Origin of the sequence: Alcaligenes sp. EGD-AK7, assembly GCF_000465875.3 — a bacterium.
Classification (GTDB): domain Bacteria; phylum Pseudomonadota; class Gammaproteobacteria; order Burkholderiales; family Burkholderiaceae_B; genus Alcaligenes; species Alcaligenes phenolicus.
Window position 1 is genome coordinate 56,512 of record NZ_AVOG02000045.1, and the last position, 115,343, is coordinate 171,854.

Sequence of the window (115,343 nt, forward strand, 5' to 3'; positions counted from 1 at the left end):
ACCGAGGAAACGGACAAATACGGACAGGCGGAACTTCAGATACCGGGCTGGATCCGCCAGCACAGCATCCTCCCAGGCCGCCTTCACCTCATCATAATATTCTTTGGTATTGGGTAGCTTCAGGCGAAAGAAATTATCATACGTCCACTGTCGCGCACTATGCTCGACCGCCGAATAGTCCACGCCGGGCACCAGGGAGCGCTGCTCCTGCAAGGAAAAATAGCTGAGATCGTCCACCAGAATAACGATCTGAGGATAAGACTCCTTGGCCTTGATGAAATCATACGTAAAGGCACGTGCACTCAGGAAAACGGCTGCCATGACGGCGACCGTCGTAGTGACAGCAAATAGAATAGACCTGGAGCGATGGTGTTCCTGGAAAAGCCCCAGAAAATAGAAAAACACGATGGGCAAGGCGGAAAACAGAGTGTTATACCGCAAGGCAACCGCTAGCCACACACAAACGAGAAACGCCGCCACATACCAGCGAGTGCGAGGCAGCAAAAAGAAAACCAGACACCACAACAACATATAGGTCGTGGTGATGTCTTTCCAGACAATCCCCGTCAGTCCAACCACCATGGGCATGAAGCCGAACAGGTAGATCAGTGCTGAACGGCGATCCGGTATGAGGCGCGCATAAGCGATCAGCGCAGTCCACAACAGAAAGATGTGAAGCCACATGATGCCCGACGTCTCTGGAAAGATATGATTGAGCTTGCCCCACAGCCACGCCATCAAAGGAGGATGCCAATCCACATACTCGTTCAGATTGGCTTGCAAAAGCTGATGTAAAGAATCAGGTGTCTTGATGCCGGGGAAAAAGACCAAGTACATCCAGACCACGCCCAGCACCGGAACAAGCAGCAATGCATTGTCCAGACAACCTCGCTTCAACATATCCGACTCTCTCAAAAAATCCGCATGCGCCAAAGGCATGATCACGAAGCCAGAATCTTGTCGAAAAACAGTTCGAAGTTTTTCGTCTTCTCCGACCAGTCCCAATTCTTGATGCTTTCCAGATTTTCCCGCGACAACACGGGAGCCAACTCTTGCCGATTTATATAAAAATAGCGCAATTTTTCAACCAGTCCTTCAATGCTGCGCTCGAAAATGAAATCCATCTGCCGCGGGCCGAACGCCTCGGGAACGATGCCCACGTCCGTGGACAGGACCGGAACGCCGCAGGCCATGGACTCAAGCACCGGATTGGGCGTACCTTCGATCTTAGACGGGCAGATATAAAGATCGATCCGGGCATAGTAATCAGGCATGTCGTGGTGGCTAATGAACCCTAGCTGACGATCCGCAAGATGCAACTCGATCTCCAGCCCCTCAGCGCGCAGCTGTTCGATGGCAGGCATGAAAACCGAATGAAACCCCTTGAAATCTTCCTGCTCACTCGCCCATTTCGAATTACCCGCCCAGCCCACGACCAACGGCCGCAATCCGATGGAATCAAAACGCTCCAGATTTTTGGGTCTGAACAGGGTCAAGTCGACGCCATCGGCAGTCTCCTGCGTCGGCTCCGGATAGCCGTCGATTTGTGTATAAATAGTCTGCAGCCGCCGGGAGCTGACGGTATAGCCGCACATGAGTTCCATGAACAGGCGCCTGCGGGCCTGGATCTCGGGCTCGGTTAGAAAAAGATGATCATAGACCGCACCCGTCAACTTCAACGGTGCAATGTAGCGCGCATAGAAATCCGCCTCGGAATAGCCTATTCCATAATTGTAATCTTTGAAATACTGCGAATCGATCAAGGTCAGATATTCACGCCAGAAGAAGTGGGCGATATCGCAGCCTTGACACATGAGCAGGATTTGCGACAAATTATTTACCACCCCAGACGGAATGACGACGAATTCATATTTATGGCTCAGGTAGCGGACTATCTGACGCGCAATATTGGCAAAAGCCCAATATTCCGAGTCAATAATCAGCGCTATGCGCGGCCTGGAGGAAACGGCGGATGGGATCGACTCCGGATAGAGCGGTCCCATCCAGTCCCGCAGGTACTCCTGACGATATGACTCCAATTGCTGGTCGATCTCGCGGGGATCCAGTGCCCCGCAAACGTCAATGCCATATTCACGCTTCATTAACTCCGCGAAGCGAGCATCCACGCACGGAGCCTCCACCAGCGGATTATTACCGAGGTCCGGCACGAACTGCTCCTCAAGTCCGCCGTCGGGTACGAAAACCGCTTTGAGACCATCGCGAAACACCCGCAGGGAAAAATCAAAATCGGCGTACTGCCCCATCAGGCCCGAATCGAACCGTCCTAGCCTTTTCCAGCTAGGCACGAACATCAGGCAAGCATCCAAGCTCAGGTAAGGGCGCCGGAAATGACGGGTGTCCACTGCATTGAACACGCTCTCCCGCGTGCTGTTCAGGAACGCCAGACTACGGCCGTTTAGGAAAAGCATCTCGATGAAGCGCGGCGCCACAACAACATCGGCGACTCCGCGCACGCTAGCATGAAAGCTCAGAAAATGGCTCCCAGTGGAAGACATTTCTGCAATGGCCATATCCAATGGATTGCGCACGAACACAACGTGATCGGTCAGCAGAAAAACCCAACGAGTGTGGACCAGTTCGATAGCGTCTTGAACAGCTGCCATGGTGCCAGGATCCTCGACTTCCCTGCTACGGATCCGGTACCGCGCCGCGTACTCGGCGCTCACACCATCCATGGCTTCTTGCGCACCAACCCCATGAACCAGGATTATCTCGCCTGCAAACTCCGGCATGGCCTGCCAGAGCGAAGCCATGAAACCGGCCAGCGCCCCCTGCAGCCCCTGCTCCATCCTCACAACAAGAGTCAGGTCCTCGCCATTATGACCCAACATAGGTTGGTTGAAATGCGTAAAAGCAGCGGTGTCTTTGCCGCCTTCCAAGCCGGCCATTTCGGCCTGATCCGCGTCTTGAACTGAAGACATGACTTCACCCCCTGATGACGCGCTTTACGCCCATGATGACTCGCTTGAGCGGCGCTGGCACCAAACGGGCCATGCGCGTGTATCGCCAATAACCGGTTTCCATGGTGGCGACGACGCCTTCCAAGTGAGCAATGCGATCGCGAAAGCCCGAATTGTCGGCGCTGCGCAAGGCCTCGTTCTCGGCCCGAAGCGCCGCCATCAGTAAGGCCATGTGACGGTTTTCCTGAGACAGATCCGCCAGCCGGCCTTGCAGACGCACCACATGATCCGACATCTGTTGGATCTGCTGAGTCTGCTGGCCGGGAAAATTACACCACGCGTCGAACATGCGCAAATACGCGTCCATATCCACGGCGAAATAGCTGGCTGCGGCGCTAGCTTTCTCCGACAAGTTCCAGATGCCGGCGTAATAGCTACAATTCTCTACAGTCACCACAGCCGCCTGCTTGTTGGGAATGGCGAAACCCTTGTCGGCGGTACGCACCTGCATCCAGGACTGACCCACCGTGTCATAGTCCCTATCCTGGTCTTTGGGCACAGCACCGAAACCGAACACCGCAGTGCCCAGCGACCACTGCACACTCTCTCCCAGGACATCGGTGGCCAGGTTTTCAAATTCACCGAAGGTGTACTTGCGCAAGTGATAAGGGTTGGACTGTTCAGGCTCGAAATACCAATGGTCGTTCGGGCAGGTGATGTAGAACACCGCATCCGGCTTGGCCATCTGCTTGAGTAGCGTCAAGAACTCACGATCATCGGGAACGTGTTCGATGGTTTCAATGGAGACGACCACATCGAAGAATCCGGCGCCGAACCGATCGCACAGAGTCTGCGCATCAGCCTGCAGGTATTCCACGCCCAGCCCTCCAAACAAGGCACGCGATTTATCTACGGCCTCGGAGGATACGTCGGCCGCGACCACCCGGCTGGCACCAGCCATTTTTAGCAAGGCCGCCCCATACCCTTCCCCACAAGCCAGGTCGAGCACAACCTTACCCTTAACATAAGGCAGCACGGCCGAATAGCGAGCCAAATGGATCGCGGCCTCGATGTTGGGGTACTGTGGCGATGCCACCATGTCCAGCCTTTCCATTCCTTAACTCCCCGAAATTTCCGCCAGCCCAGCCGGCTAATTGGCTGCCATTTTACTTTTGGTATGCCTGCAGCGCTGCGACGAGCTGTACTCTTTTTTCCTCATACCTCTGCATATACACAGTCCGGTACGACTGCAGCAAGGCCACGATTTCTTCCCGGTGCGTCAATACCAAATCCAAGCGGCGGCTAATGGCGTCGGGGTCGTCGACTCGCTGCTCGACCAGTAATTCCCCAAGCCGCGGGCTGACGGCGGAATAGACATCTCCGGCCGGTCCAACGATGCAAGGCACGGACAAAGCCCAGCTCTCCAGCGCTGACATCGGACTGCATTCGGTATTGGTCACATACAGATTCACATCCAAACCGTCGAGCAGACGCAGGAACTCGGTGCGCGGCAGCATCGGATAGAATTCGACTCCTCGAACGCCCAGCTCCAGGTTGGTCAACTGTTCCTGATCGAGGTTGGTTTTCAACACGACATTATCACGGCCAGCCAGGGCCAGCGCCTGTACATGGGGATTCTTGTACCAAGAACTGATCGCCGAAAAAAGACCGACTTGTACCTTATCCGATTGGCGAGGCGCCTGCCCTAGCACACTGCTGATGTCAGGAATGGGATTGAACATGTCCCAACTGTTGATTCCCAGCCGCTCGAGGATGCGGTTAAGCCCCGGCTTGATGGTTATGATGCCGTCAATGACACCGCTGTCGTATTGCTTGCGCCACAGGTCAAAATGAGCACGATGCGAGGGTTCCACCCACTGGGCCGGCGAACCATGCCAGGCAAAGAACTGTCGCAGCTGCGGATTGACCCTGCGCAGGCGCTCCGACAATTCGATATGCAAGACCGAACCGCCGCTATAGACGATGGGGTGGCGCCAATTCCTCAATTGCTCAATCAGAGCCTCCAGATACACATGCTTGCGCACCTCAGGAAACTCCTGATCTGAATAGGGAAAGCGTAGACTCTCCTGCTCGAACAATGCTTCCGTGGATGCCGCCACGCCGCGCCACATAGGCGCGTACACAACTAGCAAGCCCGCCTGCTCGGATCGCTCCAATTGCCGCTCGTAATACTGAGCCAGCCGCTCGTAGTCTACTGAACTGCCCGTGCCTCCATGAATGACGCGGTTATACAGCACCGCGGCACCCGGGACGTAGCGCCCGATCGGCTTGATCAAGTTCAGTTTCTGGGCTAGGCGCGCTGCCGAGCGAAACCCTGTAATCAAGTTACGGGTGAACCAGCCCATGCGCCGTGCGCCTGCAGCCTCCTTGCGCACACGGCCGTCTTGCTGACTGCGCTGATAAGCTAGATTCAAAAAGCTTACCCATTTGGCCAACAAGGGGCTGTTCGGACCGAAATGCACCGTATAGGCCTGAACATTGTCGCGCTGCATCCGACGGAGTAGATTCTGATCGGAAATCAGCGTTTCCAGCGCTTGTTCGAAAGCCTGCGGATCGCGGTCGATGATCAAAAACTGCTGGGAGGCCGGCAGGACTTCACGCGCGATACCCACGTCCGTTGTCACAACCGCGCAACCGCAGCCCATCGCCTCGATCAGCGTCAAGGGCGTACCCTCCTGCACGGAGGCGATCAAAAGCACGTCCGCTTCCTGCAGGATATCAAGAAGCTGCTCCCTGGGCGTGGAACTCACCGCTGAATCACAACAAACGAATTTGATGCCGGGATGCCGCCGACGCAAAGCCTGAACTGCCGGCTCGATAATGGCGTTTAACCCCTTGTAATCCGAGAATCCGGCGCTCTCTCCCCACTTGGAATTTCCCGACCAGACAATGGTAAACGGGCGGGTGCCAGAATCGACAGGTGTGTCCACTACCGGCACGTCAGGCCAATCGAAGATAACATCGTCGGGATCGGCCACAACAGGATCGGCACAATACAGCTCATGCAGATCACGGCACGTGGTGAAATAGCCGTCCACGAACTTGAACAAGGCCGCCCGATCCAACAATTCCAGATGGTTGGAATACAGATAGTCCGGCACGTGTGTGGAAACAGCCATGCCCACGAACCTGCGATAGTGCGACGAAGCGCCATCCACGACCGAGAGCAGCAGTTTCAGGTGTTCGCGAAAAAAGAAATGGACATGATCAAACTGCTGTTCAGATAAATGCTTGAGCAGCAAAGCGGGGTTGGAAAAATCCTCCCAGTAAAGGATGGCGCATTGAGTATGCGCCTGCAGCTTGGTGCAAAGCGATCGGGCAACGTTGTCAAATGCCCAATTGCGGATATCGACGATGAAAGCAATGTGCCTGGACTTGATAGGCTGCATGGGCGCCCCCTTCAAGACTTGGGCTCGGCCAGATAGGCCCAATAGGCCTGCAAGCCCTCCATGACATCACCTACAAAACGCAGCTTGCCTCCTTCCAGCCACATGACTTTGTTGCACATATCGATGATGACCTCAGCCGAATGCGAAGCAATAAACACGATATTGGCCTTGTCCTGGAAGGCCTTCAAGCGGGCATTGGCTTTTTCCAGAAAGGCAGCATCACCCACACCGATTACTTCGTCGAGCAACAGCAGCTCAGCCTCGACTGCCGTCGAAATAGCGAAAGCCAGGCGAATGCGCATGCCAGACGAATAAGCGCGAATGGGCAGGTTCAGGTAATCACCCAAATTGGTGAACTCGGCGATCTCAGCCGTCTTGGCCTCGATTTCATCAGGTGTCATGCCCAGCAGCATGCCACGCAGCTTGATATTCTGGTAGCCAGTCATGGAGTCGTCCATGCCCAGGCCCATTTCAAGAAGGGCCACTGCCTTGCCCTGAATCTCCAGGTGTCCGGCGGATGGCTCGTAAATACCGGCGAGCACCCGCAGCAAGGTTGACTTGCCCGAACCGTTAGAACCTATCAGCCCGACTCGGTCGCCATCACCAAACTCGAAACTGATGTCCTGCAGTGCACGCACCACTGTGATCCCGTTGCCACTGGCTCCAATGCGACCAGAGGCCAGCTTGTTAAGCATACGCATTTTCATGGAACGGCCGCTCAGTTCGTAGACCGGCATCTCCACAACCAGATTCTGTGCTTTGATATAAGACATTCAGCTACTCCTAGACCCAGTACGGAATACGCGCACGATATTTTCCGTGCATAAAAATACTCAGCAAGGTTCCAAGGACAGCCAATCCCAGACAAACCATCCAGCTCAACATAGGTACAGCAGTGCCCAACAGGGGACCACGAACCACTTCAATCAAATGCGCAAAAGGATTCAAATCAATCAACAAAGGATATTTCTGCAGCATGTCACGCTTGAACAGAATCGGGGTAATGTAAAAGATCACCTGGATAAAACTGGCTACGATCTGGGGCAAGTCCCGAAAACGGGCACAGAGCAACGCCAAAAGCGTAACTGCCCACATCAGATTCCAAACAACCAGCGCAAACCCCAGCACAAAAAAGTGGAGTTGATGAATGAAATCAATCTTAAAGATCAACAGCACCAAGATGACGATCACAAAGTTGTGCGCCAGCACAATCATATTGCGCCATAAGGTCTGAAACACAAAAAGCCCACGCGGCAGTGGCACTTGCTTCAGATAGGGGCTCGCACTGATGTACGCATTACAGCCATCGTTAATTGTGGTAGAGATAAAAGCCCAAAACACAAAACCAATGGCCAACAAAGGTAGATACTCACTTAACTCCGCCTTAAACAAGGTGCCATACACCAATCCCAGTGCGGTGACAAGAATCGCCATGCTGATTGTCAGCCAAAAGGGGCCTATCTTCGAGCGCGCGTAGCGTTGGCGGATCTCAACCCATCCCAATAATAGCCAGAGACTACTGGACCGCAAGCTCTGCGCCATATCCTGATAACCAATGCTGAAAAATCGTTTCATTCCACAACCTAGAAAAAACTGGCCTGTCGTCTGCCGTCAGGTCCGGCGCCGCAGTTGGCCAGCGTAGATAGCTCCACGCAAGGAGTCAGAGAGTAAACGCACCGGAATTCTAATACTTAAATTTCGGGTGAACTCAAAAATGTTGGTGAAGCCCCACCTCAGGAACTTACGCTGGATATCGTACTCAAGGCGCGCATATCGTTGTCCGCCGCGGCGAGCAATCATGTTACGCCCAGCGCGTACCCAGACCGTTGGCTCATTCATATTGTCCAGCCGGGCACCTTGCAACAGCAAACGCACCCACAGCGCATAGTCCTCAAAACATTGATCATTCTGATAGTTACCAGCCTCCAGAACACGTTGTTTACGGAACATGACTGCCATATGGTTGAACGGATTGCGCCACCGTGCATAGCGAATCAGCTCGCGCTCTCCGCAGGGTACGGATTTCAACAGCAGATTCGGCTCCTGATAGCTATGCTCAAACTCCAAAATCGAAGAGCTGAAAGCATCAATACCAGGATGAGCCTGAATAAAAGCGAGCTGGCGCTCAAAGCGATCGGGCATGCATAAATCATCAGTATCAAATCGTGCTACCCATTCATGACGACAGTGCAACAAACCCTCGGCCAAAGCGAGGCCCAGACCACGGTTTTTCGGTAGTGGCACAATTTTCAGGGGCAGCCGCCCTTGGAAGGATCTTATAACCATCAACAGAGGTTCAGATACGGGACCGTCCAACACGAGCACCAACTCGTCAGGCAGCACACTACCCTGGCAGATACTCTCCAGGGCCAATCGACAATGCTCTGGTTCGTCCCCGTCGTAGGTGGACATCAACAAGCTAAACAATGTGGACATAAAAGGCGAGAGTGTATGGTCGTCAACACTAAATCTAAATAATTATCATTAAAGAGTTAATCAGCTGCGCTATTTAATCATCTATTAAAACAACATTAAGCCGACCATATAAAGCAACTTGTAACATTACTTAAGCGAAAGGTAGCACTCACCCCAAAAACCGCACTTCTTGAAGTGCGGAACGAACACCATACCAAAAACAGCCTCTCTTTTAACAAAGAAAAAGCGTCTCGATAGCCAAATCCAGAAAAAATTTTCTAAAATAAAACAATAAAATCAATGCACTGGAGTAAAAAAGCTCGTATTAATTAATGTTTTTTAATCAACAAGCCATAAAGCAGATGCCATTTACCCTGAGTCTGTGTTTTCGAACAGGATAAAACCGAGCGGTTGTAAAAGAGGTGATTAACTAAATAAAAAAAACATGATCAAATTATCACTACAGACAGTGATAAATTTTTTTCGAAAACTCAAAATAAACGACGTAGCCATTTTCTCACTCAGGCGAACAAGTCACAAGACCTTTTTCACAACCCCCACTCTCGAAATCATATAGATTTCCTGGATTCGCGAACAGCCACTATGCGTCAAACGAGTGTTCTCTCAAAGCTCCAGGCCTCTTGGTAGCTGAGTTCAAATTCATACAATTTAGGTTGTTAACCACTATAATAACTAGCCCTTTCCTTGCTGCTCATTGGGCTCCGTACCGAGCCAAATCAAGCGTGCATGAAGCTAAGACCCAAGCCTCTGGGCCAAGCGCCTCCCTTGCAACTTGCCTGACAAACAGCTACCAAGCGATTTCTTTCATACGCGTCACTAGCGCCACTCTCTCCATGAGCGCCATCCAGCCAGCTACGGTCAGCATTATCATGCCAGCCTTTAATGCTACCCATACCCTCCCCCATTCCCTGGCGTCTGTACGCCAACAAAATTACCCATATTGGGAGTTGTTGGTCATTGACGATGGATCCAGTGACAATACGGCGGGCTACACAGCAGAGCAGGCACGGAAAGACCCTAGAATCAAGCTCATCCGGCAAGTCAAAAACCAAGGGGTCGCAGCTGCACGCAACGCAGGCATTGCTGCTGCACAAGGCAAATACATTGCTTTTTTAGATGCTGATGATCTCTGGCTGCCAGACAAGCTCAGCCGACAAATCAGTGCTATGCGGGAGAATCGCGCTACCGTTTCCATGACTGCCTATTACCGTTTCAATAAGGCTCCGGAATGGCAAAGCACAACCACCCCACCTAATTGGTTAAGCTATACAAGCCTTCTGAAAGGAAATGCGATAGGCAACCTGACTGGCATGTATGATTGCCATGCAATAGGAAAGGTATATCAACGATCTGTACGCCATGAAGACTACTTAATGTGGCTGGAGGTGGTCCGTAAAGCAGGCAGAGCACTTGGACTACAGGAAGTTCTGGCAGCCTATCGTGTCAGTACTGGCAGCTTGTCGGGCAACAAGTTCAAATCCATACAATGGACTTGGCAAATTTATCGTCGTCATCTAAAGCTACCTTTTGTACAGTCTATCTACTTAATGTTTCACTACGTAGTGAAAGCAGCTTTAAAACGAGCCTAGACACCATGAGCCATGTCGAGCAGCCACTACCGTGGGTCGACTTCATCCTAGTGAATTACAACGGCAGCAAAAAAATTGTCGAGACTATTGACAGTATCAAGCAGCACTGCGCTTCACACCTTTATTCCATCACCATCGTTGATAATGCGTCTACTGACCAAAGTTGCCGCCTGATTGCCGAGCAACATCCTGACGCCCAGATCATTCAAGCAGACCAGAACCACGGCTTTGGCAAAGCCTGCAACCTCGGTGTTGCTCAAACTCAGGCCCCCTACATCCTGCTAATCAACCCAGATGCTCGCCTGCAGACCAACGTACTGAACATCTTTGAACAGTTCCTGAATGCATACCCTAACAGACCCTTGCCTATTCTTGGCGGATTAGCACTAGACGCAAAAGGGCGTCCAGAATTTTCCTTCGAACGTTTTCCAAGCTGCTACACCTTGTTCTTGAAAGCTTTGGGTTTGGGGCGTTTATTGCAAAGCCGAGATGCATACACCAACCCCACACAAGTCGATCACGTATCAGGAAGCTTGCTACTGATAGGCCGAGAGCAATACGCCGCCTTGGGTGGCTTTGATGAACAATTTTTTTTATATTTTGAAGAAACTGATCTGCAATTCCGCGCGCGGGAGATCGGTATTATGTCCTACCATATTCCAGCAGCACGCTATTTTCATGAAGCTGGAGGCACCTTCAGCGACTCGTCTTTCCGTAGCCGATGCTATAGCAACGGCTTGCGCACCTATCTACGCAAGCGTTATGGTAAAGCCGGCTACCTTATATTTACCGCTTATAGTGGATTGACCCGCATCACTCACCCTGCTCGCGATGCCGTTAAACGCCTTTTGGCGGGCAAGCACTAACGCGCCCCAAAGCCAGTAAGCATGGTCTTCACCGTCAAAAATACGATATAAATATCCAACATCACCGAGCAGTGTTTGATGTAGTAAAAATCGTGCTCGATCTTGACGCGTGTCTCGTCCTCATTGGCCACATACCCCTGACGAACTTGCGCCCACCCGGTAATACCAGGTTTCACCACGTGACGGTAGCTATAGAACGGAATCTTCTCGTCGAACTCCCGCACAAAAGAAGGTTGCTCTGGGCGAGGGCCGATCAAGCTCATCTCGCCTCGCAGCACGTTATAGAACTGCGGCAGCTCATCAATACGTAACTTGCGAATGATTTTGCCCACACGAGTAATTCGAGGATCATCCTCCCCAGCGAACTGCTCGACCACACAATCCTGGTCAAAACGCATGCTGCGCAGCTTGTAAATAGTGAACTCACGATTTCCCAAACCAATCCGCTGCTGGGAGTAAATGACCTTGCCAGGACTTTCCAGGCGAATCGCCAGCATTGCCAGCAAGCACACCGGCACCACTACCACGGAACTGAGAATGACCATGGCATAGTCAAAAATCAATTTCAAAATCTCGTAGCCTCGTGATGGAAGCAAAGAGCCAATTGTATTTTCCGACATGCGGTCAATCTTGACGCGCCCAGTCAGCGATTCAAAGACCTGCCTGGAGTTATAGACCGCTACTCGATCCAGCGCACACCGTGTCAAGAAACGTTCTGCATCAGGCTGTATACAGGAAAAGTCCGCCACTACCCCATCGTAGCGATACCCGACAAGATCATAGTCTTTCAGCAAGCGACCATCCAGGCCTGGCAGGTCCAGCAAGGTTTCGGCCTCTCCCCCAGGAACAATCGCCAATTTCAGTACTCGATAACGGCTGGTAAACAAACTCTCCAACAAGAACCATGCCAATGCCAGAAAACTGCTGCTTAACAATAAGGCTCGCGAAGCGTCGTAACGAAATACAAAGCTGGTGATGTAAATAAGGGCATAGGTCACTCCTACCGTAGGAATAATCAACCAGGCACTACGCGCTCCCGGATAGCCTTGTTGGCTTTTATCGATCAGCAGCTTGCAAGCTACGAAGGCCACGATCACCAGAACCAGTGCAGTACGCTGCCCATTATCCAGGTTCCACAAAGGTCCCCACCCCCACAGCAACAAAACAGGGACAAGCACCACCACGGCGAATCCAATCAACCACGAGCTTGGCCCGGATAATAGGAGTATCTCGTGCAAACGCTTAAACCGCCTGATTTTTATTTGATTCATCGAAGCACTAATAACCTAAAATAGACCATTTACGCGCCAATTATACGTCGCTCCCGTCTGCGTCCAACCAAACCCTGATAGATTTACTTGACGTGCTGAATATATAAACTCGCCTTGCTGGCGAAGCCTGTTGATCCGCTATTGTTTCCGCAAATTTTGGCATTCCCCCCTCTTATGTCCGAGCCCGTATCCAAGTCTCTTTTTTCATTTAATGCGGCTGCTCACCTGGGCGTAAGCCTGTTTTTCATCAGCCTGCTCTCTACCCGTAATGTTTATTCTGCAGGGGTGATTCTGCTGCTGGTCACGACTCTGTGCTGGTATCTGAACTCTTTGCGCTCCTGCCAGTCTTTGCGAAGTCAACGCATTAGCCGCGGCCTGTACACGATACTGGCACTGGTCTTTGCCAATGGGCTGCTGGTTTGGTTCTTGCACCAAAACCCGGGCAATCAGCTGGATCTGCTTAGCCGCTATCTATTACTGGTCCCCATCTTTTACATGCTCAGCTCTCTGCGTTTACATAACGGGGTGATCTGGGTTTGCTTTGCACTGGCCAGCCTGTCTGCCCTATGGATCATTCCCGCCCAGTATGGCGGCCCGCTGCATGATGGTCGGATCTACGGTTATACCGGAGCCATCCAGTTCGGCAATATTGCCCTAAGCTTGGCTTGCTTTTGTCTGGTGGCCTTCTTAAGCCAACTTAGCCAGGCACAGCGTTCTACCCCTATTCTTCTTGTTTCACTCCTGGGCTGCCTGGCCGGTTTCTTGCTGTCATTATTGGCCGGTAGCCGTGGCGGCTGGATTGCTCTGCCCGTCGTATTCTTGATCCTTTCCTACGTCTACTTGCCCAAGCAGCATTTCCGACGCGGCATGATGATTCTTTCGCTGGCCGCCGCCCTAAGCGCCAGCATTCTCTGGCAAACCGATACGATCCAATCGCGTATCGCTCTGGCACAACACGATATTGAACAATTTGAGGCTGGCAACTCCAACACCTCCATTGGAGCCAGGTTTGCGATCTGGCAAGCCAACTGGAAGCTGATCCAGGAACGCCCCCTGTCGGGCTGGTCCTATCAACAACACGAACAGGCCCTCACCGAGCTGGTCAGAACCGGACAAGCTGATGCAGTGGTCCTGAACTTGGCCAATTCGCATAACAACTACATTGAAACCTGGGTGGATTTGGGGCTGTCAGGGCTGTTATTACAGATACTGCTTCTGCTGTACTGCTTTTATGGTTTCATTCGGCGTGTGCATGCTTCTGAGCCACATACTCGCGCTTATGCTGTCTGTGGCAGCATTGTTATCGCCATCTACACGCTGGCAAACCTGACTCAGAACATGATGGAGCGCAACAATACGCTCCTGTTCCTCCTGATCAGCATCGCCTTGTTCTGGAGCCAGATTTACCCCAATCAAGCCAAATTGCGGTCTGAGCCTTAGGCTATGTCTGCCAAAAAACTATTAGGTAATTCGTTCTGGAATCTGAGCTCCTATATGGTGCTCATGTTCGCCTTCTTGCCCTCTATGGGTATGATGGCGCGCATTTTGGGCCTGGAACCTTTTGGTATTTACACCCTGCTCTTTGCCTTAATTGGCTATGCCAGCATGTTTGACTTGGGGATCAGCCGCGCCTTGATCCGAGCCATTGCCATGGCAGACAAGCAAACTCAACAGATCCAGTCCATTCTGGGCACTGCTACCTTGCTGATCCTGTTCAGTAGCGGTGTCGCTGCAGCGCTGGTTTTCCTTTTCAGCCCCTTGCTGGTGCAATGGCTCAATATCAGCCCAGGCCTTCGCGCCGACAGCCTGTTCGCCTTTCGACTGATGGCGCTCAGCTTGCCATTCCTGCTTTTGCAAGCAGTCTGGCTGTCATATCTCGAAGGCTTGTCCGACTTCAAGCAGGTCAATATTCAGCGCACCCTCAGCGGCCTGCTGCTCGCGATACTGCCGTTGCTGGCCATCCTGTATCAGGCCAGCCTGAGCTTTGCTGTATTGGGCCTGTTCGTCGGACGTCTGTTTACCTGCGTATTGGCCTATTTCTGGGCTCTACCCACTTCTCTTCGCAAAGGCTTGTGGCACTGGGACAGGCAACAAGCTCATGGTTTGCTACGTTTTGGCGGCTGGCTGACAGTCAGCAACGTGATCAGCCCTTTAATGGTGTACTTTGATCGCTTCTTGCTGTCCAACCTGAACGGCGCCACCACAGTCAGCTTTTATACAGCGCCCGCAGAAGCCATTACACGCTTATTGAACATTCCAGGCGCCGTGGTCCGAGTAATTTTCCCTTTGATCAGCGCACAGAAGGACACTCGCCAAGAAACTCGTCTGACGTATCTCTTGCTACTGGGAGTCTGTGGACTGATCAGCTTGGCAGGCATCGTTGGAGCAAAGTGGCTTATCCTGCTTTGGCTGGGTGAGGCCTACGTTGAACAATCGGTACCCCTGCTACAGATTTTGCTGGTGGGCTTCTTTTTCAATGCCATCGCCCAGATCCCTTACACGGTTATTCAAGCCAAGGGACACGCTCACATTACCGCCTATGTGCACTTGGCCGAGATCCTGCCATATATAGCTTTGCTCTATGTCTTGATTTCCCACTTAGGCTTGCTAGGTGCCGCAATTGCCTGGACCAGCCGGGTTATCGTAGACTGCCTTGCCCTTTTAATTCTGGCTAATCGTTATCGCTAAGCCTTACGGAACGCTACTTTATCGTCATGCATATTCTCGTTACCGGTGGCGCCGGCTTTATTGGCTCAGCATTGGTCCGTCACCTGATCCAGGCCACAGAACACCACGTCCTTAATGTCGACAAGCTGACTTACGCAGGCAATCTGGAGTCCCTGGTAGCCGTTCAGAACGACCCACGGTATCAATTCGCTCAGCACGATATTCAAGATGCTGCAGCTATTCAAACCCTCCTGCAGAAATTTCAACCAGACGCCATCATGCATCTGGCCGCTGAGTCCCATGTTGATCGCTCTCTGGATGGCCCCGCCGCATTTATACAAACCAATATCGTTGGCACAAGCACCCTTTTGGAGTGCGCCCGCCGCTATTGGAATGAACTGCCGGAGCCCAAAAAATCGCGCTTCCGCTTTCACCACATCTCGACTGACGAGGTCTATGGCGACCTGCACAATACAGACGATCTGTTTGTAGAAACGACACCCTACGCTCCCAGCTCACCTTACTCCGCCAGCAAAGCCAGCTCGGACCACCTGGTCAGAGCTTGGCAACGTAGTTATGGCCTGCCAACCCTGATCAGCAACTGCTCCAACAACTACGGGCCCTATCACTTCCCCGAAAAACTGATTCCACACATGATCCTGAATGCCCTTAAAGCACAGGCTCTGCCCGTCTACGGAGAAGGCAAACAGATCCGGGATTGGCTATACGTGGAAGACCATGTCCGCGCTCTGCTAACGGTGCTGGAAAAAGGCCAGGTAGGAGAAACCTACAATATCGGTGGCCATAACGAGCAACAAAACATTCACGTGGTGCAGCAAATCTGCACCTTGCTTGAAGAGTTGGCCCCGGAAAAGCCCAAGGGCCTGCAACACTACGCCGACCTGATCACCTTCGTCCAGGACCGACCTGGGCATGATCAACGCTACGCGATCGACGCCGGTAAAATCGAGCGGGAACTCGGCTGGAAACCGCAGGAGACCTTTGAGACGGGCCTACGCAAAACCGTCCAATGGTATTTAGAGAATTCCGGCTGGTGGGAGCGCATCCTGAACGGCCGTTATCAGCTCCATCGCTTAGGTCAAACAGAATCATGAAAGGCATTATTCTCGCCGGTGGGTCTGGAACCCGCTTGCACCCTATTACCCTGGGTGTTTCCAAACAGCTATTGCCTATCTATGACAAGCCCATGATCTACTACCCCTTGTCCGTGCTGATGTTGGCGGGCATACGGGAAATCCTGATTATTTCTACCCCTACCGACCTGCCCAGCTTTCGCACCTTGCTAGGTGATGGCGGCAAATTCGGTATCCAGCTTAGTTACGCGGAGCAACCCTCCCCCGACGGTCTGGCGCAAGCTTTTCTGATTGGCGCCAACTTTATTGGGTCTGATCGCGTCAGCCTGATCCTGGGCGACAATATTTTTTACGGCTACGGTTTCAGCCAGATGCTGAAAGAAGCAGCCCAGCGTGAGCAGGGTGCCACTATTTTTGGCTATCAAGTCAGTGATCCCGAGCGGTTTGGTGTGGTGGAGTTCGATCCACAAGGCAAAGCAATTTCTATTGAAGAGAAGCCCCAGCAGCCGAAGTCAAACTTCGCGGTAACAGGCTTGTACTTTTACGATAACTCGGTCGTTGATATTGCACGGCAGGTACGCCCTTCGGCGCGGGGCGAACTGGAAATTACGGATGTCAACAACGCCTACCTGCAACAGAACAGCTTGCATGTCAGCCTGCTGGGCCGAGGCTTTGCCTGGCTGGACACAGGCACGCACGAAAGCCTGCAAGAGGCGGGAAGTTTTGTTCGTACTATCGAACATCGCCAAGGCTTGAAAGTCGCTTGCCTGGAAGAGATCGGTTTCAGGCAAGGGTGGCTAAGTCGCACAGAACTGAAGCAACAAGCACAAGCCCTAGCGAAAACCGAATATGGTCAATACTTGTACAAGCTGTTGCAAGATGAGCCCGAGTCGGAAAAAACAGCTTAAACCTATAGTAATTAAACCCGTCGCAAGGCTCGGACCGTTTGCAAATACTGACCAGCATAATGCTGGTCAAGATAATCTGCGTACTGGTCCTGCCATACCTGGCGGGCACGTGCGGCCGCAGCCTGAATCTGCTGCATATCCAGCCCCTGCAACCACTCTGCAATCGCCGACTGACCTTCCTCAACAGCCCAGCCCGTCTGATGAGCACGGACTTTATCTGCCGTTGGAATTCCCGCTGTAGTGAGCATGGCCCGCCCCAGCATCAGATGCTCGTAGTACTTATTCGGTGCTGCAAATAAATGATTAGGCACTCGTTTGTAGTACATCCCCACCACAATCTGGCAGGACTGCATTATCTGTAGCCCTTGCACCGAACTTTGAGCCCCGTAGTAATGGATATGTGAATATTGTTGAGCCGACCGCATAAACAAGTCAGCCAGCGGGCCATAGCCAGCCACATGCAACTCACAGGCCGGAAATTGTTCACAGACAGCCAACAAATCTTCCAGGCCTCGATTTTTGGCCTCCAGCACACCAAAATAAGCAATTTTGAGAGGCTGTTGGTCCGACACAGGCGCGTACTCCTGCACCTCTGATTTCTGAGGTACGTTCTCCAGCACCATGACAGAAGGCAGCGCCCCGGGGCTCAGCCCGTGTTGCTCAAACCTGCAGGGATCAGCCAAAATCCCTGCATTGGCAGTCTTCAACAGGTAGTTCTCCAACTTATCGACCCAACTGCCCAACGCCCCAGGAAAATAACGCAGCGAGCTGTACTTGTCGTAGACATCAAAAATCCATGGCTTGCGGCATAAAGCAGCATATACCTTTACAGCCATAGCCGTATCCAGATCCATCGCATGGACCAGATCTACGTTACGGTTGTTCTTGAGCAACCAACGCAATACAAACAGGTTCCAGAAAAAAATACCAATCAGGCTGCGCCACCCGGCACCTAAGGCGGCCGGGCGCGAATAATAGGTATCGTTGCTGTTTTTTTGTGCCGGAACCGTACCACGCTCCCACCCCACAAAGTGATAAGGAATTTGGGCCTCATCCAGGACCTTCAAATACTTGGCGAGTTTGCCATCCACGTGGCGTAAGTACGAGCGAATAAAAACCACCATCCTGCTGTCGTCCAGTGTTTTACCAAGCTATCCACAATAGCTAAAAAAAACCCAAATAGATACAATTTCCATCAGCGGCGCATACTCGCTACCAGCGATTTACAATCTCATGCTGGTCTTAGAAGCACTGGCGCTGCGCACCTTTGCCCGACTTTGGATTGACGCGGCAACTCAAGCACCTCACCCCCACATCGACATGACCATATATCCCACTCGCCTGGCGGGCGTTCTGATTATTGAACCTACTGTTTTTGGTGACGAACGAGGATTCTTCAAAGAAACCTATCATCAGCAACGCTATCAAGAGCAAGCGGGGATCAGCCTTCCCTTTGTGCAAGACAACTTTTCACGTTCTGAAAAGGGGGTGCTACGGGGGCTGCATTTTCAGAAAACCCGGCCTCAAGGCAAGCTGGTTAGCGTCAGTCGGGGAGCAGTATACGATGTGGTCGTAGATATACAGCCAGACTCATCCACTTTTGGCCAGTATGTCGGTGTTGAACTGAGCGAATCGAATCACAAGCAGCTGTGGATCCCCCCAGGCTATGCTCACGGTTTTTGTGTGCTATCAGACTTTGCCGACTTCAGCTACAAATGTACCGACTTTTACTTCCCACAGGACGAAGGCGGGCTGGCTTGGGACTGCCCTGAGATAGCAATAGATTGGCCCATTCAGAACCCTCAATTATCCGAGAAGGACAAACACTATCCTGTGCTGAGCCAGCTCGTCGCCCAAGGCCAGGCCTGAGTCCATGACACGTCCTACCATCCTGATTACAGGGGCTCACGGTCAACTAGGTCAGTCCTTCGGATGCTTAAGCGTGGCCCCTGACCCAAGAGTCGAGCTTGTCATGCTTGGACGTGCTGAGCTGGACATTACTCAAGCCGACTCCATTGCTTTAGCATTGGAACAACATCGTCCCAATGTCGTCATCAACACGGCTGCCTACACCGCAGTCGACAAGGCTGAGTCCGAGCCAGAGCCAGCACATCTGATCAACGGTATAGCCACCGGCCTTCTAGCATCTGTCTGCGCCGAACGTGGCATAGGGCTGATACACGTGTCTACAGACTATGTTTTTGACGGTCTGGCAAAGCAGCCCTATACCGAAGATGCCCCTACGCAGCCTGCCAGTATCTATGGACAAAGCAAATTGGCAGGTGAACAAGCAGTCCTGGCTGCCCTGCCCTCGGCCGTCATTTTACGCACCAGCTGGGTGTTCAGTCAGTTCGGAAACAACTTTTTGAAGACCATGCTTCGCTTGGGTAATGAACGCACCGAACTGAGCATTGTGGATGATCAGGTTGGTGGCCCCAGCTACGCGCCGCATATTGCTCACGTATTACTCCAGCTGGCAGAACGGCTTTGCCAATCCAAACAGAAGGGCGGCGACAAGCTACTGTCTCCATCAGGCATCTACCATTTTGCCGGCCAGCCCTCTGTAAGCTGGTATGGCTTCGCTCAGGAAATCTTTGATCAGGCCGTCAGACTTGACCTGCTGACTCAAGCACCACGGCTGACCGCCATCTCTACCAGCCAGTACCCAACACCTGCCAAGCGGCCGGCGCACTCCAGCCTGCAGCAAGACAGGCTGGATGCTTTGCTCGGTACAGAACATATAGAAAGAAACTGGCAACACGGTATCGAGCAAAGTCTGCTTGCCCTGAAACAGATGTAGTGAACCAAGCCGCATCGGTGCTGCAAACAAAGCTGATGATGCGTTTAGTCTGCGCTGCAGTAGCCGAGTTCGGTCAATCAGGTACACCGACCGCCACTAGGAGTCTCTACCTATACCTCTGACACAGTCGCAACTCAGGTGGTTGGTTACTGTTGCTGTTGCTGTTGCTGTTGCTGTTGCTGTTGCTGTTGCTGTTGCTACCAGAAAATTAGAATTTCTAGCCCATCCGTCCAGCTGCTTCAGACGCAAAAAAGCCACCCCTAAGGGTGGCTTTTTCACGGATGCTACCGACTCTTGAGCTTAGTGCTTGCGCGCGTTGCTCAAGCGACGTGCTGCGGCAGCTTGAGCGGCCAGCATGGCCAGCTCGGCTTCCACAACAGCGATATCGGCCTTGTCCTTGGTGTTACGCAGGGCTTCTTCCGCATGCTTGCGGGCTTCCAGCGCCTTTGCTTCATCCAGGTCTTGTGCGCGAATCGCGGTATCCGACAATACAGTGACTTTCCCAGGCTGAACCTCGAGTATGCCGCCAGCGACAAAGATATGCTCTTCGCTGCCATCGTCCATAACGATCTTCAGCGTGCCGGGACGAATCCGCGAGATCAGTGGAGTGTGACCGGGCAAAATACCCAGCTCCCCAGCCTCGCCGGGCAGTGCCACGAACTTTGCTTCACCAGCAAAGATCGATTCTTCAGCACTAACCACGTCAACATGAAGCTTAGCCATGAGTAATCCTTATTACTGAATAGTCTTGGCTTTTTCGAAAGCCTCGTCGATCGAACCGACCATGTAGAACGCCTGTTCTGGCAGTGCATCACACTCGCCGTCGACGATCATCTTGAAGCCGCGCAGGGTTTCAGCCAGTGGAACGTACTTACCAGGCGAGCCGGTAAACACTTCTGCCACGTGGAAAGGCTGAGACAGGAAGCGCTGGATCTTACGAGCGCGGGCAACAGCCTGCTTGTCTTCTGGAGACAGCTCGTCCATACCCAGAATCGCGATAATGTCACGCAATTCCTTGTAGCGCTGCAGCGTTTGCTGAACACCGCGAGCCACTGCGTAGTGCTCTTCGCCCACAATTTGTGGATCCAGCTGACGGCTGGTGGAGTCCAGAGGGTCCACAGCGGGGTAAATACCCAGAGCAGCAATGTCACGCGACAACACAACGGTGGAGTCCAAGTGCAAGAAGGTCGTAGCAGGCGATGGGTCAGTCAAGTCATCGGCTGGAACGTAAACGGCCTGGATGGACGTAATCGAACCGGTCTTGGTGGAGGTAATACGCTCTTGCAGCTTACCCATTTCCTCGGCCAGCGTAGGCTGGTAACCCACTGCGGAAGGCATACGACCCAGCAAAGCGGACACTTCGGTACCGGCTAACGTGTAGCGGTAAATGTTGTCCACAAAGAACAGGATGTCACGGCCTTCGTCACGGAACTTCTCGGCCATGGTCAGACCGGACAGTGCCACACGCAGACGGTTGCCTGGAGGTTCGTTCATCTGACCGAACACCATGGCCACTTTGGACTCGCTCAGGTTATCCATCTGGATAACGCCAGCATCGGCCATTTCGTGGTAGAAGTCGTTACCTTCACGGGTACGCTCACCCACACCGGCAAACACGGACAGACCGCTGTGTGCCTTGGCGATGTTGTTGATCAGCTCCAGCATGTTCACGGTCTTGCCCACACCGGCACCACCGAACAGACCAACCTTACCACCCTTGGCGAACGGGCAAACCAGGTCAATCACTTTAATGCCGGTTTCCAGCAGCTCTACGGAAGGCGACAGTTCGTCGAAAGTAGGCGCAGGCTGGTGAATGGCGCGACGCTCGTCAGACTGAATAGGACCGACTTCGTCAATGGGGCGACCTAGAACGTCCATAATGCGACCCAGGGTGCCGACACCCACAGGTACGGAGATGGGAGCGCCCGAACCGGCCACTTCCATACCGCGGCGCAGGCCGTCGCTGGAACCCATGGCGATGGTGCGAACTACACCGTCACCCAATTGTTGCTGTACTTCAAAAGTCAGGCCTTTTTCTGCGAAAGCCGAACTTTCGTCAACGAGCGTCAATGCTTCGTAGACTTTAGGGATGCTGTCGCGGGGGAACTGAATATCCACCACGGCGCCGATGCACTGAACGATGGTACCGTTGCTCATGTTGAGTCCTTGCAATATAACTTTGATGGTGTGCCTTGCCGTGATTACACAGCGGCGGCACCCCCCACGATTTCAGAGATTTCTTTCGTAATCGCTGCCTGGCGGGTCTTGTTATAGACCAGCTGAAGATCGGCAATAACGGTCTTGGCGTTGTCCGAAGCGGCTTTCATCGCCACCATACGAGCAGACTGCTCGGAGGCCATGTTCTCGGCAACGGCCTGATACACCAGACCCTCTACGTAACGCAGCAACAAGTCATCAATAACCGACTTGGCATCGGGTTCGTAGATGTAATCCCAACCGTATTCGGAAGAGTTGACGCTTTCTTGCGCGACTACCTGATCACCAGCCTGGAAAGGATCTTTCAGACCGGAAGGCAGAGGCAGCAAGCGAATAAATGTTGGGTCCTGCTTCATCGTATTGACAAAGCGGCTGGTCGCCAGATAAACAGCATCAATGCGGCCTTCCACGAAGTCGTCGATCTGCACCTTGATGGCGCCAATCAGACGTTCCAGGTTAGGCGCGTCGCCCAAACCCACTTCCTGAGAAACCAGATTGGCACCAACACGCGCCAATGTTCCAGCAGCTTTACCACCCAGAGCCGTCGTCTGAACCTTAATACCCTTGTCCTCAAACTCGCGAACACGCGCAAGTACCAGACGCAGAATATTGGTGTTCAGGCCGCCACACAGACCTTTGTCCGTGCTGACAACCACGATGCCTACCGATTTGACTTCGGCAGGCTCAACCATGTAGGGGTGAGTGTAGTCGGGGTGCGCCTGCATCAGATGCGAAGCAATCTCGCGCACCTTGTCTGCATAGGGACGGCCAGCACGCATCCGCTCTTGCGCCTTGCGCATCTTGGATGCCGCCACCATCTCCATGGCTTTGGTGATCTTGGACGTGTTTTGCACGCTCTTGATCTTAGTACGAATTTCCTTGATTCCGGCCATCACACTTTCCTGTAAGGGCATTATCGGGAGCCAGACTAGGCTGTCGACTCCCGCTAATCATGACGCCGGGGTTTCCGGCGCCTGCCAACAATGATTAGAAAGCGCCGTGCTTTTTGAAGTCCTGGATGGCTGTAACCAACTCAGCCTCGTCTTCTTTAACCAGTTCCTTCTTGCTTTCGATACGCTCAACCAGGGCAGCGAACTTGCTGCGCAGGTGGTCTTTCAGGCCTTTCTCGAAAGGCAGAACCTGAGCGACTTCCAGATCGTCGAAGTAACCGTTGTTCACAGCGTACAGGCTCACGGCCAGTTCCCACACAGCCAGAGGCTGGTACTGGGGTTGCTTGAGCAGTTCGACCACCCGCTTACCACGTTCCAGCTGGCGACGGGTTGCGTCATCCAGGTCGGAAGCGAACTGAGCAAACGCAGCCAATTCACGGTACTGAGCCAAGTCGGTACGAATACCGCCGGACAGCTTCTTGATGACCTTGGTTTGAGCAGCGCCACCCACGCGGGACACCGAAATACCGGCGTTAATAGCGGGACGAACACCAGCGTTGAACAGGTCGGACTCCAGGAAGATCTGACCGTCAGTAATCGAAATCACGTTGGTTGGAACGAAAGCAGAAACGTCACCGGCTTGCGTTTCAATGATAGGCAGTGCGGTCAACGAACCGGTCTTGCCTTTCACTTCACCGTTAGTGAATTTTTCTACGTACTCGGCGTTCACACGAGCAGCGCGCTCGAGCAGACGGGAGTGCAGGTAGAACACGTCACCGGGGTAGGCTTCACGGCCTGGTGGGCGACGCAGCAACAGGGATACTTGACGGTAGGCCCAAGCTTGCTTGGTCAAGTCGTCATAAATGATCAGGGCGTCTTCGCCACGATCACGGAAGTATTCACCCATGGTGCAACCGGAGTAAGGAGCCAGGTATTGCATGGCGGCGGACTCGGAAGCCGAGGCGGCCACAACAATCGTGTACTCCAGAGCACCGTGCTCTTCGAGCTTGCGCACCACGTTGTTGATCGTGGAGGCTTTTTGGCCCACGGCAACGTAGATACATTTAACGCCATTGCCCTTTTGAGCAATGATGGTGTCCACAGCCACGGCAGTTTTACCGGTCTGACGGTCACCAATGATCAGTTCGCGCTGACCACGGCCGATTGGCACCATGGAGTCCACGGCTTTCGTGCCGGTCTGCATGGGCTGGGAGACGGACTCACGGGCGATAACGCCAGGAGCCACTTTCTCGATGACGTCAGTCATCTTGGCGTTGATCGGGCCCTTGCCGTCGATAGGCATACCCAGAGTATCAACCACACGACCCAGCAGTTCGGGGCCAACGGGTACTTCCAGAATACGGCCAGTTGTTTTAACTGCGTCGCCTTCGGAAACACCTGTGTATTCACCCAGAATCACGGCGCCGACAGAGTCGCGCTCGAGGTTAAGGGCCAGACCGAACGTGTTGTTCGGAAATTCGAGCATTTCGCCCTGCATCACATCGGACAAACCGTGGATGCGCGTAATACCGTCGGTCACGGATACGACCGTGCCTTGTGTACGAACGTCAGTCGACGCACCCAGGCCTTCGATGCGGCTCTTGAGCAGTTCGCTGATCTCGGACGGATTAAGTTGCATGTTCAGACTCCTGAAATCCTGTTTACTGACTCGCGCTATGCGGTCAGCGTATCGCGCATGCTGGCCAGCCGGGCCTGCACGGAAGTGTCGAGCACCTGGTCACCAACAATCACCCGAATACCGCCGATAAGGTCAGCGTCGACGGTCACAGTCGGTTTTAGCTTCAGGCCAAACTTTTTCTCCAGCCCAGCGGTCAGCTCAGCAACCTGAGCCTCAGCCATCGGGAAAGCACTGATAATCTGTGCCTGCGCCGTGCCTTCGAGTTGGTGTTTCAATAGATCAAACTGTTCTGCAATTTGTGGCAACAGCAAGATGCGCTGGTTATCCACCAACAATTGAAGAAAGTTGCGAGCCTTTTCGGTGACCTGTGACTTAACCAGGCCCGTAAAGAGTTCGAGTCGCTGCCCGTTATTCAGGCGCGGATCGTTCAGTGCCTCGCGCACATCGTGGAGACCGGCCACCTGAGCCATTTCGGACAACAGGGCCGACCACGATTCGAGGCCCTGGCTGTCGTCGCGTACGGCGGCGAACAGGGCTTCGGCGTAAGGTCTGGCAATAGTCGATAGTTCAGCCATGGCCTGCCTTGATGTTAAAGTTCTGCCTTGAGCTGCTCGAGCAGCTGGGCGTGCGCATTCGCGTCAACTTCGCGTCGCAAGATTTGCTCGGCACCCTTGACAGCCAAGGCAGCCACTTCGCTACGCAGACCTTCACGTACGCGTTGCACTTCCTGGTTAGCGTCTTGCTGGGCCTGCGCAATAATGCGGGCTTTTTCGGCTTCGGCTTCACGACGAGCTTGCTCCAAAAGAGCAGTCGCTTGTTTTTCAGCGTCGACAATGCGTTGATGGTTTTCGGACTTGGCCGAAGCGTCCATCAGGCTGATACGCGCTTGGGCCTGTGCCAGATCGGCCTTGCCTTTATCGGCAGCAGCCAAACCATCAGCGATTTTCTGACGACGATCATCGATTGCTTTCGTCAGTGGCGGCCATACGAATTTCATCGTAAACCAGGCCAAAACGAAAAACACGATCATCTGAAAAAAGAGAGTCGCGTTTAAATTCACGGTCGTATCCCTTCAATACCACGTGTGTAGGAAGCGGTATGCGTCCTGACACATGTATGTTCAAGTCGACAAGCGGTGCATGATCAAACCGAGCAACACACCGCTAACGACGACTGCCTGCCCGTCTGCCAAAAGCGGCAACGGACTCGCCTTATTACCCAACGAATGGGTTGGCGAATGCAAACAACATGGCGATACCGACACCGATCAGGAAAGCAGCATCGATCAGACCGGCCAACAGGAACATCTTGGTTTGCAGAGCGTTCATCAGTTCAGGCTGACGAGCCGATGCTTCCAGATATTTACCACCCATCAGGGCGATACCAATGCAAGCGCCAAAAGCGCCCAGACCGATGATGATACCGCAAGCAAGAGCAACGAGAGCTACGTTGGTCATGACAACTCCTTGGTTAAAAATCAGGTGTAATTCAAAAAAATCAAAGCGTTAGCAGGCCAGGCCTGCTCCCCCCAACCAGACACCATTGTCCAGTCGGAATCGGATTAATGGCCTTCGTGTGCTTGTCCAATATAGACAAGGGTGAGCATCATGAAGATGAACGCCTGGAGCAACACAATCAGAATGTGGAAGATTGCCCACACAGAACCGGCCAGAATGTGACCGATACCCAGTCCCAGGCTGGCGCCATTAAACCCTGTCCATGCGCCACCCAGCAGAGCGATCAACATGAAAACCAGTTCACCGGCAAACATATTGCCGAACAACCGCATGCCCAAGGACACGGACTTGGCCGCGTATTCGATGCAGTTCAGCAAGAAGTTGAAAGGTGCCAGCACAACAGCCATCAGGCCTGTGGCAGTGAACGGTGCAGTAAACAGCTCTTTGACGAAGCCGCCGGGGTGCTTGATCTTGATGCCGTAGTAGAACATCAGCAGCAGCACGCCCATGGACATGCCCATAGGCACGTTCAAGTCAGCGGTTGGCAAAATACGGTGGTAGTACAGAGGGTCGCCATGTTCGGCGGCCAGACCGGTCTGGATGAAGATCCAGCCCAGACCATCAACGGGCAGCAAGTCCAGCACGTTCATCATGACGATCCACAGGAACACGGTCAACGCCAGGGGCGAGACGAACTTCCGGGACTCAGCGTTAGGAACGATGGATTTGGCCTGGTCTTCAACCCAATCGACCAGCATTTCTACAAAAGACTGCAAGCGGCCTGGTACGCCGGCTGTTGCGGCCGAAGCGGCGCGCCACAGAAAGAAAACCACAACCAGACCCATCAGCAGGGACCAGAACATGGAGTCGTAGTTAATGACACCGAAGTTGGCCAGAACATCCTGTTTTTCACCCAAGTTGTTCAAGTGAACCAAGTGATGCTGGATGTACCCTGACTGAGGCGAAATATCACTAGCAGCAGCCATCTGTATTTACCCTGTGATGTATACGTTATGGGACGAGCCCGTGAAACAAAAATTCGTTATGGCAGCTTGCGGAAAAACAGCAGCAGCACATATCCCTTCAAGACACACAGCAGGCCAAAGAGCAAGGCAGGCCAAACTAACCAGCCCGTGTTTGCCATGGCAGCCGTTGCCAGTGTCAATACCGCAAAACCGAGTTTGAACGCCTCCCCCCAGAAGAAGGAAAGCGCCCCGGCGTTGCCGCCGCCCATCAAACCCAGCAAAAGACGCAATGCGAACAATGCGTTAGGCACAAAATAAGCAGCCGCACCAATCAGTGCTGAGGCTGCTGCATATGCGCCGGAAATCCATGCCGACAGGCCAATTGCCACCAGACCCATAAAAGCCTGGGCAACAAGTGCGCGCACAATTCCTTGCCCTGCCCGGCGAGCCATGCGGCTACGTTGCTCGGGCGTAAGTACTACGGGTTCCGGAAATGGTGGCTTGTCCCCTGCTGCCTGCACCGTGGCTGTGGTGCCTGTCTGCTGATAAATCGGCTGATTCATAGTAGGAAACAATCAGATAACGTTGTGTGGGTGGATGTACTGCAAAGGCCTTGGCCAATCCATCCGCGCAATATTATCGGCCCCTTTCAAAAGCCGGTGTCGTCAAACCCATAAAGTATAGCGTCTTTTTTTTGTTGTAAGCAAATTCAGCCTTGCTTGTTTGATACTTAATGCAAGGCTGATTTACGCAATCTCAATGGCATCAAGGGGTAAGCTTATTTTGTAACATTGCAGTGCAGCAATTTTACAACACACCCCTTGTTTTATCAGCGATTGAGAAACTTAGCGGTGCTTGAACTCGGGCTTGCGCTTCTCGACAAAGGCACGCATGCCTTCCTTCTGATCCTCTGTGGCAAACAAGCCATGGAAGTTGCGGCGCTCGAACAGCAGACCTTCTTCCAGCGACGATTCAAAAGCACGGTTCACGCACTCCTTGGCCATCAGGACAGACGGCAGGGACATGCTGGAAATAACCGTGGCGGCGTCCAATGCCTCTTCAATCAGCTTGTCGGCAGGCACCACGCGCGACACCAGACCAGAGCGCTCGGCCTCTTCGGCATTCATCATGCGCGAAGTCAGGATCAGATCCATGGCCTTGGCCTTGCCCACGGCGCGGGGCAGACGCTGCGTACCACCGAAACCGGGGATGACGCCCAGCTTGATTTCTGGCTGACCGAAACGAGCCGAATCAGCGGCAATGATGAAGTCGCACAGCATGGCCAGTTCGCAGCCACCGCCCAAGGCATAGCCAGCGACGGCGGCAATAATGGGCTTGCGGAAACGGCGCAGTTCTTCCCACTGGCCACCCAGATAGTCCTGGGAGCTGACATCGTGGTAATTCCAGTCTTTCATGGCGCCGATATCGGCACCGGCAGCAAAGGCTTTTTCGTTACCGGTCAGCACGATACAACCGATTTCGTTGTCGGCATCGTATTTCTTTAACAGGGCATACAACTCGGCGATCAGCTCGTTATTGAGCGCATTCAAAGCCTTGGGCCGATTTAATGTCAATAAAGCAACACGACCATGCACCTCTGCTTTGACTAAGGGTTCGTTCATGCTGACTCCCAGAAAAATTAAATAGAATAGGGGAATGGAACCTACACCCGTACTTTACCGTGCCGAGCCGACAGATCTCGCCGGCCACCGCCTGACTGTCCAGATACAGATCACTTCCCCCCAAACAGATGGCCAGATCTTGAGCCTTCCGGCCTGGATCCCTGGCAGCTACCTGATCCGCGACTTCTCGCGTCAGATCGAAAGCATAGCCGCCTTCTCCGGCGAAAAGCCGGTTTCCATCCGCAAGCTGGACAACCATCGCTGGCAGTGCGAACCCTGCGAGGGCCCCTTGAGCATTCAGTACCAGGTCTATGCCTGGGACCTGTCCGTACGAGGCGCGCATATTGATCAGACCCATGCTTTCTTTAATGGCACCAGCGCCCTGCTGGCCGTTGAGGGCCAGACTGAACAGCCTTGCCTGCTGGAACTGGTGTCCAACGAGGACATGGAAGACTGGCAGGTTTACACCAGCCTGCCCGAGGCCACCGGCATTCCAGGCGCGGCAGAGCGCTATGGTTTTGGCCTGTACCGCGCCAGCAATTACGACGAGCTGATCGACCACCCCATTGAAATGGGCACTCCCCAGGTCATCAGCTTCTTTGCCCACGGCGCTGAACACGAACTGGTCTTTACTGGCGTCATCCCGAACCTGGACCTGCCCCGCATTGCCCGTGACATAGAGAAAATCTGTGCCGAGCAAATCGCCTTTTTCGAACCTGAAACCCGTCGCGCGCCCTTCCTGGATTGCAGCTCGCGCTACGTGTTCATGACCATGGTGACCGATGACGGTTACGGCGGACTGGAGCATCGCGCCTCGACCGCCCTGATGGCTTCGCGTCGAGACCTGCCTACCCAGGGCCAGGACAAATCGGTGAAAAGCGCGGGCTACCAGACCTTTTTGGGCCTGGTCAGCCATGAGTACTTCCATACCTGGAACGTCAAACGCATCAAGCCCGCCGTCTTCGCACCCTATGACCTGAGCCGTGAAAACCACACCCGCTTGCTATGGGTGTTTGAAGGCTTCACCTCGTACTACGACGATTTGATGCTGCTACGCTCTGGCGTGCTGAGCGAGGCCGATTACCTCAAGTTGCTGGCCAAGAATATCAATGCGGTTGAACGAGGCCCTGGCCGCTTCAAGCAGTCCGCCGCACAAAGCTCTTTTGACGCCTGGACTCGTTACTACAAGCAGGACGAGAACTCGCCCAATGCACTGGTCAGCTACTACAGCAAGGGCGCCCTGATCGCACTGGGTCTGGACCTGTGCATTCGCAGCCATACCCAGCAGGCCAAGGGGTTGGACGATGTGATGCTCTTGATGTGGGAACGCTATGGGCGCGACTTCTATCAAGGCAAGCCTCGCGGCATCCCAGAGGACGCCATGCCAGCGCTGATTCTGGAGGCAACTGGCTATGACGCCACAGACTTCATTGCCCGCTATGTGGAAGGCTGCGAGGACCTGCCCCTGAAGCCCTGGCTGGCCGAACAAGGCCTGAAGCTGGCATGGCAAGCCTCCTCCAAGCTGCCCAGTCTGAACGCCCGCTTGCGCCAAAGCGCAGGCCAATGCCAACTGGCCACGGTATTTACTGATGGTGCAGCGCATCAAGCCGGGCTGTCTGCCGGTGATGCCCTGGTCGCTATTGACGGCTTGCGTGTCAGTGACACCGCCAGCCTGGAGCGCCTGCTGGCAGCCTATGAGCCCGGCCAGACCGTACAAGTTCACGCCTTCCGCCGCGATGAACTACACTGCTTCACGCTACAACTGGCACGCCCTGCTCTGGACGAATGCGTCCTGAGCCGCCTGTCCTGATCTTCTTTCCAGGCCCGCCAACCATGGCGGGCCTGCTACTTTGTTTTTGCCATGACTACACGCCGTATATTCATCAACAATCTGGTGGTGCAAGCCTCTATCGGCATGCTGGACCACGAACTGGTTCACCGCCAGCCCCTGCATATTGATGCCGAATTCGACACCACCATTACGCAGGACGTTCAGGACGAGGACATCGGGACCGTGTTGGACTACCGTCAGCTGCGCGAGGCACTGATCGACGTCAGCACCACGGAACACACGAATCTGCTGGAAACACTGGTAGAGCGCTTGGCTGAGCGCATCCAGAATGATTTCCCGACCGTGGAACGCGTTAAAATCCGCGCCAGCAAACCCGAGGCCTTTGCCGACTGTGATGCCGTCGGCATCGAGATTGAACGCAGCCGCTAAAGCCCCCTGCCCCGCCTCTGGCTGGGGCTACGACGACACTTCTTTCCGCTTTTCCTTATGTCCCAAGACACCAGCACCCTCCCTCCTTCCGAAACCGAGACTCCCGTGTTTGCCAGCAAAGCTGAACGCAAGCAGCGCGTCAATGACAACAAGCTGAGCAAACGCATCATGCGTGAGGTGGGCCGCGCCATCGGTGACTTCAACATGATCGAGGAAGGCGACAAGATCATGGTCTGCCTGTCTGGCGGCAAGGATTCCTACGGCCTGCTGGACGTGCTGATGACTTTGCAAAAGCGCGCTCCGATCAAGTTCGACATCGTGGCCGTGAACCTGGACCAGAAACAGCCCGGTTTCCCTGACCACATCCTGCCCGAGTATCTGGAAAAGCTGGGCGTGCCCTATCACATCGAAACTCAGGACACGTACTCGGTGGTGACGCGCGTGATTGCCGAAGGCAAGACCATGTGCTCGCTGTGCTCGCGTTTGCGTCGCGGCATCTTGTACCGTGTCGCCAAGGAACTGGGTGCCACCAAGATCGCCCTAGGCCATCATCGAGATGACATTCTGGCTACCTTCTTCCTGAACCTGTTTTACGGTGGCCGCATGAAAGGCATGCCACCCAAGCTGATGTCGGACAATGGCGAACACATCGTGATCCGCCCTCTGGCCTATGTACCCGAGAAGGACCTGATCGCCTACGCCAAGCTGAAAGAATTCCCCATCATCCCCTGTAACTTGTGCGGTTCGCAGGAAAACCTGAAGCGCCAGGAGATCAACCGCATGATTGCGGAATGGGACAAGAAATTCCCGCACCGTTCCTGGAACGTGTTTGGAGCTCTGACACGCGTGGTGCCTTCGCACCTGATGGACCCCAAGCTGCATAACTTTGCAGACCTGAAGGTCACAGGCCAGGCCGATCCGGAAGGCGATAAAGGCTTTGATCAGGATTATTTTGACGATCACCTGCCCGAAAGCTTGCTGGCCGCAGGCTTTGAGGAAGATAACGACGACGCTACTCCGGGCGTGCGTCAGGATGCCTTCACACCTGCTCAGCCTGCCGCTTCCGGTGAACAGCAGATTGTGTTCATGAGCAAGCGTCGTTCCGGCCAATAAACATGACACGCGGCTTAGCGTAGCGCTTGCCGCCTGCAAATACACAAGCGACAGACAATAAAAAGCCCCGATATAAACCGCTAGTGTCTGGAATGATATCCAGATTGTGGAGGTTTATATCGGGGCTTTTTTTGCGCCCGCTGAACGACTATCAGGCCTTAGCTCGGTTTTTGCGAACCATCCCAGCGTTCACCGGACACCTGAATATCGAACAATTCCAACACCCGCATCACCGTGTGATCGACAATATCATCGATGTTTTTGGGTCGCAGGTAAAACGCGGGCATAGGCGGGAAGATGATCCCGCCCATCTCCGTCACGGCCGTCATATTGCGCAAATGCGCCAGATTGAATGGCGTTTCACGCACCATCATCACCAAACGACGACGCTCTTTCAAGGTAACGTCGGCAGCCCGGGTAATCAGGTTGTCAGACAAACCATGCGCCACGGCGGCCAGCGTACGCATCGAGCACGGCACAATCACCATGCCCGCCGTAGGAAAACTGCCACTGGCCAAGGTTGCACCCACATCGCGGAAGCTGTGCACCTGATCGGCCAGAGCCTGAATCTCGTGCCTGCCGATATCCAGCTCATATTTGATGTTCAGCACCCCGGAGGGCGAGATCACCAAATGAGTTTCCACATCCGGACAGGACTGCAGCACTTGCAGCAGGCGCACGGTGTAGACCGCCCCGGTGGCCCCGGTCATGCCGATGACCAGGCGTCGCTTGGTGCTCACTCCAGAGCCCCAGCCTCGCGCAGCATGGTTTCCAGTTCGCCGTTTTCGTACATTTCAGACACGATGTCCGAACCGCCGACGAATTCGCCCTTGATGTACAGCTGGGGGATGGTGGGCCAGTTGGAGAAGTCCTTGATGCCCTGACGCACTTCGGCGTCGTCCAGCACGTTGACCACAACCACCTGGCTCAGGCCAACAGCGCGCAGAATCTGCACGGTGCGTGCGGAGAAACCACACTGAGGAGCTTGAGCTGTGCCCTTCATAAACAGCACAACGGGGTTTTCCGTTACGGTTTCGCGGATGAAATCTTGAACTTCACTCATGATGTTCTCTTAAGAAAAGAATTAACACTGTCCACCTGTGACCCGCCGGATTCCTGCCAGATCCTCATAACTGATGACCTGTTTGAACCCTGCCTGCCGCAGCATATTTTGCACATGGTCGGCCTGATCCCAGCCGTGCTCCATGAGAAGACTAGCACCAGGACGCAGATACGGCCCGGCTCCCTGAACTATTGTACGCAAATCCGTCAAGCCGTCAGAGCCATCGGTCAGTGCCTGACGCGGCTCGAACCGCACATCGCCCTGCGCCAGATGTTCATCATCCACTGCAATGTATGGAGGGTTGGACACGATCAGGTCAAAAGGTTCCTGGCCTGCCACGGCATCGTACCAACTCCCCAGGCAAAACTCGACTTTCCCACACAAACGCTGAGCATTTAAGCCCGCCTGCGCCAATACCAGTGTGCTGATGTCACTGGCGACCACATGGGCATCAGGACGTGCCAGCGCCAGAGAAACCGCAATGGCGCCGCTGCCACAGCCCATATCCAGAATGCGGGGAGATTGGATGTTCTGCACACGCTCCAAGGCACGCTCAACCAGGGTTTCGGTATCCGGGCGAGGAATCAGCACCGAGGGCGACACCAGAAACTCATGGCCCATGAATTCCCGCACACCGACGATATACGCCATGGGCTCGCCCGCCACACGGCGGGCTTCCAGAGCTTGATAGGCTTGGATCTTGTCCAGCGGCAACTCGTCCGTGTCGTGCGCAATCAGCCAGGAACGACCGACGCCCAGCACCTGCATCCACAGCATGTCGCGCTCCAGGCGCGGCAAGGGACTTAACGGCTGCAAGGCTCGCAAGGTACGGGGATAGTCGGCAGGCGTGGCCATTGAGGACACGGCCTGCTCACCGGATAGGTTCATGCTCACGCCTGCGCCAGATCAGCCAGCAAACCGGCCTGATGCTCGGACAGCAAGGCCTTGATCAGCTCGTCCAGATCGCCGTCCATGATGTAGCCCAGCTTGTACAAGGTCAGATTGATACGGTGATCCGTCATGCGGCCTTGCGGGAAGTTGTAGGTACGGATGCGCTCGGAGCGGTCTCCCGTACCGACCAGGCTTTTACGCTCGGCGGCTTCTTTGTCAGATTGCTCACGCTGCTGCTTGTCTTTCAGACGAGCGGCCAGCACCTGCAAGGCCTTTTCGCGGTTACGGTGCTGGGAACGGTCGTCCTGACACTCCACCACCAAACCTGTAGGCAAGTGAGTCAGACGAACGGCAGAGTCCGTCTTGTTCACGTGCTGACCCCCGGCACCACTGGCGCGGAAGGTGTCCACACGCAAATCAGCAGGATTGATGGTGATTTCAGCCAGGCCTTCGGCTTCGGGCAACACGGCCACGGTACACGTAGAGGTATGGATGCGACCCTGGGCTTCAGTCTCAGGCACACGCTGCACACGGTGCGCACCGGACTCGAACTTCAGACGCCCGTACACATCCTGGCCTTCAATTCGAACGATCACTTCCTTGTAACCACCCACTTCCGAATCGCTGGCAGACATGATCTCCGTACGCCAGCCGCAGTTTTCAGCATAGCGCATGTACATGCGCAGCAAATCCCCGGCAAACAAAGCGCTTTCGTCCCCACCGGCACCGGCGCGGATTTCAATGAACACGTTACGGGTGTCGTCCGGGTCGCGCGGCAGGAGCAGGATTTGCAGTTCATCCTCCAGTTGAGCGATACGTTCCTTGCCCAACTTGTATTCTTCTTCGCCCATTTCCTTCAATTCAGGGTCGGACATCATGTCCTGGGCCGCTTGCAGATCCCCTTCGGCAGCCTCATAGCTTTTGAAGGCTGCTACAACAGGGTCCAGCTCGGAGCGCTCGCGCGACAGTTTGCGAAACTCGTCCATATTGCTGGCAATTTCAGGCTCGGCAAGCATGGCATCAACTTCATGCAGACGGCGAGCCAATTGCTCAAGCCGACTGCGCATAGAGTCTTTCATAGGGAACAGCCTAAAGGGAAAATCAGAGGGTCTGGGCGCAGTTCAAAGCTATCGGGCTGCACCGCAGGAGAGTCGGTGAACAGACAACAGCCCAAACGCTAACGTCGACGGGTGGTCGAGGGCAACAGACGAGGCAGCAGATTCAACAATTGCTCGCGCTCGGAACCCTCACTGCGCGTCAATTCAGCCATCGGGCCGTGCATGTACTTTTGAGTCAGGCCATGCGCCAGCATTTCGATGACTTCTGCTGGATCATCGCCACGGGCCAACATGCGGCGCGCGCGCTCCAGCTCGTGTTGACGTACTTTTTCGACCGACTGCTGCACATCCAGAATGGCCGGCACAATCGCACGGGTACTCAGCCAGTGCATGTAATGCTGCACCTGGGTGTCAATAATGGCTTCAGCCTGCACCACAGCGGCCTGACGGGCATCGGCACCCCGTTGTACAAAGCGGCCCAGATCATCGACGGTATACAGGTACACGTCGTCCAGGCGACCTACTTCGGTTTCAATATCGCGTGGCACGGCCAGATCAACCATGACCACAGGGCGGTGACGACGCGAACGCACAGCTCGTTCCACCATACCCAGACCCAGAATGGGCAAGGTACTGGCCGTACAGGACACCACCACGTCAAAATCTGCCAGACGATCAGGCACATCAGCCAGCTTCATGGTGCTGGCCATGAAGCGCGAGGCCAGGCTTTCAGCCCGTTCCTGAGTACGGTTGGCGACCACGATGCTACAGGGGTTCACTGCCGCAAAGTGCGTGGCACACAGCTCGATCATTTCCCCAGCACCAATAAACAGCACTTTGGCCTGGCTCAGGTCACCAAACACACGCTCGGCCAAACGGACAGCCGCGGCAGCCATGGACACCGAATGGGCGCCAATAGCGGTTTGCGTACGGACTTCCTTGGCCACCGAGAAGGTGCGCTGGAACAATTGATGCAACAAGGTGCCCAGCGAGCCGGCCTCGTTGGCGGCACGCACGGCATCTTTCATCTGACCCAGAATCTGGGGCTCACCCAAGACCATGGAGTCCAGACCGCTGGCAACACGGAACGCATGGCGCACGGCCTCGTTCTGGTTGTAGCGGTACAGATGGGGGGTCAGCTCGGCAGAGCGCAGACTGTTGAAGTCTGCCATCCATTCGGGCAGACGCTCAGCCACATGGGGCTCGGCCGCACAGTAGATCTCGGTACGATTACAGGTAGACAGAATGGCTGCTTCACGGACACCGGTGCCGAACGTGGCACGCAAGGTATCAAGCGCAGGCTTTAACACATCGATCGGAAACGCAACGCGCTCGCGCACGGCAACGGGCGCGGACACATGATTCAGACCGAAGGTTAGAACATCTACAGACATGAGCAGTACAGGCTATAGCCCTGAAAAGACCAAGACTGGCAATTTTGCAAAGGCAAAACGCATGAAATTTAAGTGATTTTACGCCGCAAGCCGCAATTTTGCCAAAAATGTTACTTGAATTGCCCTTTTGTGATTACAATTGCACTCCTTTATGCAGCCCTCTTTTCGCTGAAAAGGGCCTCCCCCTAGGGGTACGGCAAATTTGAAGTCGAAAAGATGCATAAATTTTTTGTTGTACTATGCGCACAAATTAAAAAACGTGGTATAGTTCTATTTTTACCGAGCAGTACACGTTGGCCTGGTAGCTCAGTCGGTAGAGCAGAGGATTGAAAATCCTTGTGTCGGTGGTTCGATTCCGCCCCAGGCCACCAAGAATTCAAGCAAAAAGCCCAGTCAAACGACTGGGCTTTTTGTTTTTCTACTTGCCAGATGCGCATCAAACAGCCAGAGCAACTGGATTACCCATATGCGCATGGCTCAAGCGAACACCTCTTTGCTGGGCCAATATCGAGATTCTCGATATAACGGAAGTATCGATAATCTCGATACTTGCTGTTCCAGCCCCCCGTCGCCCTCAAAACCCCACCGGCTCCGCCATCCAGCCAAACCCGGCCGTCATGGTCGGTGGTGGTTTCAGACAGGAATTGCGCCCCTGCCGCAGTTCTGTCCAGTTTCCAAGCAAGGCCTGTTCGCAATGCGCCTCTGCCCGGCGCAGCTCGTTGCGTGCCTTGCTGGTGGTGACGCCGAAGCGTTCGGCCACCACACTCAGGCTCTGTTCTTCCAGCCGGGCCGCCAGAAAGATGGCGCGACGTTGGCGGGGCAGCAGCTCGATGGCGTAGATCAGGACGGACAGCAAAGATCGGCCGATCAGGCTGGACTCTGGCCCCGGCATGGGGGAAATCTGCTGATGCTCTTCCAGTTCCTCCAGGGGCACCAGCGTCCCTCTGCCGGACTCGGCTCGCCATTCATCGATCGCCAGATTGCTGGCCATACGCAGTAAATACAGGCGGGGGTTGGCGACCGGCCCGATCTCCCGGCTGCCATGCAGACGCAGCCAGGTGTCGTGCAAGGCATCCGCTGCGCGGTCGCGGCAGCGCAGGCGGATGGTCAATTGACGCAGCAGCTCTTCGTAGTGCACCTTCAGATACAAGCACAGTGAATACTGCGGCGTCACACACTCTTCATTACGCTTGCGTGTAGGCAAGGGCAGGCAAGTGGACAGCATGATCAGATCTCCCAGGCTCAAGCTACAGTGTCATCCGCCGCCGCTCCTCGGGCGTCAACCGATCCAGAGCGGATTGCGGATTGGCGCCCAGTCCCAGGACCTGCACCGTACTGTCTTGGCGATACGCAGAGGCATCTATCCTGGAAGTCGCTGGGCCTGCTCCTGATGATGTGGCCCCGCCCCCTGACTGCCCTGCATCCCCAAATCCCAGAATCTGCACAGTAATGACCGAAGGCAGATTCTGACGAGCCTGTGCACGAGCGCGGTTGACCGTATCCTGCGCCGCCGATGCGGCCGACGATGCTGTCGCGCTGGCGTTACTCAAGGCGCCTGTGTTGACGGTCGCCACCACCGGAATTCCCTTGGACTCGCCCTGTACCTGAATATTGTCTGCATTGACCACACGCAAGGCGGCGATATTGATGTCGCCCGACACGCGAATCCCTGCCTCGCCCGCGTCCACCGTTCCCAATGGCGCAATCAGATCGATATAACCTGGCGGGACCTCGGGAACCGGGTTCAAGGTAGCGATACCTGCACCGGTATTAGGCGTTGATGGTGACAAGGCCACATTGCCAAACAGATCGTAAACACGACGTTGCGGCGTGTAGACCACCGTGGTCTTGCTACCCCGACCCGCGTTAATGTCCCCTGCTGCCGACCAGGCCAGAATATTGCCGCCAAAGGTCGTAAAGACCCGGCTCTGTCCCATCAGAATGTCGCTTTGCGAGAAGAAGTTGATGTCCCCTTCCCCTTGCGTGATCACACCCGATCCCGGACCAGGGTTAAAGCCACCATCAATCCCCACCAGGGCACGCCCGCCGGGAGTCAGGATGCTGATATCACCACCAAAGTTGGTGTGAATACCCGCATCCAGCACGTCGTAGAACGACACGTTGTAACCCGGACTGCCCAAGGCCTCCCACTCGGTCTTGGTGATGTAATCCAGCTTGGGAGTGGGTCGACTCTTGCCCGTCGTGTTGTTCACGTAATCCGCGTCGTAATACAGCGCACTGCTGTACATCGTCAAATCACCCGTGTAGCTCAAGGCCTTGCCTTGAGCATCCTGTTCGGGGAACAAGGTGGCAATCGCTTCACGACCACGCAAATAGCTGCCTGCGCGCTTGCTGTCACTATCGTTGTACTCACGGCCCGATGCCTTCAGCTCTGCGTAGTACACATTACGCAGATAGCTGCGTTGCTGCTCGGGCGGCAAGGCCTCGAAGAAGCTGCGGGCGTCCATACTGGCCGCATCAAAATGCAGGCCCAGGCCGTTCTTGTCGCCAAAGCGGGTGCTCAACCAATTGACCAAGTGCAGCTGGCTCTCCAGCTTGTACTCTCGCGCCAAGGGACGACTGGAGGCATTGCGGCCTTCAGCCCTGGCCTGATCGCGTACTTGGTCCAGCTCTCCCTGCTTCTCGTGCAGGAAGGCTTGTGCGCCGGCTTCATCGCCTGTGTAGCCAAACTCGCGTTGCAGCCATTGCCCCAGCGTCAGGCCACCGCTATAGATGTACAGCGCCTTGCCCTGTTGATCTGCAAACGGCAGCTCCAGATCAGCCTGATTCTCGGGGTTCAGATAGCGCGCCGCAAAGTCGTTCCAATGCGCTCCTTCGCCCATTCCGGCCGAGACCGAAATACTGGCGCCGCCACCACGACTATCGGACAAGGCACTGCTCAAGGGCCCCAGACTCTTGATCTCGCCCTTGTCAGCCAGATACACATGACGCCCGGCCGACACGTCCAGCAAACCTGGCCCCAAGATATAGAAGCTGCTGTTACGCACGTCCCGACCCGCTTCAACAATGGAAATATCGTCTGCCCAGGCATGGGTAATCAAATTACCGCGTGTCGTCGCAGTGGCACTCTTGGCCCCTGCCACGGCATCTTTCTGCCCCAGGCGTGTGCCCGAGTCGGTAATGTCACGCCCGGCCCGAATCGCCACAGGAACCGAGCCTTCCATACGTGAGCCCTGCGAGCCCGGTGGGTATCCCAACAACACTTCCTGACCGACGCGCAAGCCAACAATGTCGCCGTTGACGGCGTAGTAACGAGCGGGCTGACGTTGAGCTGCGGCAGTACCGATATTGACCGGCGTACCAAACACAAACAAGGAACCTGTATTTTGACGGCCTCCGTACAGCGAAGTGATCGCCTTGCTGCTGACGGTGAACCAGTCGTTGAGCTTGACGGCCTCGCCATCCACGTTATGAATTATGCGGGGGTTATAGCCGTACTCGCCGCCCCCTGTCTGCGATAGCAAGCCTACAAAGGCAGGACGGAAGGGGCTGGACATGGCCGCTGCGTCTGCCGCCGAGGCCGAGAAAACGTAGCCGGCCGCCTGAATGGAGCCCCCCGCCAGGAACTGCAGTTCACCACGCCCTGTTGCGTTGACAAACTGCTCGCCCATTGGCGAAGGGGCCAGTACCGTACCAAAGCCATAACGCAATATTGAATTGCTGGGTACAGTGGCATCGCTGGCACTGGCTCCATACTGAATATTGCCGTTAGCGGCCGCCGCACGCAGGATAGAAGGATAGAAATGACCATCTGCGTTATGGGACTGGTTGCGGCCTGGGTCGCCCCAACGCGTATCCTCATACGCATTGCGCTCATCCCAGGACGTGGTGGGCGTCAGGTTGCCCCCCACACTCAACAAATCAATTGCCGTCGCCGGTGTCCACAAGGAGAACCAGGACCAACCATTGCCGTCATAGTGCTGGCCATCTACGGAGAAAGGCGTTGAGCTTAAGGACAAGGTACGCCCTGGGTCTACCGTACTGCCCAGCACCAGATCGCCCCGCGTTTGCATGCGTACTGCGGAGTCACCCAAGACCAGAATCGGACCACCTGTTGCGGTCCCTCCGCCGCTGGCATAAATATTGCCAGGACGCGTATCCATTTGATCTGTTCCACCAAAGCCCAGCTTTACCCCACCAACCGCGCCGGCATCCAGAGCAATCGCTCCTCGCAAATTCACCAAAGTGCTGTTCAGGTCATGCTCGTTCAAGCGCACATCGGGGTTCGGGTTCAGTGTGCCACCCAGGCGCAGGACCAGGTCCCCGCCACCTGTCTGTACCAGTTCGCCCCCCGAGGTGATTCGGCCTGTGCTGCCCACCACCAGATGCAAGCCCTGGCTGCGCGGCGTATGCGTCTGCTGATTCCAGCTGCTGCGAATACCGCGCTGGTTCAACATGCCGGCATCCGCCCCGGCCTCCACGGTCAAGTTGCCACCACCCAAAGTACCCACACCGGTAAAGCCGGCCAGGAAAGGATCGTTGGCAAACAACCAGGTGTCGTACTCGCTATACCCGCCATTTGCGGTACCCGCCACATATGTCCCGAAGTTGACCCACCAGGCACTGGGAGTCCCTTCCGAGGCTGACACTGCACTACCCGTTCCCTGGCGCCACAACCAGTTACCCACTGCCGTAGAAGCAATCTGCTGACGCGTGTTGTAGAAGGTGTAGCTCTGATCATTCTTGCCGTCGTTATTGCCGACCAGATCCCCCTTCACACTGCCTTGAGCACGCAGCAACACATTGCCGCCCTTTTCGGGATACCAGGCCTGATACAGGCTGTCCGCACCACCGTCGACCAGCGACTCGAAACGCTTGCCTTCCGCGCGCAAGATCGTGCCATCGAACAACTTGCCACGCGCCTGGTTATAGGCCGCCCCCATCGATGCCGACGGCGTGCCTGCGGTGTAGACCCCATACAGCGAGTTCATCTCGATGTCGCCACCAGACACCAGATCCAGATCACCCACGCCCGTACGCAGGACACTGAACAGTTGTTCACGGGCGGGCTGTTTCACGTCTTGCATCTCGGGCGGTGTAGCGGGCGAGAGCTCGGCGGCCATATCGCCCATGCCAAAAATATTCAGTTCAGTGATATCGGTGCCGATAATGCCGTACGCTTGCAGCTCTTCGATCTGCGCCTGTGTCACCTGCTCACCAGAGACAGGCACAAAGCTCAACCAATAGCCCCCCGCCAGCAACTCAATCAGCTCTTCAAAGCGGCTGACCTCTCCCCAGCCATACACCGCTGGTTTACCCGTTCCTGGAATTTCGGTTGATTTCACGCCAAGGCCAAAGTGCGTATCCGCCAGCATCAAGCGACGCTCGGTATCAATCAACGTCAAGCGATTATCCGCTGCCGAGGTATCCGCCCCGGCAACCAGACGCAAATCCCAGGACTGCGAGCCAGCGGCCAACATGGGGGCCAGAGCCAGCATGCGACCTTGCGCGTCATCCCCATCTCGAGGACGAAGATCGACCATCACGGCCCCGCCCGGCAATACCACGTCCGTCTCGGAAGGCACCAGCGCCCCTTTCTTCAAGGCAACCTGCTGGTTCAATTTCATAAGCACCGGCAAGGGCACGCCTTTGGGCCACAGAGTAGCCGCCATTTGCGCATCCTCCGGCAAACGGAAGCCCGCGGCCAACTGCATATTGGCTTGTAGTGTCACTGCCTCTTTCAAGACCGTGCCAGCGGCATAAACCACTTGCCCGGACGCATCCAGCACGGCCGCTGACAGCACCGTTCCTGCCTGCAAGGACAGGCCTTGCGCCAGACTCATCAGGCTGGGGATTACGGTGCCGCGTGGCAAGCTCATGCCCTCCACGGGCAGGTCATAGTTAACGGTACGACCGGCCGCGAACTGGGTCCCCACGTCCAGCGTGGCCATGCCGCCATGGGGGATGATGAGATCACCGCCAAAAGGCATACGACCTGCGGGCAGAACCCAGCCACCATCATCAGCCGTGACACCCAGCACGGAGGTATTGAAGCCATCCGTCAAACTGCCAAAAATCGTCAGATCTCCAGCGGCGCGCAATACCAGGGCCCCGGCCTCGCCCGAGCCATATACCGAGCTTTTCTGAGCATGAGGATTTACGCTGGCATAGCGGTAGCCCGACAGATCAATATCCCCATCTACATGCAGATCACCATCTGGATTCGTGGCGGCATTGCTGACAATCTCCACACCAGGGCGCAGGTGGAATTGATCACCATAAGCACGCAGCCCGGCCAGCTTGCCTTGCATCAAGGCCTGATTCGCCAGAGCCTTGTTGATGAAGGTTTCACTATCCAGATGCTTCTGACGCAAGTAGTCCTGATCGATACGCTGGTAGCTGCGACCATCTACCGTTTCATCGAGGCCAAGCTGCGCATCGTCGTATTGCTGGAAAGCATTGACGGCAATCGACCTCGCCCCGGTAATGTTGAGTGCACCGCGTGCATCAATATCGACATCGTTGCCCGTCGCGCCACCCAGGCGCGGTGCGTTCAGAGCGACAGTGCCGTAATTCGCATGGGAACCAGCCACACTCAGATTCATGCGCATGCCATCGGCCAGAACCAGACGACCCTGGCCCGAATCAATTTCAATGATGGCCCGGTTAGGTGCTTCAATCACTTGGCCGTAACTGTCCCGACGCAGCACACTGGCACTGGCATCCAGCACGGCGCTGCCAGTCAGGGTCACCCCTCGCTTGGCAGCCAGGCGAATGCTGCCCGCCTGCTCACCGCTGGCATCAATGGTGCCGTTGACCGTCAGGCTGCCATTGTCCACGGAGACATTGATTTCACGCGCTTTAAGCTCGTTGCCAATGAGCAGATCCCCCTGGCGCAGCTGGAAGCTGCGACCACCCCACACCGATCCTTCATTCAGACGGGCGTTAAGTCCCGCAAAGTCCGCAATCTGCTGTCCACGCAGCTCAATAAAGCCGGAGGCAAAAGGCACCAAGGTACCGCCCGCATCGTAATGCCCTGTTCCAGCTCCCGACATACGGCCACGCAAGTCCACCAAGCCGTTCAAGGCCAGGGCCGTCAGTTTGCCTGCACGATTGTGCTGGGCCGATACATCAATCAGGGACTCCGCCGCTTGGATCACATTGCCGCCGCGACTCTCCAGCACAACCTCGCCACCCCAGCTGTACTTGTTCACATCAAAGAAGCTGATCGGACGCCCTGCCAGATCCAGTTGCGCACCCTCTTGCAGAACCACATCGTCCTGAGCAGACAGCTTCAGCTTGCCGCTAGGCAGCAAGGCCGCACTGTTCCAGACCAAGGACCTGGCAGCATCCAGGCTCAACTCGGCTCCCAAGGCGTGCACCGCTGTGGCCAGATCAGGCTGCACCGTGCTGCTCCCCTGCGGACGAGTCACCGCAATGTTGCCACCTGCACGGATGTTGTTGACCGAACCGGCCTGTCCGGTAAACAAGGGGGTGCTGAAGTTCAGATTGCCGCCCTGATAGGTCCAGCCATTGCTGGCTGCATCCCAGGCACCACGACTGTGGTACACGGACAAGCTGCCCTTGTGATTGGCTGTGATGCGCTCGGAAGCATTCAGGTTCACGCTGCTAAAGCCCAAGGCCAGACGGTCGTGCATACCCACGGTATCGGGCTGGCTTTTCGGGCCGTAACCAAACTCAATCTGCTGAGCATCAAATACCAGACGGCCATTCCCCGTGCCCGCGCCGCCTTCCACGATGCTGCCCGCCGGTGTCGTGGCTCCGTTCCAGACCAGAATTCCGGTTTCGATACGTGCTTCACTATTTGCGTCGCCATAGCCATAAATGGCAGCTGCGCTTAACACCAGGCGCTCCAGTGCCGACTTGCCTGTCACCGGGTCCAGCGTGCTCAAATTGACATCACCATAGAAGTTGACGGAGTCACGCGCCGTCAACACCAGGTTCTCCAATGCAGGCGCCCCCATCTGGGTATCGCCGCGCAGCAAGCGCTCCAGCACACTTTGATTCAGCGTCAGACCGGAGGGCAAGATACCCGCAGCAGACGCGTCGGACAGGGCCTGCGCTCCGCCCACATTGATGCCACCCATGGCCAGCACCAGATTGCGTGTGCCATAGCGCACCGACTCATCCAGCTCAAAGGTTTTATTGGTGGCAGCAGTAATCGTGCCTTCAGAATACAAGCGGGTTTCACCCGAACAACTGCTACCGACGGCACAAGTCCCTATATGCAGAAAGCCCGCCCCTACCGTGCCCCAACTATCGTCGTTGCTGGGTGCAGTGACATCCAGCCAGCCATTGCTCAAGGCCAGAACCCCTTTCTGACCGGGCTGCAGCACATAGCCTTCGCTGGAGTCCCAGGGCGCGGCGCCTTTGCCCAAGGTGTTGATCGTGGCGCCCTGCTCAACTGTCAGGCCCTTTTCACGATTACCCACCACCAGAAATACCTGCGCAGCTTCCAGCACGGCGCCGCCGCGAATATAGATTTCATCTGTGCGCGTGTTGCCCAGACTGACACGCCAGGCATCGCGGGTCGAACCATAACCTTGCAAGGCAAACGTAGAGGTAGGTGAACCCCCGATACTGATGCCTGCCGCCCCCAGGCGATTGAGCACACCGGACTCTACCGACATACCATCAAAGCCTGCGGTCGGCGCTGCCCCATCAGCCAGCACTTCAATGCGCTGACCAGTCAGCACCACATTGCCCCCACGGCCATTCTGGGCCGGTTCAAACTTGGCAACACCGGACGCCACCTGCAAACGGTTCGCCTCCAGCTGCAGTTGGCGGGCATCTCGCTCCAGTTGAGGGCGCGGGACGCTATCACGCATGGCCCAGTCCAGCCCAAACTGCGAGTAAGACGTTTCGTTGTACTGGGAATACTGGCGCAGGGTGTCTGCCGAGGTCAGCACCACGCGCGAGGGCATGGCATCCATGACATGGGTATTGGCGATCCCCAAACGGGCGGCCACATTGTAGGAACCATTACGCATTGCAATGGTGCCACCCATAGCCGCACTGGCACTGCCCGAACCACTGATTTCAACGCGGTAAGCACCAGGCAACAAGGCGTAGGTAGAGGGCAGCAAGGTATACGTACCTGCGGCCAGGCCCGGCACGCCCTCTCCGATATGAATCTGGCGTCCCACCATAGGATCGCCTGCACCATTGTCGGCCGCCAATGGCGCCACCACTTGCTGTACACCTGGCACGACGGCATAGACCGGGTTGCCAGAAAGCTCGGGCAGCATGAAGCCGTTATTGGTGCTCTGAATCAGGGGGTGCAGACGGGCATCCGTAGAACCACCCCGCCCAGGCAGGAAACCTGCTCCTGTCAGTTCTCCACCACCCGACAGATCCAGCAAGGCACCTTCTTGCACGTCCACGCTGGTGGCTTTCAGGCTGAGATTACCCAGCAGACCGCCCAGGCCCACATAAGGCGCATCGCTACCTGCATAGTTATAGGTCAGCCCATCCACCGTCCCGCCGTAGGGCATGATCAAACCCGCGGCACTGACCGAGGTAATGCTGCCAGGGCGCATCACCATGGAGGTTGGGGCTTGCGAGGCACCACCTACACCCACACCCAACTCCAACTGCCCCAAGGGAGCCAGCAACACACCGCCCTGATCAATATTGCCCGACATCAGGCGCAAGACACCCAAGGCAGAATAAGGCTGGGCGACAGGGCCACTGCCAATGCGCTCGATACGCAAGCTGCGCTGCGGGTCATACTGTGTCAGCGGGTTATTCCACTGATCGCGCTGGATATAACGGCCGGAAATCACCTCCGCCGTCACGCCAGTTCCCGGATAGATGCGGCCAGCCGCCAGCACCAGATCCCCTTCGGTCAGCAGCTGTGTACGATCACCGACCGCATGCTTCAAGAAACGAAGGTCGTGCTGCGCGCGCAGATCCACCGTATCAAAACCGGCACGCGATACCTCGGCCTTGCCACTTTGCAAGGACCGGCCCAATGCACCGAAGGCGATCTGGTTGGCTATGTCCAGCACATTGGCGTCGATACGCAGATAGGAGTCTGGCAGCAGCTCGGGCAATCGGCCTTCATTACTGTTCAGAGCCTGAATCAGCGGAGTCACATACTTGTCGCGGGTGGGATGCGTTGCCCCTGCCAAACGGACATGAGGCGCGGCCAGCTTGATCGTAGCACCGGGCATTGAGCCAGGGGCCAAGGCAATCTTGGGGGTGGCCAGATGCAGGCTTTGGCCCATCTGCAAATCCACACCGTTTTCAATCGACAAAATGCCGTTGGACAGCAGGGCCAGATTATCAAAGCCCCCCGCCTGAATGCGGTCCACACCCAAACGAGCATGGCCGTAGACCAAACCCGCATCAGCACGACCAGCTTGCAGATCAAGCGGCAGATTCTCCAGTTGCTGCTCTTGCACCAAGGTCATTTCACGGTGTGCCAGCACGCGATCACCCGGCCCACCTGACATTTCATAGTTCGGCGACTCCAGGGCGACCGACAAGGTTCCGCCTGCCGCATTGGCACCACCGGCCCAGGCCTGCATATCGCCATCCAGATACAGTCCGTTGAAGCTGGCCAGATGAATGACACCGCCATTGGAAGCGATGGTTTGCGCGCCCTGACCAGGCATGTCCAAAGTCGCTGCGGCTCCGGATGCCAGCAGGCGCGCGCCTTCGCGCACAATGACAAAGCTGTCGATAGCCTTGACCTGCGTCGCAGCCTGCTGGTACTTGCTACCAATTTCGATACGGCCACCATTGAGCACCTTGCCGTAGCGTTGACCCTGGGTATCGACAGCCGTCATGGCCTTGCCCGACACATCCAGCACGGCATTGCTGCCCAACCAGATTGAACCGTCGTGTCCTTTGAGGTGGCGCACGTCCTCGCTACCAGCACTCAGGCCATAGATACCGATCTTGCCACCCGAGGCTCGCAAGGAGCCATCCACCGTAATCTGACCGCTGCCTTGCAAGATAATGTTGCGACCATCATCTACGCTAATATGCGCCGCCTTGCCCACGGACAGGGTGGGGCCACTGGGGTCCACATCTTGCTGCTTGTACTCAAAACCTGCCGTCAAGCTCAGATCGGCACCGCCGCGCTGGCTGATCGAGCCTTTTTCGGGCGATTCGCTGAACTCGGGTGGCAACCACAGGGAGGCAACCTGGCTCAGATCCCCACCATTGGCCAGTTGACGTGCAGCGGGCAGATCCAGCTGCATGACGGGCATGTTCAGCGCCAGATTGGCCCCTTCTGCCACGGCCACGCCGTAACCGCCTATCACGTCATAATTCGCAAACCCTTTCTGGAACAGGCTGCTGTCCAGATGCAGCATGGTCCCCACGGCCACATCCTGCGTCAAGCGCGTTCCGGCACGCAGCAAGGTGCCTGCGCTATAGCTCAAATCGGCATGAGCGACCGTGCCAGCCTTGTAAACACCGGGGGATGGCGCAATGGCAATGCCATCAGGCAGGATATCTGCCGGCACCACATAGTTGGTCGGGAAGCCGGCGGGATTCATGATCTCCATGATCACCGTTCCCGCTGGTAAGGTTGGCGCCACGCTCCAGCTATAACCGTCTACCCGCAACTGCTGGCCATTGGACAGCCAAACCGAATAACTGGAGTTCTCGTTGCTTGGCTTGGGCAAGGTCCAGGGGGTCGTCAAATGAATCCAGCTGGACTGATTGGCCTGCTCAACCTTGGGCGCCCCGCCAATAACCTCGCCAGCGGCGGCATGGGTACGCATGTAGTGGAAATCCACCGGCAAAATCGCACCAGCAGCAATGGTAAAGGCCTCGGTCGTCAGCAAATCGGCCAGAGAGCTTTGACCCGCCTGCAGGACGCCATCACTGCCCTGCACCGTGCCACCCAACACGACAGTCTCCCCGGTCTGCAAGCGCAAGGTGCCACCACCAGCCACACCATGACCACGGATTTCACCTTCGAAGACCAGTCGTCCACCTATGCCGGATACGCCGGATATATACGCATCAGCGGCCAGAGTGATATTGCCACCCTTGCCACCTAGCACCGAGCCATCGGCCATATAGGCCGCCGCCGAAGAGACGTCCAGCAGCGCGTGTTCGGCCACAGTCACATCACCGCTGCTGCGCAAAATGATTTCACCACCATTACGCCACGGCAGATAGCGCATCGCGCGGCTATCCATCTCCTGATTGCTCCAGAAGCCTCTGGTATCCAGGGTGACACCTGAGTCAATTCGTGTGGCAGCAATAGCGCCGGCTGCCACATCGGCAATCTTGCTGGATTGCCAGCCCAAACTGGCGCTGGTCCATTTATCCACCATATCACCCAGCAAAATACGGCCACCGCGCGCCGTCAGGTCAGCCTTCACATCGACCTGATTGGCATGCAGCGCGATCTCGCCACCCAGAGCAAGCTCCAGCGCGTCGTTGACTTCCACACTTTGGCTGGCATAGGCACGTAGAGCCCCCAGACCCATTTGCGTCAACCAATCGGAATCCAGGCTGATGCGAGAAGGGCCGGACGTCGCGTTGGACTGCTCCCCCCCCTCCTGCGCCTGAGCCTTGCCAATCACAATCTGCTCAACCACTGCACTGGGGCTATAGCTCAGATTCTGCGTGTCCTTGTCATAAACCGGCGTCCAGCCACCCAGAATCAGCTCGGCCCGACGCGCTACAGCCGTTTGTGACTGCTGATAGCCATCCAGCTTGGGAGCCGGTGCCTGAATCTGGCGCGGGCCCTGGTAAACCTCGGATTCGATATGCCCTTGCAGGTCCGCCGCCTTGGTCGAAATAACCAGGCGGCCCGCATCACGTCCTACCGTATAGCCTTCTTCGTAACGCTGGGTAGGAGCCAGAATCGGGTTATAGAAGCTGCGGGTTTGACCCCAGCGCGCACTGGTCTGCTCGTAACCCTTGTACAAGCCGGTGTAGAGCAAATCGCCCGGTGCACTATCGACCGTGTATAGACGGCCATCCACACCCCGCAGCCAGCTTTGGCGCAGATAACCGCTTTGTACATCCAGCGTGCCGCCCGACAAGTTGATCAAGGAACCGGGACGCGTCACCACGCTGGCACCGCTGAACTGCACGGTGCCGCCCTGGGCGGCCCACTCGCCGATACCGTGGCTGGCGACCCCCAGATAACCACCCACCTCCAGTAGCCCGCCCGCGGTGTACCAACGGTCCTTTTCATAGCCATTGGTGCCAGCAGGAACAAACACCAGGTTGCGGCGATCCAGCCAGACATCGCTGCTGCGCAGATTGTCGCCCTCGCGGTTGACCGGAGCATCGCGTTGCTCATTACCCTGAATGTTGATCATCAGGTTGTTGGCTTCCATCGCCACGCGAACACCCACATGGCCGGACACATCAATCACGGCGTCCTGACGTACCTCGCTGTTCCTGGCCGCGTCCACAAAGACCTGACCACCCGTCGCCAGCGTAAGGCTGTCGGCGTCAAAAACCACATCGCCACCGCTGGCAATCTGTACCAGCGACTGATCACGGCGATGACGCAGGCCGTCGCCTTCCTTGTCCGACTCCTTGATCAAGGCTTCGCGTTGTACATCCAGGGCGGTAGCAGCGCTTTCGTCCAGCACAATCGCTGTGACGCTATCCTTGCCCAAGGTCACGCTGGATTGAGCATCCGTCTTGTTGTTCTGCAGATGAATCGTGCCTCGGTTGTGAACCGAGGTGCTGGCCACCAGCACGCCGTCCTGGCTGATCGTGCGCCCGGCCAAGGTGATGTCGCCCGTTGCGGCTTGAATCACGCCCGTATTGCGAACCAGGCCCGCCTTGTCGGATGCCCCTGCCTGAGCTACCACCGTGTTGCCACGGGTGGTGGAATTGACGTTTTCCTCTGTCCCCATCCCCTTGCGGATGATGAAGTTCTCGCCAGCGGCCAAGGCAGCCTGCCCGCCCGGGGTCGAGATACTGCCTGCATTGTGCACTTCCTGCCCCAGCAAGAGCACATAGCCCCCGCCCTGGTTCACGGTCTCGGATGCGTGTGTGCCGATACGTGCACCGGCGTGTATCTCGATCTTGCCTTGCGCATTAGTGAAGGACGCCGTGTTGGCATCCTTGCCATACAAACCTTCCTTGAATTGCTGGTCCGTGATCTTGGCGGCGGCTGTCACCAGATTGCGCACGTTCACTTGAGACGTGCCACTGAACACCACCCCGTTCTGGTTCACCACCATCACGGTGCCATCACCCTTGATGGCGCCTTGAATCTGGCTCGGGGCCGTCTCTGCCCCCACAACACGGTTCAACACCGCATCGGACGCTTTTTGCTGGAACTGCACCGTGGTGTTGCGGCCCACGTTAAAGCTTTCCCAATTCAGTACGGCTTTGCTTTCGGTCTGCTTGATGGCAACGGTGTGCTGACCATTGTCTTGTGTGTGCACCGGACGCTCTGCGCCGGTCCAGACGTGCAGATTGCCTGCAGCATCACGATCCCACACCCCGCCTTGCACATAACCGTCCGGCACACCGGCTTCTTTGGCAGCAGCCTCGCGCGCGGCTTTTTGTGCAGCTTGCTGAGCAGCAATCGCACTGGCGGTACGACCCAGGTTCTCGACCGAACGGGCCAATTGCTGACGTGCTTCGGCATGTTGGCGTGCCGCCGAGTTCAAAAGGCCATTGCCCGGATCAACCATTCCACCTTGTGCGCCGGAGACATTGCGCTCTACCGCTCCCCGCGACGCGAACCACGCGCCTGATACGGGCTGGGTTTGCGCATAAGCCTGCGCACTTACCCCCCCTGTAAGCAGCAAGGTCGCTATGGCTCGGGCCACCGGCGTCAGGCGATTTCGGGTCTTGTCGCGAGAAGCTCTATCGACAGGGTTTCTAGGATCAGATGACTTGGAAGACAAACTGCGTAGGCGTGGCGACATTGCTTGAGTTTCCCGGCTTAAGACTGGAGGGATTTCGTATCCATATCTACAAGACTGGTTCTGGCGAGAAATCAATCATGCCTATTTTGTTACTTTATGTAACTACGCCTGCCTTACCAGAGCAATACCACCCGCCAACTCTTGCACCCGTATGCCGGACATGGCGCGCAGCATATCCAGGGCCAAATCCATATCGCTGATGGACAAGCTCAAGTACACCGGGCGGCTCTTCAAACTATCGCTGTAAATCACGATTTTTCCGGGCCGATAGCGGTTCAATTCTTCCACTACATCGGCCAGAGGCTGACCTTCAAAAGCCAGATAACCACGTCGCCAGGAACTGACCTGGTCCAGGTTAGGGCGCTGCACCGCGTGGATGCGCTCATAGTCGTAAACCGTTTGCTGGCCCGCCTGCAAAGTGACGGTTTGATTCGCCTGCACCTGGACCTGCCCTTGCAGGCACGTCACCGTTACGTTCTTCCCCGTGTAGCGCACGTTGAACTGCGCCTGTTGCGCTTGCATGCGCCCTGGCCCAGCCTGAACGTGGAGGTGGCTGGCCGCTCCATCCAGCACCCGGATTTCGACTTCACCTTCAACAAGCTCAATGCCTGCCCCCTGGGCAGTATCACGACGGTTGATGCAAGTTTGCGTGTTCATCTGAATGGCAACGGCCTGCCCCAGTTGAATCTCACGCTGCTCGCCCACCCCTGTTCGAAAATCCGCTGTCAGTTCCGTGAACGATGGCCACAAGCCCCAGGGCGGATGTACCACTCCCACCACCGCCAGGGCCGAGACTGCAAAAGCTCCCCCCATGAAGGCGCGCCGGGCCGTAAATACAGGTGGGGCAGCGGGAGCTTTCCATTCCGGCAACAAGTCTCTGGCGGCCTGCAAACCCGGCGTTACCGTGTCCATCGTTACCGTCAGCTCCTGCCAGGCCACACGATGTTCGGGACTTTGCTCCAGCCATTGCTGAAAGCTCTGCGCATCGGACTGCCGGGCACTGCCCGAATGCAGCCGCACCCACCATTGATTGGCTTGGGTACGCACGGCGTCAGACGGGAAGGAGGAAGAAGGACTCATGGGGCAAAACTTAAGCGTCGGTAAGGCTGTCGGAGACGCTGACACCCACAGCATCATTGAATTGTTCCGCGCAACGCAGTCGCAAATAGTCCAACGCGCGCATCATTTCCTTGTTCACCAGGGAAACCGAAATATTGTACTGTTTGGCGATCTGGGCATAGGTCAGACCATCCACCCGCGAAGCCATCAAAATCGTGCGCTGACGAATCGGCATGTCCTGCAGCACAGCCAGCAATTGCGCCGTCGTGATGCGCGCCCAGGCACAACGCTGGGTATCGTAGGTGTCATCGGCAATATGGCTCAAGGCGTCCAGATCCATGGCAGTCAGCAAGCTGTTGCGCTGTTTGTAGGAATCAATGGCGATATGGGTGGCCATGCGCAGCAAGTAGGCTTCGTCATTGTTCACCGATACTCCGTTGCCTACTCCCCCTATCCGTATCCAGGTTTCCTGCAAGGCATCCGCCGCATCTTCACGCGAACCTATCGTGCGCTCCAGCCGCCGACGCAAATGCGTGTAACGGGCAATCAGACTTTGGCGCAAACGACTACGCAGAGCTTCGGACATGATCTACTTCCCGGCCTGCACAGGGCAGTCGTCACGCACATGGCCCGAAACGGGAGCCAGCAACAGGACCAAGGGTTGCGGCAGACTGGCATCCGGGGCCACGCCCATTGCCAGTGAGTCCAGCACCTGACTGATCGCCTGATCGCGGCTGGCCTGCCCGGTCGAGCCCAACAGGTGCACGCGCTCCACTTGCCCCTGTGGGTTCAGCCACAGCTGCATGGCCAGCCGGTACGCGCCGGGACGGGTCTGAGACGATAGGCACAAGGCATTACGCACGGTCTGCTGGACTCGGGTGACATAGGCACTGTAATCATGGGCACCATCACGCACGCCCGAGATGTGATTCAGATTCAAGGGGCGCTGGCCGGTGGCCGCTTTGCCCGGCCTGCTATCGGGCAAGCGGATCACAATAGAGCGGTTATCCACGTAATAGGCTTGCAAGCCCGAACCATGCAGCAAGGAGGACAGGGCTTGCTTGCGCGTCATTTCGCCGCGCACAGCTGGCATGGGTCGCTGCGGATCGGCACCGTCCAGCAGCACAGAGAGATCAGAACGTTGACCATACGCTTTCAAGGCCTGAGCCAAAGGCTGAGCCGCAATGTCGAAAGACAAACGTTCGGAAGAATTTAGCAGGGTGTCAGCATCAGACCGGGCAACTGCGAGACTTGCACAGGCAAATAACAAGAAAGCGCCGAGTAACACCGCCACACTGATCGCCACCTGAGTCATGGTCATGCGCACGTTAATAGGTCTAGCCGCGGCGTCGGACAGTGAAACGAAAAGGGGTGAGGCGAGGCGATTGTAGAAGTCCCCAATGACAACATAGTGACAGTTCCCGCCCGCTTTACGTGCCAAGCCACCTTAGCGCAGCACCAGCCAGGGCGTAGCGCCCTGCAGGTGTTCACGCATCTGTTCCAGGCTGCGCTCCAGCGCCTGAGCATCCTGGCGATAAAGATGAATCAGGGAAAACAGCGGCGAGCGGGTATCAATCAAATATTGATTCGCCCCGTTCAAGGCGGGCACACACAGCACAGGCCGGTCGGCCAGCAAGCGCCAGCGCAAGGTCAGGTCGCGCGTTTCTTTCAGGTTGAAATGCCAGTGGCGCGAGACCTGCGCACGGCGTATCAAATTCTGGCTGACACCGACTGAGTGCAGGGCCTGGTGGCTGGGGATCAGGTCTGGATGAGGCAGGCAGTGGCGCAATAAATACGCGCACACTGCCGCCAGAGGGGAGGCATGGTAGATGGCGATGGAAGAAGTTTTGGCACTGAACCACGGCGTGGCTTCATGCTGCTTTTCCCAATGCGTACTGCTGATCCGCCACAATCGCATGCCATTCTCCTTCACCCGCCCTGCCCCTGGGCCTGCTGCCTGCTGCCTGCTGCCTGCTGCCTGCTGCCTGCTGCCTGCTGCCTGCTGCCTGCTGCCTGCTGCCTGCAACATTTTTCCCGGTACAAACAGCCAGCATCACCCCCAGGGTTCAAGACTATGGGGTCTGCTGCAACAACTGACTCAACACCTTGCCATCCACGCTTACCGTATCGGCATCCAGCATGCCAGCCACATAGGCCTGCGTTGCTTCCTGCTGTCGCTGACGACGCAAGGCATCGCGTAGCGCCGGCTTCACTTCCTCCAGCGAACGCACGCTGGCCGGGCGCAGATCAGTCAATTGCAGAATATGCACACCATCGGCCTGCACAATCGGATCACTCAGCTGGCCCGGTTCCAGCTTGGCAACCGTGGCACGCATGGCAGGCACTAGCTGGCTCATCGGTAAAAAGCCATTGTCGCCACCCCGCTCGGCACTGATTTTCTCGTCCGAATGCTCTTTGGCCAGCGCCGCAAAATCCGCCTTGCCTTCGCGCATTTGCTTGACCCAGGCATCGGCCCGTTTCTTCGCTTGCGCCAAAGCCTGTTCGTCCTTGTCCGGCACGCTTAAAAAGATCTGGCTCAAGCGATACATGGCCGGCAACTGGAACTGATCCTGATTGGCCTGATAAGCCGTTTGCAGATCCTGCTCGGACGGGTAATCCGCTGCAGGTTCAGACACGGATTGCAGATAGCTGCGCAGGATCACCTGATTCTGCGCTTCTTCAATGGCACTGCGTATCTCGGCCTTCTTGTCCCATTCCTGAGCCTTGGCCTGCTCTACCACGGCTTTCTCGGCCAGGCGGCTGCGTAGCCACTGCTCCAGCACCACGCGATCATTACGCATGGCTTCACGCTGGGCTGCGGGCAAAACCTGCAGGAACTGCTGTAGCTCGTCCTGGCTGACCACCACCTGTCCCAGCGTGGCGACCGCCGGCGTCGCAGCACTGCTTTTTGCCGTCGATGCCGGAGCGCTGCTTTGTTGCCCGGCAGCTTGCGGCTGCTGGGCTTGAGCATCGCCATTTTTCCCACAACCCACCAACAGGGCCGACAGGCTCAGAGCCAGCACACTTTGCAGCAGAAATTTGGGGTGTGTCATCGTGCTCACCTGATTCAAGCTTGTGCCGCTTCAGTTTGTTCAGCGTCGACAGGCGCAGTAGTCTCTTGGGCTACTTCTGGCTGAACAGTAACCGCTTCACCCTTGTCGGCACTCTGGGCTTCATTATTGGCCGCCGCATGCTGACGCAAAAACAGCAGGAATTCCTGCAACAAGCGGTCCCACAGCTCAGCGGTAGCTTGCAGGTAGCTTGGTGCAACGCCACCGGCCACGATCACGTCCATTTCCAGCACCAGAAACTCGCCTTGTACCGCCAAGCGAGCAAAACGCTTGCCAATATTCCAGGCCGATTCGATACCGGCAGGCATCTCGCCTTGAACGCGCAAAGCGCAGCTCAAGGTGTAATCCAGTGCCTGGTCCGCCTCATGCGCAGGATTACCCAGGCGCAGCGCAAAACCAATGCCTTGCGAAGCCGACAAAAGCTGGCGATTCCCAGCCTGCTCGGACTCGGTCACGCGATAGCCCATCTGTTGCAACAACTCCTGCAATTGCTTCAAGGAGACGGATTGGATGGTTTGGGAGTCAGTCATACATATTCCTTGTGGGTATCAATCAATAAGGCTCAGGGCGCGACAGGCGGCTGTTCCGACGACGTGGCACCGGGCGTGTACAGGCCGTCGTAAAGCTTGTCGCCCAGCGCCTGCGCGTGCTCGTCGAACTTCACGCGTGCAGAGCCGGCCAGCGGTTGTCGGATCTTGAGCAAGTCGCCCGTGCTGAACTGCTCATACGCCGCCAGGATTTCTTTCCCGGCTGCATACAATTCCTTGTTTTTTGCCGTGCACAGTCCCAGTTCCTCTTCGCGCTGGGCCAGACTGGACGCCAGGCTGGCACGCTGCGTTTCAGTGGCACGAGCTTGCACCTGCAAGGTTTCAAACTCGTTACGCGCACGGCCTAATTGCGATTGCGCTGCCGCCACTTGCTGACGCGCAGAGGTCTTGATGCCCTCCTGCTCGTCTTGCAAGCTTTGCGCCTGCTTGCTGGCCTTGTCCAAACGGGCCTTCAGTTGCTCGACCTCCTTGCGGGCCGCATCACGTTCGGTTTCTGCAGCCGTCTTAGCGGCCGTCAACTGCGCTTGCTGGCTTTGCAACTGCTGCAATTGCTGCGTGCTGGAGCGCAACTGCGTGCGCAGCCGCTCCTCCATATCCGATTTTTGTGCCATGGCTGGGCCAGCCCATTGGCCCAGGCCCGCCAGCAGCAGCGCGCCCAGCGTCATGAGAAAAGGCTTGCGCCCACTTGGCTGCACACACGGCTTCCAGGATGAGTTCAATATCTTCATGGCTTAGAACCTGGCGTTAAGTTCAAGCTGGATGATGTCGATAGACAGCGGTGCGCCATAGACTTCCTTGGAGCTGCTCCAGCGCAGATGGCCGGTTACGTTTTTCTCGAAGGCATAACCTGCACCCAGGAAGTAGCCACGTGCATTGGTGCCACCCAAGTGGAAGGAAGAATCGTTATAGCCATCGGGCATGGCATCCGGTTCGATGTACTTGTAGCCCGCAAAAGCCAGCCAATCGCCCTTGTCCTTCAAGCCCAGGCTGCTGCCCAAGGTCGCTTGAACCATCCAGGCATTGCCGCCGCTTTCGATACCGGTCGGGTTACCGGAGGCATCGTAAGTACCGTTGGAGGCAATGTTGTACAAACCACCGGCACGATCCGCCATCTTGTTGCTGTCGTAAGCCAGGTTACGCACGTAATTACCGGCCAAACGCAGGTTCAAGCCATTCATGACTTCGGTATCCCAGCGCATGTTCACGTCCAGCAAGTTGAACTTGGAGGCCAGGCCCACGTATTGCCATTCGTTCCAGTTCTTGGGATCTGCCGACCACTGACGGATGTCACGCAAGAGGAAGACGGTATTGCCCTTTTGCATGAAGGCCGGACGCGACCAGTCTGTGTCACACACATCGCTGGACGAGTACAAAGTACACGCGCTGGAGCGCTGGCCGGCGATATTGTCAAAGTGGTAGTACGCTACGCTGCCGCGCAGATTGTTGCGCTGGTTGATCTTCCATTCAGCACCGATCTGCGCACCCAGCAGCCACTTGTTTTCGCTGGAGCCTTCGGACAGGCTGTTGCGATCCCATGGCGTGTTGGCGTACTCCAGCGCGTAAGCACCCAGATTGCCAAAGACGGTCACTGGACGATCCGACATCGCGTGCTTGAAGGCAGCAGAAATCCCATCGACATTCAAGTCAGACGACCACAGCAGATCCGTGGAATCAAAGGGGCTGGAGGCACGGCCCGCCACAATGGTGGCCCAATCGGCAGGACGGTAAGACAAGTAGGCCTGATCCAGCCACAGGTGCTTCTTGCCCATGCCGTTGCCCAACGTATCGGAAGTGGACACCGGATTGTCATCGCTGCCCGTAGCCAGGCGGATACCGGCCTCCCAACGCTCGGACAGCGTCGCTTTCACACCCAGACGAGCACGGATACGCCACAGGTTGCGGCGGTCCTGGCGACTGTTCAGATAAGGAATCTTCAAACCATAGGGCTTGTTTTCGACCACGGTAGGAATGGGGCCGTTGTCGTTCCACTTCGCAAAGTTGATCAACTCGTTACTGTTCGCGCCATCCATCAGGCGCGACTCGTTACGCACGCGTACATCGCCTTCAACCGTGATGCGCGACACCCAGTCCGGGAAGGTGTTGGGCTGGGCCCAGTTCTCGGCCTTGGCTTGCGACATCACTTCATTCTTCACTTCTTCGCGGATCTGCTCACGCACCGTCTCCGGGATGTACGTGACACGCACATCACCTGGCCGGGCCTGGGCGGCACCTGCTGCACCAATATCGGCTTTACGAGCCTGGGCCGCTTCCGCCTCGGCCTGAGCCACCAGGGCATCGGCCTGAGCCTGGGGCAAGACGCCTTGCTGCACCAGCAGACGAATCAGGTTAACGGTGGCGTTCTGGGATGGCGCCTGAGCCAGCACAGGGCCAGCGGTGCAGGTCAAGGCCAGCGCCACCGCGCAAGCCAGCCGACTAGGATGGGTTTTCATGAAAAGCGCACTCCAAATCATTCGGTCAAAAAAGGCAGACAATCAACTGGGCCTACGACCCGTTACCTGGGCTCGGATAGGCATGCTTACCGACGCCGGTGGCCGCTCGCTCAAGCGCCCGACTTCACGCAAGGCAGCTACCAAGGCCTCATCAATCTCGGTATCGCCCGAGGACTGCGCCAGGGCGACACGGGTAATGGACCCGTCTTCGGTCAACCACAACTGCACCTGAACGCGGTAGACCAAGTTGCGGGTGCGGCTGTCCTCACGCAGGATTTTTTGCAGCGCATAGGCCAGGTACTGGCTATAGGTGGCATTGCCTGCACGGCCACCGCCACTGCCGCCCATGCCTCGTCCCTGTCCGGCACTGATGTTGAAACTGTCAGTACCGGCCTGGGCGTCGCTGTCCATCTGCATCGGGTCTGACAAATCGTCCGATGGCGTAGGTGGCGCTTCATCCTGCGGTTGGGGCTCTTCAACCGGCGTAGGCTCGGGTTCAGGCTCCGGCTCGACCACTTCCTCTTCTTTGGGCTCTTCAGGCTCCGGTGGCGGCTCGGGTTCGGGCGGCGGAGGAGGCGGTGGCGGCAAAGGAATCAACATGGGCTCTTTGGGCACCTGGCGCTTGATCCCTGCCATGTCGTTGGCCCATTTCCAGACCCACCAGCCCAGCAGCGCCACCAGCACCACAACCAGCCCCCTGATGGCCAGCCGACGCCAGCGTGCGCGTTGGTTGGCTTGCGGTTTGGATGAGTTTGGCAACATCGTTAGAACACCAATTAACTTACTGAGGTTTGCCGGTCACCAGACCGACCTGGGACAGTTCCAAGCGCCGCAACACATCCAGCACTTCCACCACTTTCTGGTACTGCACAATGCTGTCGCCGCGCACAATGACCGGGAAATCCGGGTTCAGGGCTTTCTCGGTACGCAAGCGGTCTTCCAGCTCGGGCAGGGTCACCGGATAGGCATCCAGAAACACCTGGCCCGCTTCGTTCACGGAGATGGCTTTGGTTTTGGGTTGAACCAGGGACACGGTGGAACTGGCCTTGGGCAAATTCACCTGAATGCCGGAAATTTGTGCGGTGGCGGTCAGGATGAACATGACCAGCACCACCATCAGCACATCAACCAGCGGGGTAATGTTGATGCCGTCAACGGCTGCGCCGTCATCATCGTCGTCTCGTAGGGCTGCCATGTCCGTTCCTTATGCCGAGCCAGCAGCCTGGGTATTGGCCAGATCAAGGTCAGCGCCTTGAGCCAATGCCGCCTCATGCTTGTCGTGTTTGGTTTTGCCGGGCGCACTGTTCTGGCCATGAATTTCAGCCAGGCGAGTCACAAACTCGTCCACAAACACACGCATATCCGCGCTGACATCTTTATTGCGGCCAATCAGGCGGTTGTAGCCAAACAGGGCCGGAATCGCGACGAACAGACCCATTGCAGTCGCCAGCAAGGCAGCAGCCATACCGGGAGCAATTGCATTGATGTTCACATCACCCGCCATCGCGGTTCCCAGGAACACCACCATGATCCCCAACACCGTGCCAAGCAGACCGATGTAAGGGCCACCGGCAATCGCGTTGGACAAAATGCCCAGACGTGCACCCAGTGCCTGATTTTCTTGTGTGCGAACACCGTCCATGGAAGCGCGGATGGCTTCGATGGTGTTGGGAGACAAGGCCTTCATGCCCTGGGCCTGACGGTTGTGCAGCTCTTTCACCCCCATGCGGTACAGACGCCACAAAGAGGAATGGGCAAAGTTCTGTTCGGCCTTGGCGTCGGTCTGTACCGCATCCAGCTTGCCGCCGGACTCACCAAATGCAGCACGGAACTGACGGTTGGCTTCTTGCACACGGCCCACCTGACGGCTCTTGCGGTACATGATGACCCAGGACTGGAACATCATGAAGACCAGCACGGCGATCACAATCCAGGCGTCCATCGGGACGGCTTTCAGCAGAAAGCCCAGAGCACCGAAACCGAAGCCGGACTGCTCTTCATCCGCACCGTACACAATCAGGCGAGACTCGGCTCCTTGTGCCAGTGCATCGGCGTAAATCAGGGCAGCAGGTCGGGCAGTTTTGGACAAGCGCAGCTCGTCGATCGCGCCAACAAAGGGCGCATAGTTAGCGACTGGAGCGGTGACAGGCGCTGTGGCCTCGGCACCGGCAGAGGCAGTTGCACCGGGCGTGGCACCTTCAGCGCCAACTACTTCAGCCGCCACAGGAGCAGGCGCGGCCAGCAAGGTGCCGGGGACATCACCACCCAAAGCGGCAACCGTGTTCAGTGGTGGCAGGCTGGCATTCAGGGAAGCCGTGGCACGGCCCTGGACGTACAGAATCACTTGGCTGCCATCGGCTGTCACGGCCAGGTGCTGCCAGGTGCTGGGCGACAAGGGGGCACCGGCAGGACTGCGTTGGCCATTGATCTCAACAAAGGGCACGCCCTGGTCCAGACCGATCAGAAAGCTGTTGGCACCATCACGACGGGCATAGACCAATTGCTGGCCTTGGGGCTGATCTGCACGCACCCAGGCGCTGAACGAAAAAGCACCGGTTGCTGGCACGGCCAGGGAAGGACTGGCAGGCAGCATCAAGGGCGCTGTACCCACAAACTGGGCGGCACGTCCGGACACGCCGTCAATCACGCCCGCTGGGGCTGTTTGAGCGTGGTTGGTGTACGCCGTACTGTCACGCGAAGGTGCACCAGCAGCGCCATCAAAATGATAGACCAGGGTGTAGTTGGGATCGAAGGTAATCTGGCCATTGGAAGCCACCGGGGCTTTCTCGTTGCCGTAGTACATCCAGATATCCTGCTTCTGGCTGGCCATCACCTCAGGAATATCCACCCAGATCAGCGCCATGCCCATCAAGGGGTCAAAGCTCTCGATCTGGTGGTTCAGCACGGTCTGATCATCACCGGACACAAAGCGCAGGTCCGAGCCATTTTCATTGGTGCCATCAAAGGAAAAATTGCCAGTATGCAGACGCACCAGCAAGGGGGTGCGACCTACGTTTTCGCTGATGGCCGCGCCTTCAGGCGTAGTATCAACAGAGATTTGCTTGCGGTACTGCCAGTCAGGCTGCCACCAGGCCTGCGCCACGGCGGGCAGCCAGCCCACCATCATGGCAAGCATCAAAAGAAGAAGGCGTTTCATGATCGAATTACTCCGGGAACAAAATCAGGCAGATTGTTCTGGCTAAGGGGGTCAGAAGGAGGCGCGCAGGCTGAAGTGCACACGCGGATCGTGTCGTTCGGTGTTGACGCCTTGCGTCAGGGGATAAGCCCAGTCGGCATGCAGGGACAGCCAGTCAAACATTTGCAGACGCGTACCGATGCCCACACTGGCCAGATGAAAGCTGGACTCCTGCTCAGGCAAGGGGTCACGCAAGCGCAAACGCGCAACGTCGCTGAAGGCGTAGAAGCGCCACTCGTTAACCGAGGGGCCAATCCAGCGGGCCAGCGAGGGGGTGCGCAGTTCGACGCTGGCCATCCAGCCATCGTCTGCACTGCGCTCAGCGGCCAGATAACCGCGCACGCTGGTCGCGCCACCGGCCGAAAACTGTTCGTTGGAAACCAGAGCACCTGAACCAATCTGAAAGCCCACTCGGCCATAGGCCTGCCAGTCTTTGGCAAAAGTTTCGGTGTGGTTCAGATCGCCCTTGAACACCATGAAACTGGGGCTGGCCATCCAGCGCTTGTAGTCGAACTCTTCCCATTCGCTGTTCAGGCCAAACAGGCTGCGGCTGGCGCCCGTCAAGGTCAGGCCGACACTGGTTTGCGAATCTTCGGTGTAGCGGTAGCCGTTATAGGCCAGCGTGAAGGGCAGATAGGTCAGCGGCACGCGGTCGCTGGTCTCCCCAAAGCGGGTTTGTTCTTCAAAATCCTTGTAGTCCATGCCGATCGAGGCGGTGTGATACCAGGAGCCGGACTGCGGGAAGGTATAGGTGGCATGAATGCCGTAAGACTGGCCCTTGCCCAGCACATTGGTACCGCCAACAGTCGAGACGTCGCTGTCAGACTTGTAGCCAGAGAACGCCAGGCTCCAGCGCGGGGACAAAGGCATGGTGTAGGCCGCCGACCAGACCTTGGCATCCTGCATATCACGCGGAGCTGTGAAGTAGGTCAGGGAGAAGGTATGGCCGCTTTGCCAAAGATTGTCGTGGCCAAGAGTGACCATGCCGCGCAGCTTGCTGGTGTCGGCGCTGTAATCATTGTTCAAGCCCACACTGGCACTCCAGGGGCTTTTGTCGTCAACGCGCAGATCCACGTCCATGGTGCCGGGCACACGCCCCTCTTTCACCATCGGCATGACCTGACGACTGGCGCCGCGATTGAGCTCCGCCAGTTCCGCCTGCGCCTTGCTGAAATCCGGCACCTGACCTTCTTGCAAGGACGGCACGCCGTCACGAATGGCCAGCGGCGAATAGTGTTCAGCACCGACCACGCGCACACGGCCTACCTTGGTTTCCGTGACCTGGAAAAACACCACGCCATCGGCCACCGCCTGCTCGGGCAGGTCCACGTAAACCGACTGATAGCCCTGCGCGTTATAGACTTCCTGCAAGGCGTCGCGCGCTTTTTCAATATCCTCAAGGCTGCGTTCGGGGCCTAAAAAGGGGTAGACCGCTTTTTCAATGCTGCGGGCATCCAGCACGGTATTGCCACGCACAATGTATTCATTGATGTTGACCTTGCCCTGAGCCTGCGCAAAGGCACTATGAGGCAGCAACAAAGCCAGCGCCATCACTGGCGCAGCACAAAAGGGGTGGCCCCTCCACCCGGACAAACGGACGTTGCGCCCTGAAATTTCTGCTGGCATCACGATGCTTCCGATCCTCAATCTGATGAGCGCTGTGTCGGTGTACCCCTGCTGGGACGACACGCCGCGCGACTCGTTGACATCTAGACGCAGCAGAAATCGAAAACTTTCGTTTGTAACAAAAACTTCATAATTCTTTCTGGGCGGCGGGGGCCAACCAAGCGGACTCGTCCCCAACGGCGCGATGTGCCTGCCCCCATGACAGCGGCAAAATACGCCGCCTTTGTCATGAAAACTTCACCCAGAAAAGAGAAAGCTTGCGCTAGGGTGTGTGGAACCCGAACGCCGTTATGGTGTGACTTCTTTTTATTGGCACCACCCTATGCGCCCTCTCCTTTTCTTCTTATTGTTTTTGGTTCAGGCAGGCAGCATGGCACAGGAAAACGCGCAGATTGAAGGCGCAAAAAGGCCCCCGTCCGATGTGTCTCCCGGCTGTGTCAGTGTAGTAGTGGATGGACAGGCGGCCCTGTCCTACGATTGCTTGAGCCAGCAAATGCAGCCCAAAGCAGGCCCAACACCCGGGGCGCCAGGAATAGGGTCTGAAGCCATCATCCAGAAAGGCCCGAATGCAATGGGTTTGGTCAATCCGGCAACAAGCAGCAATCGCATGGGCTCGAACTTCGGGACCTCGGCTTATCCGCAACGACCGCCACGGCCATCAGCGCCCTCGCCTTTTGCGCCGCCGAATCCCTGAGAAAGCAGCCGGCCTCAAGCAAACCTGTTTGAATATAGAAAAGCCCCACACAAATCGGACACGGGACCGATTTGTGTGGGGCTTTTGCCAGCGCTTACCGACTCCAGCCCCTCAGGTAAAAACACTTGGGGTGATGTGTTTTTTCTAACTGCGCTGATACTGCAAGCAGCGCCCCTTGTAAGACACCTCCTTGCCTTCGGGCATCAAAATGGGACGATCGCGCAAGCAGACCTGTCGTACCAGCTCAAAACCGTAGCGCGACATTTCCTGAGTAAATTTGTTGCGATGCCCCCGGTCCGGGTCTACCACCCAGACTTCGGCCTGTTTCTTCGCGCGCTGGTCTACCAGTTGGGCTAATTGGGCGGGCGTATTCCCTTCATACAACAGGTCACTGCCCACGATCAGGTCATAACGCTGCCGGGCGGGTTTCAGCCCCAAAGAAGCCAATAAATCAGGGCAAGATTGCTCCCCCCACTGGGCATGGACATACGGCAGATCGGACAAGCCATTCAATGCCTGATTCAGCTTCAGGAAATGCGGCACCATGGGATGGCAATCGCTGGCGTGGATTTGCGCGCCACGTTTATGCATCACCAGACTGGTCAGGCCCAATCCGCAGCCCAGTTCCAGAATGCTTTCATCCGCCCGAATGGGACGATTTTTCAATTTGCGCGCCAGTTGAATGCTGGACGGCCATACCAGGCCAAACAAGGGCCAGACAGCCGGGCCTATGCCCAGAGACTGTGCATGTCCCAACGGGTCAGCATATTGCATGTGATCGGCCAAGGAACGAATACGTAACGATTCTCTGGGCGAGATTCGTATATGCTGGAGACGGGTTTTTAACTTGGCGGGCGTGGATGAGGTCGAGCCATATAAGTCTGACATAGACTGATGATCGTCCATATCCACACAAAAAGCGAATTTTGGCTTACTTTGCTGTGGTTTAAACTATAGTTAGCCGAATTTAAACGAATTTTCGCCCAACACCATTGATAAGGACCGCTATTGTTCAAAGACCTGATTAAAGACCTTGACGACCATTCCATCGTGGAACCTGACATTTTTCTGGACGTACCCTTCGTCCCCAGCGACGACCGCGTCATCGACACCATGCTGCAACTGGCTCAAACCGGGCGCAAGGACGTCTTGTATGACCTGGGCTGTGGCGATGGGCGCATTGTCATTGCGGCCGCCAAAAAATACCACTGCACCAGCATAGGCGTCGAACTGGACCCGCTGCGCGTTGCCGATGCCATGGAGCAAGCCGGCCATGCCGGCGTGGAGTATCTGGTGGACTTTGTGGAAGAGGATCTGTTTACCGCAGACTTCAGCCAGGCCACCATCGTGACGCTGTACTTGATGGACACCATCAATGCCATCCTGCGCCCGCGCTTGTTGCAGGAGCTGCGACCCGGTGCGCGCATTGTGTCGCACGCCTTTGATATGGGAGACTGGGAAGCCGACGAAATCCTGCATGTAGGCGGCATCAAAATCTACAAATGGATTGTGCCCGCGCAGGTGGCAGGCGAATGGGAATGGGAAGGTCTGGACGGGACGGACTATCGCTTGCAGCTCAAGCAGCGATATCAGGATGTCAGCGGGAAAATCTGGATGAATGGCAAGCCCGCTCGGCTGACTGATCTTTATCTGTCCGGCGATTGCCTGGAACTAAGTGCGCAGGCCGACGAATCCTCGCCCGTAATCAGCTCCCATCTGTACTTCGACCACCAGGAACTGCTGTCCGTGGAAGAGGTGGAAGCAGAGGACTGATTCCGGCTGGCCTTTTTCTTCATACTGTATCGCTTTGGCACGAAGTCAGGGCAACGGCTTGGAACTGGCATCTAATCGTCAAAATATTTTTCAGCATGACGGAATCCAAGACACAGCTTGTCGACACGTTCGGAACCACCAGCGTACCGCCCACGGTTGATCTCTTTTCCGAGCCGACTTTACTGACAAAGAGAAACGTCTCTTAACTGTATGGCGCGGCTGCAATGCTAGGCTGATCTAACCTTCTGTTTTATTTCAGCAAAGGAATCAGCCTTATGCGTTTTTCTTCCTTCAAAGCGCGATGCGCAATGGTCTTGGCCACCGCAGGCGCCACCCTTGCTTTATCCGCCCCCTCGCTGGCCGATGTCATCATTCCCATGAATATGGCTACCGAAAGCGGTGCTGGCGAACAGATCGGCCAGGTTAGCGTCCGTCAGACAGAACATGGTTTGGTTTTCACGCCAGACCTGAAAAACCTGAAACCCGGTGTACATGGCTTCCATGTGCATGAGAACGCCAGCTGCGCCCCCAGCGAAAAAGACGGCAAGGTAACGCCTGCCGGAGCAGCGGGCGGCCACCTGGATCCTGCAAAAACCGGCAAGCACGGCTTCCCATGGGGCAACGGCCACTTGGGCGACCTGCCCGCCCTGTATGTACAGGCTGACGGTACCGCCAGCACACCCGTTCTGGCCCCACGCCTGAAGTCCTTGGATCAGATCAAGGGCCGCTCCCTGATGATTCACGAAGGCGGTGACAACCACTCCGACCACCCCGCGCCCCTGGGCGGCGGTGGCGGACGCTTTGCTTGCGGGGTGATTAAGTAAGCAGTCTTAACTCTTCAACCTTCTCAAGGAGATGCCATGAACGAAACAATTGAATCTTCCTTTGAACATCTGCAAGAGATTATCAAGGACATCCGCTTTGCGATGTTCGTCACCCATGCGGCCAATGGCGAACTTCATGCCTGGCCCATGACAACCCAGAAGGCAAAAATGGGGTCAACCCAAGAGGACTATGAGCATGACAAGCTATGGTTCTTCATGTCGCGCAGCAGTGACCCGGTCAGTAATCTGACCGCCAATCCGCATGTGAACGTCAGCTATGCCGATCCTAAAAGCGACACCTATGTGTCGGTGTCCGGTATGGCCCGCGTGGTCGACTCCATGAACCAGAAAGAACGCTTCTGGAACACCATGACTGAAGCCTGGTTTGCCGAGGGTATTACCGACCCCGATCTGGCGCTGGTGTGCGTGCATATTGAGAGTGCGGAGTACTGGAGCGTGCGCGAAGGCAAGCTGGCACAAGCCGGAAAAATGCTGAAAGCCACCCTGATGGGCGAGCGCCTGACCGAGATCGGCGAGCATGGCAAAGTCACGCCAGGCCGCTAACCCTCTGCCGCAAGCCACCCTTTCTTGATGCAAAAAAAGCCCGGTCAGACACCGGGCTTTTTTCATCAGGCTGATACGAACAGCCCTCAACTCAGTTTCAAGTGGCGGGCAAGACGGGTATATAAAGGTCCGGTCAACACCAACACGCAAACCATGCGCGCCACCTGAAAGGAGGTCACCATCGGCGCTCCCAGTTGCAGCACTTTGGCGGTAATCGCCATCTCTGCAATGCCGCCTGGGCTGACGCCAAGCACCAACGTGGGATAGGCAATATCGGAAAGCCTATACAGGCCATAGGCGAAGGCAAACGCCAAGCACAGATTGATCAGGTTACTGATGGCAGCTACCCCCAAATACCTGGGAGCACGACGGAAAAAGTCCGGCCCGAACTTGTCGCCCAGAGCCCAGCCAATGCACAGCTGCCCCAAGTTGGAAATTTGTATCGGCAGGCCCGACAAAATAATGTCGTTATACGTAAGAATGGCCACCACCAACAAAGGGCCTAGCACCCAAGGGTTGGGCAAACGCAAGATTTGAAAGAGGAAGCCGGCCACACTGCTTAACAGCACCAGCAGAGCCAGGCCAGGAAGGTTCAAAAAATCAGGCCGTACGACAGCTCCCGCCTGCTCCCCCGAAAAGCCCAAAGCCTCGAACGCGAAGGGAATAATCACTACGACCATCAGCACCCGCAAACCATGTGCAGAGGCGACCAGATCCGGACGTGCGCCATAACGCTCCGCCAGCCCCGTCATCTCGCTGGCTCCTCCTACTGCACTGGCAAACCAGGCAGTACGCAGATCCGTACCGGCATAACGGGTCAGCATGAATGTACCTATGCAGCACAAGACCAGCGCAAACACCATGCCCATCACTATAAACAGAGCATTACTGCCAATCAGATGCACCATGGCCGGAGTGAAATACAGCCCCAGGGATGTCCCAATAACCCATTGACCTGCGTTGCGCGCCAGCGGCATGCAGGCCCCCGGACTGCCTGCCATTTTGGTAGCTGCCGTCAAGATCAGGGCACCCAACATCCAGGGCAAAGGCATACTTAGCCAACTGGCCACCAGAGCACCAAGCAGGGCTACCCCAAAACCCAGGGCAATTCGAAACCAGATAGCCATAACAAAAACAACAAGGCCAGGCCGCAGCCTGGCACTTTCTCCGGATAAAAGCCCCACCGAAGCGGTGGGGTCCCCCTATTTATGTCTCGTCGTGCAGTTGCTTGCGCCCTGCAATACGACGCAGCACGATCGGACCTACACTAACCAAAACGGCCGCGATCCACAAGGCAATTGAAACTTTGCTCTCGAACAGAATACCGATTTCACCGTTCGTGATGGACAGCGCGCGACGCAGATTCTGCTCCATCATATTGCCCAGAACCACTCCCAGCACCATCGGTGCCATGGGCACGTTCATCTTGCGCAGGAAGTAGCCCAGAACGCCGATACCAACGACCAGCAGCAGATCAAAGCTCGTGCCATTGATGGCATAGACCCCGATATAGCTGATCGCCAAAATACCAGGCACCAACAGGCGCGGAGGAATAGCCAGCATGGAGGCAAAGACCCGCACCATGGGCACGTTCATCAAGAACAGCATGACGTTGGCGACCATCAAGGAGGCGATCAAGCCCCACACAATCTGTGGCTGCGACTCAAACAGTACCGGCCCCGGCGTGATGTTGTACAGCGTCAGGGCACCCATCATGACCGCCGTTGTTCCAGAGCCTGGCACGCCCAGTGTCAGCATGGGAATAAAGGAGCCGGTTGCAGCACTGTTATTGGCCGCCTCTGGCGCAGCCAGGCCACGCATATCGCCCTGGCCAAACATGGCATTGGGATCTTTGCCTTCGATATATTTTTTCTCATTGGCGTATGCTACTGCAGAGGCCACACTGGCCCCGGCACCGGGCAGGATACCGATGAAAAAACCCATCACGCCACCACGCACGGTGCTCCACCAGGTCATGCCCAGCTCTTTCAGGTTAAAGAGCTTGCGCTTGCTTTTAGGTACTTCGATCGACACGCCACCCAACAGGTTTTCCAGCATCTGCAACATCTCTGCCACAGCAAACAAACCAATCACGACAACAACAAAATCAATGCCATCAGCCAGGTTCGGAATATCAAAGCTGTACCGATATACCCCCGAGTTGGCGTCCACTCCCACCGTAGAAATGAACAGGCCCAGCATGGCGGCCAGGATACCTTTGACTGGCTCATCCCCCAACAAACTGGTCAGCGCACAAAAGGCAAACACCATCAGCACAAAATACTCGGCCGGGCCAAAGGCAACCGCCCAACCCGCCAGCATGGGAGCCAACAGCACAATGCCGCAGATGGCAATGGTGGACCCGATGAACGAGGAAAAAGCCGACAAGGACAAAGCCACGCTGGCCAAACCTTTGCGCGCCAGCGGATAACCATCCAGCGTCGTCATGACCGCTGCCGCTTCACCGGGCACATTGATCAGAATGGAGGTAATACGACCACCATACTCCGCACCCACATACACAGCGGCCAGCAGGATCAGAGCAGACTCCGGGGGCAGCTTCATGGCAAAGGCAATGGGCACAAGCATGGCTACACCATTAATCGGCCCCAGCCCAGGCAACACGCCCACAATGGTGCCGATAAAAGCGCCAATCGCGGCGACCAGCAGATTCTGGGCAGAAAAAGCAACACCAAAGCCTACGCTCAAATAATCAAGAATCGAGCTCATAACCACTCTCCCAGGATGCCGTAGGGCAGAACCACATCCAGGCCCAAATCAAATAGCAGAAACAGCCCCACTCCCATCGCCAGCCCGCCAATCAGGGCCTGCTTCCAGCTACCGCCAAACAGACGGCCTACCAAAGTAGCCATCAGCGTGGTGGCAATGATGAAACCCAGCCACTGAAACAGCCAGGCATAGGCCGCCAGATAAGCCACCATCATCAAGATGCGGCCATTGGCTCCATTGGGGTTGGCAGGCACAGTACCACCACCTTTGATAGTCAGGCGCAGCCCGCATAAAGCAATGATCAAGGCCAGCAATAAGGGAAAGGCCTTGGGCCCAACAGGTTCATAGGAAAATGGGGGCTCTAGGTCGTAGCCAAAAGCGGTGATCAAGGCAGCGAGCACCAGCGCGCCCACGCCTAGTACGCGATCATTCAGCGTCATGATTGGAATCTCCGGATTCACCCGCCATGGACGACGGGGCAGACAGGCGGCACTCCCGGCACAAACTGGCCGGGAGTAGCGTAAAAACTTACTTCTTGATCAGGCCAAACGAGTCAGCCAATTCTCGATACTGAAGTACTTGTTGTTTTACGTAAGCATCCAGTTCCTGGCCGCTCATATTGAAGGGAAACAGGCCCTGCTGAGTTTGCATGCGAGCAAACTCGGGCGTTTTCATCAGCTGCTCGAACGCCTGAACCCACCACTGATATTGTTCGTCAGAGACTTTGGGGCCCACATAAAAGCCGCGAATAATAGGCCACTCAATATCAAAGCCCTGCTCTTTGGCCGTGGGAATCTCGGCCAGTGCACCGTCCAGTCGCTTGTCGTTAAAGACAGCCAGAATACGAATAGGCGCCCCACCCTCCAGCATGGTGTGAGCTTCGGCTGCATCGCCCATATAGGCCTGAATATGACCACCGCGCAGGGCCGTCATCGCCTCGCCACCGCCCTCAAAGGCAACAAAGCGCATTTTGCGGAAATCCACATCTGCAGCACGGGCTGTCAGCGCAGCCTTCATCCAGTCCTGCCCACCCACGGAACCACCCGCGCCCAGAACAATCTTGGTCGGGTCGGCCTTGAAGGCCTCCATCAGGGATTTCAGGTCCTGATAAGGCGAGTCCGCACGCACAATGGTCACGCCATAATCACTGCCAATCGACGCCAGCCAGCGCACGTCCTCTACCGAATATTTGCCAAATTTGCCCTGTGCCAGATTCAGCAGGGAGCCACCCGAGAAAGCAGCAATCGCATTGCCGTCGCCCGGACGCTGCGCCACGATATGGTTATAGGCCACCGCCCCTACACCGCCGGGCATATAGACGGTGCGCATGGGATTTTCCAGCAGCTTGGTTTCCAGAAAACCGTTCACGGCCACACGACAGGTCAGGTCAAACCCGCCGCCTGGCTGTGCTGGAGCAATACACTCAGGCTTGGAGGGTTGCTGGGCCTGTACGCCACTCAGGCTGCTCAAGCCCAGAATACTGCTGGCCAGTAGCACCCGTAGTTTCATGTGGATAGTCATTGATTCGCCTCCAGGAGGATCTTAGTCGTTGTAATGGATGCGACCTTACCGGAGCGAAGCTTTCGCCTACCTTTCAATTTCGCCAAAAAACACGATTTTCAAGGGTATACCCTGAAAATCCAATCAGTGTTCAAGCGAATCAAACTCCAAACGCACGATCAAACCACGCTGCTGCGGTCCTGTCCGCAAGCTCATGCGGGCGCCATGAATCTGTGCAATAGCCTGTACGATCGCCAGCCCCAAACCGGAGCCCTGCAAGGCCTTCCCCGCCTCGCCGCGCCTGAAACGATGGCCTGCCTTGGCCATATCATCAGCACTCATACCCGGACCATCGTCTTCAACCTGAATGCTGCACACCGGCCCTTCCTTGCGCACCGTTACCGTAATGCATGCAGCACGTGGGCAGTACTTGATGGCATTGCTGACCATATTGCTTAAAGCCTGTTGCAAGAGCCAAGCCTCCCCGGCTACCCGAACAGGGGTGGAGGGCGCGTCCAGGCCCAGGTCCTGACGCTTGGACCTCGCCAGGCTCCATAGCTCATCCACCACCAGCCCGGCTTGCTGGCACAAGTCGACTGTGCCCAAGGCCGCGCGGGTGCGTAGCTGGTCAGCAGCATCGCGAACCCTGGACAAGGCCACCATTTGATGCGTCATCTGAGCCGTGTTGTTCAAGCGTAATTGAATTGCCTCCAGCACCTCCTTCATCTCATCGGTCTTGGCCAGAGACAGGGCAAAATCCACCTGGGTCAGCAAAACAGCCAAGGGGGTTTTCAACTGGTGCGAGGCATCGTCCAGAAACTGCTGTTGCTCGCGTGATTTGCGTGCATAACGATCCATATGCAAATTGATGGTCTGTACCAAAGGCCGGACCTCTCGCGGCAGGCTGGCCTCGCTGATCGGCTCCAGGTTGTCGGGGGAACGATGCCGTACCTCGGCGCTCAACTTGCGCAAAGGGCGTAGCGCCAGCAAGGTGCCAACCAGAATCAGAATAATGAAAAGGCTGAGCACCGCCACGTCCTGAATCAGATTCTGGATAATGACTTTGCGTATGAAAGCATGGCGCTCGCTCAGGTTTTCACCTGCCTGAATCAGGATTCGGCTGTCTTGATAAGTCTGCAGGCGCCCATCCGATTCCAGCGCCACTGCCGCGATGCGCAAGGGCTCTCCCAAATATTCAGCGTCATAAAAAACGGGCTGATTACTGAGCAGACGCCGCGCTGGAAGCGGCATACCGGTAAAGCCAATTTCCGACAAACCGTCTTCAGTGGCCACTCTGAAATACACCTGACTGCTGATGGTGTACTCCATGAACTCCATCATGTAGTAAGACTGCTCCATCGCCAGCCCGCCACTGATGGTCAAGACATTGGACGACATGGATTTCAAGGCACCGGCCAAAGCCCGGTCAAACGCGGCGTTGACCTGATCTTTCAAGGTCATGCTGGAAACAAACAGGGACACGCCCGAGGTCAGCAAGGCCGCAGGAATCAGCATGAACAACAAAGTACGACGCAAACTGCTTAAGGCCATATTTGCCCCCAATAAGGCAATACGCTAAGGCTCATCATCGCCCACAGGCTCCAGGCAATAACCTACGCCGCGCAAAGTGACGATATGGACATCCGAGGACTGCAGTTTCTTGCGCAAGCGATGCACCAATACTTCGATAGCTTCGATATTGATTTCATCGTCATCCTTGTCATTGAGCCGATCCAGGATGAACTGCTTGTTTACTGGCTCTCCGCTACGCTGCACCAGAATGCGCAGTACCTCAGCCTCACGCGGTGACACGGACAGAAGCGCCGAATCCAGCGTAAAGCGCTGTGTGGCCAAGTCATAGATCAGGCTGCCACACGCCATACGCGGTTTGTCCTTGCCCCGGCTACGACGAATCAGGGCATTAACGCGCGCCACCAGCTCTTCAATACGAAAAGGTTTGGGCAAAAAATCGTCCGCCCCACACTCCAGGGCTTCCACTCGCTCCTGCAAGGAGTCGCGAGCCGTCAAGATCAACACGGGAGTCCGGTTATCCTCCGAACGCAGACGTGCCAGCAAGGCACGTCCGTCCATGCCCGGCAAGCCCAGGTCCAGGACGAGCGCATCAAATTCCTCGATCTGCAAACGATGGTAGGCCACCATCCCGTCGTTGGACCACTCGACTGCAAACCCTTTCTTTTGCATGCTGCGTGTCAGCCACAGGGCCAAATCAGGCTCGTCTTCAATCAATAAAATTCGCATGGCGGATAGTAGAAAAGAAAACAGAACAGGGGCAATAGTACGCCGCCGGATCGTATCAGCAGCACGTCACTGGCTGACAGACTCGGTCAGCTCCAGCACAAAACGCCGCAACCAGCGGCTTTCTTCATCATGTTCCTTGTTGATGTCCCAAATCATGGACACCACAAAAGACGGCACCCGCAATGGCACCGGCGAGACGGCTAATCGACTATTGCATTCCACAAAGGAGCGGGCGGCGTAATCGGGCATGGTCAGCACCAAAGGGCTGCCAATAATGGCGTTGATTGCCCCGGAAAAATGCGTGAATGAGGCCTTGACCTTGCGCTGCAGTCGCTCGGCATCAAAGAGTTCATCGACAAAGCCGCGCAAGCCGTCAAAGGACACCCGCCCATGATGAGCATGCAGATACTCCTGCTTGCTGATGGGGGTTGAAAACGCAATGGACTGCTTATCGTAAATGCAGATATAGGAAGCGGAAAACAGCACTTGCGACTTGTGCATGGTGCTCAGAAATTTAGGGCTGGAGCAAATCGCCAGATCCGCCCCATGCTCCACCATGCTTTGCGGCCACAAATAGCTATTGGTTTGGTAGAAGGAAAAACTGATCGTCCAGCCCTGCTCGTCAGCCATGCGAATCATGCGTTTGGCCAGCATATTTTCCAGATCGTCGGACAAAGCGATGCGAAAAACCCGGCTGGAGCGAGCTGGATCGAACTCCTGCTCGGATGTGACCAGCGCCGAGATGCTTTTCAGGGCCTCGGATATCTGCGGGGCAATCTCCAAGGCCCGATGCGTAGGCGTCATTCCGTGCGAACCACGGGTAAACAGCTCGTCATTGAATACCACCCGCAACTTGCGCAAGGACGCGCTGACCGCGCCCTGGGTCAGAAATAGGGCATTGGCGGCCTTGGTCACGCTGCGCTCGTTCATCAAGCACTGGAACACCAGCAGCAAGTTCAGATCCATCCGCCTGATATTAGCAATATTAATGGAAGCCATTTTTCTAATTAGTTTGAATAATTATTTGGCTTGATTAGACTAAAAATCAGCCACAACCACAATAAGGGTCAGGTATTCACCTGCCCTGCTCGAGGAGATCTTTATGGGCACTGCTACCGTCGCCCCTTCGCATGCCAAATCGGCCCCCCCAGGCCAGCCGGGCTTAAGTAAAAAACAAGTTGTTGCCGTTGGTATTGGCAACTTTATGGAATGGTTTGACTTCGCGATTTATGGCTACTTTGCAGCCATTATCGGCAGCATCTACTTTCCATCCGACGCCGCTGGCGTTTCCCTGCTCTCGTCCCTGGCCGTGTTTGCCGTGGGCTTTGTTTCGCGCCCCTTTGGCGCCCTGATTCTGGGCCCCATTGGCGACCGCTTTGGCCGCAAGACCGTGCTGATGATTACCGTCTTTGGCATGGGTGTGTTCACTACTCTGATTGGCCTGCTGCCTGGCTATGACACCATCGGCATTACGGCTCCTATCTTGCTGGTTGTGCTGCGCTTCCTGCAAGGCATGATGGTGGGTGGCGAGTGGTCCGCTGCCGGTATTTTCCTGGTGGAAAGCGCCCCCTCCAACCGTCGTGCCTCGGCCGCCAGCGTGGTGACCTTTACCGCCGGTATCGCTTTCCTGATGGGTACGGCCACGGCTGCCGCCATCAACGCCACGCTGACCGAAGCCCAGGTCTACAGCTGGGGCTGGCGTGTGCCCTTCGTGCTGTCGATTGTGATGACCTTCATTGCGGTCTTTATCCGCCGCAAACTGAACGACACCCCCGTCTACCACGAGCTGCAGGAAAAGAAAGCCAACAACACGCTGGAGCGCGTCTCGTCCAAGGACAAGTTCAACGCCTTTGTTCTGTCCTTTGCGTTCTCCGCCCTGTTCCTGGTGTCGCTGTACTACTTCATCACCTACGCCAATAACCACCTGGTTTCCATCCTGGGCATGAGCAAGACCTCGGCCCTGTGGCTGTGCAGTGCCTCGTTGGTGGTGTATTGCATCTTGCACCCGCTGGTTGGCCGCTTCTCGGACCACTACGGTCGTCGCAAACTGGCGCTGTTTGCCGCTGCGGGTCTGACCATCATGGCCTACCCGATCTTCATCATGATGAACTCCGGCAAACCCGCGCTGATCCTGCTGGGCCTGATCATCATGGCTTTCCTGGTAGCCATCTCTGCCGTCATGAACGTGGTGCTGCTGGTGGAAGTGTTCCCCGCCTCGATTCGCTCGACCGGCGCCGCACTGGGCCACAACGTCTCGTCAGCACTGCTGGCTGGCCCTGGCCCCTTCATTGCTGCTGCCCTGATCCAGTACACAGGTAACCCCAACGTACCGGCCTGGTACCTGGCTGCGGTATCCCTGGTGTGCTTCCTGATCCTGTATACCCGCCTGCCTGAAACCAAAAACGTGGACTTGTCCGCAGGCTGACCTTTAAAGGAGACCTAGTTATGAGCAAAGTTGCAGTTATACAAGCGGCATCCATCCCGTTTGACTCTGCCAGCAGTGTAGAAAAAGCCGCCGCCATCTTGCAGCGTGTGGCTGCCAATGGCGCCACCCTGGCTGTCTTTCCCGAAGCCTTTCTGGGCGGGTATCCCAAAGGCATCAGCTTTGGCAGCGTCATCGGCAACCGCCGCCCCGAAGGCCGTGCCCTGTACCAGATGTATGTGGAAGGCGCTGTCACCCTGGGTGGCCCTGAACTGGAAGCACTGGCCGATGCAGTCACCCAAACCGGTGTGTACACCGTCATGGGCGTAATCGAAAAAATGGGTCGCACCCTGTACTGCACCGCTCTGACACTGGCTCCCGGCAAAGGCGTGGTGGGCATCCACCGCAAGCTGATGCCTACCGGCCAGGAACGTCTGGTCTGGGGCTTTGGCGATGGCTCCACCATGGGCACTGTCGATACTCCCATGGGTCGTATCGGCAACGTGATCTGCTGGGAAAACTACATGCCCACCCTGCGTCAGACCATGTATGCCCAAGGCACCGAACTGTACTGCGCCCCCACGGCAGACGACCGCCCCACCTGGGCCTCGTCCATGATTCACATCGCCGTTGAAGGCCGTGTGTTCGTGCTGTCCGCCTGCCAGGCCATCCGCCTGAACAATTACCCCGAGTCCTTCCAGAAAGAATTTGCTCTGCCCGGCGAATTTGCTCCGGACAGCTACGTGATGCACGGCGGCAGCATGATCGTCAGCCCCACCGGCGAAGTGCTGGCCGGCCCGGTGTTTGATGAAGAAACCGAGCTGTACGCCGAACTGGATATGGACCTGCTCAAACAGGCCAATCTGGACTTTGACGTCTACGGCCACTACTCGCGCCCCGACATCTTCTCTCTGCATGTCGACACCCGAGCCAAGCAGGTAGTGAAACTGCAAACCGAAGACTCGGCCGAGTAAAACCAGCCAAATCCTGCACTTAAAAAACCAGCCCCATCACGCGATAAACGTGATGGGGCCGGAACTGCTTTCGAGCCTGGCACAAGCTGCTGCCTGCACCTGCTCTTTCCTGTCGTAGCTTTGTTTTTGATCCCTTGGCACTAGCTCAAAGCCAAAGGTTCCAGCACGGGCTGATACGGAGACATCTGCAACTGCGTCTCGTCCAGACCCATTCCCTGCGCCAACAGAGCCAACATCGTCAGGCTCAATGGAACAAGACCTTTCTCAATCACGTTGTATTCCGCCACACTGATTCCCAAGCGACTGGCCAAACGCTCGCGCTTGATTTCCAGATACTCGCGCCAGGCACGAATCAGGGTCCAACGATGCGTTCGCATATCCTTGAGCACCACATACGGAATCCCCTTGTCCGAACGCACAAAACGCGGTGCGGCCATCAACTTGCGCACGCACTCATCATTCATGGCATCTCGTGTCAACAGATGGGCATACAGCACGGCCTGCTCGGGCAAGGTACGAGGATCAGTATCTTCAGTGGTCAACAAGTATGTATTCATCATGGCTGACAAACCTAAGGATGTAAGAGAACGGAGAACCCTGAACTTACCGTCCCGTTCCATCCCGGTCTGTCAGATAATTCTGAAAGTGCTCCCTGACCGCCCTATCGGCTGATCCTGATCAAGACACACATCCAAACAGACCATAAAAAAAGCCCCTGAACACGTCAGAGGCGCGCTTTCAAAACACAGCATTGGGCATATTTACATTCGTATCTGCGACTAGAACTCACGCATGAATACTTTGTGAACCCCAAATTTTGCATCACGTGGAGTTCGAACTGCCCGGCAGCTTTCAGATCGAATACTTCAAACAAGCCCGCTAAATTGAAAAAATCCCTTGCAAATAGTAGGTGAATACCCGCATCACCGACTACACTTGCGGCTCCGGCGTGAAAACCTCAATAGAATCAAGATTGTCCTTGATCAATTAGACACGCCCTCTTGGCAGTAGCCCATAAGTTCAACGCTTATACTGTTCAACTATAAAACAGGGGCAGAGCTCACAAGGCGCCTCCCCTGACGATTTCAAACACGAAAACACAATCCTATTGGAGAGCCGCATGGTGAACATGAATCGGCGTCAGTTCTTCAAAGTGACGGGGGCCTCGCTGGCCAGTTCCAGCATGGTCTTGCTGGGCGCTGCGCCCACCCCCGCCATGGCGGAAGTCAGGCAGTACAAACTGACCCGCATGACAGAGACGCGCAATACCTGTCCTTACTGTTCCGTAGCCTGTGGGGTGCTGCTGTACTCCCGTGGTGACGGCGCCATGAATGCCGAGCCCAGCGTGGTTCACATTGAAGGCGATGCCGACCACCCCGTGAACCGCGGCACACTCTGTCCCAAGGGCGCAGGCTTGGTGGATTTCATCAAGAGCCCCAACCGACTCAAATACCCTGAATACCGTGCCGCTGGCTCGGACAAGTGGGAACGCATCTCCTGGGAAGACGCTTTCACGCGTATTGCCAAGCTGATGAAAGAAGACCGCGACGCCAACTTCCAGACCACCGCTGAAGACGGCACCGTCGTCAACCGTTGGCTGACCACCGGCATGCTGGCTGCTTCGGCAAGTAGTAACGAAGTGGGCTATGTCACCCATAAAGTCATCCGCAGCATGGGTGTACTGGCATTCGATAACCAAGCACGTGTCTGACACGGCCCGACGGTGGCAGGTCTTGCCCCGACGTTTGGCCGTGGAGCGATGACGAACCATTGGGTCGACATCAAGAACGCGGATATTGTGCTGATTATGGGCGGCAACGCAGCCGAGGCGCACCCCTGTGGTTTCAAATGGGTGACCGAGGCCAAAGCACACAACAATGCAAAACTGATCGTTGTGGATCCACGCTTTACGCGTTCGGCATCCGTAGCGGACTTTTACGCGCCTATACGTACCGGTAGTGACATCACCTTCCTGGGTGGCGTCATCAAATACCTGCTGGACAACGACAAGATCCAGCACGAATACGTGCGCAACTACACCGATATGCCCTTTATCGTGCGCGAAGACTTTGACTTCGAGCAGGGGCTGTATTCGGGCTACAACGAAGAAAAACGCAGCTACGACAAGTCCTCCTGGGACTACGAGCTGGGCGAGGACGGCTACGTCAAGACGGACCCCACCTTGCAACACCCACGCTCGGTCTACCAACTGCTGCGCAAGCACTACGAGCGCTACACGCCCGAGATGGTGGAACGCGTCTGTGGCACGCCCAAGGACAAGTTCCTGAAAGTCTGTGAAATGCTGGCCTCGACCGCTGAACCGGGTCGCGCGGGCACCATCCTGTATGCGCTGGGCTGGACGCAACACAGTATTGGTTCGCAGATCATCCGTACCGGCGCCATGGTCCAGCTGCTGCTGGGCAATATTGGTATTGCCGGCGGTGGCATGAACGCGCTGCGCGGACACTCCAACATTCAGGGTCTGACTGACCTGGGTTTGATGTCCAACCTGCTGCCCGGCTATCTGACTTTGCCCAACCAGGCCGAGAAAGAGTTTGACGGCTACATCGGCGCACGTGCCCAACAGCCGCTACGCCCCAACCAGCTCAGCTACTGGCGCAACTACAAGAAGTTCCACGTCAGCCTGATGAAAGCCTGGTTTGGTGATGCCGCCCAGGCCGAGAACAACTGGGCCTACGACTATCTGCCCAAGCTGGACAAGCTCTACGACATGCTGCAAGTGTTCGAGCTGATGGACGAAGGCAAGATGACGGGCTACATCTGTCAGGGCTTCAACCCCCTGGCGGCGGCACCGTACAAGGCCAAGCTGCTGCGTGGTTTCTCCAAGCTCAAGTACATGGTCATCATGGACCCGCTGGTTACGGAAACGTCAGAGTTCTGGAAGAACTATGGCGAGCACAATGATGTCGATTCCGCTTCCATCCAGACCGAAGTCTTCCGTCTGCCCACCACCTGTTTCGCCGAGGAAGAAGGCGCACTGGTGAACTCGGGTCGCTGGTTGCAATGGCACTGGAAGGCCGCCAACCCTCCGGGCGAGGCCAAGAGCGACATTGAGATCATGAGCACGCTGTTCACGCGTATCCGCTCGCTGTACCAGAAAGAAGGCGGTGCCTTCCCTGATCCGATCCTGAACCTGTCCTGGCCCTACTCCAACCCGGATGATCCAACCGCCGCTGAACTGGCCAAGGAATACTCGGGCCGCGCACTGGTGGATCTGCATGATCCCAAGGATCCGACGAAGATCACGCGTAAGGCAGGCGAGCAGCTGGATGGCTTTGCCGAATTGCGCGACGACGGCACCACGCTAAGCGGTTGCTGGATCTATGCCGGTGCCTGGACGCAGCAAGGCAACCTGATGGCTCGCCGCGACAATAGCGATCCAACCGGAATCGGCCAGACGCTGAACTGGGCCTGGGCCTGGCCAGCAAACCGCCGCGTGCTCTACAACCGTGCTTCCTGTGACCTGACCGGCAAACCCTTTGACCCACGTCGCAGCCTGGTTCACTGGGATGGCAAGCGCTGGGGTGGTGCGGATATCCCTGACTACAAGGCCGATGAAAATCCGGCTGATGGCATGGGCCCGTTCATCATGAACCCTGAAGGTGTCGCCCGCTTCTTTGCCCGTAAAGGCATGGCAGAAGGCCCCTTCCCCGAGCACTACGAGCCTTTTGAAAGCCCTCTGAGCTACAACCCGCTCAGTCCTGACGAACCACGTGCCATGACCAACCCGGCAGCCCGTATCTTCAAGGACGACCTGGCAGCCATGGGTACGGTAGACAAGTTCCCCTATGTGGGCACCACCTACCGCCTGACCGAGCACTTCCACTACTGGACCAAGCACGTGAAGTTGAACGCCATCGTGCAGCCCGAACAGTTTGTGGAAATTGGCGAGGAGCTGGCCAAGGAAGTGGGCATTGTGCAAGGTGACCGCGTCAAGGTGTCCTCCAACCGTGGCTATATCAAGGCCGTGGCGGTGGTGACCAAGCGCATCAAAGCCCTGAACGTGGATGGCAAAGTTGTCCACCAAGTGGGTATCCCGCTGCACTGGGGATTTGTGGGTCTGGCCCGACCTGGTTTCCTGATCAATGCGCTGACCCCGCCGGTAGGCGATGGCAACTCGCAAACGCCGGAGACCAAGGCCTTCCTGGTTCAACTTGAAAAGGTTAAGGAGTAAGCCATGGCCTTGCAATCACTTGATATCAAACGGCGCTCCGCAACCACCACCCCATCGCCCAGCGTGCGCGAGCCCGTGGGCGGGGAAGTGGCCAAGCTGATCGACACCAGTAAGTGCATTGGCTGTAAGGCCTGTCAGGTCGCCTGCATGGAATGGAACGATACGCGCGACGAAATCGGTCACAACGTCGGGGTGTATGACAACCCGGCCGACCTGACCGACAAGTCCTGGACCATCATGCGTTTTGCGGAGTATGAAAACCCCGCTGGCGATCTGGAATGGCTGATTCGCAAAGACGGCTGCATGCACTGCGAGGACCCGGGCTGCCTGAAGGCCTGTCCCTCGCCAGGCGCCATCGTGCAGTACACCAACGGCATTGTGGATTTTCACGAGGAAAACTGCATTGGCTGCGGCTACTGCGTTACCGGCTGTCCTTTCGATGTGCCCCGCATTTCGGAAAAGGACAAGAAAGCCTACAAGTGCACCTTGTGTTCGGACCGTGTGGCGGTCGGACAGGAACCGGCCTGTGCCAAGACCTGTCCTACCGGCGCGATTGTGTTCGGTACCAAAGAAGACATGCAGCACCACGCTGCAGAGCGTATCGAAGACCTGAAATCGCGCGGCTTTGAAAACGCAGGTTTGTACGACCCGGCTGGAGTGGGTGGCACCCACGTCATGTACGTGCTGCACCACGCCGACAAGCCCGAGCTGTACAGCGACCTGCCCAAGGACCCGCAAATCAGTCCGATGGTCTCGCTCTGGAAGGGAGTGGCCAAGCCGCTGGGGGTTGCTGCCATGGCACTGACCGCCCTGATTGGTTTCTTCCACTACATCCGAACCGGTCCTAACGAGACTGACGAGGAAGACGAGCGCCGCGCCGACGAGGACGCACGCAAGATCCAGGAGGCTCACCATGACTGATCACAACCGCAAGGGCTTGATTCAGCGCTACACCACCAGTCAGCGCATTAATCACTGGATCATTGCCATGAGCTTTGTGCTCCTGGCCTTGTCCGGGCTGGCGCTGTTTCATCCGTCAATGTTCTGGCTGACCAATCTGTTTGGCGGCGGTCCGTGGACACGCATTCTGCACCCGTTCATTGGTGTGGTGATGTTTGTGTGCTTTTTCCTGTTTGCGGCCCGCATGGTACGGCACAATATGTTCTCCAAGGGTGACGCGGCCTGGCTGCGTCACTTCAAGGACGTGCTCAATGCCAAGGACGAGCGCATTCCCGAAGTAGGCCGCTACAACGCCGGGCAAAAAATCCTGTTTTTTGCTTTGGTGATCTTCATGATCGGCCTGCTGGCAACCGGTGTGGTGATGTGGCGCGAATACTTTTCCGCCTTCTTCCCCATCTGGGCTATCCGTCTGGCCTCCGTGCTGCACGCGGTCTGCGCCCTGCTGATGATTTGCGCGATTATCGTGCACATCTACGCCGGTATCTGGGTAAAAGGTTCAGTCAAAGCCATGACCCGCGGTACGGTTACCCGTGCCTGGGCCTGGAAGCACCACCGCGCCTGGTTCCGTGAAGAAATGGAAAAAGGTCCCAGCCGTCCTGCCGAATAAGCGGGGCTCTGGTACATAAGCAACCCGGCTGCCATGCACCATTTCGGGCATGGCAGCCTTGTTTTCAGGAGTCTGTCTTGCAACGCATCCTTCCGCGCGGCGAAATCGAAAGTCTGGACCACACCTCCATCCCCCGACTGCGCCTGCCTGTGCGAGCCAGCGTCTTTGCTGACCGGGCAGCACGTCTGCGTCAATTGGCTGACGGCAATCCCGTTGGTGCCTACCTGCTCTTGCTGGCACATCTGGTAGATGGGCAGCACAAACAACTCAATGCCCTGCCCCCGACCGAACTGCCCGCCGAGGTGCTGGAAACAGCGCAAAGACACGGTATGCCGCCCCTGCTGGCATCGGGCTGGAAGCGCGATCCACAGTGGCTCAGCATTTTGAGCAGCCTGCTCAATCACATGATCAACACTTCGGACGTGCCTGCAGCCGCCCAAGAAGTCTGTCAGGACCTGCTCAAGAAAGCCGAGTCTGACCCACAAAAACTGGAAGATCTGGCTGACGCGATTCTGGCCGAGCAATTGCCTGAGCAAGACGGTGCCGCGGCACCTTTTGTCATGGCCGCCTTGCAGGTTTACTGGACACATCTGGCCTGCTCGCTGACCGAAGGCCAATTGTCTGTGACCAGCCCCTTTGGCGTATGCCCATCCTGCGGCAGCCTGCCCGTATCCAGTGTGGTGCGTGTGGGTGGTCGTGAAGATGGTTGCCGCTACATGTGCTGCCCGCGTTGTAGCGTGGAATGGCATCTGGTGCGCGTCACCTGCTCGCACTGCGAGAGCACCAAAAGCGTAGCGTATCACGCCATTGAAGATGGCCCGGAAGGGATCAAGGCCGAGTCCTGCGACAACTGCCACACCTACCGCAAAATCTTCTATCAGGAAAAGCAGCTGGGTCTTGATCCAGTTGCAGACGACCTGGCCAGTCTGGCTCTGGACGTTCTGATGGGCGAAGAAGGCTATTCCCGCGCCAGCGGCAATCCGCTTCTTTGGCACCAGTCTTAAGCTAAGATTCCCCTACGCCTTGTTGCCCCGAGCACAAGGCGTAGCTGACGGACCTTGCCCATAGACTCAAACGCCTGCCTTTGAATGATGAGCCCAACGCCTGAACTCTCCCCCGCCCACATCCCTTCCCTGGATCGCTTGCTGCGCTCGCCAGAGTTCCAGCCCTTGCTAAGCCAGTTCGGCCACACGCGCCTGAGTCAACGCACTCGTGCCCATTTGCAGGCACTGCGGGAGGCCGTGCTGAAGGGAGCACTAAGCCCTCAGGATCTGGAGCCCGCTCAGCTTGCCAAAGCACTGCAAGCACAACTGCAGGAAGAATCCCGCTTGCAGCTACGCCCGGTCTTTAACCTGACCGGCACCGTACTGCACACCAATCTTGGGCGTGCGATGCTGCCGGATGAAGCCATACAGGCTGTTGTCCAGGCCATGCGCTCGCCCGCCAATCTGGAATTTGATCTGGAAACCGGTGGCCGAGGCGACCGCGATGACTTGATCAACCCTTTGCTCTGCGAGCTGACCGGCGCTGAAGCCGCTACAGTCGTCAACAATAATGCGGCTGCCGTGCTGCTGATGCTCAGCACCCTGAGCCCCCGCCGTGAGACCGTGGTGTCACGCGGCGAGCTGGTTGAAATTGGCGGGGCCTTTCGTATTCCCGACATCATGAAGCGTGCCGGTGCTCGTCTGCATGAGGTAGGCACGACCAACCGTACCCACGCAGCTGATTACGAGAACGCCATCAACGAACGCAGCGCCATGTTGATGAAGGTGCATTGCAGCAACTACGCCGTCAAAGGCTTCACCAAAAGCGTTTCAGTCGAAGAAGTTGCACAGATAGCCAAAAAACACGGCCTGCCCACCAGCGTGGATCTGGGCAGCGGCACCTTGGTGGACCTGAGCCAATGGGGCCTGCCGCCTGAGCCCACCGTGCGCGAGACCATCGAAGCCGGTGCCGATATCGTGACCTTCAGCGGCGACAAGCTGCTGGGTGGCCCCCAGGCCGGTCTGATCGTAGGCCGTGCAGACCTGATCGCCAAGATCAAGAAAAACCCGCTCAAACGTGCTCTGCGAGTGGGTAAAATCACCTTGGCCGCACTGGAGCCTGTGCTGGCCTTGTACCGTTCGCCAGAGCGCCTGCCCGAGCACCTGACCACCCTGCGTCTGCTGACTCGACCTTCGGCTGAAATGCGTGCCCAAGCACTACGTTTGGCCCATGTCTTGCAGCAATGGGTGGGGACACAATTTGCTGTAGAACCCACTGCCATGCTGAGCCAGATCGGCAGCGGTGCGTTGCCCGAAGACGTACTGCCCAGCTTTGGACTGCGCTTTGCCTACCAAGGCACAGGCCGTCCGGGCCGCCATCTGACTCAACTGGAAAAACGCCTGCGCACTTTGCCCCAGCCCGTCATCGGGCGCATTGCGCAAGATGCCTTTTGGCTGGACTTGCGCTGCCTGGAAGAGCCCTTTGAGGCCGCCTTCAGCGCACAACTGATTCCCGAGCAAGCATGATTGTTGGCACCGCAGGACATATCGATCACGGCAAAACCACCTTGATCCGCGCCTTGACCGGCGTGGATACCGATCGTCTGGAAGAGGAAAAAAAGCGCGGCATCTCCATCCAGCTGGGCTATGCCTATACGCCTTTGCCCGACGGACAGATCCTGGGCTTTATTGATGTGCCCGGTCACGAACGTCTGGTGCACACCATGGTCGCGGGTGCGACCGGCATTGATTTTGGCCTGCTGATCGTGGCCGCAGATGACGGCGTCATGCCGCAAACCCGCGAGCATCTGGCCGTACTGCAATTGCTCGGTTTGCAGGCGGGAGCCATCGTCCTGAGCAAGGCGGATCGCGCTGATGCTGCCAGAATTGAATCCGTCAAAGCCGAGCTGCAAGCACTTGTCCAAGGAAGCTTTCTGGACAATGCCCCCATCTTCGTTGTTGATGCCCTGTCCGCCGACAAACCCGGCCTGGAAGCACTGCGCCAACATCTGCACGCACAGGCCATGCAATCCACCAAGCAGGATGGCAACGGCTATTTCCGCCTGGCCATTGACCGCGTTTTCACCTTGCAAGGTCACGGCACCCTCGTGACCGGCACCGTGCACGATGGCGTGTTGGATCTTGATGGCCCGGCGATGGACTTGCGCCTGATGCCACGCGGTACACCCGTACGAGTGCGCAGCATTCACGCCCAGAATCAGGCATCACGCCAGGCCCGCGCCGGGCAGCGTTGTGCCCTGAACCTGGGCGGGATTGATGTGCAGGATATAGAGCGTGGCGACTGGCTGGCCGATGCCCGCTGCTTCATCCCCTCCACTCGTATCGATGTGGAACTGAGCCTGCTGGACAAAGATATTCCCGCCCTACGCACCTGGTCGCCCTGGCATATCCACATGGGTGCCGCGCACCTGACGGCCCATGCCGTACCTTTGGATGGCGAGTCCTTGCAGCCCGGCCAGACCGGCAAGGTCCAGTTGGTCTTTGACCGCCCGATCTGCTCCATGACGGGCGAGCGCTTTATCTTGCGCAACGCCCAGGCCAGCGAGACCGTCGGCGGCGGGATTGTGCTGGACCCAAATGCGCCGGACCGCAAACGACGCTCTACGACACGCCTTGCCTGGTTGGATGCCTTGGCACAATGGACGCGCGGCGGACCGTTGGAGGGCCTGCTGGCCCAAGCACCTTACGGTCTGGACGAAGCAACACTGCTGCGTCTGTCAGGAGGATCTCAACAAGGCTTGAGCGCCCCCGCCAATGCCCGCTGGCACACCGGATCTCGCCCACAAAGTCAGCCTATCTTGTTGAGCGATGCACGCCTGGAAGCGCTGTGTCAGCACATAGAAAGCGTGATGCTGCAGTTCCACGAGCGCAATCCGGACGAGCCGGGCCTGTCCATCAGCCGCTTGCGACGCATGGCCGCCCCCACCATGCCCGACGCAATCTGGCAGCTCCTGACCGAATATCTGCTGTCAGAACAGCGCCTGGCCCAACAAGGAGCCTGGCTGCATACGCCAGGCCACCGCGTTACCCTGAGCCCCGAAGACCAAGCTCTGGCCACCGCCCTGCTGCCCCTGATCGAGGCAGGCCGCTTCGATCCTCCATGGACACGTGATCTGGCCAAAGAAACCGAAGCCCCGGAAGAGCAGACCCGCAACGTACTGCGCAGACTGGTGCGCCAGGGCGAGCTGTTTCAGATCGTGCATGACCTGTTCTATCACCGCCGCCAAATCGCGGTGCTAGCCAATATCGTCAAGGAGCTGCACAGCGGCCAAGGCGTCAGCGCCGCGCAGTTCCGGGACGCAACGGGACTGGGCCGCAAACGGGCCATTCAGATTCTGGAGTTCTTTGATCGCGTCGGCTATACACGACGTGTGCGTGATCGCCATGTATTACGAGGTGAAGCCTGGGCAGCGGCGGATTGAACCCGGAGCTTCATGCGGGAACCAGAACAGGCAACGCCCTGATCGTTGAAGCGTCACCGGCCCTAACGTATGATAGGGCCTCTTGAAGGAAAGCATCCGTGCCCGGTGGCACGGCCGGGCTTCAAACCCGGTTGGGGGCGTCAGACGTTCCCAGGTAGGTTCGACTCCTGCTGCTTTCCGCCACTTTGCTGGCAGAAAATCTCCCCACACACATGCCAGAGGCACGTATTCACTGACTAAACCGGCGTATCGGACGTTGGACGCCCTGCTGTTGGCCCCGAGTCAGAGCAAGTCACCGCCAATACCTGCGCCTGTTGATCCCCCAGGCTAAGCACGCTGTGGGGTAGCTCCGAATCAAAATACACGGAATCACCCGTCTCCAAGGTCATGCTGTGCTCTGCAATGGTGACTTGCACTTGCCCTTGGATCACAAACAAGAACTCTTCTCCCCCATGCGGGAAAGTTGGCGCTGGCTGCTGTTGTTCGTGTGGAGGGTAGATAACAAAGGGGTCCATCAAACGAAAGCGCCGCCGCCCGGCCATGCTCTCGTAACGGTAGGCGCTATGACCTGCCACACTGGGCAAGGGCATGCGTTCGTGTCGACGCACGACACACACACTTTCGTCTTGATCCAGTTCCCCCTCTCCAATCAACTGCGACACCCCCATGCCATAAGCCTGGGCCAGCTTGACCACGGTAGAGATGGACGGCGCACTGACTGCCCGCTCCAGCTTGGACAGATAACTTTTAGTCAGACCGGTGCGCTGGGCCAACTGCTCCAGCGACAAGCCATGTTGGCGACGCAGGGCGCGCAAGCGAAAGGGAAGATGGGTCATGGGTTAAACAAGAGGTGTAGCGCCCGAGGTCAGCCTCGGAGCGCATATAAAAAAGCGGCCTCTTATTCTACTCAAAAACATCCGTATGGCGTTTCAGCGCTTTGCGGGCATAGTATTCAAAGCCGATCTGGGAGCGGCGAGGTCTCAGAATCCAGTCATGTGCCTCCCGGCCCAGTTCCGGCGCAATAGGCTCGATCGTTCCGGCTGACATCGCCAACAATTGCATGCGCGCTGTGCGCTCAAATTGCAACGCCAATACGCAGGCTTCTTCTACTGAGGCCGCCGCCACCAACATTCCATGGTGCGATAAAAGAATAGCGCGCTTGTCACCCAAGGCCTCAGAAATGATCTGTCCCTCTTCATTGCCCACAGGGACACCCGGCCAATCTTTCAGGAACGCGCAGTCCTCATACAAGGGGCAGTTGTCCATATGGGATACGATCAAGGGCACCTCCAGCATGGACAGGGCGGCCACGTGCAAGGGATGTGTATGAATGATGCAGTTCACATCCGGCCGGGCACGATACACCCAGGAATGAAAACGGTTTGCTGGATTAGGCATCCCATATCCCTTCAAAACCGTTAAATCTTCATCTACCAGCAAGACGTTGGTCGACGTAATTTCATCAAACCCAAGCCCCAGCTGCTGCGTAAAATACGTGCCTTCCTGTTCGCCGCGTGCTGTGATCTGGCCAGCCAAACCAGAGTCATGGCCGCCATCAAAAAGAATACGGCAAGTCAGTGCGAGCTTCTCGGGAACACTGCGCTCAGGGATTTCGAAGAGGGCCTGCATCTGGCTTTGCGCCTGTTCAATCAGCACGGACTTGGACAAGCTCATGGTGTCACTCATAACAACTCCTTTTGTAAATTAATATCCTGCTCACAACAGCGGGACATAGCCCGCCAGGGCCTGCATACACTCGAGCCAATGTCGTACTGATGGATAGGGGCGCAGGTCGTACCCTCCCTGCTCTGCCATGCAGGTATAGGGAAACAAGGCCACATCGGCGATGCTGGGTCTGCCCCCAACGAAATAGCGATGCAACTGCAAATGCACCTCCATCTGGGCCAGAGCTTTATCGCCCTGTTCGCGCCACGCCAGCACCGCAGGATCATCCACCGTCATCGTCCCCCGCAACGCCACCCACAGTCTGGGCTGCGCAAGATTGGTCATATGCTGAGTCTGCTCAAAAGACAGCCACTGCAGCACTTGAGCCTGCGCAAGCGGGTCCGCGGGCAGAAAGTCTGTGCCCTGCGCCAGGTACCACAAAATAGCGGCCGACTCTGCCAGCCAGGGCCCTTCCCGGGTTCGCAATACCGGAACCTGTCCCCAGGGGTTGATTTGCCGGAACACCTCGGTATCCAGATCCCCCTCCACAATAGACAGGCTGCGCCGCTGTAGCGCTATACCCAAATAACCGCACAACAATCGTACCTTCCAGCCATTGCCGGTATGCACCGTGTCGATAAGCTCCAGAGCGGCGTGGTTCATTATCGTTACCTCACTCAAGGCTGATTTCTGCGGTCTGAACAATACGCTGCCACTTGCTGCGCTCAGCCGCGATGAAGCTTTGATACTCATCCTGGGTGCCGGTGAATACCTGGCTGCCCTGCTGCTCCAGATGGGTTTTGAACTCCGGGTTGGCCAGTGTCTTTTGCAATGCCGTCTCCAATACCGCAGTCACCACCTGTGGAGTGCCCGGCGGGGCCAACAGCACGTTCCAGGAACTGATGCGTAGCTCAGCAGCCCCCAGCTCTGCGCTGGAAGGCACGTCGGGAGCAGCTGGGGAGCGTTGGCTATCAGCCAGAACCAGGGCCTGAAGCTTGCCTGCCTTCACCTGCGGCATGATCACGGGAATGGCATCCATCACCATGTCGGCATGACGGCCCACAACGGCACTGACAGCCTCCCCTCCACTCTTGAAAGGGATATGTCGCACATCAAGTTTCTCGGTCAACTTGAAAAGCTCTACCCCCAAGTGCGGAGCACTCCCTATCCCTGCCGATCCGAAGTTAAGGAGCCCTGGCTCCTGACGGGCATGGGCAACCAGTTGGGCATAGTTCTCCGTACCCAAATCCGAACGAACCGCCAGAACATACGGAGACCCCGTCACCATGCCGATGGGCACAAAGGCCTGCGGGTCGTAGTTGATTTTGGAAAGAATCAGCGGGTTGACCACCTGTGTGCCTACTGTCCCCATGAACACGGTGTAACCGTCCGCTTTCGCATTTTGTGCAGCCTGAGCGGCGATCATGCCCCCGGCTCCTGCCTTGTTTTCAACAATGACAGTCTGGCCCAACTCCTTGCCCAACTGCTGGGCAAGGAGGCGCGCCACCAGATCGGTAATCCCCCCTGCACCAAAGGGCACGATCAAACGTACGGGCTGTGCCGGGAACGTTGTTGCCTGTACCGGACCCGCCATCATCGTCAAGGCCGCCCACCCGGCCATCATCAAACCAAGCGTCTTTTTCACTGGATGTCTCCTGAACTTTTTAAGTTTGAATTGTTCAGGACACATTCTCATCAAAAATGACCCATCGTGTCAAATAAAGAAATTATTGTCCTAAAAGTTTTATTTGCGGCGCTGAATGAATACATCAAGACGAACATCTACAAGGTTCAGACTATTTTTCTCCTCTGATTTTCATAGGAGAACTCAATAACTTTTCCTATAGAACAAATCCTGTCCAGATCATTTTCAATGCCCCTCTTCTCTGCCCGTGTTTCAAAAACCACACATTCGTCAGCTTTCTCGACAGGCGTCACATTTTTAAACACAATCCTGACTGCGAACAATTCTCATTCTGCTTATCGTTTATTAGGAAAGTGATTATGAACTTATTGGCGCCTCCGGCTCGCCGCCCGATCTTTGCATTGGGCCTGCTCGCCACGGCTTTGGCAGCCAGTTTCAGTGCTCAGGCACAAACTTCCAACGTCCGTGGTGGGGTCACCTCGCTGGAAGAAATTCGTGTCTTGCCTTCGGCAGAAGAAGCCGTCAAACAGGCTCCAGGCGTGTCCACGATTACTGCCGAGGATATTGAAAAACGCCCTCCCGCCAACGATCTGTCCGAACTGATCCGCACCATGCCCGGCGTGAACCTGACCGGTAACAGCCCGTCCGGTTCCTACGGCAATAGCCGCCAGATCGACTTGCGCGGCATGGGCCCTGAAAACACCTTGATCCTGATTGACGGCAAACCTGTCAGCTCGCGCGACTCCATTCGCATGGGGCGCGACGGTGAACGTAATACCCGTGGTGACAGCAACTGGGTGCCCGTCAACGCCATCGAACGCATTGAAGTGCTGCGTGGCCCGGCTGCTGCTCGCTATGGCTCCGGTGCTGCCGGTGGTGTCGTGAACATCATCACAAAAGCGCCTACCGATACTTTCTCCGGCTCGGTAACCGCCTACGGTCTGATTCCTGAGGACAGCGACTACGGCTCCACACGTCGTACCGGCTTTAACCTGTCCGGCCCCATTGCCGACAAGCTGTCTTTCCGCGTCTACGGCAATATCGCCAAGACAGATGCCGACAAACCCGCGTTGAACGCCAAGGCTTCCGGCATGGAGGTGAACGAGACCACCGTGCCACCCGCGGGCCGCGAGGGGGTACGCAATAAAGACGTTAACGGCTTGCTGCGCCTGGATATCAACCGGGACCACCGTCTGGAGCTGGAAGGCTCATTCAGCCGCCAAGGCAATATCTACTCAGGAGAGCGTCTGTTTAGCCGCAGCACGCAAACCATTGCATCACTTGCCGAAGATGGGGCTGAAACGAACATCATGTATCGTCGCGCCGGCTCGCTCAGCCACTATGGAGATTATGGCCAGGGCCGCCGCTCCCGCCTGACCTTTGCATATGAAGGCACGACCAACTCACGTTTGAATGAGGGCCTGGCCGGTGCCGTTGAGGGCAGCATCTCCAACCCCGGTGCTGGCTCGGTTTCCGAACTGCGTTCCCTGAACATCTCGGGCGAATACAACACACCCCTGCAGATCGCCAGCAAGCACGTCTTGATGACGGTCGGGTTCGAGCACCGCGATCAAAGCCTGGATGATGACTACGCCACTCGCTCTGGCCAAACCATCAACAAAAACACGGATTCCAAAAGCAAGGCCCGTACAACAGCCGCCTATGTGGAAGGCAATATCGAGCTGACCGACGCCTTGACCGTGACACCAGGAGTGCGGTTCGACCATCACAGCAAGTTCGGTGACAACTGGAGCCCCAGCCTGAACGCCTCCTACTTCATCACCGACAGCATCACCCTGAAAGGCGGTATCGCCCGCGCTTTCAAAGCACCTAACCTGTATCAGTCCAACCCCAACTACCTGTATCAGACACGCGGCAACGGTTGCCCGTACGACCCGGTAACTGGTCAACGCGTAAGCGGTCCTTGCTACATCTTCGGTAACGACAATCTGTCGCCCGAGCGCAGCATCAACAAGGAAATCGGTCTGGCTTACGACAATGCGGGCTGGGCAGCCGGTTTGACTTACTTCCAGAACGACTACAGCAACAAGATTGTGGCCGATATGGGCGACCAGACCATTCCGGATGCAGTAAACATTGGAGGCTCGCTGGTACGCCCATTCCAGTGGGTGAACTCCGGCAAGGCCGTGATCCGTGGTCTGGAAGGCAACCTGACTATCCCGATCCTGGGCGAGAACGGCGACACGCTGAGCCTGAGCAACAACCTGACTTACATGATCACCAACAAGTCCAAGGAAACCAATCAGCCTTTGACTGTCATCCCCCGCTACACCCTGAACAGTACGCTGGACTGGCGCGTCAACGACAAGCTGTCCTTGCTGGCTACCGCCACGCTGTATGGCAAACAAAAGCCACGCTCGCACAACCTGTCCAATAACTCGGAAGTGAAAGGTGATGGTCTGCGTGAACGTGGTTCATATGCCATCTTCGGTCTGAGCGGCGCTTACCAGGTCACCAAGTCCACCAACATCCGTCTTGGCGTGAACAACCTGTTCGACAAACGCTTGTACCGCGAAGACTCGGGTAGCGGCCAAGGTGCTAACACCTATAACGAACCTGGTCGCCAATACTACGCAACGTTGACTGCCAGCTTCTAATGCATCTTGCCGACCTCCGGGCTTGCTCCGAAGTCTGGAGGTCTGGCACGCAATAACGTCGCTTTTTCACAACCAATATAATAATTACTCTCATTTCTATTCGAGTTATAAGGTTTCACGCTTGAACCGATAATGAGAATCGGTATCATTATTTCCGCTGTAAGGAAAATACTGCCGCCAAGAGCAACGCAACCGCAGCACACGCTAAAAACAGACACAAATTGGAAGTCGTCAATGAAATCTCTATTTACCGTAAAGCGCTTGCCGCTCGTTCTGGCAGGCGCTTTTGCTGCTAGTGGTGCCGTTGCTCAAGAAAGCACACCCGTCCAACTCAGCCCAGTGGTTGTTACCGCCTCGGGCTTTGAGCAAGACATTAAAGAAGCTCCTGCGTCGATTACCGTCATTACCCGCGAAGACCTGGAAAACAAGTTCTACCGTGATGCCTACGACGCTCTGCAAGATGTGCCTGGCGTCATTGTGACTGGCGGTGGTGACCGTCGCGACATCACCATTCGCGGCATGAGCTCCAAATACACACTGATCCTGATCGACGGCAAACGCCAAAGCTCGACAGAAACCCGCACCAACTCGGACTCCTCCGGTGTGGAAGGCGGCTGGACCCCTCCCCTGTCCGAAATTGAACGTATCGAAGTGGTGCGCGGCCCCATGTCCTCGCTGTATGGCTCCGACGCCATGGGCGGTGTGATCAACATCATTACCCGCAAAGTGCCCAAGGAATGGGGCGGTTCCATTCGCCTGGATAGCACCTTGCAATCGCACAGCCGCTCGGGCGATATTTTCCAGGGCAATTTCATGCTGGGTGGCCCGATCAAGGATGGCGTGCTGGGCTTGCAAGTCTATGGACAACAAACCAATCGCAAAGAAGACGATATCTACAACGGTTATCGCAAGCGTGAGTCCTTTGAAGTCGGTGCCAAGCTGAGCCTGACCCCTTCGGAAAACCACAGCTTTGTGCTCGAAGGCAGCACAAAGCGTCAAAAATACAATTCCACCTTGGGCAAGACCGTTGAGCCAATTGCTCCCGGCACTGCTTGCGGACGCTCCGGTTGCCCTGCCAGTTCCGAGACAGATTACCGCGGTGAAAAGGTCTCTTTGACTCACAGTGGCAACTGGGGATTTGCAACCTCTGACACCTACGTGCAACAGGAAGACTTCAACAACAAGTCGCGTGACATGCGTATCAAAAATACCGATGCACGTACTGCATGGGTTGCCCCCCTGGGCGATCATCTGCTGACGCTGGGTGCCTCCTACCAGCATCAAAAACTGAACGACGAAACTGGTAACCAGCTCACAACTGGAATCAACCGTATCAAACGCACCCAATGGTCGCTATTCATGGAAGACGAGTGGAGCCTGACCAACAGCTTCGCCCTGACCGGCGGCCTGCGCTACGACCACGACGAGAACTTCGGCAAACACTTCAGTCCACGTATCTATGGCGTGTGGTCTGCCACAGACAACTGGACTATCAAAGGCGGTGTATCCACCGGCTTCCGTGCACCTGACCTGCGTCAAACCATCCCTGGTTGGGGCCAAGTCAGCCGTGGTGGCAATATGTACGGTAACCCTGACCTGAAGCCAGAAAAATCGCTGTCGCAAGAACTCGGCGTCATGTATGACAGTCTGGAGGGCTTCTCCGCTGGCGTGACTTTGTTTAATAACGACTTCAAGGACAAGATCACTCGCGTTGCATGTCCGGCCAGCAAATGTACCGACGGCCCTAACCAGTTTGGTTCCGACCCCACTACTTACGAGAACGTGGACAAGGCGGTAACCCGTGGTATTGAAACCAACTTCAGCTGGGATCTGGCTCAAGACTGGACCTTGAAGGCCAATTACACCTACACCCATTCCAAGCAAAAGAGCGGTCCTAACGAGGGTCAGCCTCTGAATCAAATGCCCAAGCACATGGCAAATGTCAGTCTGGATTGGCACCCTACAGAAAAAATCAACACATGGGCTCGCGTGAACTACCGTGGCAAAGAAAGTGAACCAGTCACCTCTGCCTCTTCCTCGACAACACGAGCTCCGTCCTACACCTTTGTAGATCTGGGTGGCACCTACAAACTGAACAAAAACGTAGACCTGTACGCGGGTATCTACAATATTTTGGATAAGCAAATCCGCTACGATGATTACGGCTACGTCGAAGATGGTCGTCGCTACTGGCTGGGTGTAGGTTTGCGTTTCTAAACACCTATAGTCCCTTCAAATGGCCGGCGCATCTAGAGCCGGCCATTTTTATTTCTCCACTGCATTCGTCCACCTCACCTGACCGATAAGCTCTTCCTTCAGCCATAACAGCGCTAGACTAAAGCCTGGTTAGCCAGCTTTCTGGCTACAGAATCACCTCATTCGGGAGCTGATCTTGTCGTCCACCGAGTCTGATCTCGCGATCTACGCCGGGCCTCGTGCTTATCGTCATATTCAAAGCAATGGTTTGCATGCCAAGGACATCAGCACACTGATTGGCAGCGCGGGTGGGCCCAAGGCTTTGGCGCTAACCGGGCTGGATCAGTATTTGTTTGGCGACTGGCTCAACACGCATGATGAGCCGCTATGGTTGTTTGGCAGCTCCATCGCTTCCTGGCGCTTTGCCTGTGCGGCCCAGAGCGATCCGCACAAAGCCTTTGCGGACTTTGCGCAGCTTTATATACACAGCCCCTTTCTTCCCAAATCCACGGTAGCTGACATTACCCGGTCTACCCAGACCATGCTGAAAACCTTGCTGGGGGACGCCGACTCACAGGCTGCGATCCTGAACCATCCACGCTATCGCTTCGCCATTACCGTGGCACGCAGCAAGGGCTGGGCGGGTTCCCGCAACCCCAAACAGCTTGGTGCAGCCCTGCTCAGCTGCATGGTCGGCAATTATGTGCACCCTGCTATCCCGCATTGGTTCTTCGAACGGGTTATTGTGCACGACACCCGCAGCCCCTTGCCCATTCACGGCAGACATCAAGACCTGGCTCGCTACGCCGCACTGGATCAGCACAATCTGTTCGAGACCCTGGCCGCCAGCACCGCTATTCCACTCGTGATTGACGGTGTGAATGCCGCCCATAACTGGCCTGCCGGTCTATACCGGGATGGAGGCCTAGTCGACTACAACTTCTGCGCTCTGGATCTGGATAGCCCAGGCTTGACCTTGTTTCCGCATTTCACTCAAAAGATCAGCGCCAGCTGGTTCGACAAATACCTGCCCCGTTGGCAAAAGGCTCGCCGCCGTCACAACCTGGACAATCTGATTTTGCTGTGCCCGACCGAACGTTTCTATCGGCGTCTAAAAGACCGCAAAATCCCCGATCGTTCCGACTACAAGCGTCTGCCCGACGCAGACCGGCGTATTGCCTGGCAAAACTCCGTCGAACAAAGCCAGCGACTGGGCGAGCAATTTGCACAGTGGGTGGCCGCCGACCAACTGGCCCAGCGTGTTCGACCTCTGCCCTTTCCGTAGCAAAAGCCTGCAGGGCATAGGGGCAATTTAGTATCATTTCATCTTCAACCTCTTTCTTGGTACGCGCTCATGGATACTCCCATTCGTCTGACCCAATACAGTCATGGAGCCGGTTGCGGCTGCAAGATTTCCCCCAAAGTATTGGACATAATCCTGGCGGGAAGCGGAGCCCAGAACGTGGACCCGAACCTGTGGGTAGGCAATACATCACGTGATGATGCGGCTGTGTACGGCTTGAATGAGGAAACAGGCGTCGTCTCGACCACCGATTTTTTCATGCCCATCGTGGACGATCCGTATGACTTTGGGCGCATTGCTGCGACCAACGCCATCAGCGATATCTACGCCATGGGTGGTAAACCGATCATGGCCATCGCCATTTTGGGCTGGCCCATCAATGTCCTGTCCCCTGAAGTCGCCCGCGAGGTCGTGCGTGGTGGGCGTGCGGCTTGCGATGCCGCTGGCATCACCCTGGCCGGTGGTCACTCCATTGATGCCCCCGAGCCTATTTTTGGTCTGGCTGTAACTGGCGTAGTTGATAAAGGCCAGTTAAAACGCAACGACACCGCAACCGAAGGCTGCCAGCTCTATCTGACCAAGCCTTTGGGTATTGGCGTGCTGACCACGGCCGAGAAAAAAGCCAAGCTTCGTCCTGAAGATCAAAACCTGGCCCGCGACTGGATGTGCACGCTCAACAAGCCCGGCAACCGCTTTGCACAACTGCCCGGTGTTAAAGCCATGACCGATGTGACTGGCTTTGGTCTGCTGGGACACCTGATCGAAATGGCTGATGGCAGCGGCCTGACCGCCCGTCTGAATCTGGATCGTGTGCCCCTGTTGCCCGGCATTGAATACTACCTGCAAGAAGGCTGTGTGCCCGGCGGCACGCAACGCAACTTCGACAGCTATGGCCATCGCATCGCTCCTATCAGCCAGGATCAGATCAACATTCTGTGCGACCCACAAACCAGCGGCGGTTTGCTGATCGCCGTAGAGCCTGCTGCCTCTGCCGAGTTTCTGGCAACAGCACAAGAACTGGGCCTGACCCTGGAAGCCATCGGGGAATTCATCCCCGCCAAAACCCACGCCGTCGAAATCGCTTGATGCGTCCTGATACCCACCACTACCGCGAGCTGTTCCTGAACGATGTGCCTTTGATGGACGCTCGCGCTCCCATCGAATTCAGTAAAGGCGCCTTTCCCGGCGCATTGAACCTGCCACTGATGAACGACGAGGAGCGTCACCTGGTGGGGATCTGCTACAAGCAACATGGCCAGGATGCCGCCATTGCCTTGGGTAACAAGCTGGTCAGTGGCCAGCTCAAGCAAGCTCGCCTGCAGGCCTGGGCACAATTTACGCAAGACCATCCCGACGGCTACCTGTATTGCTTTCGAGGTGGCCTGCGCAGCCAGATCACACAAACCTGGCTGCGCGAAGAGGCAGGCATTCCCTATCCCCGCGTAGTGGGCGGCTACAAGGCTATGCGTGGCTTTTTGCTGAATAATCTGGAACAAACCGTCAGCAGCGCCCGTTTTCAGGTTCTGGGCGGCATGACAGGCACGGGCAAAACCGATGTCCTGCAGCAGCTTGATAACAGTCTGGACCTGGAAGGCTACGCACATCATCGTGGTTCCAGCTTTGGCAAACACGCCACCAGCCAACCCAGCCAGATCGACTTCGAGCACAGGCTATCGATCGCCATGCTCAAAAAAACGGCCCAAGGGCACCAGCGCTTCGTCCTGGAAGATGAAAGCCAAACCATAGGCCGTTGCAGCCTGCCACTGGGCCTGTACCGAGGGATGCAGCAGTGGCCCATCATCTGGCTGGAAGATAGCCTGGAAAACCGCATTACGCGCATCGTGCGCGATTACGTCCAGAACCTGCACGCGGAATACACAGCCCAACACGAGCCACAAACAGGCTTTGCGCTCTTTGCCGAACAACTGCGTCAAAGCCTGGCCCGCATTACCAAGCGCCTGGGCCATCAACGCTACCAGCAGTTGGCCGCCATCATGGATGAGGCCTTGCAGGAGCAGGAGCGCAGCGGCGCGCTGGAGGGTCACCGGGAGTGGATCGGCGGTTTGCTGACGCAATACTACGACCCCATGTACGCCTATCAACGCGAACAAAAAGCGGAACGGATCATTTTTCAGGGTGATGCCGACGCGGTCCTGAATTATTTGCGTCAGCAAGGCTGACCCTCATCTAAAGCCCGGCCAGCAAAGCCTGCCACCATTCCTCACAGATCAAGGACAGACTGACGCCGACCCACATCCACTCTTGTCAGAATCTGTCCTTGCTCTGACACAAAGAGTAAACAAAGGGTAACCCCTACCATCTCGCAAGAATCTTGTTGCAGGTGGTAAGAAATGACGTCCCTCAATCGCGTTGCCCGGCATGTTCAGTTCCGTATTATCTGGCTCCTGCTTTTTGTACTGGCAGCCTGTCTGAGCAGTCCTCCGGCACACTCCAGTTCGCGCATTGCCCATTTCTTGCCGGACATTGCCCTTAACGAGATCTTTCCCACCGCCACCCACACCAGCGAGCCCGCGGGCACCTTACCTGTTGCCAAGGTCTTTAAGGATCAGGAACAGCTAGGATATGTGTATGTGACGACCGACATCGTTAACACCCGTGGTTACTCCAGCTTCCCCATCGACACCCTGGTCGCCATGAGCATGGATGGCAGCATCGTCGCTGCCAAGCTGCTGGAACACCATGAACCCATTGTCTTGATCGGCATCCCCGAATCGCGGGTAGAAGCCTTCATTCAGGGCTATGTGGGCCAGAATTACATCAAGAACCGTCCCAAACCCGGCGCACCACCACCTGTCGACATTATCAGTGGTGCCACCGTGACCTTGATGGTGGTCGGTGACAGCATCATGCGCTCTTCCCAACTGGTGGCCCGGCAAGAAGGCATAGGCCAGCCTGCCGCCCCCGCCACAGCACCGGCGGCAGTCAAACGCAGCATAGACAGCAGCAATCAAACCATTGCCAGCTGGGATGAGTTGCTCCAAAGCGGTGCCATCCAACGCCTGCACGTCAGCGTGGCCGACATCAACCAGGCTTTCATCGACAGTGGTCGCACGGAAGCCGCCGCCCATCCGCAGGAAGGCGACCCACAAGACACTTTTATTGATCTGTACGCCGCCCTGGTCAGCGTGCCCAGCATTGGAAAAAGCCTGCTGGGCGAATCTGACTACACGTACCTGCAACAAGAGCTGAAACCCGGTCAGCAAGCCATGCTGGTCGTCGGGAACGGGCTGTATTCCTTCAAAGGATCAGGCTATGTACGCGGCGGGATTTTTGACCGTATCGAGATCGTCCAGGATCTGGACAGCTTTCACTTCACCGATCTGGACCACCAGCGTCTGCCCGGCGTGAAAGCCGCCAATGCCCCTGACTTCAAAGAAGCCGCCCTGTTCAAGATTCCGGCTACCGCCACCTTTGATCCGGTCCAGCCCTGGCGGCTGCAACTGCTGGTTCAGCGCGTGCTGAGCGTCAAGGATAAAGCCTTTGTCACGCTGAACCTGAATTACCAGCTTCCTGATGCCTATTTGACAGCGCCCCCTTCAGCAGCAGTTGCAGCGGCCCCCGATACCGCAGAGCACCATGACCTGGACACCGCCGGCGAGCCTTTGTACAAGCAAATCTGGGCGGGCAAGAAAGTGCAGATTGCCGTGCTGCTGCTGTCCTTGCTGATCTTGGGTGGAGTCTTCTTCTTTCAGGACACGCTAACCAAGCACGAAGTGTTCTACCAGCGCTTTCGCATCGGCTTTCTGCTGTTCTCCCTGGTCTGGATTGGCTGGTACGCCTCGGCCCAGTTGTCCGTGGTGAACGTACTGACTTTCTCGCACGCACTGCGCACCGATTTCCGCTGGGAATACTTCCTGATGGATCCGCTGGTCTTCATTCTGTGGATCGCCACCGCCATCTCCCTGATCTTCTGGAACCGGGGTGCCTTCTGTGGCTGGCTCTGTCCCTTTGGGGCGCTGCAAGAGCTGGCCAACAAACTGGCCCGCTTCCTGCGCATTCCGCAAATCAAGGTAGCCTACAGCGCCCATAAGCGCCTGGTGTCCATCAAATACGTGATCTTCATTCTGCTGTTTGGCTTTGCCCTGTACGACATGGCCGTGGCGGAAAAGATGGCCGAAGTCGAACCCTTCAAGACCGCCATTATTCTGAAATTCATCCGCGACTGGCCCTTCACCATCTTTGCTGTCTTGCTGCTGATTGCCAGCCTGTTTATCGAGCGTTTTTACTGCCGCTACCTCTGTGCCCTGGGTGCTGCCCTGGCTATCCCCGCCCGCTTGCGCATCTTTGACTGGCTGCGTCGCTACCCCATGTGTGGCAACCCCTGTCAGCGCTGTGCAACCGACTGCCCCGTCCAAGCCATCGAGCCAGAAGGCCCGATCAACCCCAACGAGTGCATCCAGTGCCTGAACTGCCAGATGCTGTATCACCACGAGAAAAAATGCCCGCACCTGATTCAAAAGATCGCCAAGCGCAAGCGAGATAAACCGGCCCCCGTCGCCGTTGCCAGCTCGCTGCAAGACGATGCTGCTGCCCGCCCTACCGTGCGTCCACGCAGCGTAGACAGTACCGATTCCACGCCCGCCACGCCGTGAGACGGCTGGGCGCGCCCCAGCGCCAAGTCGGTCACGTCATCACACAAAAGGAAGATCACACCATGTCCGAGAACACACAGGATAAACACGGCTTGAGTCGCCGCGCCTTTCTGGGCACCGCCGCCTTGTCAGGTGCCGCAGTCGTCAGCGCCACCCATATTGGCAATGCTCTGGCCGATACGAAAAAAGCACCGGACGGGCAAAACGCCCACATTGAGCCGGGTGAACTGGACCAGTACTACGCCTTCAACTCCGGCGGTCAATCCGGCGAAATCCGCATCATGGGCCTGCCCTCCATGCGCGAGCTGATGCGCATCCCGATTTTCAACATTTGCAGCGCGACGGGCTGGGGCATTACCAACGAAAGTCGCCAGATCATGCGCGCCAACCTGACGCCTGAAACCCTGGCCTTTGCTGACTCCTTGGGCGGCATCCTGCCTAACGGCGATGCTCACCACCCCCATATGTCCTTTACCGACGGGACTTACGACGGGCGCTTCATCTACATCAACGACAAGGCCAATAACCGCGTGGCTCGCGTGCGTTGCGATGTCATGAAGTGCGACAAGATCATCGAGATCCCCAATGCCGACGGCATCCACGGCCTGCGCCCCCAACGTTACCCCCGCACCGGCTATGTGTTCTGCAACGGCGAACACATCGTTCCCCTGCCCAATAACGGCACCATCTTCGGCAACCCCAAAGAGAACTACTTCTCTGTCTTTACCGCCATTGATGGCGACACCATGGAAATTGCCTGGCAGGTGATCGTGGACGGCAACCTGGACAACTGCGACGCCGACTATCAGGGCAAGTACGCCTTCTCCACCTGCTACAACTCCGAAAAGGGGCTGGACGTCGGCGAGATGAGCGCCAACGAGCAGGACTGGGCCGTGGTGTTCAACCTGAAGGCCATTGAAGACGGCGTCAAGAAAGGCGACTTCAAAGAGATGCAGGGCGTCAAAGTTCTGGATGGCCGCAAAGGGTCGCGCTACACCCGCTACATTCCTGTGCCCAACTCCCCGCACGGTTGCAATGCCAGCCCCGATGGCATCCACGTGGTGTTTAACGGCAAGCTCTCGCCCACCGTCACCATGATTGACGTGCGCCGCCTGGACGACTTGTTCGCCGACAAAATCAAACCGCGCGACTGCGTAGTGGCAGAACCTCAACTGGGCCTGGGCCCACTGCACACGGCCTATGACGGCCGCGGCAACGCCTACACCACGCTGTTTATCGACAGCCAGATCGTGAAGTGGAACATGGCCAAAGCCATTGAGGCTTACCAGGGCAAGGACGTAGACCCCATCATCCAGAAACTGGACGTGCACTACCAGCCCGGCCACAACCACACCACCATGGGCGAGACCAAAGAGGCCGATGGTAAATGGCTGGTGTCGCTGAACAAGTTCTCCAAAGACCGTTTCCTGAACGTAGGCCCGCTCAAACCAGAAAACGATCAGCTGATCGACATTTCGGGCGACGTCATGAAGCTGGTTCACGATGGCCCAAGCTTTGCCGAACCACACGACATGCTGCTGGTTGCAGCTGACAAAGTACGACCCAAGCGCGTCTGGACTCGTGACGACCCATGGTGGGACGGCGCACGGAAAATGGCCGAGAAAGATGGCGTCACCCTGGAGGGTGCGTCCAAAGTCATTCGGGATGGCAACAAGGTGCGGGTCTACATGACCGCTGTGGCACCCGTGTTCTCCGTGCCCAGCTTCGAGGTCAACCAGGGCGATGAGGTCACCGTCGTCGTCACCAATATGGAGATGATCGAGGACTTGACCCACGGCTTTACCTTGTCCGGCTACGGCGTGGCCATGGAAATTGGACCGCAGCAAACCAGCTCGGTCACCTTCACGGCCTCTCGTCCCGGTGTGCATTGGTACTACTGCCAGTGGTTCTGCCACGCCTTGCACATGGAAATGTCCGGTCAGATGAATGTGAAACCCAAAGCCTGACGGTGACATGACGCCTTTCTGCCTGCTCCCCGCCCGTGCACGCTGCCTCAGCCCAACCCTGGTGCTGAGGCTGGCCCTCAAGCCGCTTACGGTCCTGGCCCTGGCGGCCAGTGGCCTGATGGCGCAAGCGGCCACCATTGAAGTGCCTGCCGATACATCGCTGCAAGCCGTTATCGATGCCGCCCTGCCCGGCGACATCCTGATGCTGGCTCCCGGCACGTATCAGGGCAATATCATCGTGAACAAGCCCTTGACGCTTCAAGGCCCCAACAATCGGCAAGCCGTATTGATGGGAGAACGTGAAGGCCGCACGGTGTGGGTGCAGGCGGAAGATGTGCAGATACGTCAGATTACCGTGCGTAATTCCGGCTTGAGCCTGCCCGACATGGATGCAGGCATATTCCTGGATAAACCCGCCCATAACGCCCTGATTGAAAACAACGACATCCTCGACAATCTGGTGGGGGTATATGTCTGGGGGCCCCACAACGCGCTGGTGCAACACAACACCATCGTAGGCAATAAAGAGCTGCGTCTGAATGAGCGCGGCAATGGCGTGACCGTCTGGAACTCCCCCGGCTCACGCATCTTGTACAACGATATTTCCTGGGGTCGCGACGGCATTTTTTCCAATACCAGCCGCGACAATGTTTTCAGCCACAACCGCTTTACCCAGCTGCGCTATGCGGTGCACTACATGTACACCAATAACAGCGAAGTCAGCAGCAATGTATCCATAGGCAATGACATTGCCTATGCCTTGATGTTTTCGCAGTTCCTGACAGTACGTGAAAACATCAGCATCAACAGCACGCATCAAGGCTTGATGCTCAACGCCGCCCAACAATCGACCATTACCGACAATATCGTGGACGGTGCCGAAAAAGGCGTCTTTCTCTACAACGCCAACTTCAACAAGATCTCCGGCAACCTGATTCAGAACACCCAGATCGGGGTGCACTACACCGCCGGCTCCGAAGGCAATGAGATCACGAAAAACGCCTTCATCCAGAACCAGAATCAGGTGAAGTATGTGGGTACCCGCTACCTGGAGTGGTCCAGCAAGGACCGGGGCAATTACTGGAGCGATCACAGCGCCTTTGACCTGAACGGTGACGGCATTGGCGACACCGCTTATCGCCCCAATGGCCTGATTGAACAACTGGTGTGGCGAGCCCCTTCGGCCCGCGTGCTCTTGAACAGCCCCGCCGTTTCCATTGTGCGCTGGGCGCAAACCCAATTTCCCGCCATTTTGCCCGGCGGCATCATCGATAGCGCACCGCTGATGCGTGCGCCCGACAATCCCGTCTGGGAGCGCTACAAGGCCAATCATGACTCCATCCAATAACTGCACGGCCCCTGTCGCGCTGGCCAATGTCAGCAAGCTGTATGGCCAGCAGCGTGCCGCCAACGCGGTGAACTTCGAGCTTTACCCTGGTCAATGCACGGTACTGGCTGGCCACAATGGCGCAGGCAAAAGTACTGTCATCAAACTGATTCTGGGCCTGATCCGCGCCGACGAAGGCAAGGTCATGTTGCTGGACCATGACGCCGGTTCGCCCCAGGCTGCCCGCCTGCGCGCCCACATCGGCTATTTGCCCGAAACGGTCGCCCTGCACCCGGCACTGACAGGCACGGAAACGCTGGCCTTTTATGCTCGATTAAAAGGGCTGCCACTTAAAGACAACCAAGCCTTGCTGGCACGTGTCGGCATTGCACAAGCGGCTCACAAGCGCGTGGGCACCTATTCCAAAGGCATGCGCCAACGCTTGGCACTGGCTCAAACCCTGTTGGGCAAACCTCGTGTGCTGTTACTGGATGAGCCCACCACTGGACTGGACCCGGCCTCCCGTCTGCTGTTCTACGAGATCGTCCAAGAACTGCGCGATGCCGGGGCCACCATCCTGCTCAGTACCCACGCTCTGGCGGAGATGGAACGTCTGGCGGACCGCATCATCGTGATGCAGCAAGGGCGCAAGATTGCCGATGGCACCTTATCCGAACTGCGACAAAACGCTGGCTTGCCGGTACGTATTCGCCTGACCGTAGAGCAAATCCCCGACTCTGTTCCACAGCACTGGAATGTCATCGGTGCCAATCGCCTGGAACGTCATTGCACCGAAGCCGAAAAAATCCAGATTCTGCGCGAAGCGCACGCCATTTCAGGATTAACCGACCTGGAGCTGGAATCCCCCGGTCTGGACGAGTTGTATGCGCACTTTTTGAAGCGCGAGGATTACTAAGCCATGAACCCTGTCCTGATCATCATTCAAAAGGAAGTGCGCGACGGATTGCGCAATCGTTGGGTACTGGCCGTCACCCTCTTGCTGGCCGCACTGGCTTTGTCTTTGGGTTTTCTGGGCAGCGCCCCCACCGGCAGCGTCAAGGTAGATCCTTTGACAGTCACGGTTGTCAGCCTGTCCAGCCTGTCTATTTTTTTGATCCCGCTAATAGCCATGCTGCTGTCCTACGACGCCATTGTGGGTGAAATAGAGCGCGGCACCATGTCCTTGCTGCTCAGTTACCCCGTCCATCGCTGGCAAGTTCTGGTTGGTAAATTCCTGGGCCATGCCCTGATCCTGAGCTTATCTACCGTGGTGGGCTACGGTTTGGCAGGCGTTACCTTGCAAGTGGCACATGGCGGCCTGGACTTCAGCGTCTGGACGCCCTTTCTGGCCATGATGGGTGCCAGCGTTCTGCTCGGCGCCAGCTTCCTGTCCATGGGCTATTTCATCAGCACCCTGGTCAGAGAGCGTGCCACTGCGGCCGGACTGGCCATCGGTATCTGGCTGTTTTTCGTGGTGATTTATGACATGGCTCTGCTGGGTATTCTGGTCGCTGACCAAGGTGCCATGATCACCGCTTCCTGGCTGAACATCATCCTGCTGTTCAACCCCACCGACGTGTACCGCCTGCTGAATCTGACCGGCTACGAGAATGTCGCCATGTTTGCTGGTATGGCCGGTTTAAGCGAACAGGCTCGTCTGCCCGCCAGTGTGTTGATGAGCGTTCTGCTGCTGTGGATCGCCGTGCCTTTTGGTCTGGCAAGCCTGGTATTCAAAAGAAAAGCACTATGAAAAAACTGCGCACTTTTCTGTTGCTGTGCCTGGGTCTGATACTGGCTGCCTGCGGCCAACCGGAACAGGTGCAAGCCCCGCCGCCTCCCGTCGTCCAGATCCCGCAAACGGCTGTAGGCCACTACTGCGGCATGTACCTGTTCGAGCATCAAGGCCCCAAAGGGCAAATCCTTCTGCGCGAACGCGAAGCGCCGCTCTGGTTCACCACCATACGCGAGGTCTTTGCCTACACCATGCTGCCTGAAGAATCCAAGGCCATTGCCGCCACCTATGTGCAAGACATGGCCCAACGCAATCAGGACGGCCAGTTCCCCGACCAAGCCTGGATACCGGCACAAGATGCCTGGTATCTGATCTACAGCCGCTACACCGGTGGCATGGGCACCATCGATGCCCTGCCCTTTAGCCAGGAGCAGGCCGCCAAGGACTTCCAGCAGCAGCATGGCGGCCAAGTGGTTCGCTTTGCCGAGATGCCGGAGAACTACATCTTTGGTGCGGTCGCGCTGCCTTGAAACGCTTATCTTCCTGATCCCAGGTATTTGCCATGACTTCTACTCCTGTTTCCCGCCGTCGTTTTATCGGTATCGTGGCCGCGACCAGCGCCCTGACTTGCGTGCCCTGGGCCGTCAAAGCGATGCAAGCAGCCACTACCCCGCTCAGCTCCTGGCAAGGGGTGGCTTTAGGTGCGGACGCACAACTGCATATCCACCATCCCGACCCGGTTTTCGCACAAACCCTGATCGATCAGGCCCTGTCCGAAGTGCGACGGCTGGAGCGAATATTCAGTCTGTATGAACAAGACAGCGCCTTGCGCCGCCTGAATCGCGATGGCTATCTGAAGCAAGCCCCCGGCGATCTGACGCGGCTGCTGCTGGAATCACAGCGCCTGAGTGAATTAACGAACGGGGCCTTTGATCCAACCGTGCAGGTACTCTGGGAGCTGTGTAGCCAGGCAGCCCAACGCAGCGCTAAAACGTCCATTCCTGATGCTGCCGAGATCAAGCAGGCGCTGAAACAAGTCGGGTACCAAGCCATCCACATTCAGGACGACACGATCCAGCTACAGCATCCCGGTATGGCCCTGACCCTGAACGGGATTGCCCAAGGCTACATCACCGATCGCATTACCGAACAGCTGAAACAAGCTGGGCTGGAGCACGCCCTAGTCGACATGGGAGAAATACGCAGTCTAGGCGTGGCTCCGGGCAACCGCCCCTGGCGTGTCGGTCTGGCAGGCGATCCCAGCCACACCACCAGCCTGCTGAATCTAAATGTCCATAACCAGGCCATCAGTACGTCATCAGGCGCAGGAACTGTGCTTAGTCGGGACGGTTCAATTACCCATTTGTTCAATCCCGCTAATGGTCAGGCTCGGCCTTTGTATCGCAGTGTCTCTGTCGTGGCTGGAAACGCCACGATAGCCGACGCTCTGTCCACAGCCTTCTCCTGGATGTCGCCACAAGAGATTACGCGGGTGCTAGCTAGCGATCCCAGTTTGCAAGCATGGGTGCTGCCTTATGGTGAACACAATCTGATCCCAATACATTCATAAGGGCAAAGACAGAATCAGTTACGGACCAGTCTGCTCAAGTGTGTCTAAAGACTCGTACAATGGCGCCCTAGTCTACTGTATGTTGAGCACTCCCTATGTCCACCAGTTCCCACTCTCTGCCTCTTGCGTCTCCCCTGACAGGCCTACCAGAATGGACTCGCTTCTGTGAGGCAGCACTAAGTGCCGATCGATATACGCTGGATTTGCATTGCTTGAAAACAGCTGGGCTGCAAGTAGACCTCAGTGGCCAACGTCACTCACTTGAATTACAGCAGGCAGGTGAAGCGCTGTTGATGGCACGTAATTTTGACGAATCACGTAAACAGCTGCTAGAGGGGGGCCTAGTCAACCGCACAGAACAACGTGCTGCCTGGCATAGCGCTCTGCGTGCCCCTGCCCCCATCGCTGATGTCGCGAAAGAGCGCGAACGGATGAACCACTTTGTACGTGTCGCCGACTCCGAACGCCGCTGGCGCAACATCATTCATATCGGTATTGGTGGCAGCGACTGGGGCGTACGCCTGTCCCTGGCGGCCTTTGGTTATCGCCACAGCTGGCGCAATGTACGCTTCCTGGCCAATATCGACGGCCATGCGCTGGAGCATGCCTTGTCGGGTATGGACCCTCACGACACCCTGATCGTGATCGCCTCCAAATCCTTCACCACAACCGAAACCCTGAAGAACGGCCAGCGCGCCCTGGAATGGCTGCAAGCCGCTGGCGTTGCGAATCCCTACGAGCAAATCGTTGCCGTCACCGCCCGCCCTGAAACCGCCTCACATTGGGGGGTTCCACAAAAAAACACCTTCCAGTTCTGGGATTGGGTAGGAGGTCGTTTCTCCCTGTGGTCGGCAGTCAGCCTAACCACTGCCTTAGCAGTTAGCAGTGACGTGGTGGCCGGGATGTTGTCAGGCGCTGCAGCCATGGACCAGCATTTTCAGGAGGCTCCTGTTGCATCTAACGTACCTGTGCAGATGGCACTGGCAGGCGTAGTCAACCGTAGTGTGCTGGGTTATGGCTCACTGAACATTTCCCCCTACGACTTCCGCCTGGACAATCTGGTGCCCTACATTCAGCAACTGGATATGGAGTCGCTGGGCAAGTCCGTCACCACCAGCGGTGAACCGGTTGGAATCGCTACCGGCGCAGCTGTCTGGGGATTGGCTGGAACAGATGCACAACATACCTTCTATCAATGGCTACACCAGGGCAGCGATGGCGCTCCTGTGGATTTTATTGTGTGCCAGCAGGCGGATCACAATCAGGCAGAGCACCATAACCTGCTGTTGGCGAACTGCCTGGCACAGCGCGAAGCTCTGATGCGCGGCAAGACCTACGAACAGGCCTTGGCCGAATGCGAACAGCAAGGTCTGGACGAGCAGGCTGCCGAACTGGCGCACCATCGCGTGCACTCGGGCGGACGCCCTAACACCCTGATTGTGTTACCTCGCCTGAACCCCTTCTCGCTAGGCGCCTTGCTGGCCTTGTACGAGCACAAGATTTTTGTGCAGGCCTTGATCTGGGGGATCAATCCCTTCGATCAATGGGGGGTGGAATACGGGAAAGTATTGGCGAACGGGATTTTGCAGGAACTGTCGGGAGAGAAAGAAATCTCTGCTGAGCATGATGCGTCTACTCGGCATTGGATAGAGACTTTCAAGAACTAAAGTCATCCTCTGAGCTTCATCCAACTAATTTCTTTTTATATCAAAGTCATACGGTTCCATTTTTCTCGCTAGTCTTTGTGTGTATACTATTCGTATATACAGGATATGGAGGCAACTATGCGTACAAACATAAAACTACCCGCCAAGAAAGCTCACCCTACCAGCAAGACAACAAGCGTATTCATGAGCGGAAATAGTCAGGCTGTGCGTTTACCAGAAGGTTTTCGCTTCGAGGGGAAAAGAGTCTTCATACGACGAGATCAAGAGTCTGGCGATGTCATTCTGTCCTCAAAACCAAGAGGCTGGGATCACTTCCTTAATGTTGCCGCTAATACTGACCCTGCTGAATTCGAAGGCTTCCTGGAAGACCTGAACAGAGACAAAGAGCCGGTTCCCGAAAAAGATCACTTTGCAGGGTGGGAAGAATGATCTACATGCTAGATACCAATGCAGTTTCGAACGCTGCCATGAACAGGGGCAAGGTAAGAGAAACCATGCTGGGACACAGTCCCAGCAATATTTTTGTCTCTAATATTGTGCTTGCTGAACTAATGTATGGGTTTGCCAAAAAGTCCAGACCTACCTTGCAAGCAACAGCAGAAGCCCTGCTAAGCACGATGACTGTGCTGGATTGGGATGACTCCGTTTCTGATGTTTATCCAGCTTTCCGTGTAGGAATAGAAGCCAAAGGTCGCTCACTGTCCTATATGGACATGCTGATTGCAGCCCATGCCCATTCAATAGGAGCCATCTTGGTGTCGAGCGATGCGGGAATGCATAACGCCCTGGCGGACAATGTTGTTGACTGGTACTAAACCTGGCAATAAACATTAAAACAGCAAAAGAAAAAGCGTCTACTTAACCATCACGCGGTAATCCCCCTATTTTTAACGGTTGTTAAAAGTAGAGGCTAAGCGGCCAAGGCCATTTTTTAATTGATGTAATGCCGCCCAAAGCCACATTTGAGTGTTCACGATTGTAAGACTACATCTATTGCGTCGCTACGCGATGGACCTAATCTGCCCAGTGGTATTGGGATAACCACTCGTAGCGTACCGTTCGGTTGAAACGCTCAATGTCGACACTGTGCTGTGGCTTGCCCAGCTGGACATATTCAAGTTTGATGCCCTAGGTGGCACCCCACTCGATGATCACTGCCAAGCTGGATGGCTAGGCACTGACCAACGTAAAAGGTGGTATGAACGGCTGACAATGGCCAAAATAAATAAACCAGGAGCAATTAATTATTTCTCATAACTTTTACATCTCTGCTTTGTTAAGTCCTAAAAAATAATTCACACATAGATACTGGAGACAAACGTACGCAAATAGAAAAATCACATCACTTTTTCATAAACGGTGACAGCAAAAGACCACGCCCTAGAATTCCATCCATTTGCATTTTTAAAGAGATCCTCAAAGTCGAGCTCAACACCATATTCAATTTTAAACTTACTCTTATTATAAAGATCTATCATCTGCATTCTTCTATCCTTAGTTATATTTAAATTATAATAAGCATTGTTCACCGGAATATTTAGCAATCCTAATTTTTCAACCAAATCTGTTCTTACTTTATCTCTATTTATTCGGACATCTTTGATATTTCTCCATGCATCAGGCATTGCCATGGTCAATTCCAGCATTTCATAGCTTAGGAAAGGAAAAAATCCTCCTTTGAATATCTTGCATAGTCTATGGATACTTTCTCCACGTTCGACAAAAAAACTTCGAGCATGGATCCATTTTTCATAAGGCAGAAAAAATGTCTCCCCTTCCGCTCCTGCCAATAAAGTAAATTCGAATGGATCAACCTCCTTCCAAAACTTCATCTGTGAAGCATATGGATTCCAGCCGCCTACTGAAAATTCTTGCACACCAACGTCGAAAGCATTAGGCCCTGAATCATCATTAATAATAAAATTTTCCCAACCACCCGCCTTCATTATTTCTCTGAAGGATGCTTCCTCAGGCTTTCCCCAACAGTAAAACACCACATTGTCAAAATCCATTAACCCGGATTTTTTTATCTGACTCATAACCCCTGATATTATTCGGCTATCCGACCCTGAGGAATGAGAAAATAAATATTTTTCTTTTGGATCAAGCTGAAGAAGAACACCTTTTAGCTTTTCTATCAACATATCTAAATATTCATCATACTCACCTTGAAAAATATTTGGCTGAGTAAAATTAGAATTAGAAGGAACACTCTTCGGATCAGCCAATTTTATCTCCTCAAAAGGTGTTTCCATCCAATCTTTGAAACTCTTATCAAGATATTTTTTATTGAAAGTAAGCTTCTTTTGCAGTCCCGCCAACTCAACGAAATCACTGGACAAGTTCCCATCACCATCGACAAAAGAGCATCGATTAAAAAATTTATTAGTATCCATTTTTTAATTTTCCATAGCAAGCGATCAATCAGCACTCATCTTTACCATACAACTCACGCGTATAGACTCTTCGCAAAAAAAATCAACCAGCTCATTCGTTACGCAATTCGCCAAAATCGGACTTTGGTAGTCGTGAGCGCCTTCCTTTTTCCAGGTGCAAAAAATTCACTACAACAAGCCCATGCCCTTTCGAGCGATCCTGAATAGCAGCCAGTTGAGGTTATATCCCACAACACACAGCCAGGCATGCACCAAGCCAAACCGCCCGCAGATGGCGCAGGTCTATCATTTTGTCTATGCGGGCGCGAAAACCATCGTCAGTGGCGGGGCGGATGTACATCATAGAGAACTCCCAGAAAACAGATGCCCTGGGACAATAACTAGGGAGCTCTGACTCGACGCTATTAGCCTGAAATGCCCCTCCCAAGGCGGTTAATCGTCAAGCCCTCACTAACTCTGTCTCCACGGCAATCTGAAGCGACCAGCCCATCATCACTCCCCAGTCCTCGAACTCTTTCAATTACCTAAATTCAACCGTCATCTCCGCTCAACGCTTATGTCCATTCAACAGGAGTCATCTGGGTGCCCAGCAACGCGAGAATGCATCAGGCTCTGACAAGCCAGCCTATGAACTGGCACTAAAACAGCAGCAAGCACTCAGATTAGTGCAAACACAGCGTCTACTCAGTAATCAATCCAGTCAAGGATAACCACTTCCGCGCCAAGTCATGAATCGCCGCATCCCGATGCGGCGTTCTTTTCTGCCTCTGGGTAGAATTCCAGATAAAGTAATCCACATCCCCACACGGAGTCCCCAGAGCTACGTAGACCGAGGGCATGATGGGAACGTGGTCGCCATACCAGCACAGGCTGGCGGGCCGATCCGATGCACTCAAGGCTCCGCGCAAACGTGTCAGCATGGCATCGGCATTGCGAATATGGCGCAAGTAAATCGTCAGGTCTTCACAACCTTGCGGAGGGGGCTGATGATACAAGGCATCGACATCACCCGCAGCGACCTTTTCCAGATGCAAAGGCCCGTGATTCTCCATCGTGATCACGTGTATGAATACCGGCCCTGTAGCCTGCTCCAGCACACTGGCGACTTTATCTGCCACCGCCAGATCGCCAATATAAGGGCCGGTACGTTCCACATCAGCAAACGCCTTGATGTCCAGAAACTCGTCAAACCCAAACAGTGGGAATACGCGATTACGCTGGTAAAAGCTAGCGGGATAAGGATGAATGCAGATCGTGCGGTAACCCTGCTGCTTCAACCAGGAAGCCAAGGTCCCCACCGACCATCCCGCGCATACTGCGCGATAGGGGTTGAAGCGGTGCACACCCAGCGCGCTGTTTTCAATACCGCTTAAGAAAGAAAACTCCGAACGCACCGTGTTGGCTCCCCAAGCGGGAACCTGCAAATATCCGCTGGCAACCGCTTCGGATTTGAAGCGGTCAAACTCCGCCAGAATCTCTGGCCGAATTCCATCAGAAATTCGCCGGGCATCAAAGAAGGACTCACTTTGCACGGAAACCAGATGAGGCAGATCAGCCAAAGCATCAGCACTGGCCAGAACAGACGTGGTCTTCGGAGCCGAATTCTCAAAAGGGGAAGATAAACTTGGACGCTCTCGGCCTTGTTGCCAGTATCGCCAGAAGCTGGCTAATAGCCCCAAGGCCTGTACGTCCTGCTCCGGTGCAATCTGCACCATCAAACGCGCGCTATTACCCCAAAGCAGCAAGCCCAGACTCAACACAGCAAGCAGAGCCAAGGCTCCCCATTGCCCGCTCCAGGCAGCCCGCACGACGGGCACAGCTTCCAGCCATAAACCAATCGTCAGAGCAGCAATAAAGCCCGCTGCGGCCAGAAAGAACTTTCCCCACCCCAGAAAAGGAATGTAGAGCCGAGGATGACGGATCGCATCCGTAAAATACTCATAGTCCTGAAACACAAAAGCTTCACGCAACGCCTTGAACTTGGCATTGCTAACCACGACCAGCAGCAGAAAAAAGGCACTCAGCAAGGCCGTGGCAAAAATAGGCCGTCCCAACACAAAAACCAGTACAACATACGCTAGGCCATACAGGCCAGCATGCAAAGCACAGGCCGCTGCGTGACGACGCAAGCTGGCTGCTGTTTGCAAGAAACGCTCCAGCCCGACTGTCAGGGCCAGCCCCGACAAGGCCGCCAGGATAGCAGTCCAGAATCCCGGCTCAAGCGTCATAACCGATCTTGCTCAGAATAAAGACAGACACCCGGGCGGGCAGCACGGCGAGAAACCAGCAACCCAGGTTCAAAGGGAACGGAAAACTGATACGCGCTTTATTGGCTTTCAGGCCACGGGCAATACGCTTGGCTGCTCTTTGCGGGGTCCACAGGAATGGTTTGGGGCCTGGCATGGCATCACACATGGGCGAGCTAACGTAGCCTGGCATCACCACATTGACCTTGATCCCCTCCGGGGCCAACCAGCCGCGCAAACCTTCACCATAAGCTTTGACCGCCGCCTTGCTGGCGCTATAGGACGGCGTAGTGGGCAGACCAAAGTAAGCGGCCAAGGAGCTCATCAAGGCGATCTGACCGCGCCCTTTCGCCCGCATGGCAGGCAGCACAGATTGCACAACTCGCAGCGAGGCCTTCACGTTGATATCCAGCAGCAGCTCGGTATCTTCCCAAACCTCGGGCTCGCCATTGGGGCCAACATGGATATTCATGCCTGCATTCACAATGACCAGATCAAACGCAGCGCATCGCGACAACCAGTCATGCAAGGCATCCAGATCACGCAAATCCAGCTGATACGTCTGTACCTGCGCACCCGCCTGTCGGCAGCGCTCGGCCAAAGGCTCCAGAATCGCGGCATTGCGACCATGCAAAGTCAGCTCTGTGCCGGGTTTGGCGTAGTAAAGCGCCAGCTCGCCACCAATGGCACTGGTGGCACCGGTAATCAGAACCCGTTCCTGCTCTGCTGGTTCAGCTACGCCCACGCGCTCTCCTTTCTTGGAAGGACCAGTACAAAACCATGCCAAAGCCTACACAAACCGTCGCATTCAGAGGAATCAACAAGTAGTTGCCCATGCGTATGGCCACATACAGGGCCAATGCTGAATACAGGAAAGTGAACACTTCACCAATTAGCAAATACAGATTGATGCGGGGCTGTCTAGCCACCTTCTCTCCCTCCCCTTTGGGGGTACGATTAAATTCCCCGTAGACCTTGAAGGCGGCTCGCACACCACCGACAAAATAATACCAAGCCATGGGTGGGAACATGGCGACATACAAGTAGGTATGCCACAAGGTGCCCAACACGCCCGGCCTGTCATCAAAACGTGCTCCCTTGCGGGCACCGAAAGCATTATTCAACGCCCAGACAGCGACCAGCAAAAAGAATAGCGGCGCGCCCCACTGCAAG

Annotated in this window: 93 protein-coding genes, 2 tRNA genes and 1 pseudogene (2 of these 96 only partly in view); 40 read left to right on the forward strand and 56 right to left on the reverse strand. The window is 56.1% G+C overall.

What is annotated here, in order from left to right:
- The 7 genes in view from N879_RS14715 to N879_RS14745 are tightly spaced (at most 52 nt apart) and all read right to left on the reverse strand, a layout consistent with a single transcriptional unit that may run on beyond the window.
- On the reverse strand, positions 1-939 hold the 5' portion of the coding sequence (locus N879_RS14715; RefSeq protein WP_031232885.1) for a hypothetical protein. It extends 384 nt beyond the left edge of the window; only the first 939 of its 1,323 coding nucleotides appear in the window; it begins with the start codon at positions 937-939; the stop codon falls past the left edge of the window.
- 2 nt (positions 940-941) lie between these two features.
- A complete protein-coding gene (locus tag N879_RS14720) occupies positions 942-2,942 on the reverse strand; it encodes a glycosyltransferase (protein WP_009458575.1) in 2,001 nt (666 codons plus the stop codon).
- Positions 2,943-2,946: 4 nt separating this feature from the next.
- Positions 2,947-4,035: a class I SAM-dependent methyltransferase gene (locus N879_RS14725; protein ID WP_031232888.1), complete on the reverse strand. Its 1,089-nt coding sequence runs from the start codon at positions 4,033-4,035 to the stop codon at positions 2,947-2,949.
- 52 nt (positions 4,036-4,087) lie between these two features.
- The gene (locus tag N879_RS14730; protein WP_009458573.1) at positions 4,088-6,331 is read right to left on the reverse strand and encodes a glycosyltransferase family 4 protein; all 2,244 of its coding nucleotides are present in this window, start codon (positions 6,329-6,331) and stop codon (positions 4,088-4,090) included.
- Positions 6,332-6,342: 11 nt separating this feature from the next.
- Entirely contained in the window at positions 6,343-7,104 is a 762-nt protein-coding gene (locus N879_RS14735) for an ABC transporter ATP-binding protein (RefSeq protein WP_009458572.1), read from the reverse strand.
- A 10-nt stretch (positions 7,105-7,114) separates the two neighbouring features.
- On the reverse strand, positions 7,115-7,906 hold the full coding sequence (locus tag N879_RS14740; protein ID WP_009458571.1) for an ABC transporter permease: 792 nt from the start codon (positions 7,904-7,906) through the stop codon (positions 7,115-7,117).
- 36 nt (positions 7,907-7,942) lie between these two features.
- The gene (locus N879_RS14745) at positions 7,943-8,743 is read right to left on the reverse strand and encodes a glycosyltransferase (protein WP_200914608.1); all 801 of its coding nucleotides are present in this window, start codon (positions 8,741-8,743) and stop codon (positions 7,943-7,945) included.
- A gap of 857 nt (positions 8,744-9,600) precedes the next feature.
- Here N879_RS14745 and N879_RS14750 point away from each other — a divergent pair.
- Positions 9,601-10,356, forward strand: coding sequence for a glycosyltransferase family 2 protein (locus N879_RS14750; RefSeq protein WP_021447189.1), 756 nt, complete (start codon positions 9,601-9,603; stop codon positions 10,354-10,356).
- Positions 10,357-10,361: 5 nt separating this feature from the next.
- Entirely contained in the window at positions 10,362-11,222 is an 861-nt protein-coding gene (locus N879_RS14755) for a glycosyltransferase family 2 protein (RefSeq protein WP_009458568.1), read from the forward strand.
- Here N879_RS14755 and N879_RS14760 read toward each other — a convergent pair.
- On the reverse strand, positions 11,219-12,406 hold the full coding sequence (locus N879_RS14760; RefSeq protein WP_021447190.1) for an exopolysaccharide biosynthesis polyprenyl glycosylphosphotransferase: 1,188 nt from the start codon (positions 12,404-12,406) through the stop codon (positions 11,219-11,221). The two genes, N879_RS14755 and N879_RS14760, sit on opposite strands and share 4 nt — an antisense overlap.
- 261 nt (positions 12,407-12,667) lie before the next feature.
- Here N879_RS14760 and N879_RS14765 point away from each other — a divergent pair, with 261 nt between their 5' ends.
- Genes N879_RS14765 through rfbA form a run of 4 tightly spaced genes read left to right on the forward strand, consistent with a single transcriptional unit; the run spans position 12,668 to position 17,162 of the window.
- On the forward strand, positions 12,668-13,933 hold the full coding sequence (locus N879_RS14765) for an O-antigen ligase family protein (RefSeq protein ID WP_021447191.1): 1,266 nt from the start codon (positions 12,668-12,670) through the stop codon (positions 13,931-13,933).
- 3 nt (positions 13,934-13,936) lie between these two features.
- Positions 13,937-15,181 carry a flippase gene (locus tag N879_RS14770; protein ID WP_031232893.1) on the forward strand — a complete coding sequence of 415 codons (1,245 nt, stop codon included), beginning with the start codon at positions 13,937-13,939 and terminating at the stop codon, positions 15,179-15,181.
- Between the two features lie 26 nt (positions 15,182-15,207).
- On the forward strand, positions 15,208-16,275 hold the full coding sequence (rfbB, locus tag N879_RS14775) for a dTDP-glucose 4,6-dehydratase (protein WP_009458564.1): 1,068 nt from the start codon (positions 15,208-15,210) through the stop codon (positions 16,273-16,275).
- Positions 16,272-17,162, forward strand: a complete 891-nt coding sequence (gene rfbA, locus N879_RS14780) for a glucose-1-phosphate thymidylyltransferase RfbA (RefSeq protein ID WP_021447192.1) — start codon at positions 16,272-16,274, stop codon at positions 17,160-17,162. Before rfbB ends, rfbA begins: the two co-directional genes overlap by 4 nt.
- Before the next feature lie 11 nt (positions 17,163-17,173).
- Here the strand turns inward: rfbA and N879_RS14785 are convergent, their stop codons facing one another.
- Positions 17,174-18,286: a hypothetical protein gene (locus tag N879_RS14785; protein ID WP_009458562.1), complete on the reverse strand. Its 1,113-nt coding sequence runs from the start codon at positions 18,284-18,286 to the stop codon at positions 17,174-17,176.
- A gap of 196 nt (positions 18,287-18,482) precedes the next feature.
- Between N879_RS14785 and rfbC the strand changes: the two genes are divergently transcribed.
- Both rfbC and rfbD read left to right on the forward strand, forming a co-directional pair.
- Positions 18,483-19,031 carry a dTDP-4-dehydrorhamnose 3,5-epimerase gene (rfbC, locus tag N879_RS14790; protein ID WP_031232895.1) on the forward strand — a complete coding sequence of 183 codons (549 nt, stop codon included), beginning with the start codon at positions 18,483-18,485 and terminating at the stop codon, positions 19,029-19,031.
- Positions 19,032-19,035: 4 nt separating this feature from the next.
- Positions 19,036-19,962 (forward strand): dTDP-4-dehydrorhamnose reductase, encoded by a 927-nt coding sequence (gene rfbD / locus N879_RS14795; protein WP_041202954.1) that lies wholly within the window; start codon positions 19,036-19,038, stop codon positions 19,960-19,962.
- A gap of 300 nt (positions 19,963-20,262) precedes the next feature.
- Here the strand turns inward: rfbD and N879_RS14800 are convergent, their stop codons facing one another.
- From N879_RS14800 to N879_RS14845, 10 genes are all read right to left on the reverse strand, one after another.
- Positions 20,263-20,685, reverse strand: a complete 423-nt coding sequence (locus tag N879_RS14800) for a F0F1 ATP synthase subunit epsilon (RefSeq protein WP_009464130.1) — start codon at positions 20,683-20,685, stop codon at positions 20,263-20,265.
- 12 nt (positions 20,686-20,697) lie between these two features.
- Positions 20,698-22,119, reverse strand: coding sequence for a F0F1 ATP synthase subunit beta (atpD, locus tag N879_RS14805; protein WP_003805012.1), 1,422 nt, complete (start codon positions 22,117-22,119; stop codon positions 20,698-20,700).
- A 44-nt stretch (positions 22,120-22,163) separates the two neighbouring features.
- Entirely contained in the window at positions 22,164-23,072 is a 909-nt protein-coding gene (gene atpG, locus N879_RS14810; RefSeq protein ID WP_003805009.1) for a F0F1 ATP synthase subunit gamma, read from the reverse strand.
- 94 nt (positions 23,073-23,166) lie between these two features.
- Positions 23,167-24,708 carry a F0F1 ATP synthase subunit alpha gene (gene atpA, locus N879_RS14815; protein ID WP_003805007.1) on the reverse strand — a complete coding sequence of 514 codons (1,542 nt, stop codon included), beginning with the start codon at positions 24,706-24,708 and terminating at the stop codon, positions 23,167-23,169.
- A 35-nt stretch (positions 24,709-24,743) separates the two neighbouring features.
- On the reverse strand, positions 24,744-25,283 hold the full coding sequence (locus tag N879_RS14820) for a F0F1 ATP synthase subunit delta (protein WP_003805005.1): 540 nt from the start codon (positions 25,281-25,283) through the stop codon (positions 24,744-24,746).
- 14 nt (positions 25,284-25,297) lie between these two features.
- Complete coding sequence (locus N879_RS14825; RefSeq protein WP_009464119.1) at positions 25,298-25,768, reverse strand: F0F1 ATP synthase subunit B; 471 nt, start codon at positions 25,766-25,768, stop codon at positions 25,298-25,300.
- Positions 25,769-25,922: 154 nt separating this feature from the next.
- A complete protein-coding gene (gene atpE, locus N879_RS14830; protein ID WP_009464117.1) occupies positions 25,923-26,165 on the reverse strand; it encodes a F0F1 ATP synthase subunit C in 243 nt (80 codons plus the stop codon).
- 104 nt (positions 26,166-26,269) lie between these two features.
- On the reverse strand, positions 26,270-27,151 hold the full coding sequence (atpB, locus tag N879_RS14835) for a F0F1 ATP synthase subunit A (RefSeq protein ID WP_009464115.1): 882 nt from the start codon (positions 27,149-27,151) through the stop codon (positions 26,270-26,272).
- 56 nt (positions 27,152-27,207) lie between these two features.
- Positions 27,208-27,693 (reverse strand): ATP synthase subunit I, encoded by a 486-nt coding sequence (locus N879_RS14840; RefSeq protein ID WP_021447195.1) that lies wholly within the window; start codon positions 27,691-27,693, stop codon positions 27,208-27,210.
- 282 nt (positions 27,694-27,975) lie between these two features.
- Positions 27,976-28,752, reverse strand: a complete 777-nt coding sequence (locus N879_RS14845) for an enoyl-CoA hydratase (protein WP_009464111.1) — start codon at positions 28,750-28,752, stop codon at positions 27,976-27,978.
- A gap of 34 nt (positions 28,753-28,786) precedes the next feature.
- On the opposite strand from N879_RS14845, the gene N879_RS14850 reads away from it, so the two are divergent.
- Genes N879_RS14850 through ttcA form a run of 3 tightly spaced genes read left to right on the forward strand, consistent with a single transcriptional unit; the run spans position 28,787 to position 32,086 of the window.
- Positions 28,787-30,562 carry a M61 family metallopeptidase gene (locus N879_RS14850; RefSeq protein WP_021447196.1) on the forward strand — a complete coding sequence of 592 codons (1,776 nt, stop codon included), beginning with the start codon at positions 28,787-28,789 and terminating at the stop codon, positions 30,560-30,562.
- A gap of 51 nt (positions 30,563-30,613) precedes the next feature.
- Positions 30,614-30,973, forward strand: coding sequence for a dihydroneopterin aldolase (gene folB / locus N879_RS14855; protein WP_009464109.1), 360 nt, complete (start codon positions 30,614-30,616; stop codon positions 30,971-30,973).
- A gap of 57 nt (positions 30,974-31,030) precedes the next feature.
- Entirely contained in the window at positions 31,031-32,086 is a 1,056-nt protein-coding gene (gene ttcA / locus N879_RS14860) for a tRNA 2-thiocytidine(32) synthetase TtcA (RefSeq protein ID WP_009464107.1), read from the forward strand.
- A gap of 158 nt (positions 32,087-32,244) precedes the next feature.
- Here the strand turns inward: ttcA and N879_RS14865 are convergent, their stop codons facing one another.
- The 5 genes from N879_RS14865 to hemA form a co-directional block, all read right to left on the reverse strand.
- Positions 32,245-32,826: a UbiX family flavin prenyltransferase gene (locus N879_RS14865; RefSeq protein ID WP_009464105.1), complete on the reverse strand. Its 582-nt coding sequence runs from the start codon at positions 32,824-32,826 to the stop codon at positions 32,245-32,247.
- Positions 32,823-33,149 carry a Grx4 family monothiol glutaredoxin gene (gene grxD, locus N879_RS14870; protein ID WP_003804985.1) on the reverse strand — a complete coding sequence of 109 codons (327 nt, stop codon included), beginning with the start codon at positions 33,147-33,149 and terminating at the stop codon, positions 32,823-32,825. The genes N879_RS14865 and grxD overlap by 4 nt, the downstream gene beginning before the upstream one ends.
- Before the next feature lie 21 nt (positions 33,150-33,170).
- Complete coding sequence (gene prmC / locus N879_RS14875; RefSeq protein ID WP_009464102.1) at positions 33,171-34,037, reverse strand: peptide chain release factor N(5)-glutamine methyltransferase; 867 nt, start codon at positions 34,035-34,037, stop codon at positions 33,171-33,173.
- A gap of 2 nt (positions 34,038-34,039) precedes the next feature.
- Positions 34,040-35,119 carry a peptide chain release factor 1 gene (gene prfA / locus N879_RS14880; protein WP_009464100.1) on the reverse strand — a complete coding sequence of 360 codons (1,080 nt, stop codon included), beginning with the start codon at positions 35,117-35,119 and terminating at the stop codon, positions 34,040-34,042.
- Positions 35,120-35,217: 98 nt separating this feature from the next.
- Positions 35,218-36,492 (reverse strand): glutamyl-tRNA reductase, encoded by a 1,275-nt coding sequence (hemA, locus tag N879_RS14885; protein ID WP_021447198.1) that lies wholly within the window; start codon positions 36,490-36,492, stop codon positions 35,218-35,220.
- Between the two features lie 295 nt (positions 36,493-36,787).
- On the opposite strand from hemA, the gene N879_RS14890 reads away from it, so the two are divergent.
- A tRNA-Phe gene (locus tag N879_RS14890) sits at positions 36,788-36,863 on the forward strand.
- 203 nt (positions 36,864-37,066) lie between these two features.
- Here N879_RS14890 and N879_RS14895 read toward each other — a convergent pair.
- The 14 genes from N879_RS14895 to N879_RS14960 form a co-directional block, all read right to left on the reverse strand.
- A complete protein-coding gene (locus N879_RS14895; RefSeq protein ID WP_128831698.1) occupies positions 37,067-37,717 on the reverse strand; it encodes an RNA polymerase sigma factor in 651 nt (216 codons plus the stop codon).
- A 22-nt stretch (positions 37,718-37,739) separates the two neighbouring features.
- The gene (locus N879_RS14900) at positions 37,740-51,347 is read right to left on the reverse strand and encodes a filamentous haemagglutinin family protein (RefSeq protein ID WP_082453677.1); all 13,608 of its coding nucleotides are present in this window, start codon (positions 51,345-51,347) and stop codon (positions 37,740-37,742) included.
- A gap of 102 nt (positions 51,348-51,449) precedes the next feature.
- A complete protein-coding gene (locus N879_RS14905) occupies positions 51,450-52,427 on the reverse strand; it encodes a FecR family protein (protein WP_009461861.1) in 978 nt (325 codons plus the stop codon).
- Positions 52,428-52,437: 10 nt separating this feature from the next.
- Entirely contained in the window at positions 52,438-52,992 is a 555-nt protein-coding gene (locus tag N879_RS14910) for an RNA polymerase sigma factor (RefSeq protein ID WP_009461859.1), read from the reverse strand.
- Positions 52,993-52,995: 3 nt separating this feature from the next.
- Positions 52,996-53,727, reverse strand: a complete 732-nt coding sequence (locus N879_RS14915; RefSeq protein ID WP_009461857.1) for an STN domain-containing protein — start codon at positions 53,725-53,727, stop codon at positions 52,996-52,998.
- A gap of 126 nt (positions 53,728-53,853) precedes the next feature.
- The gene (locus N879_RS14920) at positions 53,854-54,324 is read right to left on the reverse strand and encodes a hypothetical protein (protein WP_021447201.1); all 471 of its coding nucleotides are present in this window, start codon (positions 54,322-54,324) and stop codon (positions 53,854-53,856) included.
- A gap of 154 nt (positions 54,325-54,478) precedes the next feature.
- Positions 54,479-55,459, reverse strand: a complete 981-nt coding sequence (locus N879_RS14925; protein ID WP_009461853.1) for a peptidylprolyl isomerase — start codon at positions 55,457-55,459, stop codon at positions 54,479-54,481.
- Between the two features lie 14 nt (positions 55,460-55,473).
- Positions 55,474-56,007 (reverse strand): YbjN domain-containing protein, encoded by a 534-nt coding sequence (locus N879_RS14930; protein WP_021447202.1) that lies wholly within the window; start codon positions 56,005-56,007, stop codon positions 55,474-55,476.
- Between the two features lie 32 nt (positions 56,008-56,039).
- Positions 56,040-56,690 (reverse strand): hypothetical protein, encoded by a 651-nt coding sequence (locus N879_RS14935; RefSeq protein ID WP_021447203.1) that lies wholly within the window; start codon positions 56,688-56,690, stop codon positions 56,040-56,042.
- A 66-nt stretch (positions 56,691-56,756) separates the two neighbouring features.
- Complete coding sequence (locus N879_RS14940; RefSeq protein ID WP_009461847.1) at positions 56,757-58,475, reverse strand: putative porin; 1,719 nt, start codon at positions 58,473-58,475, stop codon at positions 56,757-56,759.
- A gap of 42 nt (positions 58,476-58,517) precedes the next feature.
- A complete protein-coding gene (locus N879_RS14945) occupies positions 58,518-59,237 on the reverse strand; it encodes a TonB family protein (protein WP_021447204.1) in 720 nt (239 codons plus the stop codon).
- Between the two features lie 19 nt (positions 59,238-59,256).
- Positions 59,257-59,670: an ExbD/TolR family protein gene (locus tag N879_RS14950; protein ID WP_009461843.1), complete on the reverse strand. Its 414-nt coding sequence runs from the start codon at positions 59,668-59,670 to the stop codon at positions 59,257-59,259.
- 9 nt (positions 59,671-59,679) lie between these two features.
- A complete protein-coding gene (locus N879_RS14955; RefSeq protein WP_031232919.1) occupies positions 59,680-61,632 on the reverse strand; it encodes a DUF2341 domain-containing protein in 1,953 nt (650 codons plus the stop codon).
- Between the two features lie 51 nt (positions 61,633-61,683).
- The gene (locus N879_RS14960) at positions 61,684-63,222 is read right to left on the reverse strand and encodes a ShlB/FhaC/HecB family hemolysin secretion/activation protein (protein ID WP_021447205.1); all 1,539 of its coding nucleotides are present in this window, start codon (positions 63,220-63,222) and stop codon (positions 61,684-61,686) included.
- A gap of 445 nt (positions 63,223-63,667) precedes the next feature.
- On the opposite strand from N879_RS14960, the gene N879_RS20480 reads away from it, so the two are divergent.
- Positions 63,668-63,991 (forward strand): hypothetical protein, encoded by a 324-nt coding sequence (locus N879_RS20480; RefSeq protein WP_128831723.1) that lies wholly within the window; start codon positions 63,668-63,670, stop codon positions 63,989-63,991.
- Positions 63,992-64,135: 144 nt separating this feature from the next.
- On the opposite strand, the gene N879_RS14965 is transcribed toward N879_RS20480, so the two are convergent.
- Positions 64,136-64,879: a class I SAM-dependent methyltransferase gene (locus N879_RS14965; protein WP_051316297.1), complete on the reverse strand. Its 744-nt coding sequence runs from the start codon at positions 64,877-64,879 to the stop codon at positions 64,136-64,138.
- Between the two features lie 120 nt (positions 64,880-64,999).
- On the opposite strand from N879_RS14965, the gene N879_RS14970 reads away from it, so the two are divergent.
- The 3 genes from N879_RS14970 to N879_RS14980 all read left to right on the forward strand — a co-directional run bounded on the left by N879_RS14970 (position 65,000) and on the right by N879_RS14980 (position 67,152).
- Complete coding sequence (locus tag N879_RS14970; protein WP_009463435.1) at positions 65,000-65,764, forward strand: class I SAM-dependent methyltransferase; 765 nt, start codon at positions 65,000-65,002, stop codon at positions 65,762-65,764.
- Positions 65,765-66,039: 275 nt separating this feature from the next.
- The gene (gene sodC / locus N879_RS14975) at positions 66,040-66,588 is read left to right on the forward strand and encodes a superoxide dismutase family protein (RefSeq protein ID WP_009463437.1); all 549 of its coding nucleotides are present in this window, start codon (positions 66,040-66,042) and stop codon (positions 66,586-66,588) included.
- A gap of 36 nt (positions 66,589-66,624) precedes the next feature.
- Entirely contained in the window at positions 66,625-67,152 is a 528-nt protein-coding gene (locus N879_RS14980; RefSeq protein ID WP_009463439.1) for a pyridoxamine 5'-phosphate oxidase family protein, read from the forward strand.
- 86 nt (positions 67,153-67,238) lie between these two features.
- Here the strand turns inward: N879_RS14980 and N879_RS14985 are convergent, their stop codons facing one another.
- From N879_RS14985 to N879_RS15015, 7 genes are all read right to left on the reverse strand, one after another.
- Positions 67,239-68,279 carry an AbrB family transcriptional regulator gene (locus N879_RS14985; RefSeq protein ID WP_021447207.1) on the reverse strand — a complete coding sequence of 347 codons (1,041 nt, stop codon included), beginning with the start codon at positions 68,277-68,279 and terminating at the stop codon, positions 67,239-67,241.
- Positions 68,280-68,358: 79 nt separating this feature from the next.
- Positions 68,359-69,882 (reverse strand): tripartite tricarboxylate transporter permease, encoded by a 1,524-nt coding sequence (locus N879_RS14990; protein WP_009463441.1) that lies wholly within the window; start codon positions 69,880-69,882, stop codon positions 68,359-68,361.
- Positions 69,879-70,316, reverse strand: a complete 438-nt coding sequence (locus N879_RS14995) for a tripartite tricarboxylate transporter TctB family protein (RefSeq protein ID WP_031232925.1) — start codon at positions 70,314-70,316, stop codon at positions 69,879-69,881. The genes N879_RS14990 and N879_RS14995 overlap by 4 nt, the downstream gene beginning before the upstream one ends.
- 94 nt (positions 70,317-70,410) lie before the next feature.
- Complete coding sequence (locus tag N879_RS15000; protein ID WP_021447208.1) at positions 70,411-71,403, reverse strand: Bug family tripartite tricarboxylate transporter substrate binding protein; 993 nt, start codon at positions 71,401-71,403, stop codon at positions 70,411-70,413.
- A 123-nt stretch (positions 71,404-71,526) separates the two neighbouring features.
- Positions 71,527-72,933, reverse strand: coding sequence for a sensor histidine kinase (locus N879_RS15005; protein ID WP_009463445.1), 1,407 nt, complete (start codon positions 72,931-72,933; stop codon positions 71,527-71,529).
- Positions 72,934-72,957: 24 nt separating this feature from the next.
- Positions 72,958-73,641 (reverse strand): response regulator, encoded by a 684-nt coding sequence (locus N879_RS15010; RefSeq protein ID WP_031232927.1) that lies wholly within the window; start codon positions 73,639-73,641, stop codon positions 72,958-72,960.
- A gap of 66 nt (positions 73,642-73,707) precedes the next feature.
- The gene (locus N879_RS15015) at positions 73,708-74,607 is read right to left on the reverse strand and encodes a LysR family transcriptional regulator (RefSeq protein WP_021447210.1); all 900 of its coding nucleotides are present in this window, start codon (positions 74,605-74,607) and stop codon (positions 73,708-73,710) included.
- Positions 74,608-74,743: 136 nt separating this feature from the next.
- Here N879_RS15015 and N879_RS15020 point away from each other — a divergent pair, with 136 nt between their 5' ends.
- Entirely contained in the window at positions 74,744-76,066 is a 1,323-nt protein-coding gene (locus N879_RS15020; RefSeq protein WP_009463449.1) for an MFS transporter, read from the forward strand.
- A 20-nt stretch (positions 76,067-76,086) separates the two neighbouring features.
- A complete protein-coding gene (locus tag N879_RS15025) occupies positions 76,087-77,037 on the forward strand; it encodes a carbon-nitrogen hydrolase family protein (RefSeq protein ID WP_021447211.1) in 951 nt (316 codons plus the stop codon).
- A gap of 140 nt (positions 77,038-77,177) precedes the next feature.
- Here N879_RS15025 and N879_RS15030 read toward each other — a convergent pair whose 3' ends face one another.
- Positions 77,178-77,597: a helix-turn-helix domain-containing protein gene (locus N879_RS15030; protein WP_009463451.1), complete on the reverse strand. Its 420-nt coding sequence runs from the start codon at positions 77,595-77,597 to the stop codon at positions 77,178-77,180.
- A 560-nt stretch (positions 77,598-78,157) separates the two neighbouring features.
- Between N879_RS15030 and fdnG the strand changes: the two genes are divergently transcribed.
- The 7 genes from fdnG (at position 78,158) to N879_RS15070 (ending at position 87,408) form a co-directional block, all read left to right on the forward strand.
- Positions 78,158-81,232 carry a formate dehydrogenase-N subunit alpha gene (gene fdnG / locus N879_RS15040; RefSeq protein WP_152978325.1) on the forward strand — a complete coding sequence of 1,025 codons (3,075 nt, stop codon included), beginning with the start codon at positions 78,158-78,160 and terminating at the stop codon, positions 81,230-81,232.
- A 3-nt stretch (positions 81,233-81,235) separates the two neighbouring features.
- Complete coding sequence (gene fdxH / locus N879_RS15045) at positions 81,236-82,153, forward strand: formate dehydrogenase subunit beta (RefSeq protein WP_021447214.1); 918 nt, start codon at positions 81,236-81,238, stop codon at positions 82,151-82,153.
- The gene (locus N879_RS15050; RefSeq protein ID WP_009463457.1) at positions 82,146-82,799 is read left to right on the forward strand and encodes a formate dehydrogenase subunit gamma; all 654 of its coding nucleotides are present in this window, start codon (positions 82,146-82,148) and stop codon (positions 82,797-82,799) included. The genes fdxH and N879_RS15050 overlap by 8 nt, the downstream gene beginning before the upstream one ends.
- Before the next feature lie 77 nt (positions 82,800-82,876).
- Positions 82,877-83,803: a formate dehydrogenase accessory protein FdhE gene (fdhE, locus tag N879_RS15055; RefSeq protein ID WP_021447215.1), complete on the forward strand. Its 927-nt coding sequence runs from the start codon at positions 82,877-82,879 to the stop codon at positions 83,801-83,803.
- A gap of 87 nt (positions 83,804-83,890) precedes the next feature.
- On the forward strand, positions 83,891-85,309 hold the full coding sequence (selA, locus tag N879_RS15060) for an L-seryl-tRNA(Sec) selenium transferase (protein WP_009463459.1): 1,419 nt from the start codon (positions 83,891-83,893) through the stop codon (positions 85,307-85,309).
- Positions 85,306-87,225, forward strand: a complete 1,920-nt coding sequence (selB, locus tag N879_RS15065; RefSeq protein WP_009463461.1) for a selenocysteine-specific translation elongation factor — start codon at positions 85,306-85,308, stop codon at positions 87,223-87,225. The genes selA and selB overlap by 4 nt, the downstream gene beginning before the upstream one ends.
- A gap of 87 nt (positions 87,226-87,312) precedes the next feature.
- Positions 87,313-87,408 (forward strand) — tRNA-Sec (locus tag N879_RS15070).
- Between the two features lie 53 nt (positions 87,409-87,461).
- On the opposite strand, the gene N879_RS15075 is transcribed toward N879_RS15070, so the two are convergent.
- The 4 genes from N879_RS15075 to N879_RS15090 all read right to left on the reverse strand — a co-directional run bounded on the left by N879_RS15075 (position 87,462) and on the right by N879_RS15090 (position 90,535).
- A complete protein-coding gene (locus tag N879_RS15075; RefSeq protein ID WP_009463463.1) occupies positions 87,462-88,061 on the reverse strand; it encodes a helix-turn-helix domain-containing protein in 600 nt (199 codons plus the stop codon).
- Positions 88,062-88,128: 67 nt separating this feature from the next.
- The gene (locus N879_RS15080; protein WP_009463465.1) at positions 88,129-88,911 is read right to left on the reverse strand and encodes an aldolase; all 783 of its coding nucleotides are present in this window, start codon (positions 88,909-88,911) and stop codon (positions 88,129-88,131) included.
- Positions 88,912-88,941: 30 nt separating this feature from the next.
- Positions 88,942-89,553, reverse strand: a complete 612-nt coding sequence (locus tag N879_RS15085) for a glutathione S-transferase family protein (protein WP_009463467.1) — start codon at positions 89,551-89,553, stop codon at positions 88,942-88,944.
- Positions 89,554-89,563: 10 nt separating this feature from the next.
- Positions 89,564-90,535 (reverse strand): Bug family tripartite tricarboxylate transporter substrate binding protein, encoded by a 972-nt coding sequence (locus N879_RS15090; RefSeq protein ID WP_021447216.1) that lies wholly within the window; start codon positions 90,533-90,535, stop codon positions 89,564-89,566.
- Positions 90,536-90,894: 359 nt separating this feature from the next.
- On the opposite strand from N879_RS15090, the gene N879_RS15095 reads away from it, so the two are divergent.
- The 15 genes from N879_RS15095 (at position 90,895) to N879_RS15165 (ending at position 110,343) form a co-directional block, all read left to right on the forward strand.
- Positions 90,895-93,153, forward strand: a complete 2,259-nt coding sequence (locus N879_RS15095) for a FepA family TonB-dependent siderophore receptor (protein ID WP_021447218.1) — start codon at positions 90,895-90,897, stop codon at positions 93,151-93,153.
- Positions 93,154-93,387: 234 nt separating this feature from the next.
- Positions 93,388-95,370, forward strand: a complete 1,983-nt coding sequence (locus N879_RS15100; RefSeq protein ID WP_009463473.1) for a ligand-gated channel protein — start codon at positions 93,388-93,390, stop codon at positions 95,368-95,370.
- Between the two features lie 175 nt (positions 95,371-95,545).
- Entirely contained in the window at positions 95,546-96,634 is a 1,089-nt protein-coding gene (locus N879_RS15105; protein WP_009463475.1) for a hypothetical protein, read from the forward strand.
- Between the two features lie 69 nt (positions 96,635-96,703).
- Complete coding sequence (selD, locus tag N879_RS15110) at positions 96,704-97,738, forward strand: selenide, water dikinase SelD (RefSeq protein WP_009463477.1); 1,035 nt, start codon at positions 96,704-96,706, stop codon at positions 97,736-97,738.
- Positions 97,738-98,832 (forward strand): tRNA 2-selenouridine(34) synthase MnmH, encoded by a 1,095-nt coding sequence (gene mnmH, locus N879_RS15115; protein WP_009463479.1) that lies wholly within the window; start codon positions 97,738-97,740, stop codon positions 98,830-98,832. Before selD ends, mnmH begins: the two co-directional genes overlap by 1 nt.
- Positions 98,833-99,003: 171 nt before the next feature.
- Entirely contained in the window at positions 99,004-101,265 is a 2,262-nt protein-coding gene (locus tag N879_RS15120; RefSeq protein WP_009463481.1) for a NosR/NirI family protein, read from the forward strand.
- 62 nt (positions 101,266-101,327) lie between these two features.
- A complete protein-coding gene (gene nosZ / locus N879_RS15125) occupies positions 101,328-103,232 on the forward strand; it encodes a TAT-dependent nitrous-oxide reductase (protein ID WP_021447219.1) in 1,905 nt (634 codons plus the stop codon).
- Between the two features lie 7 nt (positions 103,233-103,239).
- A complete protein-coding gene (locus N879_RS15130) occupies positions 103,240-104,580 on the forward strand; it encodes a nitrous oxide reductase family maturation protein NosD (protein WP_021447220.1) in 1,341 nt (446 codons plus the stop codon).
- On the forward strand, positions 104,564-105,475 hold the full coding sequence (locus tag N879_RS15135; protein ID WP_009463483.1) for an ABC transporter ATP-binding protein: 912 nt from the start codon (positions 104,564-104,566) through the stop codon (positions 105,473-105,475). Before N879_RS15130 ends, N879_RS15135 begins: the two co-directional genes overlap by 17 nt.
- Before the next feature lie 3 nt (positions 105,476-105,478).
- Positions 105,479-106,309 (forward strand): ABC transporter permease, encoded by an 831-nt coding sequence (locus N879_RS15140; RefSeq protein ID WP_009463485.1) that lies wholly within the window; start codon positions 105,479-105,481, stop codon positions 106,307-106,309.
- A complete protein-coding gene (locus N879_RS15145; protein WP_009463487.1) occupies positions 106,306-106,821 on the forward strand; it encodes a nitrous oxide reductase accessory protein NosL in 516 nt (171 codons plus the stop codon). Before N879_RS15140 ends, N879_RS15145 begins: the two co-directional genes overlap by 4 nt.
- Positions 106,822-106,853: 32 nt before the next feature.
- Entirely contained in the window at positions 106,854-107,861 is a 1,008-nt protein-coding gene (locus tag N879_RS15150; protein WP_009463489.1) for an FAD:protein FMN transferase, read from the forward strand.
- Positions 107,862-107,956: 95 nt separating this feature from the next.
- Positions 107,957-109,528 (forward strand): glucose-6-phosphate isomerase, encoded by a 1,572-nt coding sequence (pgi, locus tag N879_RS15155; protein WP_031232937.1) that lies wholly within the window; start codon positions 107,957-107,959, stop codon positions 109,526-109,528.
- Between the two features lie 117 nt (positions 109,529-109,645).
- The gene (locus N879_RS15160) at positions 109,646-109,957 is read left to right on the forward strand and encodes an antitoxin (RefSeq protein WP_009463493.1); all 312 of its coding nucleotides are present in this window, start codon (positions 109,646-109,648) and stop codon (positions 109,955-109,957) included.
- A 5-nt stretch (positions 109,958-109,962) separates the two neighbouring features.
- Entirely contained in the window at positions 109,963-110,343 is a 381-nt protein-coding gene (locus N879_RS15165) for a PIN domain-containing protein (protein ID WP_161808940.1), read from the forward strand.
- Between the two features lie 214 nt (positions 110,344-110,557).
- Here N879_RS15165 and N879_RS20110 read toward each other — a convergent pair.
- From N879_RS20110 to N879_RS15185, 5 genes and pseudogenes are all read right to left on the reverse strand, one after another.
- A pseudogene (locus tag N879_RS20110) lies at positions 110,558-110,656 on the reverse strand (integrase core domain-containing protein); the annotation flags it as partial.
- 209 nt (positions 110,657-110,865) lie between these two features.
- Positions 110,866-111,924 carry a hypothetical protein gene (locus N879_RS15170; protein ID WP_009463497.1) on the reverse strand — a complete coding sequence of 353 codons (1,059 nt, stop codon included), beginning with the start codon at positions 111,922-111,924 and terminating at the stop codon, positions 110,866-110,868.
- Positions 111,925-112,604: 680 nt separating this feature from the next.
- A complete protein-coding gene (locus N879_RS15175; RefSeq protein WP_021447221.1) occupies positions 112,605-114,152 on the reverse strand; it encodes an LTA synthase family protein in 1,548 nt (515 codons plus the stop codon).
- Positions 114,142-114,915 carry an SDR family NAD(P)-dependent oxidoreductase gene (locus N879_RS15180; RefSeq protein ID WP_021447222.1) on the reverse strand — a complete coding sequence of 258 codons (774 nt, stop codon included), beginning with the start codon at positions 114,913-114,915 and terminating at the stop codon, positions 114,142-114,144. Before N879_RS15180 ends, N879_RS15175 begins: the two co-directional genes overlap by 11 nt.
- A protein-coding gene (locus N879_RS15185) for a glycosyltransferase (protein ID WP_021447223.1) crosses the window boundary here: on the reverse strand, positions 114,902-115,343 show its 3' end. Its footprint extends 1,037 nt past the window's final position; the window shows 442 of its 1,479 coding nt (coding positions 1,038-1,479); the start codon falls outside the window, past its right edge — the gene reads right to left on this strand; the stop codon is at positions 114,902-114,904. The genes N879_RS15180 and N879_RS15185 overlap by 14 nt, the downstream gene beginning before the upstream one ends.

Bases quoted from the DNA above. Each gene is read 5' to 3' on its own strand.
- N879_RS14720 (WP_009458575.1), bottom strand. From the start codon at position 2,942: ATGTCTTCAGTTCAAGACGCGGATCAGGCCGAAATGGCCGGCTTGGAA.
- N879_RS14725 (WP_031232888.1), bottom strand. From the start codon at position 4,035: ATGGAAAGGCTGGACATGGTGGCATCGCCACAGTACCCCAACATCGAG.
- N879_RS14730 (WP_009458573.1), bottom strand. From the start codon at position 6,331: ATGCAGCCTATCAAGTCCAGGCACATTGCTTTCATCGTCGATATCCGC.
- N879_RS14735 (WP_009458572.1), bottom strand. From the start codon at position 7,104: ATGTCTTATATCAAAGCACAGAATCTGGTTGTGGAGATGCCGGTCTAC.
- N879_RS14740 (WP_009458571.1), bottom strand. From the start codon at position 7,906: ATGAAACGATTTTTCAGCATTGGTTATCAGGATATGGCGCAGAGCTTG.
- N879_RS14745 (WP_200914608.1), bottom strand. From the start codon at position 8,743: ATGTCCACCTACGACGGGGACGAACCAGAGCATTGTCGATTGGCCCTG.
- N879_RS14750 (WP_021447189.1), top strand. From the start codon at position 9,601: ATGAGCGCCATCCAGCCAGCTACGGTCAGCATTATCATGCCAGCCTTT.
- N879_RS14755 (WP_009458568.1), top strand. From the start codon at position 10,362: ATGAGCCATGTCGAGCAGCCACTACCGTGGGTCGACTTCATCCTAGTG.
- N879_RS14765 (WP_021447191.1), top strand. From the start codon at position 12,668: ATGTCCGAGCCCGTATCCAAGTCTCTTTTTTCATTTAATGCGGCTGCT.
- N879_RS14770 (WP_031232893.1), top strand. From the start codon at position 13,937: ATGTCTGCCAAAAAACTATTAGGTAATTCGTTCTGGAATCTGAGCTCC.
- rfbB (WP_009458564.1), top strand. From the start codon at position 15,208: ATGCATATTCTCGTTACCGGTGGCGCCGGCTTTATTGGCTCAGCATTG.
- rfbA (WP_021447192.1), top strand. From the start codon at position 16,272: ATGAAAGGCATTATTCTCGCCGGTGGGTCTGGAACCCGCTTGCACCCT.
- N879_RS14785 (WP_009458562.1), bottom strand. From the start codon at position 18,286: ATGGTGGTTTTTATTCGCTCGTACTTACGCCACGTGGATGGCAAACTC.
- rfbC (WP_031232895.1), top strand. From the start codon at position 18,483: ATGACCATATATCCCACTCGCCTGGCGGGCGTTCTGATTATTGAACCT.
- rfbD (WP_041202954.1), top strand. From the start codon at position 19,036: ATGACACGTCCTACCATCCTGATTACAGGGGCTCACGGTCAACTAGGT.
- N879_RS14800 (WP_009464130.1), bottom strand. From the start codon at position 20,685: ATGGCTAAGCTTCATGTTGACGTGGTTAGTGCTGAAGAATCGATCTTT.
- atpD (WP_003805012.1), bottom strand. From the start codon at position 22,119: ATGAGCAACGGTACCATCGTTCAGTGCATCGGCGCCGTGGTGGATATT.
- atpG (WP_003805009.1), bottom strand. From the start codon at position 23,072: ATGGCCGGAATCAAGGAAATTCGTACTAAGATCAAGAGCGTGCAAAAC.
- atpA (WP_003805007.1), bottom strand. From the start codon at position 24,708: ATGCAACTTAATCCGTCCGAGATCAGCGAACTGCTCAAGAGCCGCATC.
- N879_RS14820 (WP_003805005.1), bottom strand. From the start codon at position 25,283: ATGGCTGAACTATCGACTATTGCCAGACCTTACGCCGAAGCCCTGTTC.
- atpE (WP_009464117.1), bottom strand. From the start codon at position 26,165: ATGACCAACGTAGCTCTCGTTGCTCTTGCTTGCGGTATCATCATCGGT.
- atpB (WP_009464115.1), bottom strand. From the start codon at position 27,151: ATGGCTGCTGCTAGTGATATTTCGCCTCAGTCAGGGTACATCCAGCAT.
- N879_RS14840 (WP_021447195.1), bottom strand. From the start codon at position 27,693: ATGAATCAGCCGATTTATCAGCAGACAGGCACCACAGCCACGGTGCAG.
- N879_RS14845 (WP_009464111.1), bottom strand. From the start codon at position 28,752: ATGAACGAACCCTTAGTCAAAGCAGAGGTGCATGGTCGTGTTGCTTTA.
- N879_RS14850 (WP_021447196.1), top strand. From the start codon at position 28,787: ATGGAACCTACACCCGTACTTTACCGTGCCGAGCCGACAGATCTCGCC.
- folB (WP_009464109.1), top strand. From the start codon at position 30,614: ATGACTACACGCCGTATATTCATCAACAATCTGGTGGTGCAAGCCTCT.
- ttcA (WP_009464107.1), top strand. From the start codon at position 31,031: ATGTCCCAAGACACCAGCACCCTCCCTCCTTCCGAAACCGAGACTCCC.
- grxD (WP_003804985.1), bottom strand. From the start codon at position 33,149: ATGAGTGAAGTTCAAGATTTCATCCGCGAAACCGTAACGGAAAACCCC.
- prmC (WP_009464102.1), bottom strand. From the start codon at position 34,037: ATGAACCTATCCGGTGAGCAGGCCGTGTCCTCAATGGCCACGCCTGCC.
- prfA (WP_009464100.1), bottom strand. From the start codon at position 35,119: ATGAAAGACTCTATGCGCAGTCGGCTTGAGCAATTGGCTCGCCGTCTG.
- hemA (WP_021447198.1), bottom strand. From the start codon at position 36,492: ATGTCTGTAGATGTTCTAACCTTCGGTCTGAATCATGTGTCCGCGCCC.
- N879_RS14895 (WP_128831698.1), bottom strand. From the start codon at position 37,717: ATGCTGTCCACTTGCCTGCCCTTGCCTACACGCAAGCGTAATGAAGAG.
- N879_RS14900 (WP_082453677.1), bottom strand. From the start codon at position 51,347: ATGTCGCCACGCCTACGCAGTTTGTCTTCCAAGTCATCTGATCCTAGA.
- N879_RS14905 (WP_009461861.1), bottom strand. From the start codon at position 52,427: ATGAGTCCTTCTTCCTCCTTCCCGTCTGACGCCGTGCGTACCCAAGCC.
- N879_RS14910 (WP_009461859.1), bottom strand. From the start codon at position 52,992: ATGTCCGAAGCTCTGCGTAGTCGTTTGCGCCAAAGTCTGATTGCCCGT.
- N879_RS14915 (WP_009461857.1), bottom strand. From the start codon at position 53,727: ATGACCATGACTCAGGTGGCGATCAGTGTGGCGGTGTTACTCGGCGCT.
- N879_RS14920 (WP_021447201.1), bottom strand. From the start codon at position 54,324: ATGCGATTGTGGCGGATCAGCAGTACGCATTGGGAAAAGCAGCATGAA.
- N879_RS14925 (WP_009461853.1), bottom strand. From the start codon at position 55,459: ATGACACACCCCAAATTTCTGCTGCAAAGTGTGCTGGCTCTGAGCCTG.
- N879_RS14930 (WP_021447202.1), bottom strand. From the start codon at position 56,007: ATGACTGACTCCCAAACCATCCAATCCGTCTCCTTGAAGCAATTGCAG.
- N879_RS14935 (WP_021447203.1), bottom strand. From the start codon at position 56,690: ATGACGCTGGGCGCGCTGCTGCTGGCGGGCCTGGGCCAATGGGCTGGC.
- N879_RS14940 (WP_009461847.1), bottom strand. From the start codon at position 58,475: ATGAAAACCCATCCTAGTCGGCTGGCTTGCGCGGTGGCGCTGGCCTTG.
- N879_RS14945 (WP_021447204.1), bottom strand. From the start codon at position 59,237: ATGTTGCCAAACTCATCCAAACCGCAAGCCAACCAACGCGCACGCTGG.
- N879_RS14950 (WP_009461843.1), bottom strand. From the start codon at position 59,670: ATGGCAGCCCTACGAGACGACGATGATGACGGCGCAGCCGTTGACGGC.
- N879_RS14955 (WP_031232919.1), bottom strand. From the start codon at position 61,632: ATGAAACGCCTTCTTCTTTTGATGCTTGCCATGATGGTGGGCTGGCTG.
- N879_RS14960 (WP_021447205.1), bottom strand. From the start codon at position 63,222: ATGGCGCTGGCTTTGTTGCTGCCTCATAGTGCCTTTGCGCAGGCTCAG.
- N879_RS20480 (WP_128831723.1), top strand. From the start codon at position 63,668: ATGGCACAGGAAAACGCGCAGATTGAAGGCGCAAAAAGGCCCCCGTCC.
- N879_RS14965 (WP_051316297.1), bottom strand. From the start codon at position 64,879: ATGTCAGACTTATATGGCTCGACCTCATCCACGCCCGCCAAGTTAAAA.
- sodC (WP_009463437.1), top strand. From the start codon at position 66,040: ATGCGTTTTTCTTCCTTCAAAGCGCGATGCGCAATGGTCTTGGCCACC.
- N879_RS14980 (WP_009463439.1), top strand. From the start codon at position 66,625: ATGAACGAAACAATTGAATCTTCCTTTGAACATCTGCAAGAGATTATC.
- N879_RS14985 (WP_021447207.1), bottom strand. From the start codon at position 68,279: ATGGCTATCTGGTTTCGAATTGCCCTGGGTTTTGGGGTAGCCCTGCTT.
- N879_RS14990 (WP_009463441.1), bottom strand. From the start codon at position 69,882: ATGAGCTCGATTCTTGATTATTTGAGCGTAGGCTTTGGTGTTGCTTTT.
- N879_RS15000 (WP_021447208.1), bottom strand. From the start codon at position 71,403: ATGACTATCCACATGAAACTACGGGTGCTACTGGCCAGCAGTATTCTG.
- N879_RS15005 (WP_009463445.1), bottom strand. From the start codon at position 72,933: ATGGCCTTAAGCAGTTTGCGTCGTACTTTGTTGTTCATGCTGATTCCT.
- N879_RS15010 (WP_031232927.1), bottom strand. From the start codon at position 73,641: ATGCGAATTTTATTGATTGAAGACGAGCCTGATTTGGCCCTGTGGCTG.
- N879_RS15015 (WP_021447210.1), bottom strand. From the start codon at position 74,607: ATGGATCTGAACTTGCTGCTGGTGTTCCAGTGCTTGATGAACGAGCGC.
- N879_RS15020 (WP_009463449.1), top strand. From the start codon at position 74,744: ATGGGCACTGCTACCGTCGCCCCTTCGCATGCCAAATCGGCCCCCCCA.
- N879_RS15025 (WP_021447211.1), top strand. From the start codon at position 76,087: ATGAGCAAAGTTGCAGTTATACAAGCGGCATCCATCCCGTTTGACTCT.
- N879_RS15030 (WP_009463451.1), bottom strand. From the start codon at position 77,597: ATGATGAATACATACTTGTTGACCACTGAAGATACTGATCCTCGTACC.
- fdxH (WP_021447214.1), top strand. From the start codon at position 81,236: ATGGCCTTGCAATCACTTGATATCAAACGGCGCTCCGCAACCACCACC.
- N879_RS15050 (WP_009463457.1), top strand. From the start codon at position 82,146: ATGACTGATCACAACCGCAAGGGCTTGATTCAGCGCTACACCACCAGT.
- selA (WP_009463459.1), top strand. From the start codon at position 83,891: ATGAGCCCAACGCCTGAACTCTCCCCCGCCCACATCCCTTCCCTGGAT.
- selB (WP_009463461.1), top strand. From the start codon at position 85,306: ATGATTGTTGGCACCGCAGGACATATCGATCACGGCAAAACCACCTTG.
- N879_RS15075 (WP_009463463.1), bottom strand. From the start codon at position 88,061: ATGACCCATCTTCCCTTTCGCTTGCGCGCCCTGCGTCGCCAACATGGC.
- N879_RS15080 (WP_009463465.1), bottom strand. From the start codon at position 88,911: ATGAGTGACACCATGAGCTTGTCCAAGTCCGTGCTGATTGAACAGGCG.
- N879_RS15085 (WP_009463467.1), bottom strand. From the start codon at position 89,553: ATGAACCACGCCGCTCTGGAGCTTATCGACACGGTGCATACCGGCAAT.
- N879_RS15095 (WP_021447218.1), top strand. From the start codon at position 90,895: ATGAACTTATTGGCGCCTCCGGCTCGCCGCCCGATCTTTGCATTGGGC.
- N879_RS15100 (WP_009463473.1), top strand. From the start codon at position 93,388: ATGAAATCTCTATTTACCGTAAAGCGCTTGCCGCTCGTTCTGGCAGGC.
- selD (WP_009463477.1), top strand. From the start codon at position 96,704: ATGGATACTCCCATTCGTCTGACCCAATACAGTCATGGAGCCGGTTGC.
- mnmH (WP_009463479.1), top strand. From the start codon at position 97,738: ATGCGTCCTGATACCCACCACTACCGCGAGCTGTTCCTGAACGATGTG.
- N879_RS15120 (WP_009463481.1), top strand. From the start codon at position 99,004: ATGACGTCCCTCAATCGCGTTGCCCGGCATGTTCAGTTCCGTATTATC.
- nosZ (WP_021447219.1), top strand. From the start codon at position 101,328: ATGTCCGAGAACACACAGGATAAACACGGCTTGAGTCGCCGCGCCTTT.
- N879_RS15130 (WP_021447220.1), top strand. From the start codon at position 103,240: ATGACGCCTTTCTGCCTGCTCCCCGCCCGTGCACGCTGCCTCAGCCCA.
- N879_RS15135 (WP_009463483.1), top strand. From the start codon at position 104,564: ATGACTCCATCCAATAACTGCACGGCCCCTGTCGCGCTGGCCAATGTC.
- N879_RS15140 (WP_009463485.1), top strand. From the start codon at position 105,479: ATGAACCCTGTCCTGATCATCATTCAAAAGGAAGTGCGCGACGGATTG.
- N879_RS15145 (WP_009463487.1), top strand. From the start codon at position 106,306: ATGAAAAAACTGCGCACTTTTCTGTTGCTGTGCCTGGGTCTGATACTG.
- N879_RS15150 (WP_009463489.1), top strand. From the start codon at position 106,854: ATGACTTCTACTCCTGTTTCCCGCCGTCGTTTTATCGGTATCGTGGCC.
- pgi (WP_031232937.1), top strand. From the start codon at position 107,957: ATGTCCACCAGTTCCCACTCTCTGCCTCTTGCGTCTCCCCTGACAGGC.
- N879_RS15160 (WP_009463493.1), top strand. From the start codon at position 109,646: ATGCGTACAAACATAAAACTACCCGCCAAGAAAGCTCACCCTACCAGC.
- N879_RS15165 (WP_161808940.1), top strand. From the start codon at position 109,963: ATGCTAGATACCAATGCAGTTTCGAACGCTGCCATGAACAGGGGCAAG.
- N879_RS15170 (WP_009463497.1), bottom strand. From the start codon at position 111,924: ATGGATACTAATAAATTTTTTAATCGATGCTCTTTTGTCGATGGTGAT.
- N879_RS15175 (WP_021447221.1), bottom strand. From the start codon at position 114,152: ATGACGCTTGAGCCGGGATTCTGGACTGCTATCCTGGCGGCCTTGTCG.